This window comes from Escherichia sp. WS3063, assembly GCF_046486595.1.
Classification (GTDB): Bacteria; Pseudomonadota; Gammaproteobacteria; order Enterobacterales; family Enterobacteriaceae; genus Escherichia; species Escherichia coli.
Genome location: NZ_JBJQKY010000019.1, coordinates 1 through 93205, shown reverse-complemented (window position 1 = coordinate 93205; position 93205 = coordinate 1). Strand labels below are relative to the sequence as shown.

The window sequence follows — 93205 nt, the reverse complement described above, 5'->3', positions numbered from 1 at the left end:
CATATCCCACCGGCAGAAGCAGAAAAAGCTTATTATGCTTCCATCGGAAACGATGATCTGGCAGCCTGAGTTCACAGATAAAACACTCTCCAGGAAACCCGGGGCGGTTCAGAAAGTACACTATTTCTGGAAAAAAGGCGTATTTACCAGTGGATGCTTTCTCCTTTCTATGACATGAAACACAGTGCAACAGGACCGCTGAATGACTAACGGGAATTTCAGACAAATTATAAATCAGCTTGATATGCGCTGGCGACGTCGTGTTCCGGTTATTCATCAGACGGAGACCGCTGAATGTGGACTGGCCTGCCTGGCAATGATATGCGGTCATTTTGGTAAGAATATTGACCTGATATCTCTTCGCCGGAAGTTTAATCTCTCGGCCCGTGGAGCAAACCTTGCAGGAATCAATGGAATAGCGGAGCAACTGGGGATGGTCACCCGGGCTCTTTCACTGGAGCTGGATGAACTTGGTGCCCTCAAAATGCCGTGTATTCTCCACTGGGATTTCAGTCACTTCGTCGTGCTGGTCAGCGTAAAGCGTAACCGTTATGTACTGCATGATCCGGCCAGAGGCAGAAGATATCTCGGTCGGGAGGAAATGAGCCGGTATTTTACGGGCATTGCACTTGAGGTCTGGCCCGGAAGTGAATTCCAGGTGGAAACCCAGCAGACCCGCATAAGTCTCCGTTCACTGATTAACAGTATTTACGGTATTAAAAGAACACTGGCGAAAATTTTCTGTCTGTCAGTTGTAATTGAAGCAATCAATCTGGTAATGCCGGTGGGAACTCAGCTGGTTATGGATCATGCGATTCCGGCGGGGGACAGAGGGCTGCTGACGCTTATTTCTGCTGGCCTGATGTTCTTTATATTGCTCAGGGCCGCGGTGAGTATGCTGCGTGCATGGTCCTCACTGGTTATGAGCACGCTCATCAATATACAGTGGCAGTCGGGTCTGTTTAACCATCTTCTCAGACTGCCGCTGGCGTTTTTTGAACGCCGTAAATTAGGTGATATCCAGTCGCGTTTTGGCTCCCTTGACACTTTGAGGGCCACCTTTACCACCTGTGTGGTTGGGGCAATCATGGACAGTATTATGGTTGTAGGTGTTTTTGTGATGATGCTGTTATATGGAGGATATCTTACTTGGATAGTTCTCGGTTTTACCATGGTTTACGTTCTTATTCGTCTGGTGACATACGGCTATTACCGGCAAATATCGGAAGAAACTCTTGTCAGGGGGGCCCGGGCCAGCTCCTATTTTATGGAAAGCCTGTATGGTATTGCCACGGTAAAAATCCAGGGTATGGTCGGGATCCGGGGAACACACTGGCTTAACCTGAAAATAGATGCGATCAATTCAGGTATTAAGTTAACTAGGATGGATTTGCTCTTCGGGGGAATAAATACTTTTGTTGCCGCCTGTGATCAGGTGGCGATTTTATGGCTGGGTGCAAGCCTTGTGATCGATAATCAGATGACAATAGGGATGTTTGTGGCATTTGGTTCTTTTCGTGGGCAGTTTTCGGATCGGGTTGCTTCGCTGACCAGTTTTCTTCTTCAACTGAGAATAATGAGTCTACATAATGAGCGCATTGCAGATATTGCACTACATGAAAAGGAAGAAAAGAAACCGGAAATTGAAATCGTTGCTGACATGAGCCCGGTTTCACTGGAAACCACTGATTTAAGCTACCGGTATGACAGCCAGTCAGCACAGGTATTCAGTGGTCTGAATTTGTCTGTGGCTCCGGGAGAAAGTGTGGCTATAACTGGTGCCTCCGGTGCCGGAAAAACCACATTAATGAAAGTATTATGTGGACTGTTTGAACCAGATAGTGGAAAAGTACTGGTTAATGGCACGGATATACGTCAACTTGGAATAAATAATTATCACCGTATGATAGCCTGTGTTATGCAGGACGACCGGCTATTTTCAGGATCAATTCGTGAAAATATCTGTGGGTTTGCAGAAGAAACAGACGACGAATGGATGACAGAATGTGCCAGAGCAAGTCATATTCATGATGTGATAATGAAAATGCCAATGGGGTATGAAACGTTAATAGGTGAACTGGGGGAAGGTCTTTCCGGCGGTCAAAAACAGCGTATATTCATTGCCCGAGCTTTATACCGGAAACCTGGAATATTATTTATGGATGAGGCTACAAGTTCTCTTGATACAGAAAGTGAACGTTTCGTGAATGCTGCCATAAAAAAAATGAATATCACCCGGGTGATTATTGCACACAGAGAAACTACCTTGAGAACTGTTGACAGGATTATTTCTATTTAAAATCCACTGGTGTAACTTTGTAAGGAGTTTTGTCGATGGGGGAGGTTAAGAAGGATATAAAAATAACAGTGATTGCTTTTGTTATCAATTATCTGTTCTTTTATATTCCGGTGTCATTATATCTTAGTTATTACTATGGATATAATTTTTTTAATCTATATATGTTTTTTTTATCACTTGTAGTTACATTTTTATCGTTGTGGTTAAACGTGAATTTTTACTTCTTCACAAATCTTATAGCGAAGGTGTTGAAATGAGAAAACTATCTGAAAATGAAATAAAACAAATATCTGGAGGTGACGGGAATGACGGGCAGGCAGAATTAATTGCTATTGGTTCACTTGCTGGTACGTTTATTAGCCCGGGATTTGGTTCTATTGCAGGGGCTTATATAGGTGATAAAGTACATTCATGGGCAACGACTGCGACGGTTAGTCTAGACTGGCCCCCTGAATCTCCAGACAACCAATATCACTTATTTAAGTGATAGTCTTAATACTAGTTTTTAGACTAGTCATTGGAGAGCAGATGATTGATGTCTTAGGACCGGAGAAACGCAGACGGCGTACCTCACAGGAAAAGATCGCAATTGTTCAGCAGAGCTTTGAACCAGGGATGACGGTCTCCCTCGTTGCCCGGCAACATGGTGTAGCAGCCAGCCAGTTATTTCTCTGGCGTAAGCAATACCAGGAAGGAAGTCTTACTGCTGTCGCCGCCGGAGAACAGGTTGTTCCTGCCTCTGAACTTGCTGCCGCCATGAAGCAGATTAAAGAACTCCAGCGCCTGCTCGGCAAGAAAACGATGGAAAATGAACTCCTCAAAGAAGCCGTTGAATATGGACGGGCAAAAAAGTGGATAGCGCACGCGCCCTTATTGCCCGGGGATGGGGAGTAAGCTTAGTCAGCCGTTGTCTCCGGGTGTCGCGTGCGCAGTTGCACGTCATTCTCAGACGAACCGATGACTGGATGGATGGCCGCCGCAGTCGTCACACTGATGATACGGATGTGCTTCTCCGTATACACCATGTTATCGGAGAGCTGCCCACGTATGGTTATCGTCGGGTATGGGCGCTGCTTCGCAGACAGGCAGAACTTGATGGTATGCCTGCGATCAATGCCAAACGTGTTTACCGGATCATGCGCCAGAATGCGCTGTTGCTTGAGCGAAAACCTGCTGTACCGCCATCGAAACGGGCACATACAGGCAGAGTGGCTGTGAAAGAAAGTAATCAGCGATGGTGCTCTGACGGGTTCGAGTTCCGCTGTGATAACGGAGAAAAACTGCGAGTCACGTTCGCGCTGGACTGCTGTGACCGTGAGGCACTGCACTGGGCGGTCACTACGGGCGGCTTCAACAGTGAAACAGTACAGGACGTCATGCTGGGAGCGGTGGAACGCCGCTTCGGCAACGAGCTTCCGGCGTCTCCAGTAGAGTGGCTGACGGATAATGGTTCATGCTACCGGGCTAATGAAACACGGCAGTTTGCCCGGATGTTGGGGCTTGAACCGAAGAGCACGGCGGTGCGGAGTCCGGAGAGTAACGGCATAGCAGAGAGCTTCGTGAAAACGATAAAGCGTGACTACATCAGTGTCATGCCCAAACCAGACGGGTTAACGGCAGCAAAGAACCTTGCAGAGGCGTTCGAGCATTATAACGAATGGCATCCGCATAGTGCACTGGGTTATCGCTCGCCACGGGAATATCTACGGCAGCAAGCCAGTAATGGGTTAAGTGATAACAGGTGTCTGGAAATATAGGGGCAAATCCAGTGGATATCTGGGATGCCCCGGGAAGTCACCTTTCAGACGGGCGGAGGGCTGGTGAGTTATCCGCGATTACTGAGCAGTATGGATAATCCTTTTTCACAGACTTGTCAGCAGCCAGCATTTATGTTCTTTTATCTGAGGGAATTTATCTGTCTGCTGTGTCGGAATATCTCAGTTATACAGAAATCAGGCAGGAATAAATTGTAGTGGAAAGTCGATGTTTACCGGATGACTGATGCGCGCTTGTACACAGACAGTGTGTTTCAGTAATATGGAGAATAATGAAATGAATAACACAGACACATTAGAAAAAATAATCAGACACCAAAAAAACAAAGACCCCGCATATCCCTTTCAGGAGCATTTGTTGATGCAACTCTGTATTCGCGCAAATAAAAGGATGCAGGATAATATATCTGAATTTCTGGGGGCGTATGGAATAAATCACTCAGTGTACATGGTTCTCACCACATTATTCACAGCGGAGAGTCATTGTCTGTCACCTTCAGAGATAAGCCAGAAACTGCAGTTTACCAGAACTAATATTACCCGCATTACAGATTTTTTAGAAAAAACCGGATATGTAAAAAGGACGGATAGCAGGGAGGATCGCCGTGCTAAAAAAATCAGTCTGACATCTGAAGGTATGTTTTTTATTCAGAGGCTCACTCTTGCACAAAGCATGTATCTGAAAGAAATCTGGGGTTATCTGACCCATGATGAACAGGAACTGTTTGAAGTCATTAATAAAAAATTACTGGCGCATCTTGATGATGTCAGCTCATAAAGCGTGAAATGCCTGAGTATGCCGGATAGCTTCAGGCAAAAGAATAATGATTCTTGCAGACGTGTTTTTCCGGATACAAAAAAAATGATAAAAATTGCAGCGCCAGGCATCTTTCAAAGCAGGGAGACCTGTACCGCGTCGAAAATTTCAGCCAGTTAATATCATTGTCTGAACCAGGCACTTCGCCCGGGCAGGAGAAGAAGCGTGGTTGCGGTCATCCTGTGTACTGAAGTCGTTATGAAGGAAAAATACAAATAATTGCCCATTTTCTCTGTACAATAGTAAGCGTAAACTGACCGCCGTATGTAGCCATTAAGCCAGTATTGGTAACGTAGGTGCCCACTTTTTCAACTGAAGTGCGGGTTTATCAAGCTGGATGAAGAGTTCTGCACGTGAATAACCCAACTTCTGCATTATTTTGTTATTCAGTCTTTCCAGCAACTCCCGAATGCGCTGATTAAGCGATGCAAGGCTGTAGAAGATCTCATGCCTGATTCGGGCCATGATCCAGCGTTCAACAACCTGAACGCCAACTTCAGCTTTGGCTTTATCTTTCGGTTTACGTGGCCGCGCAGGCAAAACTGCGACATTATAATGCTCAAGCATCTGCTGGTAGGTAGGGTTAACGTCAGGATCATACTTACATGCCCTGGATGTGGCGCTTTTCAGATTGTCCGGAACAACAAGTTCAGGAACGCCACCCAACCACTGGAAGCAGCGAACATGACTCATCACCCAGTCTTCAAGCTGCTGAGACCAGGTGGCCTCTGCCCATGTATAACTTGATGCCCCGAGAACAGCTACGATGACCTGAGCAGTTCTTATTTCTCCGGTCTCAGGGTCGGTAACGCCAACGGTAGGTCCACAGTAATCAACGAAAAGTTTTTCGCCAGCTTTATGTACCTGACGCATTGATGGTGAAGTGGTTTTGAGCCATTCACGGTACATCCGGCAGTAATGGTTATAGCTGTAAAAACCGCCTGGATTACGCTCACAGTATTCTTCCCAGAGTAGCTGCAGCGTCACGCATTTATTACGCAGTTCCCGGTGTACTGTAGCCCAGTCAGGCAGAGAGTGCTTCTTCATCTTAACCTGGGTCTGAAGGAACGCATGTTTTAGTTTTGTATCATCCCATCCTGTAGGTAAGGGCCACTGCTTTATGCCAAGTTGAGCCGCCCGATTAGCATATCTGGATACAACGGAAGGGGAGATTGCAAGACTACGACCAATTTGTCGATGGCTGAGTCCAACACCGTATTTAAGCCTAAGAATTTCTTTAAGTTTTCTCATAGAAATTGGAACTGTTGGCATAGGTATCCTTTACCGGAATGGCAAAAGATACAGATCAACACACCTGTGAAGTTCCAATAACATTGATGGAGATCACTGAATAACAAAATGAGTCAAAAGTGATCTCCATCGATGTTATTCAGCGATCTGTTCAAATGTTATTACCCGATCTCGATGGAAGTTATTGAGTGATCTCCTTTCATGAAAATACGCATTCGGTGTCATAAGCAACGAGAGTATTTGATTCCTTTATGGCGGCCTGGTGCAGAGCTGCCCTTTCCCAGGACCTCCATATAATTTTTGTAGCGGCAGTCAGTGGCGCACTCAGTTAACTATTTTCACTTCAGTAACTTTGAATGAGTCGGGGCTGCCGTTAAAGGTGTTAATGAAGGCTTGTATTTTCCACTTCTGGCCTGGTTCAAGATTGGATGCTGTGTCGATTGTTTGACCGATAACTACTCCATCTTTTAAAAGATTAAATTTTACATAAGCATTTTTGACAACAGAGTTTGATTTATTTTCAGCATAACCCACAATTGCCTTCGTCCCACTTGGGGTGTTTTCCACATGAAGGTTAGATAGCGCTATTTGAGAATTACCTACAGCCAGGGCATGACAACTAGCGATTGATAAAACAGTACTTAAAATTATATTTTTTAAATTCATATTCACCTCAAGTTAGTCGTTAATCGAGCTGGTTATTTTAACGCCTCAGATAACCTTGTTGAATAGTTTTTCATCGTCAGAAAATTTTCAGCTTTGTAAATAGAGTTTATCGCCGCCCCGTCACCCTGTCTTACGTATCCTGTACGCACTGTCTAATTCTAAGGGAGGTGCGAATGCTTTCTGTTCCAGCATCATCCTGTCGTCTGGTCGGTACTGTGGGGATGCTGTTTCTTTTCACCCTTGCCATACCCGTTCAGGCGGCTGAACGCCGAGGCTTAGGTCGAGCAGGGTAGTAGAGTGGTTTTTTTAACGGCTGGACACTTGATCCCGGACCGTTACGTGCTGGTTGATGCTCATCAACAGCCTGTAGATTTCACTCAAGGTGAATATGGGTTACTGCTGGCGTTGGCTCAAAACTCCCGACGAGTCTTAATCTGTGAGCAATTGCTGGATTTGATCCACGGTGAGACCACTGAGGTATTTGATCGCACCATCGATGTATTGATAATGCGTCTGTGTCGCAAAATAGAGATCAATCCCCATTGGTGTTTTGCAAGTCCGATACAACGGTTAGCCAGCTTCTGGTCGAACTTGAGCTGAAGGATCTTAAAACAGGTATCCATAGTGCTCCTGGATATTCTCTTTTTGGACATTGACGTCTCCATTGGTTTAAACACGGCAATGGAGACTGCGGTGAAAAGAGTTAATTCCCGGAGTGACTGGCTGGATGCCAATCAATGATCGGAAGCATGCCAAACTGTGAACGGAGATGGATGCCGCCAAATCATAATCGATTCAGATGCCATATTTGCAATATCTCGTTAATCGTCTGTTCAGCCGGGATATATTAGCGGGCCAGGGATCCGGGAAAATGCCACCTGATTGCCACCAGACAATTTTTTCTTCAGAAAGAAAACAGTTAATTAAGGCGGAGGTAAAATCATGGACTTCATCAGAACGTCCTATAATCGTTAAATGGCATCTCCTGTCTCCAAACCGCCCCAGAGTTTCTGCAAAGCAGAGCGCTCTTCGTGGGTCAGGTGATTATCAGGGGCTGCCAATACACCGGAATTCCAGTAGCTGATAAACTCCAGATTGATGCTTCCTGCGGCCTGGTTCCAGAGCAGAGCCATGTCAGGTCTTCCTGGTAGCCAGAAAAAGCCTTTATTACGATAATTACGTAGCGTTCAGTGATGATCTGCTAATAATATTCTGTCGATCCGCTAAGTGTCAGTGTATGCGGTAAGCCCGCCCTTGAGTCACTATTTGGCAACTGCTACATCTAAGGTGACGTTATTCGCTGGCGCCGATATTTTCTCGATGGGAGATAACCCTGCACACTATGCAGTGTAATACTCGAGCTACTGCAAGGTTACGCAATTCAGTCTTTACTGCCGTTCTTACATTCGATTTGGGTATGAAGGCTTTCATCGTTTTAACACCTTTCTGCAATTCCATTGTTCTGAGAGCTTTCCACCGCTGTTGTACAAGGTACATGGCACAGTTGTGTCATTAACTTCTGTATTTCGTCAGTGAGAACCCGGTGATTACGTAGTTCATCTTTTGTCCAGTGGATTGGTTGCCGTATAAAGGATCTTATCAACAAAGCACAGTTCCTCTATGTCAGCGACGACGTAGTGCTATGGCTCTTTCCCAAACGCCCATTTCTGACTGTTCCTGCAACGCCGGTTAGCTGTCACTATTTTTATGGATTCGATAAAAAATCTTCATCATGTATGATCGATTTTGTCGATCGATTCGATCGAATTTTCTCCTTTTACCCTGCCTTTTGCATGGTTTTAAAATAGGCAAAATTACTTGTCATTCGTGGAAAGTGATGGCGGAGATAACTGAGCTTAAAACGTTTCTCTTGTCTCCGTCACTTGCCATACCAGCCAGGAAAAGAAGATGTCAGCACAAGAAAAAACAGTACAGATTGATTCTTTTGATGCGAAATTTTTAGATATAAATACATTAAGCAGGCTTATTTATGAACGTAAGAGTTTTGTGATCGAAAATGTTTCCGATGTTAGTGAAACGGTAAAAAGAGTGGGGCATGAAATAGAGAAAACGAAATTAAGTTGTCGTGTATATACTGAGTACAGGAGTACAGCTTTAGCTGGTTCTTTATGGTCACCAACCGTAATTCTGGGAGTGGCGAGTGCAGTAGCAATAGGTGTTCATAATTTATCTACATGGAACCCCGATTATGAAATCGGTAAGAACTATATTAAACGGAGATTATCGGTAAAATATAAAAAGGCAGAAGTATTGTGATCGGTTACTCCAGTGCCCCTGCCTGTTTGTATTCTGGGGAGGTTGTATTCACATAATTTCAGACAGGCGTTCACGTCCTCACTGAGAAGATATATTTATTTTGTGTAGATTAAAAGTCTGGCTTCCGTAGTGTGGAGTGTTGAGGCTGCCTTTAGTCCGGTTTTTAAATATTAAAAATATATATTAAAATGATGATGCAATAATGGAGATAATTGAAATGAATAAGGTTTTTGTTGTTTCAGTGGTGGCCGCAGCCTGTGTATTTGCAGCAAATGCAGGAGCAAAGGAAGGTAAAAGTGGTTTTTATCTGACCGGTAAAGCCGGTGCCTCTGTGGTGTCACTTTCAGACCAGCGTTTCCTGTCAGGAGATGAGGAAGAAACATCAAAGTATAAAGGCGGCGATGACCATGATACGGTATTCAGTGGCGGTATTGCGGCCGGTTATGATTTTTATCCGCAGTTCAGTATTCCGGTTCGTACAGAACTGGAGTTTTACGCTCGTGGAAAAGCTGATTCGAAGTATAACGTAGATAAAGACAGCTGGTCAGGTGGTTACTGGCGTGATGACCTGAAGAATGAGGTGTCAGTCAACACACTAATGCTGAATGCGTACTATGACTTCCGGAATGACAGCGCATTCACACCATGGGTATCCGCAGGGATTGGCTACGCCAGAATTCACCAGAAAACAACCGGTATCAGTACCTGGGATTATGAGTACGGAAGCAGTGGTCGCGAATCGTTGTCACGTTCAGGCTCTGCTGACAACTTCGCATGGAGCCTTGGCGCGGGTGTCCGCTATGACGTAACCCCGGATATCGCTCTGGACCTCAGCTATCGCTATCTTGATGCAGGTGACAGCAGTGTGAGTTACAAGGACGAGTGGGGCGATAAATATAAGTCAGAAGTTGATGTTAAAAGTCATGACATCATGCTTGGTATGACTTATAACTTCTGACGACACTGCTCCTGAACGATAATTGCGTATATTCTGTAATTAAGATAATTGCATATCTTCTGCAATTAAACAGAAATACCCTGCAGTCTATTACTGCAGGGTTGTCTTTTATCTGTTTTACAGATAATTTCTGATTTTTATTATCTTGTTCTCTTCATAATAATGTTGTCGATATACTCCGATGAATATCAGAAAACTGTTTTGTCCGGGCAACACCCCCCGGATTTTATTGTTTTTATTCTTTTTTGTTGTTTCTGCAATAACCACAATTGCATGCGGATACACTGAGAAGAATGCAACAGGAAATGTGCTGCTTCTGTTTCTCCTTCTGCTCCTTGCACACAGAAATACCCTCACATCCATTACAGCGCTGTTATTTCTGTTCTGTTGTGCACTGTATGCGCCTGCCGGTATGACGTACGGTAAAATCAACAACAGTTTTATTGTCGCGTTGTTGCAGACCACAACTGATGAGGCAGCGGAGTTTACCGGGATGATTCCTGTTTATCATTTTCTGGTCAGTGCCGCGATTCTGGTATTCATGGTGATTTTCTGGCGAACACACCACCGCGGTCACCGTAACTGGCTGGCACTGCTGCTGTTCGTATTATGCTCAGTAAACAGCTGGCCGTTGCGGATGGTTAAAGGAACTGTTGTGGGGACAACTGACACATTGCGTGAAATGCAGCGTTATAAACAACTGAATCAGCACGGGGCTGACAACTGGAAAATCCTGCCGGGTGTACCGTTGTATGACACGATTGTTATCGTCACTGGTGAGAGTGTGCGCAGGGATTATATGTCGGTATATGGCTATCCTGTGCCAACCACACCGTGGCTGAATACGGCTCCCGGTTTATTTATTGACGGTTATACATCGGCAGCAGCCAGTACTGTGCCTTCCCTGAGCCGGACACTGATTTATGACTATGAGCAGAACCCTGATTCCGGCAACAACGTGGTGGCGCTGGCAGCAAAAGCAGGATACAGCACATGGTGGATATCCAATCAGGGAAAGCTGGGGGAGCATGATACACGCATCTCTGTTATTGCTTCTGATGCGGAGCATACCGTTTTCCTCAAGAAAGGCAGCTTTGCTTCCCGTAAAACGGATGACATGTTGTTGTTACAGGAAACAGAACGTGCACTGGCGGATAAATCCTCTCCGAAGGTGATATTCCTGCACATGATGGGGTCTCATCCGAACCCGTGTGACCGGCTTCACTCCTGGCCGAATAATTACCAGGAGCAGTTCCCCCGGAAGATTGCCTGTTACCTCGCCAGCATCAGTAAACTGGATAACTTTCTCGGGCAGCTTGATGGTATCCTTCGCCGGCATTCCCGTCATTTTGCCATGCTTTACTTTTCTGACCATGGTCTGTCGGTCAGCGACAGTGCTAATCCTGTTCATCATGATGGTCATGTGCAGGGAGGCTACAGCGTTCCCCTGATTATTACCGCCAGTGACATCACGTCTCATCAGTCCGTCAGCAGAAAAATCAGTGCCCGTCATTTCGCAGGTATTTTTCAGTGGCTGACCGGCATTCGTACTGAAAATATACCGCCATTCAATCTACTGACAGACGAAGATAATGAACCCATTATGGTTTTTAACGGAGAGAGGAATGTACCGGCAGACAGTCTGAAACCGCAGCCTCTGATTCTTCCGGTCAAGGGAAAATAAGCGTAATGTTCATCACCAGATTATGTACGATGAGTTTTCCACTGTTTATAGCAATTATCTTGCTAATAACCAGACAGGAGTAACCAGACCAACCGAAAACACCGGGGAGGTGATTACCCGCTGGCAGAGGAAATCCGGTTTTTTTGATGTCAGCCATAACGTGTTTGACAATAAAGCATTATGAAAGGGTGTTAATGAGTCCATGGGATAATTCATAAAAATAATTTATTGTGTTATCCTTTTCAAAAGAAATATTCAGAAGATAACCCCTGGCTGACAACCAGGGGAAGGGGACATTAACAGTGTTATTATTGGTGGATAAATTATTACTTGTGTGCAGGATACACTAATGCAATATCTACTTATACTGTATGCCAGTATGTTTCATGCCTGCCGCTGAAAACGGCAATATCCAGGGCCAGACATATTCACCATTCATATTTCTGCATTTCTGTACAATTTTCTCAGAAAGCGTCTCATCAATTCTTTCACGCAACTTCTCCTGCTGTCTTAAAATACTTTCGCATATTTCGAAATCATCTTCCTGCATCAGCATTTCGGCGCATTTAATGATTTCTGCCCGTTCATGCAGCACAGAGGAATGATTATAGAGCCAGTTTACAAACAGCAATGCTTCCGGATATTGCCCCCATAACGGGTGGTATGTGGCATAATAATCTTCGGCAGTATCCGGACCGCCTGAAAAGTTATGCCATACAGCAAGTGGAAATGGATGCAGATTTCCGCACAGTATTTCTGCGATGTAAGTATTTGCCGCAAAGCCGCGACGAAATGCAGTTGCAGCTTTTACCAGTTCCCCATTAAGAAAATGCAGAAGGCCGAGTTCATACCAGTAAGGTGAAAATTCATCTGCATGTTCCTGCAGTATATGGCGTGCCTGTTCATGAGCGCCAGTGCGTAACAGTTCCGGTCCCAGTAGCCAGCGTGCACCATGATTATCTTCGGGATTGTAATCCAGTATTTTTTCAATGAGCATGATGGCATCCTGATGACGCTGTAAATGTGCATTTGCCAGGATTGCCGCATAGAGGGCACGAAGAAAAGGTCGGTTGTCAGGATGTATCCAGATGATTCTGCCACTGAAACCTTCAGGGATAAGACGATTGCCAACTGCCAGCCCTTTAAGGGCAGCATTCAGCGCCTTACGCGGGGCATTCTGCTCCAGAAATACGTATGCCAAGTGAGCGTGTACATCAATAAAGTCATTCTCCTGTCGGGCAAGGCGCCTGAGTTTGTTGATGTAACTTGTTTCGCTGATTTCATCCGCATCGTATGCATCAATCAGTTCTTCAAACTCATCCAGCAACGAGCCAAACCAGGTTTCCGGAAATATGAAACAGCCCTGGTTATCGTTCACTTCAAAGCGTAATTTGCCAGTCATATTCTGAACCTGTAAAAAAGGATGGACCATAATCTGCAGGCTATAAAAATTGTGATGCCTGGCATCGGTGTCCTTTTATTGTCCGGGATTAACGTTGCCCATGATAATACAGTGAATCCTGTTCTGTGGTAAGACGTTGAGTTATTGAATGAGAACCTCAGCCTGGCTGATGGTTCCGCCGGCATAAAAAAGAAATTGATTGAGGCGGGTGCTCTTCCCCTTAAGAGGAAGAGCATGTGTGTAAATGGTGTTCAGTCACCTTTTCAGTGGATTGTTAACTTTTGCATATTCAAACGGACTGATACACTCCTCCCTGTTTGCATCCAGAAAATCTGCCCACCATTGCAGCATAAGCCGACGTTCTTCCAGATGTTCTGCTTTATGAATATACGCGGCACGTACTCCGTTGCGCTCCTGATGACTCATCTGACGTTCAACCGCATCTCTTGACCATAAGCCGGATTCAATCAATGCACTGCACGCCATCGCCCGGAATCCATGGCCACAGACTTCCTTGGTTGTGTCATACCCCATCACTCTGAGGGCCTTATTTACGGTTTTTTCACTGATTGGTTTACGCGGGTCATGTGCTCCCGTAAAGATCAGACCATTTTCACCAGCCCATGTCTGAAGTTCTGTCAGTATGGCTACAGCCTGTTTGCTGAGTGGCACAAGATGTGGTGTTCGCATCTTGGAGCCCCGGTGTGAGAATTTTACCCCTGGCAGAGGTTTGCGTTCGGCTGGAATAGTCCACATTGAATTGTCAATATCAATTTCAGCCCAGCGGGCATATCTGAGTTCACTGGAGCGAATAAAAACCAGTAAATTCAGCATAACAGCAAGCCGGATGACAGGCTGACCTTTATAACTGTTAATACGCGACAGAAGTTCAGGCAGACGTGAAAGATCAAGAGCGGGGCGATGCTGTCGTTTTACAGAGGTCAATGCGCCAGCCATATCCAGAGCAGGATTATATCTGATGATGCCAGACTGTACGGCATAACGCATTACAGCAGATATTCTTTGCTGCAGACGACTGGCGATTTCATAAATTTGTTTAGCTTCTGCAGCACGAACAGGGATAAGCAGGTCCGGGGTATTGAGTGTTGTGATGTTCCGGTTGCCGATAAAGGGGAAAACGTGTGTTTCGAGGCTTTTGAGTACCTTATCGCTGTGTGATTGTGCCCATTGTTTATTACTGGCATGCCAGCGTCGTGCGATATGTTCAAAAGAGAGTTGTAAATCAGGGACTACTTTTTTAGCTCTTTTCTGTTCGCAAGGGTCAATCCCCTCCGAAATCAGTTTTCGGGCCTCATCCCGTTTTGTACGAGCTTCGGAGAGAGAAACCTCCGGGTATACACCAAGTGCCAGAGTTTTCTCCTTACCCAGAATGCGATAACGGAGACGCCAGTAACGGGAACCATTAGGATGTACCAGCAGGAACATGCCAGCCCCGTCAGTGAGTTTATAAGCCTTGTCAGTGTGCTTTGCAGCCCGGATTTTTGCGTCAGTCAGTGCCATAGTTCAGCCTTCTGAATGCGTTAAAGAGGGTACAAATTCTGTCGAACTGGGGTATACCCGCAATTATACCCACACAATGGGGTTGATGTGGGGGGAATCTGGTTGAGTTCGGTAGAATTGATTTGGAGGCAGAACGCTTAAATTGTGGCGTTCTGAAACGAAAAACGGACCTCCGTGGAGGTCCGTTGATATGAATTTGGTGCCCGGACTCGGAATCGAACCAAGGACACGGGGATTTTCAATCCCCTGCTCTACCGACTGAGCTATCCGGGCAACGGGGCGCATTAAACCTGATTCGCCTCGTCTCGTCAATCAAATTTCTTCAATTTACTGCAGACTGCACAATCTATCATCACTTTGCCGCTATTGCACGCATTGTCAGGCAAACCAGGCGGTCCAGGCGGCGGAAAGCGGCATTGCCAGAAGGAGTGCTGGAAGCATGTTGACCACCGGGAACATTTTAATGCCGCAGATGCGTAATCCGGTTGCCAGCAGCAATAAACCGCCTACAGCGCTGAAGTCTGCCATCATCGACGGTGTGGTCAGCGGTAATATCAGCGCGGCAGCCCACGCCAGCGTTAACTGGATGATCAGTAATGGAATGCTAATCACCGACACCGCAATACCCAACGAGCAGGCGAAGATCATCGCCGTAAAGAAATCGAGAAATGACTTGGCGATTAAAATACTCGGATCGCCGGTCATCCCTTCGTTCATCGCCCCGAAGATCCCGGTGCCGCTGGCGCAAAACAGGACAATAATCGCGACATAATTCTGAATAAAAGATTCATGCGCTGGCTTCTTACGTGAGTGGCGAAACAGATTTTGTGCTTTGGTGACCGCGGTATTGACGCCTTTTTCCAGCAGACAAATTTCGCCGATTAATGCCCCGAGTAAGGTTGCTAAAACCATCGCCGGAAGGTTGGCGCATTTCACCACCAGTAAAATACCAATCCCCAGCGATGCCAGACCAAAAATTGATGTCATGGAGACGCGGATACGTTCCGGTAAGCGTTGACTAAGGAGTGCACCGAGAACACCACCCAGTAATACTGCACTTGCGTTGATAAAAGGACCGATGACCACAAGAGTTCCTGTTAGCTGCATTGTCTGATTTTCTTATTATGACCGTTTGGCTCCTTCGATGGCTTGTTTGTTCGCAAAGTCCTGGCTTGCACGCTCTGGTGAAAGGTGCCATGATTGCGCGAATTTTCTCCTCTCTGTACGGAGTTTGCCCGATGCACGCCATCTCCTTACATTCTCTCGCTTATCGCCGTTTCGCGCGAAACTCTTCTCTTTTTATGCTACTGCTCATGCGGTGAGGTTAACGCACGCTCACTGCAGGACAACAGTAAAATCAGAGCGTTTCTGCTTTTACTGATGTCTGGCGGTCGGAGCTGGTGACCAGTTTGACCCATATCTCGTGGGGCAGGGTTTTTCACCTTGTCCGGTATTCTTACTTCCCCGAAACGGGTTTTGCGCTTATGAAATCAATGAATATTGCCGCCAGTAGTGAACTGGTATCCCGACTTTCTACTCATCGCCGCGTGGTGGCGTTGGGAGATACTGATTTTACGGACGTCGCGGCAGTCGTCATTACCGCTGCGGATAGCCGCAGTGGCATTCTTGCGTTGCTTAAGCGCACCGGTTTTCATCTACCGGTGTTTTTGTATTCCGAACATGCTGTTGAATTACCTGCGGGCGTTACGGCGGTAATCAACGGCAACGAGCAGCAGTGGCTGGAGCTGGAATCCGCAGCCTGTCAGTATGAAGAGAATTTGCTGCCACCGTTTTATGACACGCTGACGCAGTACGTTGAGATGGGCAATAGCACCTTTGCTTGCCCTGGACATCAACATGGTGCGTTCTTTAAAAAGCATCCTGCCGGACGCCATTTTTACGATTTCTTTGGCGAGAACATCTTTCGCGCCGATATGTGTAACGCTGACGTAAAATTGGGCGATCTGCTTATTCATGAAGGATCGGCGAAGGATGCGCAGAAATTCGCAGCCAAAGTCTTTCATGCCGATAAAACCTATTTTGTACTGAACGGCACATCGGCAGCGAATAAAGTGGTGACGAATGCGCTGTTAACGCGTGGCGATCTGGTGCTCTTCGACCGTAACAACCATAAGTCGAATCATCACGGCGCGCTGATTCAGGCGGGGGCGACGCCGGTCTATCTGGAAGCTTCACGTAACCCGTTTGGTTTCATTGGCGGTATTGATGCGCACTGTTTTAATGAAGAGTATCTGCGCCAGCAAATTCGCGACGTTGCGCCAGAAAAAGCCGACCTGCCGCGCCCGTTTCGCCTGGCGATTATTCAGCTGGGAACCTATGACGGCACTGTCTATAACGCCCGTCAGGTGATCGATACCGTTGGGCATCTGTGTGATTACATTCTGTTTGATTCCGCGTGGGTCGGTTACGAACAGTTTATCCCGATGATGGCGGATAGCTCGCCGCTGCTGTTAGAACTTAACGAAAACGATCCGGGGATCTTTGTGACCCAGTCGGTGCACAAACAGCAGGCGGGATTCTCACAGACGTCGCAGATCCATAAAAAAGATAACCATATCCGTGGACAGGCGCGTTTTTGCCCGCATAAGCGGTTGAATAATGCCTTTATGCTCCATGCTTCTACCAGCCCGTTCTATCCGCTGTTCGCCGCGCTGGACGTTAACGCCAAAATTCATGAAGGGGAGAGTGGGCGTCGGCTGTGGGCGGAGTGCGTTGCGTTGGGGATTGAAGCCCGGAAGGCGATTCTTGCGCGCTGTAAGCTGTTCCGCCCGTTTATCCCGCCCGTTGTTGATGGCAAATTGTGGCAGGATTATCCGACGTCAGTATTAGCCAGCGACCGCCGTTTTTTCAGTTTTGAGCCGGGGGCGAAGTGGCACGGCTTTGAAGGATATGCCGCGGATCAGTATTTTGTTGATCCGTGCAAGCTGTTACTCACTACACCAGGTATCAATGCCGAAACCGGCGAATATAGCGACTTTGGCGTTCCGGCGACGATTCTGGCGCACTATCTGCGTGAGAACGGCATTGTGCCGGAGAAGTGCGATCTCAACTCCATTCTGTTCTTATTAACTCCGGCGGAAAGCCACGAGAAGCTGGCACAACTGGTGGCGATGCTGGCGCAATTTGAACAGCATATTGAGGATGACTCACCGCTGGCTGAGGTGTTGCCGAGCGTTTATAACAAGTATCCGGTGCGCTATCGCGACTACACCCTGCGCAAGTTGTGTCAGGAGATGCACGATCTGTATGTCAGTTTCGACGTCAAAGACCTACAAAAAGCGATGTTCCGCCAGCAGAGTTTCCCGTCAGTGGTGATGAATCCCCAGGATGCGCATAGCGCTTATATTCGCGGTGAAGTGGAGTTGGTGCGGATTCGTGATGCCGAAGGGCGAATTGCGGCAGAAGGGGCGTTGCCTTATCCACCAGGCGTGCTTTGCGTGGTACCCGGAGAAGTCTGGGGTGGGGCGGTTCAGCGTTATTTCCTTGCGCTGGAAGAAGGGGTGAATTTGTTGCCGGGATTTTCGCCGGAGCTGCAAGGTGTCTATAGCGAAACCGATGCAGATGGCATGAAACGATTGTACGGTTATGTGTTGAAGTAAGAAAAAAACGGGTCACCTTCTGGCGACCCGTTTTTCTTTGCCTAATTAGTGGCTCACCGTCTGTGTGCCTGTCGGGACACGAACGTGTTTATATTTGAACATCGCCATGAACGCGAAGGCCAGAACCACGGAGTAACCAGCGAAAATCAGCCATACGGTCTGCCAGTCGGTAATGCCGTTTTGGGTGTACATCTCAACCACTTTACCGCTCACGATGCCGCCGAGGATACAGCCGAAGCCGTTAGTCATCATCAGGAACATCCCCTGCGCACTGGCGCGAATTGCCGGGCTAACTTCTTTTTCGACAAACACCGAACCAGAGATGTTGAAGAAGTCGAATGCGCAGCCGTAAACAATCATCGACAGAACCAGCAGTACGGTGCCGAACGGAGTCGGGTCACCGTAAGCAAACAGCGCAAAACGCAGGATCCACGCCACAATACTGATCATCATTACGTTCTTAATACCGTAGCGGCTTAAGAAGAACGGGATGGTCAGAATGAACAGGGTTTCAGAGATCTGCGAAATCGACATGATGATTGACGCATGCTGCACGATGAAGCTGCTGGCAAACATCGGATCTTTGTCGAAGCTGTGCAGGAAGGTGTTACCGAACATGTTGGTAATCTGCAGTTCCGCGCCCAGCAGCATTGAGAAGATGAAGAAGATTGCCATACGCTTGTTTTTAAACAGCGCGAATGCATCGAGGCCCAGCAGGGTTGTCCAGCTCTGATTCGCTTGCTGTTTAGCAACTGGAATATGCGGCAGAGTCAGGGTAAACAGAACCAGAATGGCGGAAAGTGCTGCGCCAATATACAGCTGCATGTGGCTTAATTCGAAGCCAGACAGGCTCACCACCCACATTGCCATGATAAAGCCGATGGTGCCCCAGATACGGATTGGCGGGAAGTCAGTAACGATATCCATCCCGGCATTTTGCAGGCGATAGTAAGAGATGGTGTTGATTAACCCAAGCGTTGGCATATAAGCAAACGAGTTAATCAATATCACAAGGAACATCGCTTCCGGCGTCGTGACCTGTGCCGCCATGAACAGCGTGATAGCGCCAATGGTGTGGCAAATGGCATATACCCATTTCGCACTTAACCATTTGTCGGCCACAATCCCCAGCAGCGCAGGCATAAAGACCGCGGCGATACCCAGTGAACTATAAACTGCGCCAATAGAAGCACCGTCAAACTTCAGGGTAACAAACATATAGGAGCCGAGGGTCGTCAGCCAACTTCCCCACAGACAGAACTGCAGAAAAGAGAGGATTTTCAGCTGCAGCTTAAGATTCATGTTAATTTCCTCACATCGTGATGCGGATGAGTGTTTGAAAAAGCACATTTGACCGTGCGAGATGATGCGATTCTATCAACTTCGCGGACTGGTTTTTTGTTACCTGTGGCAAATAATTGCAAACATTCCCAATTTGCAAAACGAAATTGTGATGTGGATAACATTTTTACCCCTGAGCATCGTCAGGGGCGGTTAGTGGAATTATCGGCGGCGGTAAGATTTTTGCGCGGTATTCACTTTATAAAGATAACGGCGAGATTCCGCAGAGGGATGGCGGGTCGTCAGCGTTTGATAAACATCGCCCGGCGTCATGGTGTTAATAATATTGGCCGCCTGAATCTTGTCATTCGAAAAGACTCGCAGCACGCTGCCTGCGCCGCCGTTATAGGCGGTGATGACGGCATAACGCCGGGATGTAGGGTTATCAATTCCGCCGAGATAAACGTTGTTCAGCATCGCGAGATACGCGGTGCCGGTATCAATATTGCTGGCAGGATCAAACAAGAAACTGCGGCTCGGCGTGCCGGATTTCCCCTGCGAACGGAACACATCTTTCCCGGCAGTATGTTGTACCACCTGCATTAACCCCAGCGCATCGGAACGGCTGACCGCATACGGGTTAAAGGAAGATTCAGTCTGCATAATCGCCAGAATCAGCGACTCATCAACGCCATATTTCCGTGACGCCTGGCGGACCATGCCGAGATATTTGTGCGCACGTTTATCAAGGTGGTTCGGCACCATGTTAATGGTGACGCTGTAGATGATACGCAGCCCGTTGCTGCGGCTCTTCAGACGGTTTTTCAGCAGATAATCCGCGAAGTTGCTTGCGCGACCTTCCCAGCGAATCGGCTGCCCGGTGTTGTCCACCACCTGACCGTAAAGGAAAGGTTCTTTCGAAATCGTAATATCATCAACGTCGGAATAGAGATCGACCGAACTCGGATCGTCGCCCATCAGCAACGTTTTGATAATTGCCCGGCGCAGGTGCGCGGCAGGTTCTGTCCCGGCGATGGTTTCGATAGTAATCGTACCGTCATCGAAGTTGATGTGGCTGCGGGTCTGATATTGATCGGTGTATTTCACGTAGTCCTTAGGACCGGCGATCACTACCTCTTTGAATCCCCAGATGTTCTCAATATTGTGGGCAAATTGCCCCATCAGAATATCAAAACCGTTGGTGTCTTTGACCCAGGCTTCGTTATAGGTATCGCCTTTTTTGGTCGTCGAACAGGAGATGAGCAACGGCGCAATCAAAGCCAGCGCGAGATATTTTTTCATCATTCCGGGTGCGTGTTGTGTTTGTTTTTATGCAAGTTGCCGGAGGCGTGCTCCGGCACTGTTTTTATTTTTTATCTTCCGGCGTATAGCCCTCGATATGCACCTCTTTACCCTCGAACAGGAAGTTGACCATCTCCTGTTCCAGCAGCTTGCGGTGCTCGGCATTCATCATGTTGAGTTTCTTTTCATTAATCAGCATGGTTTGTTTGTGCTGCCACTGCGCCCAGGCTTCTTTGGAGATCTCGTTATAGATGCGTTTTCCCAGCTCGCCGGGGTACAGCTGAAAATCCTGACCTTCTGCTTCACGTTGCAGGAAAGTACAAAAAATCGTTCTGCTCATAAATCATCCTCTTTATCGACTCACGCGCTAAACCGGCGCGCCAGTGCGTAACTGCTGTAACAAACGCTCCACGGGAGCCGCCAGGCCAACTGACGGCGGTTGCGCTAAGTTATACCAGAGCGCATTGCCTTCATCCATGCAGCCGGTGAATGACGACACGGGAAGCCACATAGGCACAATATCTAAGTGGAAATGGCTGAAGGTATGCCGAAACGCGGTCAGTTGCGTCAGGTTATCGGCAGCAATCTGCCGTTGCGCCAGCCACTGCCGCAAACTTTCTTCGTCGGCAAACTGTGGGAAACAGTATAAACCGCCCCACAATCCACTCGGCGGGCGTTGCGCCAGCAATACCTCATCATCATGCTGTAACAGTAAAAAGTAACCCGTGCGCTCCGGTAGCGTCTGCTTTGGTTTTTTGCCCGGATAAAGCGACCAGCTATTGTTGGCGGCGGCAATACACCCGTTTTGTAGCGGACAGAGCGAGCATTTCGGCTTCGAGCGCGTGCAAATCATCGCGCCCAAATCCATCATCGCCTGATTAAACCGCTCCACGCCGACCGCGGGCGTCACCTGCTCGCTCAAACTCCATAGTTTATTCTCGACCTCTTTTTTCCCAGGCCAGCCGCTTACAGCATAGCAGCGCGCCAGCACGCGTTTGACGTTACCGTCGAGAATCGGAAAGTGCTTACCCAGAGAAAGCGAGAGAATCGCGCCTGCGGTGGAACGCCCGACGCCCGGTAACGCCGCGACTTCTTCAAAGGTTTCCGGGAATTTACCGCCGTGTAAGGTCGCCACTTGTTGTGCCGCTTTATGCAGATTGCGCGCGCGGGCGTAATAGCCAAGCCCGGTCCACAAGTGGAGAACTTCGTCGAGCGGCGCATTGGCGAGATCGGTCACCGTTGGGAAGCGCGCCATAAAGCGTTCAAAATAGGGGATAACGGTCGCAACCTGAGTTTGTTGCAACATCACTTCTGAGAGCCATACTTTGTAGGGCGTCTTGTCAATTTGCCAGGGCAGCGTTTTCCGCCCGTATTTATCGTACCAGTCCAGAACCTGGGCTGAAAATTGCGACGCTTGCATGGTCACCGAATTCACTGTTATTGGGGGCAAGATTGCAGCACAGCGACGGCAGGGTGTAAACCGGAACTTTCCGCAGCCACGGCCTTATCATGCTTGCATCCGGCAACTAACTTTGGATAATGCCCGTTTTCAGAACACTTTCACAAGCGACTAAATCTTTATGAAAAACGACGTCATCTCACCGGAATTTGATGAAAACGGCCGCCCGCTGCGCCGTATCCGTAGTTTTGTGCGCCGCCAGGGGCGACTGACCAAAGGCCAGGAACATGCGCTGGAAAACTACTGGCCGGTGATGGGCGTTGAGTTCAGCGAAGATATGCTGGATTTCCCTGCGCTTTTTGGCCGTGAAGCGCCGGTGACGCTTGAGATTGGTTTCGGCATGGGGGCGTCGCTGGTGGCAATGGCTAAAGATCGCCCCGAGCAGGACTTCCTCGGCATTGAAGTGCATTCACCGGGCGTTGGTGCGTGCCTGGCTTCTGCGCATGAAGAGGGCTTAAGCAACCTGCGCGTGATGTGTCACGATGCGGTTGAAGTGCTGCATAAAATGATTCCTGACAATTCATTGCGCATGGTGCAGCTCTTTTTCCCTGACCCGTGGCACAAAGCGCGCCATAATAAACGCCGTATCGTTCAGGTGCCGTTTGCCGAGCTGGTAAAAAGCAAACTGCAGCTGGGGGGCATATTCCATATGGCGACCGACTGGGAACCTTATGCGGAACATATGCTTGAAGTGATGTCTTCTATTGACGGTTATAAAAACCTGTCAGAGAGCAATGATTACGTACCGCGTCCGGCATCACGTCCGGTGACGAAATTTGAACAACGTGGTCATCGTCTTGGTCACGGAGTATGGGACTTAATGTTCGAGAGGGTGAAATAATGGCAAAGAACCGTAGCCGTCGTCTGCGTAAAAAAATGCACATCGACGAATTCCAGGAATTAGGATTTTCGGTGGCATGGCGATTCCCGGAAGGTACATCGGAAGAACAGATTGATAAAACCGTTGATGACTTTATTAACGAGGTTATCGAACCGAACAAACTGGCCTTTGACGGCAGCGGTTATCTGGCCTGGGAAGGTCTGATCTGCATGCAGGAAATCGGCAAATGCACCGAAGAACATCAGGCGATTGTGCGTAAGTGGCTGGAAGAGCGCAAACTGGGCGAGGTACGCACCAGCGAACTTTTCGACGTTTGGTGGGACTAAGAAAACATACGGGCGATGACAAATGCAAAACTGCCTGATGTGCTACGCTTATCAGGCCTATAAAGATGCACGATCGAGTAGGCCGGATAAGGCGTTTACGCCGCATCCGGCATGGAAAACGCGCACTTTGTTATCAATCTGGGGCCAGCAAATGCTGGCCTGATTTGTTCTTGAGGGAAGACTATGATGCGCAAAATGCTGCTGGCGGCAGCACTTTCAGTGACGGCAATGACCGCTCACGCCGACTACCAGTGCAGCGTCACGCCGCGTGACGATGTGATTGTCAGCCCGCAAACCGTGCAGGTGAAGGGCGAAAACGGCAATCTGGTGATCACGCCAGACGGCAACGTGATGTATAACGGTAAGCAATATTCCCTGAATGCCGCCCAGCGCGAGCAGGCGAAGGATTATCAGGCTGAACTGCGTAGCACGCTGCCGTGGATTGATGAAGGCGCGAAAAGCCGCGTCGAGAAAGCCCGTATTGCGCTGGATAAAATTATCGTTCAAGAGATGGGCGAAAGCAGCAAAATGCGCAGCCGTCTGACCAAACTTGATGCGCAGCTGAAAGAGCAGATGAACCGCATTATCGAAACGCGCAGCGATGGCCTGACGTTCCACTATAAAGCCATTGATCAGGTTCGCGCCGAAGGCCAGCAATTAGTGAATCAGGCAATGGGCGGAATTTTACAGGACAGCATTAATGAAATGGGCGCGAAAGCGGTGCTGAAAAGCGGCGGTAACCCATTACAGAATGTGCTGGGAAGCCTGGGCGGTCTGCAATCCTCAATCCAAACCGAATGGAAAAAGCAGGAAAAAGATTTCCAACAGTTTGGCAAAGATGTTTGTAGCCGCGTTGTGACTCTGGAAGATAGTCGCAAAGCCCTGGTCGGGAATTTAAAATAATCCTCTATTTTAAGACGGCATAATACTTTTTTATGCCGTTTAATTCTTCGTTTTGTTACCTGCCTCTAACTTTGTAGATCTCCAAAATATATTCACGTTGTAAATTGTTTAACGTCAAATTTCCCATACAAAGCTAAGGGATAATGCGTAGCGTTCACGTAACTGGAGGAATGAAATGGAGTTTTTCAAAAAGACGGCACTTGCCGCACTGGTTATGGGTTTTAGTGGTGCAGCATTGGCATTACCCAATATCACCATTTTAGCAACCGGCGGGACCATTGCCGGTGGTGGTGACTCCGCAACCAAATCTAACTACACAGCGGGTAAAGTTGGCGTAGAAAATCTGGTTAATGCGGTGCCGCAACTGAAGGACATTGCGAACGTTAAAGGCGAGCAGGTCGTTAATATCGGCTCCCAGGACATGAACGATGATGTCTGGCTGACACTGGCGAAAAAAATTAACACCGACTGCGATAAAACCGACGGCTTCGTCATTACTCACGGTACCGACACGATGGAAGAAACCGCTTACTTCCTCGACCTGACGGTGAAATGCGACAAACCGGTGGTGATGGTCGGCGCAATGCGCCCGTCCACGTCCATGAGCGCAGACGGTCCATTCAACCTGTATAACGCGGTAGTGACCGCAGCTGATAAAGCCTCCGCTAATCGTGGCGTGCTGGTGGTGATGAACGACACCGTACTGGACGGTCGCGATGTCACCAAAACCAACACCACCGACGTAGCGACCTTCAAGTCTGTTAACTACGGTCCTCTGGGTTACATTCACAACGGTAAGATTGACTACCAACGTACCCCGGCACGTAAGCACACCAGCGACACGCCGTTCGATGTCTCTAAGCTGAATGAACTGCCGAAAGTCGGCATTGTTTATAACTACGCTAACGCATCCGATCTTCCGGCTAAAGCACTGGTAGATGCGGGCTATGATGGCATCGTTAGCGCTGGCGTGGGTAACGGCAACCTGTATAAAACCGTATTTGACACCCTTGCAACCGCTGCGAAAAACGGCACTGCAGTAGTGCGTTCTTCCCGCGTACCGACGGGCGCTACCACTCAGGATGCCGAAGTGGATGATGCGAAATACGGCTTCGTCGCCTCCGGCATGTTGAACCCGCAAAAAGCGCGCGTTCTGCTGCAACTGGCTCTGACGCAAACTAAAGATCCGCAGCAGATCCAGCAGATCTTCAATCAGTACTAATCACTTCGCCCCGGTATCGTGCCGGGGCTTATTCACTTCAGACTCACGTCCATTGCCAATTTTTATTACCCTAATGATAATCACCGGAATAAATTATTCCGCGCGAGGGTTTTCGGGTGAAAAAGCAATGGATTGTTGGTACGGCGCTGTTTATGTTGATGACTGGTAATGTCTGGGCAGATGGTGAACCGCCAACTGAAAATATCTTAAAAGATCAATTCAAAAAGCAGTATCACGGCATTCTCAAGCTTGATGTCATCACCTTAAAAAATCTTGATGCTAAGGGTAATCAGGCCACCTGGTCAGCGGAAGGCGATGTCTCTTCCAGTGACGATCTCTATACCTGGGTCGGTCAGTTGGCAGATTACGAGCTGCTCGAACAGACCTGGACGAAAGATAAACCGGTGAAATTCTCGGCGATGTTAACCAGTAAAGGAACGCCCGCGTCTGGCTGGTCGGTGAACTTTTACTCTTTTCAGGCGGCAGCCAGCGATCGTGGGCGGGTGGTTGACGATATCAAAACGAATAATAAATATCTGATCGTGAATAGCGAAGATTTCAATTATCGCTTTAGTCAGCTTGAGTCTGCGTTGAATAACCAGAATAACTCGATTCCTGCACTGAAAAAGGATGTAAAAGCGCTTGATAAGCAAATGGTGGCGGCGCAGAAAGCAGCGGATGCATATTGGGGAAAAGATGCAAACGGTAAGCAAATGACCCGCGAAGACGCCTTTAAAAAAATTCACCAACAGTGTGATGATTTTAATAAACAGAACGATAGTGAGGCGTTCGCGGTTAAATATGACAAAGAGGTTTATCAACCGGCGATTGCGGCATGTCATAAACAGAGTGAAGAGTGTTATGAAGTGCCAATTCAGCAGAAACGAGATTTTGATATCAACGAACAACGGCGACAGACTTTTCTGCAATCACAAAAACTTAGCCGTAAATTGCAGGATGACTGGATAACGCTCGAGAAAGGGCAATATCCGTTAACGATGAAAGTTTCAGAAATAAACAGTAAAAAAGTCGCGATTTTGATGAAAATTGACGATATCAACCAGGCTAATGAACGCTGGAAAAAAGATACCGAACAACTGCGGCGCAATGGGGTGATTAAGTAATTTTTGCGATGACGCATGAGTTGTTGCCGGATGCTGCGTACACGCACGCCGCATCCGGCAATACAAATTTACTCCGCCAGAAAAAGCTCCAGCAACGAATTTAAAAACAACTTCCCATGTTCCGTTATCTGCCAGTAATCTGCACATTCTGTGAGATAACCCTGAGCGATAGCCTCTTCTAACTGTGGGCGAATAACTTCTTCAGAAAGGCCAGTATACTGGCTAAACTCCACGCGCGGCGCGGCTTCCAGCAGACGGAAGCGATTCATAAAGAACTCAAACGGTTTATCTGCAGCTTCGACATCACGCTGGCTTTCCAGATATCTTCCCTGCATAAAACCACGCGGATGACGCGTTTTGGTGGTACGCAGAATGCGCCCATCCGGGAAGGTCACTTTGCCGTGCGCGCCGCAGCCAATACCAATGTAGTCACCAAAGCGCCAGTAGTTGAGATTGTGCTGGCACTGATAACCGGGTTTGGAGTAAGCGGAAGTTTCATATTGCTGATAACCCGCTGCGGTTAATAACTGATGCCCCTGTTCGAATATATCCCACAACGCATCGTCGTCCGGCAGCACCGGTGGGCGAGAGCCAAACAGCGTATTAGGTTCGATGGTCAGTTGATACCAGGAAAGATGCGGCGGATTCAGTTCAATAGCCTGGCGCAGATCGCCTAGCGCCTCTTCCAGTGATTGATCCGGCAGCCCATGCATCAAATCAAGGTTAAAGCTACGTAACCCTAAACCGCTCGCCAGCTTCGCAGCTCGTTTCGCTTCTTGCGGGCCATGAATGCGCCCAAGTCGTTTCAGCTTTTCTTCGCTAAAACTCTGCACACCAATAGAGATGCGGTTCACACCAGCACGCTGATAATCGACAAAGCGATCGGCTTCAACCGTACCAGGGTTCGCTTCCATCGTAATTTCTGCATCCGCTGTCAGCGGCAAACGCGCACGCACGCCGTCCAGCAGCGTTTGCATCGCCGGGCCGGAAAGCAGGCTCGGCGTACCACCGCCAATAAAGATTGTCTGCACTTCACGGCCCTGAGCGTAAGCCACATCGTTGTCCAGATCGTTAAGCAGATGCTGAACATAATCGTCGTGCGGCACTTCTCCTTTCAACGCGTGAGAGTTGAAATCGCAGTACGGGCATTTCTGCACGCACCACGGGATGTGAATGTAGAGACTCAGCGGCGGTAATTTAACCATTACGTAAAGCGTCCAGCAGCAGTTTCAACGCCTGACCACGGTGGGAAATGGCGCTCTTTTCTTCGCGGGTCAGTTCGGCAGCGGTTTTCCCTTCGGAAGGTACGAAGAAGATTGGATCATAACCAAAGCCACCAGTGCCCGCTGGTTCACGAGTAATCACGCCTGGCCAGCTACCGTGGCATACCAGCGGAGTGGGATCTTCCGCGTGACGCAGATATACCAGCACGCAGTGGAAACGCGCCTGACGTTGGTCGTCCGGTACGTCTTTCATTGTTTCCAGCAGTTTTTGCAGATTCTTTTGATCGGTCGCGTCTTCACCGGAATAACGCGCGGAGTAAATACCCGGCGCGCCACCCAGCGCATCTACCGCCAGACCGGAGTCGTCGGCAATTGCCGGTAAACCGGTCACTTTTGCCGCATGGCGCGCTTTCAGAATCGCGTTTTCGATAAAGGTCAGGCCGGTTTCTTCAGCGGAATCTACGCCGAGGTCTGTTTGGGCCACGATATCAAGACCGAAGTCGCTAAGCAGCGACGCCAGCTCACGCACTTTACCGGCATTGCCGGTTGCGAGGACAACTTTTTGCATAGGATACCTAATTAATTAACGCCGCGATTTCTGGCGGGATTTGTTGCGGATTAATGATTTTAATTTGTTTGTGGCGGCCAAGTTCGCCTTTTTCAATCACCACCTGGCTTTTGGCAACCCGGAATTGCTTACCGAGAAACTTCACCAGATGGCTGTTGGCCTGGCCGTCAACCGGCGGCGCGGTAATGGCGACTTTTACCTCGTCGCCATGTAAACCGACAATAGAATCACGGCTGGCTTTCGGCTGAATATAGAGCCGTAAAACCAGACCGTCATCATTAACTGTTACGGCACTCATAACGCCATCCACAGCCCCGGCAGCAGCATATTTCCGGTCGCCTGCAAGACTTCTGCGACACCCATATTGATGACATACAGCAGCAGAACGAGGATCATCGGCGAGAAATCAATCCCACCCATTGCCGGTAGCAAGCGGCGAATCGGGCGCAGCAGCGGATCGGCCAGCTGAATCAGCACGTATTCAATCGGGCTACGACCCTGGCTTACCCAGCTCATAATCGCCATCACCAGCAGGACCCAGAAAATCAGCAGGCCGATGGTTTTCAGCAGAATCAATAAACCGGCAATCCAAATGATTGGCAGGAAGGTCACCACTTTAAACAGCACGATGGCTTTAATGAAACTGAGAATATAGGCAACCAGCAGCGAGGCGCTATCAATGGGGCCCATTGCCGGAATAACGCGGCGCAGTGGCCCGATAATCGGCTGCGTTACCTTCACTACAAACTGTGAGAAGGGGTTGTAAAAATCACAATGAGCCCACTGCATCCAGATGCGTAATAACAGCACCATGGTATACAGCTCAATGACCGTTGAAAGCAGGAAAGTCAACGTATTCATGGCGTTCCTTTAATTCCTTATTTTTTAGAGTAATCACGCGCACCAAAAATTGCAGTGCCGATACGAACCATCGTGCTACCTGCCGCAATGGCGGCTTCCATATCGTCCGACATTCCCAGAGAGAGCGTGTCGATATGCGGGTAGCGCGTTTTCAGTCCGGCAAATGCTACAGCCATTTGGCGTGCAACTTCAAACTGCCTTACATATTCTGACTCAGGCGCAGGGATTGCCATCAGCCCGCGCAGACGTAAACGCGGTAGTTCAGCGACCGCAGCTGCCAGCTCGTCCAGTTCAGCCAGTTGAATCCCGGACTTACTGTTTTCATCACTAATGTTAATTTGAATCAGTACGTTAAGAGGGGGAAGTTCTGCCGGGCGCTGGTCGTTCAGACGGGTAGCGATGCGCAAACGGTCGATGGTATGACACCAGTCGAAATGCTCTGCCACCAGGCGGCTTTTATTAGACTGCAACGGGCCAATAAAATGCCATTCTAATCCTGTTACGCTCAGTTCCTGAAAGTGGCGAATTTTATCTACCCCTTCCTGAACGTAGTTTTCACCAAATTGACGCTGCCCGGCATCAATGGCTTCTGCGATGGCGCTCGCAGGTTTTGTTTTACTGACTGCAAGCAGCGTAATTTCTTCTGGAGAACGGCCGCAACGCGTTGCAGCCGCTGAGATTTTGTCCCGGACCTGTGCCAGGTTATGCGCAATATCGTTCATTTTCCGAGGATCTTAGTATGAATATGGAAGAAATTGTGGCCCTTAGTGTAAAGCATAACGTCTCGGATCTACACCTGTGCAGCGCCTGGCCCGCACGATGGCGTATTCGCGGGAGAATGGAAGCTGCGCCGTTTGACGCGCCGGACGTCGAAGAGCTACTGCGGGAGTGGCTGGATGACGATCAGCGGGCAATATTGCTGGAGAATGGTCAGCTGGATTTTGCTGTGTCGCTGGCGGAAAACCAGCGATTGCGCGGCAGTGCGTTCGCACAACGGCAAGGTATTTCTCTGGCGTTACGGCTGTTACCTTCGCACTGCCCGCAGCTCGAACAGCTTGGCGCACCACCGGTATTGCCGGAATTACTCAAGAGCGAGAATGGCCTGATTCTGGTGACGGGGGCGACGGGGAGCGGCAAATCTACCACGCTGGCGGCGATGGTTGGCTATCTCAATCAACATGCCGATGCGCATATTCTGACGCTGGAAGATCCTGTGGAATATCTCTATACCAGTCAGCGATGTTTGATCCAGCAGCGGGAGATTGGTTTGCACTGTATGACTTTCGCATCGGGATTGCGGGCTGCATTGCGGGAAGATCCTGATGTGATTTTGCTCGGAGAGCTGCGTGATAGCGAGACAATCCGTCTGGCGCTGACGGCGGCAGAAACCGGGCATCTGGTGCTGGCGACATTACACACGCGCGGCGCAGCGCAGGCAGTTGAGCGACTGGTGGATTCATTTCCTGCGCAGGAAAAAGATCCCGTGCGTAATCAACTGGCAGGTAGTTTACGGGCAGTGTTGTCACAAAAACTGGAAGTGGATAAACAGGAAGGACGCGTGGCGCTGTTTGAATTACTGATTAACACACCCGCGGTGGGGAATTTGATTCGTGAAGGGAAAACCCACCAGTTACCGCATGTTATTCAAACCGGGCAGCAGGTGGGGATGATAACGTTTCAGCAGAGTTATCAGCAGCGGGTGAAAGAAGGGCGCTTGTGACGTTACTGTGTCTGATACGAATTGTAAATATGCCCGATGCGCAAGCTTATCGGGCCTACAAGGGAAGCGTAACTTTGAATTCGCACTCACTGTAGGTTGGATAAGGCGTTTACGCCGCATCCAACATGAAACAACGAGCACATTGTCAGAAATCTGTGCGCTAGTAAATCGCCTTAATATCCCTGCTCGAAATAGCTTTCGAGAATAATAACCGCAGAGGCAGAGTCGACTTTACCTTTGTTGAGCGCCCGATAGCCGCCCTGTTCAAACAGACCGGAACGTGCCTCCACGGTGCTAAGACGCTCGTCATGGAGCTTTACTTCAACACCGAAACGACCATGAATACGGTTGGCAAATTTACGCGCTCTGGCGGTTAACGGCTGTTCGGTGCCGTCCATATTCAGCGGCAAACCGACGATGATTTCGTCCGGCTGCCACTCTTTCAGTAAACGCTCGATAATGTTCCAGTCCGGCGTACCGTCCTGCGCTTTAATTGCAGGCAAAGGGCGAGCGGTGCCGGTAATGCGTTGGCCGACCGCTACGCCAATGCTTTTGGTGCCGAAGTCGAAGGCGAGTAAGGTTCCACTCATCAGGCGTGTCCTGCCACACCAGGCATGGTGAGAATATCCACACCAATCAGTTTTGCCGCCTCGCGCCAGCGGTCGGCAATCGGCGTTTTGAACAGAATATTCAGATCTGCCGGGGCCGTTAGCCACGCGTTATCGAGAATTTCTTGTTCCAGTTGACCTTTCTCCCAGGAGGCATAACCCAGAGCCACCAATACGTCAGACGGTTGTTTATCGGTGCCGAGCGTTTCCAGCACATCGCGGGAAGTGGTCATCACTGTGTTGTCTGAAATGCGAATGCTGGAAGCAAAATTGGAGGGCGGAGTATGCAAAATAAACCCGCGATCTTCAGCCAGCGGACCGCCGAGCATAACCGGTTTATCCAGACGGATTGATTCATCACGCGGCTCCGGCGTGATCTTCAGCTTTTCCAGAATCCCTTCAATTTTGAGATTTTCCAGCGGCTTGTTGACGATGATCCCCATTGCACCATTGGTATTATGTTCGCAAATGTAGACCACGGAACGACGGAAAATCGGATCCTGGAGAGCAGGCATGGCAATAAGAAAGTGATGCTGTAAATTCATTGTCAGAGGTTCTGTTTCCTGGTTCAAAAAAGCAACAGCGCCCAGTATGCGTGGAAAGAAGGGCGCTGTCACTCAGAGTCTCAACGAGATCCTTCTCGCTAAGGTGGGTTACTGCTGCTGTAAACGTGCTTCGATGGCATCCATTAACATTCCGGTGATCGACACCGGAAACTCTGCTTCAATCTCACGAATACAGGTTGGGCTGGTGACGTTAATTTCAGTCAGACGGTCGCCGATGATATCCAGACCAACAAAAATCAGCCCTTTTTCTTTCAGCGTCGGCCCAATCTGACGGGCGATTTTCCAGTCACTTTCCGTCAGCGGACGAGGTTCACCGCGACCACCGGCAGCCAGATTGCCACGGGTTTCGCCCCCCTGCGGAATACGCGCCAGGCAATACGGCACCGGCTCGCCATCCACTACCAGCACGCGTTTGTCGCCATCTTTAATGGCTGGCAGGTAATTTTGCGCCATGCAGTAGCGAGTGCCATGCTCAGTCAGGGTTTCGGCAATCACGCCGAGGTTTGGATCACCTTCTTTCACGCGGAAAATCGACGCGCCGCCCATACCGTCCAGCGGCTTAAGAATGATGTCGCTGTGTTTTTCCCAGAAAGCTTTTAGCTGCGCTTTATTGCGTGTGACCAGCGTTTCTGGTGTTAAGTCAGAGAACCAGGCAGTGAACAGTTTTTCGTTACAATCGCGCAGGCTCTGCGGCTTGTTAACGATCAGCGTCCCTTTCTCTTCGGCACGTTCCAGAATATAGGTCGCGTAGATAAACTCGGTATCAAACGGCGGGTCTTTACGCATCAGGATCACATCGAGATCGGCCAGCGGCAGATCCTGCTCACCCGTGAACTCGTACCATTTATCGTAGTTCTGTTCGACGCTCAAAGTACGGGTACGAGCGCGAGCCTCACCATTGATCAAATAGAGATCGGCCATCTCCATATAGTGAAGTTCGTAACCACGACGCTGTGCTTCCAGCAACATAGCGAAACTGGAATCTTTCTTGATGTTGATGTTTGCGATGGGGTCCATCACGATGCCGAGCTTGATCATTATTCTTCTCCGTTAGCCCAAATCGCCAAAACGCACTTGTAGCGCGGTAATGGCGGTGAGCGCAGTTGTCTCAGTACGCAAAACGCGAGGTCCCAACAGGATATCAGTAAATTGATAGCGGGCAGTCATGGCAATTTCATCTGCCGATAAACCGCCTTCCGGGCCAATCAGCAGGCGGACGCGTTCGACCGGTAACGGCAACGTATTGATGCTGTTACTGGCGCGCGGGTGAAGATTCAGTTTCAGTCCTTCATCCTGCTCTGCACACCAGGCTTCCAGATCCATCGCTGGACGGATTTCCGGCACCCGGTTACGGCCACACTGCTCACAGGCAGCAATTGCAATCTTCTGCCACTGCTGGAGCTTCTTGTTCAGACGTTCACTATCCAGTTTAACGCCGCAGCGCTCAGAAAAAAGTGGCGTAATGAGGCTTACACCGAGTTCGATCGATTTCTGGATAGTAAATTCCATTTTTTCACCACGCGACATCACCTGACCGAGGTGAATATGCAGCGGAGATTCGCGATCGTCGATCTGGCCTTCCAGCACCTTCACTTCCACGCTTTTTTTGCTGGCGCTGGTAATTTCGGCGTCAAAGACCTGGTTGCTGCCGTCAAACAATTGCAGCGCCTGTCCCGGCCCCATACGCAGTACGCGCCCGATATGGTTGGCGGCATCTTCGCAAAGCGCGATGTGAGAATGGCTGGTCAGTGGTTCAGGATGATAAATGCGGGGGATACGCATAGTTAAAAATCCGCGTCGTCTCCCCACGCGGTTGTACGCGTGGGGTAGGGGTTAACAAAAAGAATCCCGCTAGTGTAGGTTAGCTCTTTCGCGCCTGGCAAGCGCGTTGCACATACGGGTTATGATTGCCCTGCACCTTCGCGATGCGTTCATCACGCTCGCACTCCCAGTCGGTAACTGGATACATCTTGTCCCATGCGTTGAACAGTTGCGTTTGCTGGCGAGAGAGTGTCAGGTTGTATTGGTCACGCATATAGAAGTAGGTGCGCGCAATGGCACCGCGTGCACGCGCTGGTGGTTCGGCAACTTTTTCTTTGAAATCGACCTTCATGGCGCATTGACCGTACTGGCCTTCACCGCCATTCCACTGGCTGTACATAAAGTTGCCGCGATCGCCATTCACCTCACCGACTGACGGCTGCAGGTTATGCATATCGCTTTCCATCTTGCGATAGACCGGATCTTTGGCGCAATTTTTACGTCCACCGTCCTGCCAGCACTGGCGCTGGTGACCGAATTGCCAGGCAGGAACGACGTGTTCCCACTCTACGCGGCTGGCACGGTTTTCATTTTTTCGCACCTGATAGCCGCACGATTGCAGATCAACAACGCCTTTTTTGCCCTGCCAGTTAATTTTACATCCGCAATAAAACGTACCGGGCGCGTCAGCGTGGACTTTTACCGCCGCGGCTTTCGCCTGAGAAAAACTATTGATACCTTCGGCCAATGCCGGGCCGGAAAATGCTGCGCTCAGTACCACCGCAGCAATAGACAAATAACGGTACATCACTTACTCCGTGTTAAAACGAGCCAGCAACGTAGCGAAAGTTGTTTTGGTATGCAATCAGCCAGATCAGGAAAGTTCCTGATAGTTCAGGTGGTTATTTCGCAACCAGCTGTTCGCCGCAGTGAACACAGCGATAGACGGCTTCGCCACGAACTACGCGATTATGACGGCGTACGGTAAGCTGATGCTCCTGGCACTTGCAGCGGTAGGGGAAGGTGTTGCGGCGCACGGATTGCAGTTCGAACTGATGCGTACGGCGGGCGGGAACGCCCAGCACGCTTTCCATCATCCACTTCCACTCTTTGCCATGTGGCGCTACGCGGCCGAAATGTTTCCATACCAGCAAATGTGCCAGTTCGTGCGGCACCACTTCTTCAATAAAGGCTTCACTGTTTTCCAACAGCAAAACGGGATTGAGGCGAATTTCATAGCTTTCCAGCCAGGCTGTTCCGGCAGAGGTTCCGCGCTGGGTGTAAGAGAGTTTTGGCTCCGGGTAGTTACGCCCTAGCTTCAGGTTCGCCTGGGCGAGTTTTTCCCGCAGGCGACGCATAACGGCCTGTTGGATGGCGATAGGGAGACGGGATGTTTTCATAGCGGCAGAGGATAGAGCGAAGAAAAGATGACTGCAAGAGGTGGCTTCCTCCATGACGGGAGGAAGCCTGAGGAGATTAATCGTGAGCGCCGATTTCGCGCAGTTTACGACCTTTCATCAGATTACGTTCAATATGTTCCAGCGAAACGTGTTTGGTTTCCGGTACCAGCCACAATGTCAGCAGGATAAACAGTACGTTCAGAGCAGCATACACCCAGAAGGTGTTGGCGTTACCCAGCGTGTTGAGCATGGTCAGGAACGTTGCGCCAACGATCATGTTGGCAATCCAGTTGGTGGCAGTGGAGCAGGTGATGCCAAAATCGCGGCCTTTCAGCGGCTGAATTTCGGAGCACAGTACCCAAATCAGCGGACCGGCACTCATGGCAAAACCGACAATAAACATCAGCAGCATGGCGATGGCGAAATACTGCGCCGACGGAGAGTGGATACCGATATGCATCATTGTACCGAGTACGCCCATACCAGCAGCCATCACCAGGAAGCCCAGCGTTAGCGTTGGTTTACGTCCCCAGCGGTCAACAAGGCCGATTGCGATAAAGGTGGCAAGTACGTTGGTCAGGCCGACAATCACTGTCCCCCACATTTGCTCGGTGGTGTTGGTATAACCCGCCAGTTCGAAGATTTTCGGCGCGTAATACATGATGACGTTCATCCCGGTGAATTGCTGCATTACCTGCAATAGTACGCCAAGGAACACCGCGCGGCGGAAGTTGCTATTCTCTTTAAACAGCGCCCAGCCACTCTGTTTAACCTGCAAACTTTCACGGATTTCATCCAGTTCGCGTTTCGCTTCCGCGCTGGTGTCACGCAGGCGTAGCAGCACGCGTTCGGCATCAACAAAACGGCGTTTGGCGGCAAACCAACGTGGGCTGTCTGGCAGGAAGAAGACACCAATCAGCAGCAAAATTGCCGGGATGATAATCACACCCAGCATCCAGCGCCATGCACCGGTGTAGCTGAAGGCGGTATCAGAAAGATAAGCGCCGAGGATCCCGATAGTGATCATCAACTGATACATCGAGATCATACTGCCGCGAATTTTTTCCGGCGCAATTTCTGACAGGTACAGTGGTGCGGTATAAGAGGCCACACCCACCGCCAGCCCCAGCAGAACGCGGGAAAGAATCAGTACTTCAACGTTTGGCGCAGCCGCAGAGAACAGTGAACCGGCAACAAACAGGATTGCGCCGATCATCAGGCTCTTTTTGCGCCCGAGTTTAAAGGAGAGCCAGCCGCTGCCCACCGCACCGACTGCCGCACCGAACATCATGGAGCTTACGACCCATTCTTGCGTGTGCGAAGTAATCTGGAATTCATCTGCAATAAACGGCAGTGCGCCAGCAATTACACCGATATCCAGGCCAAAGAGTAATCCCGCCAGAGCGGCAAGGAAGCAGACGAAAAACGTCATTGCCTTGTTTGACCGCCCCTGTTTTTTAGCGTCAGGCATGATGCCCTCCAATATGGTTATTTTTTATTGTAAATTAAGATAGGTGAGTACGACGTAAAAAGATGTGAAGCAAATCACATCAGTGTAATCGCTTACACTAATATTTATCTTAGTTATGATTTAAGTGCATGAAAATAATTGAGTTATATCATCATAGATTAAAGGTTGTTATCTGCAATTAAGACTTTACTGAAAAGAAATGTAACAACTGTGAAAGCTGAATAATAATATGAAAATATTACAAATATTTGGCTGGTGTGGTTGGTGTAATCGATTTCAGTAGTGATGATAATTTGCGGTAAAACGTGTTGAGGAAGAATGATGTTATTGTGCGGGCGGTTTTTTGCCGGATGCGGCGTGAACGCCTGTCCACTGCGGTGAGGTAAAAGAAAAAGGCCAGCGCGAGGCTGGCCTTTGAAAGCAGGTGAAGAAAGATTACTTCAGACCGGCAGCATCACGCAGCAGCTGCGCTTTGTCGGTTTTTTCCCACGGGAAATGTTCACGACCAAAGTGACCGTATGCTGCGGTTTCTTTGTAGATCGGGTGCAGCAGATCCAGCATCTGAATCAGACCGTATGGGCGCAGGTCGAAGAATTCACGTACCAGCAGAGTCAGTTGTTCAGAAGGCACTTTCTCAGTACCGAAAGTTTCTACCATGATGGAAGTCGGTTCAGCCACGCCGATTGCGTAGGAAACCTGAATTTCACAACGATCGGCCAGGCCAGCAGCAACAATGTTTTTCGCGACATAACGTGCTGCGTAGGCTGCGGAACGGTCCACTTTTGATGGATCTTTACCGGAGAACGCACCGCCACCATGACGCGCCATGCCGCCGTAGGTATCAACGATGATTTTACGACCAGTCAGACCGCAGTCACCCATCGGGCCACCGATAACGAAACGACCGGTCGGGTTGATGAAGAATTTGGTGGCAGAAGTCAGCCATTCAGCGGGCAGAATCGGCTTGATGATCTCTTCCATTACCGCTTCTTGCAGCGATTTCTGGTCGATCTCTTCAGAGTGCTGAGTGGAAAGCACGACAGCATCAATGCCAACGATTTTGCCGTCGTCATACTGGAAAGTCACCTGGCTTTTCGCGTCCGGGCGCAGCCACGGCAGAGTGCCGTTTTTACGCACTTCAGCCTGACGCTGTACCAGACGGTGTGCATAAGTGATAGGTGCTGGCATCAGCACGTCGGTTTCATTAGTTGCGTAGCCAAACATCAGACCCTGGTCGCCCGCGCCCTGTTCCAGCGGATCGGCACGGTCAACGCCCTGGTTGATGTCAGGAGACTGTTTACCGATGGCGCTCAGAACCGCACAGGAGTTAGCGTCAAAGCCCATGTCGGAATGTACATAGCCAATTTCGCGAACGGTGTTACGGGTGATCTCTTCGATGTCTACCCAGGCGCTGGTGGTGATTTCGCCGCCAACTAAAACCATGCCGGTTTTTACGTAGGTTTCGCAAGCAACGCGTGCTTTCGGATCCTGTTCGAGGATCGCGTCTAAAACGGCATCAGAGATTTGGTCAGCAATTTTGTCAGGATGCCCTTCAGAGACGGACTCGGACGTAAAAAGGTGTTTTGCCATATTTAATATCACCTAAAGAGAATTTGGTTAGCTCAAACTGTTGTGTGGATTTTCTGTGGTAGCGGATCCTACCACGACTCTGCAGGTTAAAAACACTGGCAGTCTGAGTGTTAATCGGTATGGATGGATTAACATCTGGATGGCTATTTTAGGTCAGTTCTTCACCCAATTTCCACTTTTTTTTGAATCGTGTCTCATTCTGTTAAAAACGTGGCTGGAAATTTTTCCTGACAATGCTGGCATTCTGCGTATTTATCTTTTGCAATTTTCTGCCATTGTGGGGTATAAAACGCGGCGCGCGGCTTAAATAAAAAGCACACGACGTTTCTTTCGTGTTGCCACTTCCAGCCGGGTTGAAAACAGAGTTTTGGCTTGTGGGTTCGTCTTAACAGGCGGCCGTGGAGGTGATACGAAATAATGAACCGTTGTCTGCTGCTTAACCTGTCTCACCGTTCTGGTGAAGATTCGTTCCCCGCACTCTGCATCTCTGCTTTGCATACCTGCCGATGTTATACCCATCTCGGCGCTTCTCAGGATTCAAGAGCTGGTTACAGCTACTGAGGACTGAACAAGGGCGCTCTTGTAAAAACAAGAGTTTTCTCGTGGTTTCGCCGAACTGTCACACTTACGTTCGGTTATGTGCTTAATAATGTTATGAAAAAGAAACCGGTTGCGCAGTTGGAGCGTCAGCATTCACTGCTGGAAAATCCATGTGCTTATGGGTTGTTATCGCAGTTCCAGGCTGCGATAGTCGTTAACTGTTTTACACTTAATAAAATAATTTGAGGTTCGCTATGTCTGACGACATGTCTATGGGTTTGCCTTCGTCAGCGGGCGAACACGGTGTACTACGCTCCATGCAGGAGGTTGCAATGAGCTCCCAGGAAGCCAGCAAGATGCTGCGTACTTACAATATTGCCTGGTGGGGCAATAACTACTATGACGTTAACGAGCTGGGCCACATCAGCGTGTGCCCGGACCCGGACGTCCCGGAAGCTCGCGTCGATCTCGCGCAGTTAGTGAAAACTCGCGAAGCACAGGGTCAGCGTCTGCCTGCACTGTTCTGTTTCCCACAGATCCTGCAGCACCGTTTGCGTTCCATTAACGCCGCGTTCAAACGAGCGCGGGAATCCTACGGCTATAACGGCGATTACTTCCTCGTTTATCCGATCAAAGTTAACCAGCACCGCCGCGTGATTGAGTCCCTGATTCATTCGGGCGAACCGCTGGGCCTGGAAGCCGGTTCCAAAGCTGAGTTGATGGCGGTGCTGGCACATGCTGGCATGACCCGTAGCGTCATCGTCTGCAACGGTTATAAGGACCGCGAATATATCCGCCTGGCATTAATTGGCGAGAAGATGGGCCACAAGGTCTATCTGGTCATTGAGAAGATGTCAGAAATTGCCATTGTGCTGGATGAAGCAGAACGTCTGAATGTCGTTCCTCGTCTGGGCGTGCGTGCACGTCTGGCTTCGCAGGGCTCGGGTAAATGGCAGTCCTCCGGCGGGGAAAAATCGAAGTTTGGCCTGGCGGCGACTCAAGTACTGCAACTGGTTGAAACGCTGCGTGAAGCCGGGCGTCTCGACAGCCTGCAACTGCTGCACTTCCACCTCGGTTCGCAGATGGCGAATATTCGCGATATCGCGACAGGCGTTCGTGAATCCGCGCGTTTCTATGTGGAACTGCACAAGCTGGGCGTCAATATTCAGTGCTTCGACGTCGGCGGCGGTCTGGGCGTGGACTATGAAGGCACTCGTTCGCAGTCTGACTGCTCCGTAAACTACGGACTCAATGAATACGCCAACAACATCATCTGGGCGATTGGTGATGCGTGTGAAGAAAATGGTCTGCCACATCCAACGGTAATCACCGAATCGGGTCGTGCGGTGACTGCGCATCACACCGTGCTGGTGTCGAATATCATCGGCGTGGAACGTAACGAATACACGGTGCCGACCGCGCCTGCAGAAGACGCACCGCGCGCCCTGCAAAGCATGTGGGAAACCTGGCAGGAAATGCACGAACCGGGAACTCGCCGTTCTCTGCGTGAATGGTTACACGACAGCCAGATGGATCTGCACGATATTCATATCGGCTACTCTTCCGGCACCTTTAGCCTGCAAGAACGCGCATGGGCTGAGCAGCTTTATTTGAGCATGTGCCATGAAGTGCAAAAGCAGCTGGATCCGCAAAACCGTGCTCATCGTCCGATTATCGACGAGCTGCAGGAACGTATGGCGGACAAAATGTACGTCAACTTCTCGCTGTTCCAGTCGATGCCGGATGCGTGGGGGATCGACCAGTTGTTCCCGGTTCTGCCGCTGGAAGGGCTGGATCAAGTGCCGGAACGCCGCGCTGTGCTGCTGGATATTACCTGTGACTCAGACGGTGCTATCGACCACTATATTGATGGTGACGGTATTGCCACGACAATGCCTATGCCGGAGTACGATCCGGAGAATCCGCCGATGCTCGGTTTCTTTATGGTCGGCGCATATCAGGAGATCCTCGGCAATATGCACAACCTGTTCGGTGATACCGAAGCGGTTGACGTGTTCGTCTTCCCTGATGGTAGCGTAGAGGTAGAACTGTCTGACGAAGGCGATACCGTGGCGGACATGCTGCAATATGTGCAGCTCGATCCGAAAACGCTGTTAACCCAGTTCCGCGATCAGGTGAAGAAAACCGATCTTGATGCTGAACTGCAACAACAGTTCCTTGAAGAGTTCGAGGCAGGTTTGTACGGTTATACCTATCTTGAAGATGAATAATTAAGATTATTCCGCTGGCGGGGCGATTTATTTAAGTAAATCGCCCCGCTTTCTTTTTATATATTCTTAAAAATAATTTAGCTGCTTTTCTTATTAAATAATCTCCCTACAATCGCTGCATTAATTAAATGCAGAGGGAACGGTTATGAAAAAATGGAAAGTACGTAGCGCGTTGGTGGCATTAATCGTGCTGCTGGCCGGTTGTTCCAGTAATGCGCAGTATAATAGCAGTGCATCGGGTAATGTCGGCACCGCCTGGGGTGGGGATGTGCACTCAACGGTTCATGGCGTATCTGCTGAACGAGCCTGGCGCGATCCGGCAGAGATGATCGTTATTAGTTATTCGACTAATGTTCCTTCCGGCTACGACCGCGTTTATAGCATTCGTATTAACGAACTGGAATATGCTATTCGCGATGGTAATTTTAAATCTCTACCAATTACGCGGGTTTATGATTCATCCAATAATGAACCACGCTATATTGTCCATGCCAGAGTCGGAATGAATTATCAATTATATGTCCGTAATTACAGTCGTAACACCAACTACGAGATCGTTGCTACGGTTGATGGCCTGGATGTTCTGAATGGTAAACAAGGTTCGCTGAATAACAACGGTTATATTGTGAATGCCGGAGATTCGTTAGCGATTAAAGGATTCCGCAAAGATAAACATACCGAAGCGGCTTTTCAGTTCGCCAACGTTGCTGATTCCTACGCAGCCAATTCGGCGCAAGGCGATGTGCGTAATACCGGTGTAATCGGCTTTGCCGCCTTTGAATTACAAGGCCCGGCGAAAAACGCGCTGCCGCCGTGCTCTGGACAAGCCTTTCCGGCAGATAACAATGGCTATGCGCCGCCACCGTGTCGGAAATAGCAACCTCGCTTGATGCCTCGCCCATTTAAGGCGATAATTAGCACAAACTTGTGTTTCACAAATCCAACCCTTCCTCGTCGGGCCTAACGACGCGGAAGGGTTTTTTTATATCGACTTTGTAATAGGAGTCCATCCATGAGCACCTTAGGTCATCAATACGATAACTCACTGGTTTCCAACGCCTTTGGTTTTTTACGCCTGCCGATGAACTTCCAGCCATATGACAGCGATGCTGACTGGGTGATTACTGGCGTGCCGTTCGATATGGCCACTTCTGGCCGTGCGGGGGGGCGCCACGGTCCGGCAGCGATCCGTCAGGTTTCGACGAATCTGGCCTGGGAACACAACCGCTTCCCGTGGAATTTCGACATGCGTGAGCGCCTGAACGTCGTGGACTGCGGTGATCTGGTATATGCCTTCGGCGATGCCCGTGAGATGAGCGAGAAGCTGCAGGCGCACGCCGAGAAGCTGCTGGCTGCTGGTAAGCGTATGCTCTCCTTCGGTGGTGACCACTTTGTTACGCTGCCGCTGCTGCGCGCTCATGCGAAGCATTTCGGCAAAATGGCACTGGTACACTTTGACGCCCACACCGACACCTATGCGAACGGTTGTGAATTTGACCACGGCACCATGTTCTATACCGCGCCGAAAGAAGGTCTGATCGACCCGAATCATTCCGTGCAGATTGGTATTCGTACCGAGTTTGATAAAGACAACGGCTTTACCGTGCTGGACGCCTGCCAGGTGAACGATCGCAGCGTGGATGACATTATCGCCCAGGTGAAACAGATTGTGGGTGATATGCCGGTTTACCTGACCTTTGATATCGACTGCCTGGATCCTGCTTTCGCGCCGGGAACCGGTACGCCGGTAATTGGCGGCCTGACCTCCGATCGCGCCATTAAACTGGTACGCGGCTTGAAAGATCTCAACATCGTTGGGATGGACGTAGTGGAAGTGGCTCCGGCATACGATCAGTCGGAAATCACCGCTCTGGCTGCGGCGACGCTGGCGCTGGAGATGCTGTATATCCAGGCGGCGAAAAAGGGCGAGTAAGCGCCAGATAAGAGGCGCGCGGGTGATGTGCCATTAATGTCGGATGCGGCGTGAACGCCTTATCCGACCTACGTTCGGCACTACCTGGCTTTACTTAACTCCATCCGCGCTCATACGATCGCGAATATGCTGGGCGCGTTCGGCGGATGCAGGATGGTCGTCAAACATTGAGCTTTGGCGGCCTTCTTCCAGTTTCGCCAGTTTTTCAAAGCTGGTGGCAAGACCTGCCGGGCTGATACCGCGTTGGCGCAGCAAATCGTAGGAGTAATCATCGGCCTCTGATTCCTGACGTTGGGTAAATTGCGAATTGACTAGCTTTTCGCCCAGGTCTCCCAGTTGTGATTGTGACAAACTGCCGACAATTCCGCCTGCAGAGGCCGCCGCAACGCGAATTGCGTTTGTACCAAGTGCTACCTGCATTCCTTTCTTCACATGGCCTAATGCCACGTGCCCCATTTCGTGACCGAGCACCGCTTCGACTTCGTTATCCGTCATCATATCCATCAGCCCGCTATAGACGCGGATACAGCCGTTAGCCATTGCAAAGGCGTTCACATCCTTCGCCATATACACTTTGTAATTCACCGGCTGACCGTTGATGTTATCGCCTAACGCGCGAGAAATTGTCGTCAGACGTCTAGCATATTCGCTATTGGCTGGCGCAATCGTCGCTTTGCTGTCCATCTCCTGGCATGCCTGATCGCTCAGTTTTTTCACCTGCGCATCACTCAAACTGTAAGCCTGAAAAGCTTCCGCTCCTGATGAGAGCAGTCTACTGGAGTCCATATTCTGGCAACCGGTCAGCACCGTAGCCACGCTCATTGCTACCAATAAGGCGCGAATTTTCATGTTTTCTCTTCCGCACAAGGTCAGGATTATTCTAAAAATGCGCCGTTTGCAGGTGAATCGACGCTCAGTCTCAGTATAAGGAAAAGCGCAGCGGACGGGCGAGTGGATTGCGCAACATGCGAGCATGATCCAGAGATTTCTGAAGCGGCAAAAGGATGTTCCATGTACATGACGCGCGGCTTGCGGTAAATTGTTGGCAAATTTTCCGGCGTAGCCCAAAACGCGCTGTCGTCAAGTCGTTAAGGGTGTGCCCTTCATCATCCGATCTGGAGTCAAAATGTCCTCACGTAAAGAGCTTGCCAATGCTATTCGTGCGCTGAGCATGGACGCAGTACAGAAAGCCAAATCCGGTCACCCGGGTGCCCCTATGGGTATGGCTGACATTGCCGAAGTCCTGTGGCGTGATTTCCTGAAACACAACCCGCAGAATCCGTCCTGGGCTGACCGTGACCGCTTCGTGCTGTCCAACGGCCACGGCTCCATGCTGATCTACAGCCTGCTGCACCTCACCGGTTACGATCTGCCGATGGAAGAACTGAAAAACTTCCGTCAGCTGCACTCTAAAACTCCGGGTCACCCGGAAGTGGGTTACACCGCAGGTGTAGAAACCACCACCGGTCCGCTGGGTCAGGGTATTGCCAACGCAGTCGGTATGGCGATTGCAGAAAAAACGCTGGCGGCGCAGTTTAACCGTCCGGGCCACGACATCGTCGACCACTACACCTACGCCTTCATGGGCGACGGCTGCATGATGGAAGGCATCTCCCACGAAGTTTGCTCTCTGGCGGGTACGCTGAAGCTGGGTAAACTGATTGCGTTCTACGATGACAACGGTATTTCTATCGATGGTCACGTTGAAGGCTGGTTTACCGACGACACCGCAATGCGTTTCGAAGCTTACGGCTGGCACGTTATTCGCGATATCGACGGTCATGACGCGGCATCCATCAAACGCGCAGTAGAAGAAGCGCGCGCAGTGACTGACAAACCGTCCCTGCTGATGTGCAAAACCATCATCGGTTTCGGTTCCCCGAACAAAGCCGGTACCCACGACTCCCACGGTGCGCCGCTGGGCGACGCTGAAATTGCCCTGACCCGCGAACAGCTGGGCTGGAAATACGCGCCGTTCGAAATCCCGTCTGAAATCTATGCTCAGTGGGATGCGAAAGAAGCAGGCCAGGCGAAAGAATCCGCATGGAACGAGAAATTCGCTGCTTACGCGAAAGCTTATCCGCAGGAAGCCGCTGAATTTACCCGCCGTATGAAAGGCGAAATGCCGTCTGACTTCGACGCGAAAGCGAAAGAGTTCATTGCTAAACTTCAGGCTAATCCGGCGAAAATCGCCAGCCGTAAAGCGTCTCAGAATGCTATCGAAGCGTTCGGTCCGCTGTTGCCGGAATTCCTCGGCGGCTCCGCTGACCTTGCTCCGTCTAACCTGACCCTGTGGTCTGGTTCTAAAGCAATCAACGAAGATGCTGCAGGTAACTACATCCACTACGGTGTTCGCGAGTTCGGTATGACCGCGATTGCTAACGGTATCTCCCTGCACGGTGGTTTCCTGCCGTATACCTCAACCTTCCTGATGTTCGTGGAATACGCACGTAATGCCGTACGTATGGCTGCGCTGATGAAACAGCGTCAGGTGATGGTTTACACCCACGACTCCATCGGTCTGGGCGAAGATGGCCCGACTCACCAGCCGGTAGAACAGATCGCTTCTCTGCGCGTGACCCCGAACATGTCTACATGGCGTCCGTGTGACCAGGTTGAATCCGCAGTAGCGTGGAAATACGGCGTTGAGCGTCAGGACGGCCCGACTGCGCTTATCCTCTCCCGTCAGAACCTGGCGCAGCAGGAACGTACTGAAGAGCAGCTGGCAAACATCGCGCGCGGTGGTTATGTGCTGAAAGACTGTGCTGGTCAGCCGGAACTGATCTTCATCGCGACCGGTTCTGAAGTTGAACTGGCTGTTGCCGCCTACGAAAAACTGACTGCCGAAGGCGTGAAAGCGCGCGTGGTTTCCATGCCGTCTACCGACGCATTCGACAAGCAGGACGCGGCTTACCGTGAATCCGTACTGCCGAAAGCGGTTACCGCTCGTGTTGCGGTGGAAGCTGGCATTGCTGACTACTGGTACAAGTATGTTGGCCTGAACGGCGCTATCGTCGGCATGACCACCTTCGGTGAATCTGCTCCGGCAGAGCAGCTGTTTGAAGAGTTCGGCTTCACCGTTGACAACGTTGTTGCGAAAGCAAAAGCGCTGCTGTAATCGGTAAGATGCTTTGTGAGAAGGGCCGCAAATGCGGCCCTTCAGATTGTTGGCAAAGTGCGCGTTGTTTATGCCGGATGCGGCGTGAACGCCTTATCCGTCCTACAAGATTTTGCAAATTCAACATATTGCAGGAAGTATGTAGGCCTGATAAGCGTAGCGCATCAGGCAGTTTTGTCTTTGCTATCAATCTCAAGGGCCGCGAAAGCGGCCCTTTTTTTACTTAGTAGAGATAAACGGAACTGTGCTGCCGGGGATCATGGTATCGGGCAGTTTACCGTCCCAACGCTCAGCAGTGGTGAGGGCAACAAGTCCGGGATTCTCCCGCAGAGCTTCACCGCGCAGGCGGATAGCTTCTGCTTCAGCCGCACTTTTTAAACGAATAGTTTCAGCCTCTGCCGCGCCTCTTACGCGAATAGTTTCCGCTTCTGCTTTGGCTGCCGCTAGTTTACTGTCTGCTTCCGCCTGGGCCTGAGTTACCGCTATTTGCGCCTGGATTTTCTCCGTTTCCAGATTTTGCTTACGCGTGGCAATGGCGACTTCTGCTTTCATTCGGTCTTCAATCGACTTTTCATAAGCGTCAGAAAAATCAATATTTTCAATCTGGACCCCGTCAATTACCACTGGCCCAACAACGGCTTTGCGCATGGCATTTTGCAGATCCTGAACCAGTTTTGTACGATCCTGTACGGCGCTGATGGCGGTATATTGTCCGAAAACGTTCTCCAGTTGAGTTGGCAACTGACGGACAATCAGACGATCTTTTAATGCTTCAATGGTGTTGTAGGTGGTATAAACCGCGCCTGCTTCTGAAGGTTTAATGTGGAAGCTGACTGATACTGTCATTTGTGCCGGTTGCTGGTCGCGGCTGTAGGCCTGTAATCCCTGATAGACCACAGCCTGATTACGCGTGGAAATTTTCTCTACGCTTTCCATAAAAGGGATCTTAAAACCCAGCCCCGGCTCGGCAACTTTTACGATTTTTCCGTAGCGCAGCAAAATGCCGCGTTCACCTTCATTAACGGTGTAATACGAGAGAAATGGCAGCACAACCACGGCAAGCACGCCAATGGCGATAGCAAGAGATTTTTGTGGGCGAAATGAGGTTAATGAAACAGGTGCTTTCATATGAATCTTCCTTGAGTAAAGTATAGGAATATGTCACATGGGGTGATGAGAAAACAGACAACAGCCGATAATTCAGAATTTATAAAGGGGATGAGCGAAAAAATAATAAACGTAATAAGTATGTTTTCGAACATTCAATAAGAAAATAGAGATGTGTATCACAAATATAGTGATGAATAATTTGTTGATTTTGTAGTTTACTTAACAGATTTATAATTGACTTTTTAAAAACTTATTTCATGTTGTTGTTATTTAATATTTTGTTATTTTTGCTCGTGGAGTTTCTCCTTTCATGTGTCCAATTGCTTTCGTTAATTTGTACGCGTATTTTATTTTTACCGCCGGACGGCACCCTAAAAATAAATAAGGATAATTTATGCGGCTTATTGATTATTTTCCAGAATTATCAATCTCAGTTATACATTCAACAAAAGACTGGCAGGAAGCTATCAATTTCTCGATGGCATCACTGTTAGCAAAAAACTATATCAGCGAGAATTACATTCAGGCTATTAAAGATTCCACCATCAGCAATGGTCCTTATTATATTCTCGCACCAGGCGTGGCAATGCCTCATGCGCGACCGGAATGTGGAGCGCTTAAAACCGGGATGTCTTTGACGTTACTTAAACAAGGCGTTTATTTTCCGGGGAATGACGAACCGATTAAATTACTCATCGGACTTTCTGCTGCCGATGCCGATTCGCACATTGCTGCTATTCAGGCGTTAAGTGAATTACTGTGCGAAGAAGAAATACTCGAACAACTCTTAACCGCATCATCAGAAAAACAATTAGCGGGCATTATCAGCCGCGGATAATTACTCTCTCCTCTACAGGATAATATTATGGAAAACAAGTCTGCTCGTGCAAAGGTCCAGGCTTTTGGGGGCTTTTTGACTGCAATGGTCATCCCCAATATTGGTGCTTTTATTGCCTGGGGTTTTATAACGGCATTATTTATTCCCACCGGCTGGCTGCCGAATGAACATTTCGCCAAAATTGTTGGTCCGATGATTACCTATTTATTGCCCGTGATGATTGGTTCTACCGGTGGTCATCTGGTCGGCGGTAAACGCGGCGCGGTCATGGGCGGAATTGGTACGATTGGTGTGATCGTCGGCGCTGAAATCCCGATGTTCCTTGGCTCGATGATTATGGGGCCGCTCGGTGGTCTGGTGATTAAATATATCGACAAGTCGCTGGAAAAACGCATACCTGCCGGTTTTGAGATGGTTATCAATAACTTCTCATTAGGTATCGCGGGGATGCTCCTTTGTCTGCTGGGTTTTGAAGTGATCGGCCCGGCGGTGTTAATTGCTAATACTTTCGTCAAAGAGTGTATTGAGGCGCTGGTACATGCGGGTTATCTACCTTTGCTGTCAGTCATCAATGAACCGGCGAAAGTGCTTTTCCTTAATAATGCGATCGATCAGGGCGTCTATTATCCGCTGGGAATGCAACAGGCTTCGGTTAACGGTAAATCCATCTTCTTCATGGTGGCCTCCAATCCTGGTCCTGGTCTGGGGCTGCTGCTGGCGTTTACCTTGTTTGGTAAAGGGATGAGTAAACGTTCTGCGCCCGGGGCGATGATTATTCACTTCCTCGGTGGGATCCACGAACTGTATTTCCCGTATGTGCTGATGAAGCCGCTGACCATTATTGCCATGATTGCGGGCGGTATGTCTGGCACCTGGATGTTTAACTTACTGGACGGTGGTTTGGTGGCTGGCCCAAGTCCGGGGTCTATCTTTGCTTACCTGGCACTGACGCCGAAAGGCTCGTTCCTGGCGACAATTGCCGGTGTTACGGTAGGTACCCTGGTGTCCTTTGCTATCACTTCGCTGATACTGAAGATGGAAAAAACGGTGGAAACGGAGAGCGACGATGAGTTTGCTCAGTCAGCCAATGCGGTTAAGGCGATGAAACAAGAAGGTGCATTCTCGTTAAGCCGTGTTAAGCGTATTGCCTTTGTTTGCGATGCAGGGATGGGCTCCAGTGCGATGGGCGCAACCACCTTCCGTAAACGCCTGGAAAAAGCGGGGCTGGCAATAGAAGTAAAACATTACGCCATAGAAAACGTGCCTGCGGATGCGGATATCGTCGTTACTCACGCCAGTCTGGAAGGGCGCGTGAAACGTGTGACGGATAAACCACTGATATTGATTAATAACTATATTGGCGATCCAAAACTCGACACTTTATTTAATCAATTAACCGCTGAACATAAACACTGATTACAGAGGTAAAAATGAAAACCAAAGTTGCTGCTATTTATGGCAAGCGGGATGTCCGTCTGCGCGAATTTGAGCTGCCAGAAATTACCGATAATGAACTGTTAGTGAATGTAATTTCTGACAGCGTTTGTTTATCCACCTGGAAAGCGGCGTTACTCGGTAGTGAACATAAACGCGTCCCCGACGATTTAGAAAATCATCCGGTCATTACCGGGCATGAATGTGCCGGGGTTATTGTCGAAGTGGGTAAAAATCTCACTGGCAAATATAAAAAAGGCCAGCGTTTTGTATTGCAACCGGCGATGGGGTTACCAGGCGGGTATTCAGCGGGCTACAGCTACGAATATTTTGGCGGTAACGCCACCTATATGATTATTCCCGAAATCGCGATTAATTTAGGCTGTGTATTACCGTATCACGGCTCTTATTTTGCTGCGGCCTCGCTGGCGGAACCGATGTGCTGCATTATTGGCGCTTATCATGCCAATTATCACACCACGCAATATGTTTATGAGCATCGTATGGGCGTCAAACCTGGCGGCAATATTGCGCTACTGGCGTGTGCAGGCCCGATGGGAATTGGCGCTATCGATTACGCTATTAACGGCGGCATACAACCGTCGCGGGTGGTGGTAGTCGATATCGACGACAAACGGCTGGCGCAGGTGCAGATGCTGCTGCCGGTGGAACTGGCGGCCAGTAAAGGCATTGAGCTGGTGTATATGAATACCAAAGGGGTGAGCGATCCGGTCCAGACGCTGCGGGCGCTGACGGATGATGCCGGATTTGATGACGTATTTGTCTATGCAGCGGTGCCTTCAGTCGTCGAGATGGCGGATGAATTACTGGCGGAAGATGGCTGCCTGAACTTCTTTGCCGGTCCGACGGATAAAAACTTCAAAGTGCCGTTTAATTTCTACAACGTCCATTACAACAGTACGCACGTTGTCGGCACGTCCGGCGGTTCCACGGACGACATGAAAGAGGCGATTGCCCTTAGCGCCACGGGGCAGTTACAGCCGTCGTTTATGGTGACCCATATCGGTGGCCTGGATGCGGTGCCAGAAACCGTGCTCAATCTGCCGGATATCCCTGGCGGTAAAAAACTCATTTATAACGGCGTGACCATGCCGCTGACCGCCATTGCCGATTTTGCCGAAAAAGGCAAAACCGATCCGCTGTTTAAAGAGCTGGCGCGGCTGGTTGAGAAAACGCACGGCATCTGGAATGAACAGGCCGAGAAATATCTGCTGGCACAATTTGGCGTTGATATTGGGGAGGCCGCGCAATGATGTCCCTGGCGTGGCCATTATTTCGCGTTACGGAACAGGCAGCGTTGGCTGCCTGGCCGCAAACCGGCTGTGGCGACAAAAATAAAATTGATAGCCTTGCGGTCACCGCGATGCGCCAGGCATTAAACGACGTTGCTTTTCGTGGGCGAGTGGTTATCGGCGAGGGGGAACGATATCCTCTTTAGCGCTACGGGCGTGACGGGCGGCGAGTTGGTGAACGGTATCCAACAGACGGCGAATGGGGTGCGGACGCAGACATTACTGATCGGCGGCGCGGACCAAACGTGTAATATAATAGACTCCCTGCATTGATGGTGATCTATCGGAAGACCAATGGCGACGCTGACAGAAGATGATGTGCTTGAGCAACTGGATGCACAGGACAATTTATTTTCATTTATGAAAACTGCGCATTCTATTTTGCTCCAGGGGATACGCCAGTTTCTGCCGTCGCTGTTTGTCGATAACGATGAAGAGATCGTCGAATATGCAGTGAAGCCGTTACTCGCCCAAAGCGGCCCGCTTGACGATATTGATGTTGCGCTGCGTTTGATTTATGCGCTGGGGAAAATGGATAAATGGCTGTACGCCGATATCACGCATTTTTCCCAGTTTTGGCATTACCTGAACGAACAGGATGAAACGCCCGGATTTGCCGATGACATGGCCTGGGATTTTATCAGCAACGTCAATAGCATAATCCGCAATGCGAGTCTCTATGACGCGTTGAAAGCGATGAAATTCGCCGATTTCGCCGTCTGGTCAGAGGCGCGTTTTAGCGGGATGGTCAAAACGGCGCTGATGCTGGCAGTAACGACCACCTTAAAGGAATTAACGCCGTGAAAATCGAACTGACGGTGAATGGACTAAAGGTACAGGCGCAGTACTCTGATGATGAAATTGAAAATGTACATAAACCATTGCTGCGTATGCTGGCGGCCTTACAGACAGTAAATCCGCAGCGGCGTACGGTGGTTTTTCTTTGCGCTCCGCCGGGGACGGGTAAATCTACCCTAACCACCTTCTGGGAATATCTCGCGCAACAAGACCCGGAGCTGCCCGCTATTCAGACGCTGCCGATGGATGGTTTTCACCATTACAATAGCTGGCTGGATGTGCATCAATTGCGACCCTTCAAAGGCGCACCAGAGACATTCAACGTTGCGAAACTGGCGGAAAATCTGTGCCGGGTTGTGGAAGGGGATTGTACGTGGCCGCAGTACGATCGACAAAAGCATGATCCTGTTGAAGATGTGTTGCACGTTACCGCACCACTCGTCATCGTCGAAGGAAACTGGTTGTTGTTGGACGACGAGAAGTGGTGCCAGCTTGCGCAATTTTGTGATTTCTCGATCTTTATCAAAGCTCCCGCATCTGCGTTGCGGGAGCGTCTGGTGGGGCGCAAGCTGGCGGGAGGGTTATCGCTGGCAGACGCAGAAGCCTTTTATGACCGTACCGACGGGCCGAATGTTCGCCGGGTGCTGGAAGAGAGTCTGCCTGCAAATTTGACCTTAATGATGACCGCTACGGGTGAATATCGTCTGATGGATTAACGTTCCTGATTACACCATCTTCCAGTCGCACCACACGAGAGAAATGACGCCGGGTAAATGCGGCGTCATGACTGATTGCTACGACGCTCGTGCCTCGCTGGCGGCACTTTTCCAGCCAGCTTTCAAACACGCTCAACCAATTTTCGTCAAAATCCCGACTCGGCTCGTCCAGTAGCAATAGTGGCGGAGAGAGTGCTTCCAGGCAGGCGACGGCGACCATCCGTCGCTGCGCACTATGCAGATCTAACGGATGCGCGCTGGCAGTGTCTGCTAACTGACAGCATTGCAGGGCAGCATTGGTATGTTGAGTGATTTCATCCGCCGGGCATTTTTGCAGTATCAAACCAAATGCGATTTCGTCAGCAACGGTGCTGTGAAAAAGCTGATTTTCCGCTTCCTGAAACAGTACGCCAATCTTTGCTGCGCGCTGGCGGTTTTTCAGGTTTTTCATCGCTTGTTGTTGCAGCATAACCGTACCGGCTGTGGGCGTAAGAAGACCTGCCATTACTCGTAACAGCGTCGATTTTCCCGCGCCATTGTCGCCGGTCAGCGCCAACCATTCACCTTGTTTGAGTTGCAGAGAAATGTCGCAAAGACAATCCGTTGCCGCGCCAGGCCAGCGATAAGATATCTGATTTAACGTTAACATAGTGGCTGGAGCGCTCCGTTTTGCAATTGCCACGCTTGCTGGCAGTGGTTCAGGAAAGGTGTGTGATGACGTTCAAAAAGAATAATCAGCGAACCACGTTCAAGCGCCCAGTGTTGTAAGCGCTGCAACAGCATTTCGCTGGCCTGCGGCGTCAGGCGGCTAAAGGCTTCATCAAGAATTAAGAGCTTTGGCTGCATCGCGATGGCGCAGGCGATGACCACACGCTGTGTCTCTCCACCGGAGAGTGTTGCCGGGTGACGATGGCGCAACGGCTGGCACTCGGTCAGGGCCAGGGCGGCGTCAATCCGCGCCATAATCTCTTTTTCAGCAAGACACAGATTTTCTGGCCCAAAGGCAACTTCTTCTTCCACGCTAAAGGTACAGCCGGAGAGCTGCAAATAGGGCGATTGCTGGACGAGCTGGATGGTGGCGGATTGTTCATTAAGCGGGAGACGCCCAATGGGCGTACCGAGAAGCGTCCCCGTGCCGGTTATCTCTCCTGGTAGAAAGTCCGGATACCAGCCCGCCATCAGCTGCGCCAGCGTACTTTTGCCACTGCCGTTGTCACCAAAGATGGCGACCATCCCCGGTTTGACATAGTGAAAGTCATAACAGAACGGAGGATGCGTTGAGTGTGTCGGGCAATAGCGAAACTGTTCTAACGTAACCATATCCACGCTCCGAATTCAGCCAGCATTAGCAATATCATGGCGTAACGTGCTACGCGTTGTAGGGTGCTATCGGCTGGTGCCCATAACGTAGTGCGCCTATTGTTGATTCGAAATGCCCGCATATCCAGCGCCGCACCACGGACAGCAAGATCGTTTAGCGCATTGTGTGTTAGCGGAATAATTAACGCGGGCATCGCACGTAAACGCTGATACCAGCCCTCATCCAGCGGCACGCCGCGGGCGCGCTGCGCTTCATGAATAATCGCCAATTGCCGTTTTAACTGCTCAACGACCAATAACGGCCCGGCAAACAGATAAGCGACGCCCGGCGGCAGGCGAGAAGCAAACAAAGCGCGGATAAAACGTTGCACGGGGACGTACTGCATCCACAACTGTGAGGTTGAAACAATCGCCAGAATCCGCAACCAGAGCGTAATAGCATGCGCCCACCGTTCTGGAGAGCGTGGCGTGCCGCTTAGCCATTCTGTCAGCCAGCCACCGTGCACCAGCCACAGTCCAGCCCCCAGCGAGAACATCAGCCAGACGACATATTTTGCCCGCCGCCGCGTGGCCTTTAGCGCAATAAGGCAGAAAAAGGTCGCCGCGCTATAGACTGGCAATATTGTCTGTGTGGGCAGGATAAGCGTGGTGCAGGCCGCCAGCGCCCACAGCGTTAAGGATGTAAACGGATGCATTTAGCGCACGGCAGCCATTGCCGGAAAATGGCGCGTGGTGCGAATCGGCAGCTGACGCAGTAAAAGCCAGACAATCACCGCTGTGAGAATTTTATCGACCAGGTTCGCGCCTATCACCGTAATCGCCACCGACTCCACCAGGTTTTGCCCCATCGAGTGCATCCAGGCAACGAACAAATCGGCTCCGCTTCCTGTCACGCCGCCGAACAGCGCAGTACGCAGCGGTACAGCGACGACCGTTACCGCAAGCGTAATAATCACGCCGCTAACAACGACTTTTGGCAGGGTGCGAAACCAACCCGCTCGCGCCAGCCAACCGGCGACCAGGCCGATGACCATCGCGACGGGCGCAAATGCGGCGGCGATCGGGTCGGTCAGCAATCCCCAGAGTAAATTGGTCAGTAAACCGGTCAGCATCCCGATCACCGGACCAAGCAGTACCGCGCTAATAAGTGTGCCGATGGAGTCGAGAAAAATAGGTAATTTAACCATGCTGGCCAGTTGTCCGCCGATCATATTGATGGCGATAGAGATAACGATCAACACCAGTGCCTGACTGGAAAAGTGGCGACGCGCCATAAGAAAACCTCTCTGAAAATAGTTATTTAACGGGGGAAATATGCAACTCGTCGTAACCAGAAAGCGCGCAAAGCTGGCGGCTAAACGCCAGTTCCTCCAGGCAGCCGATCACCAGTTCAAGCGTGGTCCGCACGGTACAGCCGGGCATCATATGACCGCCAAGCATCGTGCCGTGTGGATCGGAAACGCAGAGATGAAGATGTTCACCACTCTGTTCCAGCGTGCCGTTCAATGCGATGACTTCGAACTTACCGCTTAGCAGGGCAGTGTTTTCTTGCCCGGCATAGCGTAAGGCGACGTCAGTCAGACTGCCGGTACAACCTGCAATCCACGCGGCGTGGAGTTGTTGTTGCTGCGCGAAGGCGCGTAATTGGGAGAGAACTTCCTGCCCGGGGAGCAGGCGCAGCGCGTAAAAACGTGCGGAGGAAGAATATGGGTAGGGCAATGTCATCATTGGAGTACTCCGAAACTCGGACGTATTGCGGATAATATCGACGCTGCATCAGTCATATTCTGATATAAGTCAGGGTTTGTGACGGCACAACGAAAAGATTTTGCTACGCTTATTCGTGATTCTGCAAAGTGGAATAAATTCCACAGGGGCGGGGCTGAAAACGTGACGTAAGTCAGATAATTGTCTTCTTTGACTGGACAATCATTCCTTTTATTCCACGTTTCGCTTATCCTAGCTGAAGCGTTTCAGTCGATTAAATGTTCGACAATTAACCAATCAGTCGCAGTTTGCGACAGGTAAGGTTTCCCCGAACGATTTGCTGGATTACTCTGTCTGGCAAATTTGCTCAGGGAAAACCTTGCAGGAGATCTATGACCGTACGCGTAGCGATAAATGGCTTCGGTCGCATCGGGCGTAATGTGGTTCGTGCTTTGTATGAATCCGGACGCCGTGCGGAAATTACCGTGGTGGCAATCAACGAACTGGCGGATGCTGCGGGTATGGCGCATTTGTTGAAATATGACACCAGCCATGGCCGTTTTGCATGGGAAGTACGACAGGAACGCGATCAACTTTTTGTTGGTGATGACGCCATCCGTGTATTGCATGAACGTTCACTGCAATCGCTCCCCTGGCGTGAACTTGGCGTTGATGTAGTCCTCGACTGCACCGGCGTATATGGCTCCCGCGAGCATGGTGAAGCACACATTGCCGCCGGGGCTAAAAAAGTGCTCTTTTCACATCCTGGCAGTAACGATCTCGACGCGACCGTTGTTTATGGCGTCAATCAGGATCAACTTCGTGCGGAACACCGCATCGTTTCTAACGCTTCCTGTACCACGAATTGCATAATTCCCGTCATCAAATTGTTAGATGATGCGTACGGTATTGAGTCCGGCACTGTGACCACAATTCACTCCGCCATGCACGATCAACAGGTTATTGATGCATACCATCCAGACCTGCGTCGCACTCGGGCAGCCAGTCAGTCGATCATTCCGGTCGATACTAAACTGGCCGCCGGTATCACACGATTTTTTCCGCAATTTAACGATCGCTTTGAGGCGATTGCGGTACGTGTGCCAACCATAAATGTGACGGCAATCGATTTAAGCGTGACGGTGAAGAAACCTGTAAAAGCCAATGAAGTCAACCTGTTGCTGCAAAAAGCAGCACAAGGTGCATTTCATGGTATAGTTGACTATACGGAATTGCCGTTGGTCTCTGTAGATTTTAACCACGATCCGCACAGTGCCATTGTCGATGGCACTCAAACCCGGGTCAGTGGCGCACACCTGATCAAAACGTTGGTCTGGTGCGATAACGAATGGGGCTTTGCTAACCGAATGCTCGACACGACGTTAGCTATGGCTACTGTTGCTTTCAGGTAAGACGCAAGCAGCGTCTGCAAAACTTTTAGAATCAACGAGAGGATTCACCATGTCTGTAATTAAGATGACCGATCTGGATCTTGCTGGGAAACGTGTATTTATCCGTGCGGATCTGAACGTACCAGTAAAAGACGGGAAAGTAACCAGCGACGCGCGTATCCGTGCTTCTCTGCCGACCATCGAACTGGCCCTGAAACAAGGCGCAAAAGTGATGGTAACTTCCCACCTGGGTCGTCCTACCGAAGGCGAGTACAACGAAGAATTCTCTCTGCTGCCGGTTGTTAACTACCTGAAAGACAAACTGTCTAACCCGGTTCGTCTGGTTAAAGATTACCTCGACGGCGTTGACGTTGCTGAAGGTGAACTGGTTGTTCTGGAAAACGTTCGCTTCAACAAAGGCGAGAAGAAAGACGACGAAACCCTGTCCAAAAAATACGCTGCACTGTGTGACGTGTTCGTAATGGACGCATTCGGTACTGCTCACCGCGCGCAGGCTTCTACTCACGGTATCGGTAAATTCGCTGACGTTGCGTGCGCAGGCCCGCTGCTGGCAGCTGAACTGGACGCGCTGGGTAAAGCACTGAAAGAACCTGCTCGTCCGATGGTGGCTATCGTTGGTGGTTCTAAAGTATCTACCAAACTGACCGTTCTGGACTCCCTGTCTAAAATCGCTGACCAGCTGATCGTTGGTGGTGGTATTGCTAACACCTTTATCGCGGCACAAGGCCACGATGTGGGTAAATCCCTGTACGAAGCTGACCTGGTTGACGAAGCTAAACGTCTGCTGACCACCTGCAACATCCCGGTTCCGTCTGATGTTCGCGTAGCAACCGAGTTCTCTGAAACTGCACCGGCTACCCTGAAATCTGTTAACGATGTGAAAGCTGACGAGCAGATCCTGGATATCGGTGATGCTTCCGCTCAGGAACTGGCTGAAATCCTGAAGAATGCGAAAACCATTCTGTGGAACGGTCCGGTTGGCGTGTTCGAATTCCCGAACTTCCGCAAAGGTACTGAAATCGTGGCTAACGCTATCGCAGACAGCGAAGCGTTCTCCATCGCTGGCGGCGGCGACACTCTGGCAGCAATCGACCTGTTCGGCATTGCTGACAAAATCTCCTACATCTCCACTGGCGGCGGCGCATTCCTCGAATTCGTAGAAGGTAAAGTACTGCCTGCAGTAGCGATGCTCGAAGAGCGCGCTAAGAAGTAAAAAATCACAGGGCAGGGAAACCTGCCCTTGTTTCAGCGCGCTTTTAGAGCACGCACTTTTTCATACTCTAAATAATTCGAGTTGCAGGAAGGCGACAAGAGAGTGAATCCCCAGGAGCTTACATAAATAAGTGATTGGGGTGAGCGAACGCAGACGCAGCACATGCAACTTGAAGTATGACGAGTATAAGGCCCGACGATACAGGACAAGAGACATGTCTAAGATTTTTGATTTCGTAAAACCTGGCGTAATCACTGGTGATGACGTACAGAAAGTTTTCCAGGTAGCAAAAGAAAACAACTTCGCACTGCCAGCAGTAAACTGCGTCGGTACTGACTCCATCAACGCCGTACTGGAAACCGCAGCTAAAGTTAAAGCGCCGGTTATCGTTCAGTTCTCCAACGGTGGTGCTTCTTTTATCGCTGGTAAAGGCGTGAAATCTGACGTTCCGCAGGGCGCTGCTATCCTGGGTGCGATCTCTGGTGCGCATCACGTTCACCAGATGGCTGAACATTATGGTGTTCCGGTTATCCTGCACACCGACCACTGCGCGAAGAAACTGCTGCCGTGGATCGACGGTCTGCTGGACGCGGGTGAAAAACACTTCGCTGCTACCGGTAAGCCGCTGTTCTCTTCTCACATGATTGACCTGTCTGAAGAATCTCTGCAAGAGAACATTGAAATCTGCTCTAAATACCTGGAGCGCATGTCCAAAATCGGCATGACTCTGGAAATCGAACTGGGTTGCACCGGTGGTGAAGAAGACGGCGTGGACAACAGCCACATGGACGCTTCTGCACTGTACACCCAGCCGGAAGACGTTGATTACGCATACACCGAGCTGAGCAAAATCAGCCCGCGTTTCACCATCGCTGCGTCCTTCGGTAACGTACACGGTGTTTACAAGCCGGGTAACGTTGTTCTGACTCCGACCATCCTGCGCGACTCTCAGGAATATGTTTCTAAGAAACACAACCTGCCGCACAACAGCCTGAACTTCGTATTCCACGGTGGTTCCGGTTCTACTGCTCAGGAAATCAAAGACTCCGTAAGCTACGGCGTAGTGAAAATGAACATCGATACCGATACTCAATGGGCAACCTGGGAAGGTGTTCTGAACTACTACAAAGAAAACGAAGCTTATCTGCAAGGCCAGCTGGGCAACCCGAAAGGCGAAGATCAGCCGAACAAGAAATACTACGATCCGCGCGTATGGCTGCGTGCCGGTCAGACTTCGATGATCGCTCGTCTGGAAAAAGCATTCCAGGAACTGAACGCGATCGACGTTCTGTAAGATATTCCTTTCTGCTTATCTCAAGGCCCGCTCTGCGGGTCTTTTTTTCGCCAAAAGCAAGGTGATACAGATGAGAAATCTGTGATCTATTTGGCAAAATTATGCTTTATTGTTTACCCTTGTCAGACTGCCCGTCATAAGGCGGCGGAGTGTATTTCTCCATTTTGAGTCAGTTGAAAAGGAATATTGAATGGAAGATTTGAATGTTGTCGATAGCATAAACGGCGCGGGAAGCTGGCTGGTGGCTAACCAGGCGCTGCTGCTAAGTTATGCAGTAAACATCGTGGCGGCACTCGCGATCATCATCGTTGGTTTGATTATCGCGCGGATGATTTCCAACGCGGTGAATCGCCTGATGATCTCCCGTAAAATCGATGCCACTGTTGCTGATTTTCTTTCTGCATTAGTCCGTTACGGAATTATCGCCTTTACGCTAATCGCTGCACTGGGGCGCGTGGGCGTACAAACAGCGTCAGTCATTGCTGTACTCGGTGCCGCAGGCTTAGCTGTTGGTCTGGCTTTGCAGGGGTCACTGTCTAACCTGGCCGCTGGCGTGTTACTTGTCATGTTCCGCCCGTTCCGTGCCGGAGAATATGTTGACCTCGGCGGCGTAGCCGGTACTGTGCTGAGTGTGCAGATTTTCTCCACCACCATGCGTACTGCAGACGGTAAAATTATCGTTATTCCGAACGGTAAAATTATTGCCGGGAATATTATTAACTTCTCCCGCGAGCCAGCTCGCCGTAACGAATTTATTATTGGCGTGGCGTATGATTCCGATATCGATCAGGTTAAGCAGATCCTGACCGATATTATCCAGTCTGAAGATCGCATTTTGAAAGATCGCGAAATGACTGTGCGTCTGAACGAACTTGGCGCATCGTCGATTAATTTCGTGGTCCGCGTCTGGAGCAACAGCGGCGATCTGCAAAACGTGTACTGGGATGTGCTGGAGCGTATTAAACGTGAATTTGATGCCGCCGGTATCAGCTTCCCGTACCCGCAAATGGATGTGAACTTTAAGCGGGTGAAAGAAGACAAAGCTGCGTAATCAACGCTGAGGCCAGATAATACTCTCTGGCCTCTCTCTTATTAGTTTTTCTGATTGCCAATTAATATTATCAATTTCCGCTAATAACAATCCCGCGATATAGTCTCTGCATCAGATACTTAATTCGGAATATCCAACGTGTTTTCTTATTACTTTCAAGGTCTTGCACTTGGCGCAGCTATGATCCTACCGCTCGGTCCACAAAATGCTTTTGTGATGAATCAGGGCATTCGTCGTCAGTACCACATTATGATTGCCTTACTTTGTGCTATCAGCGATTTGGTCCTGATTTGTGCGGGGATTTTTGGTGGCAGCGCGTTATTGATGCAGTCGCCGTGGTTGCTGGCGCTGGTCACCTGGGGCGGCGTAGCCTTCTTGCTGTGGTATGGTTTTGGCGCTTTTAAAACAGCAATGAGCAGTAACATTGAGTTAGCCAGTGCCGAAGTCCTGAAACAAGGCAGATGGAAAATTATCGCCACCATGTTGGCAGTGACCTGGCTGAATCCGCATGTTTACCTGGATACTTTTGTTGTGCTGGGCAGCCTTGGCGGGAAACTTGATGTGGAACCAAAACGTTGGTTTGCGCTCGGGACAATTAGCGCCTCTTTCCTGTGGTTCTTTGGTCTGGCTATTCTCGCAGCCTGGCTGGCACCGCGCCTGCGCACGGCAAAATCACAGCGCATTATCAATCTGGTAGTGGGATGTGTTATGTGGTTTATTGCCTTGCAGCTGGCGAGAGACGGTATTGCTCATGCACAAGCCTTGTTCAGTTAGGCGCTATCTGATGGAAAAATAAAACAGAGGCGCTAAGCTTGCCTCCAGAGGTCCTGAATTTTGGGCAAGTCAATTAACACGGAGAGACTAACGTGAAGTTCAAAGTTATCGCCCTGGCGGCATTAATGGGTATTAGCGGGATGGCAGCGCAGGCTAACGAATTGCCGGATGGACCGCATATTGTCACCTCCGGTACGGCAAGCGTGGATGCGGTGCCAGACATTGCCACTCTTGCGATTGAAGTTAACGTGGCCGCGAAGGATGCCGCTACTGCCAAGAAACAGGCAGATGAGCGCGTCGCACAATACATTTCCTTCCTTGAGCTCAATCAGATCGCGAAAAAAGATATCAGCTCAGCGAACTTACGCACTCAGCCAGATTATGATTATCAGGATGGTAAAAGTATCCTGAAAGGCTACCGCGCAGTGAGAACGGTGGAAGTCACGCTCCGTCAGTTAGACAAACTGAATTCCTTGCTGGACGGCGCGCTAAAGGCGGGTCTTAACGAAATTCGTTCTGTGTCGCTGGGCGTGGCGCAGCCGGATGCCTATAAAGACAAAGCGCGTAAGGCAGCGATTGATAACGCGATTCATCAGGCACAGGAACTGGCGAACGGCTTTAATCGCAAACTCGGGCCGGTATATAGCGTGCGCTACCATGTTTCCAACTATCAGCCCAGCCCAATGGTGCGGATGATGAAAGCCGATGCCGCGCCGGTGTCCGCCCAGGAAACTTACGAGCAGGCCGCTATTCAGTTTGATGATCAGGTCGATGTGGTCTTCCAGTTAGAACCTGTGGATCAACAACCCGCTAAAACACCGGCAGCACAATAATATTTGTAGCCCGACGTATTCGTCGGGCTAATGCCTTTACCCGATATTGCCTCCTTTTTCTGTAATTTTCTGTAAAACCATGACGTAATCACCTATCTTTGCTCGCGGTTTCATCAAGGATAGGCTGACTGAAACGGTTAAGCGGACAAGGATGCGGGAGAGGGGGGATGGACATTTTTATTTCGAAAAAGATGCGCAATTTCATTTTATTAGCGCAAACCAATAATATTGCCCGGGCGGCAGAAAAAATCCATATGACGGCTTCGCGATTTGGCAAAAGCATTGCCGCGCTGGAAGAACAAATTGGCTATACGCTATTTACCCGCAAAGATAATAATATCAGCCTCAATAAAGCCGGACAGGAACTGTATCAAAAACTGTTCCCGGTTTATCAACGACTTTCTGCGATTGATAATGAAATCCATAACTCAGGACGTCGTTCACGAGAAATTGTGATAGGCATAGATAATACTTATCCGACAATTATTTTTGATCAGTTGATTAGTCTCGGAGATAAGTACGAAGGCGTGACCATCCAGCCAGTTGAGTTCAGCGAAAATGGCGTTATCGATAATCTTTTTGACCGTCAGTTAGATTTTATTATCTCCCCACAGCATGTATCTGCACGAGTTCAGGAACTGGAAAACCTGACTATCAGTGAACTACCACCGCTGCGATTGGACTTTCACGTTTCTCGCCGTTATGAAGGGCGACAGGAGCAAGAGCTGCTTCAGGAGCTGCCCTGGCTACAAATGCGCTTTCAAAACCGGGCTAACTTCGAAGCAATGATTGATGCGAATATGCGTCCTTGTGGGATCAATCCAACCATTATTTATCGTCCCTATAGTTTTATGGCCAAAATCAGCGACGTGGAGCGGGGACATTTTCTGACGGTGATCCCGCATTTTGCCTGGCGACTGGTGAATCCGGCAACGCTGAAATATTTTGATGCGCCGCACAGGCCGATGTATATGCAGGAATATCTTTATTCAATCAGAAATCATCGTTATACCGCCACGATGCTTCAGCATATTGCTGAAGATCGTTACGGGACAAACCATTAACCCGGCATCGATCCGGTTGCAATTAAATTACGGTGTAAGTCGAAGACGTGGCTAAGATCGTGGTGAATATGTCCGCCGGACGCATTTTCCAGATAGCGATGCAGATAATCCCGACACATAGGATGTGCACAATGATCAATGGTGGTGCGGATAACGTTGTTATACGGATCCTGTGCGCCAAATCCACTGACCGCTTCGCTCCATAAATAACGTGCCGCACGCAACATGGCGGCGTTCATAAACAGATCCATGCCAATGCCGAAGAAAAACGACAGGCGAGGGACGAAGCCATCAATTTTCAGCCCGGCGGAGATTGCTGCTTTGATGTACTCAATCCTATCGGCGAGCGTAAATGCTACCTGCTGCACGCAGTTGGCACCCGCTTCACCCATGTGGTAACTGCTGATACTGATGGTATTAAATCGCGGCATGTTGCCGGAACACCAGGCGATGATGTCTGCGATAATACGCATTGACGGTTTTGGCGGGTAAATATAGGTATTGCGGCAGAGGTACTCTTTGAGGATAGCGTTCTGAATGGTGCCGGTCAGTTTATCGGATGTAACACCTTGCTCTTCTGCGGCGACGATATAAAACGCCAGTACTGGTAGCACTGCGCCATTCATGGTCATAGAAACCGACATTTTATCCAGCGGGATCTGGTCGAACAGGACTTTCATATCTTCCACGGTGTCGATAGCGACGCCCGCTTGGCCGACGTCGCCCGCCACGCGTGGGTTATCGGAGTCGTAGCCTCGGTGGGCGGCAAGGTCAAACGCAACGGAAAGACCTTTTTGCCCGGCGGCCAGGTTACGGCGATAAAAAGCGTTGGACTCTTTTGCTGTCGAGAAACCAGCATACTGACGGATGGTCCACGGTTGGGCGGTATACATAGTGGCACGCGGGCCACGAACGTAGGGTGGCAAACCAGGAAGAGTACCCGTCACCTCCAGATTATCGAGATCGGCTTCGGTATACAGCGGCTTGATAGCGATCCCTTCCGCGGTTTGCTGAACCAGCGAGTCGACAGTTTTCTCCCGACGGCTCAATTCCTTGTTGGCAAGCTGTTGCCACTCCTGCACGTTAGACATTATTTGCTCCATAAAACGCAATCAAAATGAGGGTATTTGCGCTTACGGTGAGCTTTTTACGTGGGTTTGTCGCCAGCAAAAAAATGCATTCAGACGTCGTTTTTTGCCGCCTGAGATTTGTCTATTTTGTGATGTGATTCAAGGAATACAAAAAGAAGTGAGGATAACGCCTGATATGTGCTATCAGGCGTTATTTGATGGATTAATCCTGACGAAGAACTTTGTGACCATAATCGAGCAACGCATCAGTGACTTTACGCATCATGCGGCTTTCAGGAGCAAAGCGGTGCCAGTAGAGCATCCGGCGTTGAAATAGCCCTGGCGTTAAGTCAATCAGTTCGCCGCTGGCCAGCTCTTTCTCGATTTGCAGGTGCGGGATCATACAGCAGGTGGTGCCCTGACGAGCAAGTTGCACGAACGCTTCCGAAGAATTAACGATATGGCAGGGTACGCTGCCAGGAGGCAGATCGAAATTTTGCTGCAAAAAGGCCTGGTGCATATCGTCAAGATGGTCAAACGCGACCACTGGCGCTTTCAGTAATGCCGAACGCGTTACGCCGTTAGGGAAATATTTTTCGGCAAACGGTTTTGAGCTGACGAACAGATAGTCGAGCGCACCGAGTTTATCGACAAGACAACTCGGCAGCGCCTGATGTTGAATACTCACTGCGCCGACCACTTCGCCGCGACGCAGACGTTCCTGAGTGCGGGTTTCATCTTCTACCTGCAAGTTGAGGCGGATGGGCGAATCAGCCAACACAGGAGCCAGTGCCGGAAGCAACCACGTCGCCAGACTGTCGGCGTTGACCGCCAGTGAAAGCAGCAGCGGAGTCGAACCGGTTTGTTCATCGCCCAGCCACTCTTCTTCCAGCAGCTCCACCTGGCGTAGTAGCGCCAACAGTTTTTGCCCTTGTTCCGTCGGGCGCGGCGGTACGGTACGCACTAACAACGGCTGCCCGAACATATTTTCCAGTTGCTTAATGCGCTGTGAGACGGCTGATTGTGTAATGCACAGCTTTTGTGCCGCGCGCTCAAATCCTCGTTCACGTATCACCGCATCCAGTGCCTGTAATGTTCTGTAGTCCGGGCGTTTCATTGCTGTTGTCTGCTCCTGGTAAATGCTTTTTCCTGCACTATGACACAATTTTGTGTCGGGTTGCATATACCGAAGCCGTTGGTGGGTAACATTTGTATCAGTGGTTAACGCGCAGCTTAAAAGATCAGGGATTTGCGCTAATGCATTTCGCTCAGCGAGTTCGCGCCCTGGTTGTGTTGAATGGCGTGGCGTTATTGCCTCAGTTTGCCTGTAAACAGGGGCTTGCGAACGGGGAACTGGTGCGCCTGTTTGCACCGTGGAGCGGCATACCCAGACCGTTGTATGCTTTACTTGCGGGGCGAAAGGGGATGCCCGCCATTGCGCGATATTTTATGGATGAGTTAACCACGCGGCTTGCCAACGGGGTCTGAATCGCTTTTTTTGTATATAATGCGTGTGAAATTTCATACCACAGGCGAAACGATCATGACGCAGGATGAATTGAAAAAAGCAGTAGGATGGGCGGCACTTCAGTATGTTCAGCCCGGCACCATTGTTGGTGTAGGTACAGGTTCCACCGCCGCACACTTTATTAACGCACTCGGTACAATGAAAGGCCAGATTGAAGGGGCCGTTTCCAGTTCAGATGCTTCCACTGAAAAACTGAAAAGCCTCGGCATTCACGTTTTTGATCTCAACGAAGTCGACAGCCTTGGCATCTACGTTGATGGCGCAGATGAAATCAACGGCCACATGCAAATGATCAAAGGCGGCGGCGCGGCGCTGACCCGTGAAAAAATCATTGCTTCGGTTGCGGAAAAATTTATCTGTATTGCAGACGCTTCCAAGCAGGTTGATATTCTGGGCAAATTCCCGCTGCCAGTAGAAGTTATCCCGATGGCACGTAGTGCAGTGGCGCGCCAGCTGGTGAAACTGGGCGGTCGTCCGGAATACCGTCAGGGCGTAGTGACCGATAACGGCAACGTGATCCTCGACGTCCACGGCATGGAAATCCTTGACCCGATAGCGATGGAAAACGCCATAAATGCGATTCCTGGCGTGGTGACTGTTGGTTTGTTTGCTAACCGTGGCGCGGACGTTGCGCTGATTGGCACACCTGACGGTGTCAAAACTATTGTGAAATGATCTGACGGGGGAACCTCCCCCGTTAAAAAAATTCTCTTCATTAAATTTAGTGACATGTGTCACGTTTTTACCTGGCAATTGTCGATTGCTCTAAATAAATCTTCTAAACCAGCATATTCATCCAAGAAATACTTTTGCGTGATATTTCCTCAACATCGCGACGCAAACGTTCATATTGCCGCAATATTATTTTTTGATATGTTGAAAGGCGGATGCAAATCCGCACACAACATTTCAAAAGACAGGATTGGGTAAATGGCAAAGGTATCGCTGGAGAAAGACAAGATTAAGTTTCTGCTGGTAGAAGGCGTGCACCAAAAGGCGCTGGAAAGCCTTCGTGCAGCTGGTTACACCAACATCGAATTTCACAAAGGCGCGCTGGATGATGAACAATTAAAAGAATCCATCCGCGATGCCCACTTCATCGGCCTGCGATCCCGTACCCATCTGACTGAAGACGTGATCAACGCCGCAGAAAAACTGGTCGCTATTGGCTGTTTCTGTATAGGAACAAACCAGGTTGATCTGGATGCGGCGGCAAAGCGCGGGATCCCGGTATTTAACGCACCGTTCTCAAATACGCGCTCTGTTGCGGAGCTGGTGATTGGCGAACTGCTGCTGCTATTGCGCGGCGTGCCGGAAGCCAATGCTAAAGCGCATCGTGGCGTGTGGAACAAACTGGCGGCGGGTTCTTTTGAAGCGCGCGGCAAAAAGCTGGGTATCATCGGCTACGGTCATATTGGTACGCAATTGGGCATTCTGGCTGAATCGCTGGGAATGTATGTTTACTTTTATGATATTGAAAACAAACTGCCGCTGGGCAACGCCACTCAGGTACAGCATCTTTCTGACCTGCTGAATATGAGCGATGTGGTGAGTCTGCATGTACCAGAGAATCCGTCCACCAAAAATATGATGGGCACGAAAGAGATTTCGCTAATGAAACCCGGCTCGCTGCTGATTAATGCTTCGCGCGGTACTGTGGTGGATATTCCAGCGCTGTGTGACGCGCTGGCGAGCAAACATCTGGCGGGGGCGGCAATCGACGTATTCCCGACGGAACCGGCGACCAATAGCGATCCATTTACCTCTCCGCTGTGTGAATTCGACAATGTCCTTCTGACGCCACACATTGGCGGTTCGACTCAGGAAGCGCAGGAGAATATCGGTCTGGAAGTTGCGGGTAAATTGATCAAGTATTCTGATAATGGTTCAACGCTCTCTGCGGTGAACTTCCCGGAAGTCTCGCTGCCACTGCACGGTGGTCGTCGTCTGATGCACATCCACGAAAACCGTCCGGGTGTGCTGACTGCGCTCAACAAAATTTTTGCCGAGCAGGGCGTCAACATCGCCGCGCAATATCTGCAAACTTCCGCCCAGATGGGTTATGTAGTTATTGATATTGAAGCCGACGAAGACGTTGCCGAAAAAGCGCTGCAGGCAATGAAAGCTATTCCGGGTACCATTCGCGCTCGTCTGCTGTACTAAATCCCCTTCTCTGAAAATCAACGGGCAGGTCACTGACTTGCCCGTTTTTTTTATCCCTTCTCCACACCGTTGCCGCATTGCGCATTCTACATTGCGAGTCTGCTCCAGAAAATAAATCAAAGTCAGATCAATGCGTTGTGTTTATTTAATGGGGATTTACGATGGCAGGGCAGCATGGGGCTGTAACGGTAAAGCCCTCACCGAAGCGAGGGCTTGAAGGAGAAGGGTTATGATGCGACTTGTCATCATACTGATTGTACTGTTACTCATAAGTTTCCCAGCTTATTAACAGTCAGTCTCAGGGGAGGAGTCATCCTCCCTTACCCTTACTCACTAAATTAGGTTAAAGAATCAACGATGTCAATCAGGGCGATGCAGGTGTGTCGCCCTTACCACTCCCAGACTTTCGACGGTGTAACCACCGCAGGAAGAGGGATATCCCACTCTTCAACGGGGAGTTTTTCCACCAACTGACAATCATGCGCATAACCCACCGGTTGCATTTTATAGTGCTGCCAGTTTTGTAAGGTCCGATCATAAAAACCACCGCCCATTCCCAGGCGCTGACCGTACTCATCAAAGGCGACCAGCGGTGTGATCAACACGTCTAATCGGGAAAGGGGTAGCACGTCACGCACATCCAGTTTTGGCTCATGGATCTTCAACCTGTTCATCACCAGTTCGCTTTGCGGATGGTAATTCAGGAACAGCAAGTTACCGGCACTAAAGGGATGCAAAACTGGAAGATATACGCGCTTACCGGCGCGCCAGAGTTGTTCTATGAGTGGCTGGGTGTCGAGTTCGCCATCAAAAGAGAGGAATACAGCGACCGTATGTGCCATCACCACCGGGGGATAAGTCATCATCCGGGTAGCGGCTTGTTGACCCATTTCCTGCTGTTGTTCCGGCGTTAACGCACGACGACGTTGCCGAATCATTTTGCGGATTTCTTGTCGGGATAATGTCAGTGGGAGTTCTGGTAGTTGCGTCATGGCTGGTGCCAGATAAGAAGGGAATCTCCGAGATGCCGCCGCAGGCTGTAACCCTTGAACCCTTGGTTCAAGGTGAATGTGTCGTCGCAGTTTTAAGGCTTCTCGGACGGACCGAGCATGCTCACCAACCGCGGAGCGCCACATTCTTGTGGTATGAAATATCGGCTCAGGGGACTGGCCCGCTTGCGAACATCTCAGAGAAATTTTGTCTTCACGGTTACTCTACCACAGTAAACCGAAAAGTGTCATTCAAAGTTTTGGTTAGTTTTTTCGGTGATGCGACCTTGTTCAAGTAACGCTTGTTCTATGGTCTGCTGCAGCATCCGAATACGCTGTTCCATACTTGCCGCGTAGTCACGAGTCTTCGCTTTTTCTTGCGCTAACTCATAGCTGATATTCAATGCGGCAATGAAGACCAACTGTTCAGTATTTGTGACTCTAGTGCGTTCTTTCAGATCTTGCAACCGTTGGTTCAGATCGTCCGCTGCCTGATTCAACGCATCCCTTTGGTCAGGCGGGCAGTTCACACGCAGTGAACGGCCAAAAATTTGGATATCGACGGGTTGTGCAGACATGCCACCTTCCTGCTGATTGACTGCGCTGCCTTCGTCTTTAGACCCATGGTCTGCGAAGGGGCGACACTATAGCTACCCTGATGAGAAGAGACAAGCCCTTTTCTGGTCCACCAGGGCCCAAAGTGGTAGCATATCATGAATATTCCTCCCTTTGACGACGAATGCTTATGTCTATACAGAACGAAATGCCTGGTTACAACGAAATGAACCAGTATCTGAACCAACAAGGGACGGGTCTGACCCCTGCTGAGATGCATGGTTTAATCAGTGGGATGATATGTGGCGGTAACGATGACAGCTCATGGCTGCCGCTACTTCACGACCTGACGAACGAAGGCATGGCTTTCGGTCATGAGCTGGCACAGGCACTGCGCAAAATGCACTCTGCCACCAGCGATGCCCTGCAGGATGACGGCTTCCTTTTTCAGCTTTATCTGCCTGATGGCGATGACGTCAGCGTTTTCGATCGGGCTGATGCGCTGGCAGGTTGGGTTAATCACTTCCTGCTTGGTCTTGGCGTTACGCAACCGAAGCTGGACAAAGTGACCGGCGAAACCGGTGAAGCCATCGACGATCTGCGTAACATCGCACAGTTGGGTTACGACGAAGACGAAGATCAGGAAGAGCTTGAAATGTCGCTTGAAGAGATCATCGAGTACGTCCGTGTTGCCGCGCTGTTATGCCACGACACCTTTACTCATCCGCAACCGACTGCGCCAGAAGTACAAAAACCGACTCTACACTAAAAACAAAAAACGTAAGGAGAGTGTTATGAGTGATATATCCCGGCAAGAATTTCAGCGTCGCCGTCAGGCCCTGGTAGAGCAAATGCAACCCGGCAGCGCCGCGCTGATTTTTGCTGCACCAGAAGTAACACGTAGCGCCGACAGCGAATACCCCTATCGTCAGAACAGTGACTTCTGGTACTTCACCGGCTTTAACGAACCGGAAGCGGTGCTGGTGCTGATTAAAAGCGACGACACTCATAACCACAGCGTTTTGTTTAACCGCGTTCGCGACCTGACGGCAGAGATCTGGTTTGGTCGTCGCTTAGGCCAGGATGCCGCGCCAGAGAAACTGGGTGTTGACCGCGCACTGGCATTCAGCGAAATCAATCAGCAACTTTATCAACTACTTAACGGCCTGGATGTGGTTTACCATGCTCAGGGCGAATATGCATATGCTGATGAAATCGTGAACAGTGCACTGGAAAAACTGCGTAAAGGCTCGCGACAAAATCTCACCGCGCCAGCAACGATGATCGACTGGCGTCCCATGGTCCATGAAATGCGCCTGTTCAAATCGCCAGAAGAGATTGCCGTACTCCGCCGCGCGGGAGAAATCACCGCCCTGGCACATACACGGGCGATGGAAAAATGCCGTCCGGGGATGTTCGAGTACCATCTGGAAGGCGAAATTCACCACGAATTTAACCGCCACGGTGCGCGTTACCCTTCCTATAACACCATTGTCGGCAGCGGTGAAAACGGCTGCATTTTGCACTACACCGAAAACGAGTGTGAACTGCGCGACGGCGATCTGGTGTTGATTGACGCGGGTTGCGAATACAAAGGTTACGCGGGTGATATTACCCGAACCTTCCCAGTCAACGGCAAATTCACCCAGGCCCAGCGTGAAATCTACGATATTGTGCTGGAATCTCTCGAAACCAGCTTGCGCCTGTATCGTCCGGGAACTTCCATTCAGGAAGTCACTGGTGAAGTGGTGCGCATCATGGTTAGCGGCCTGGTAAAACTCGGCATCCTGAAAGGTGATGTTGATGAACTGATCGCTCAGAATGCCCATCGTCCTTTCTTTATGCATGGCCTTAGCCACTGGTTAGGTCTGGATGTTCATGACGTTGGCGTTTATGGCCAGGAGCGCTCGCGCATTCTTGAACCGGGCATGGTTCTGACCGTAGAGCCAGGTCTTTATATTGCGCCGGATGCAGACGTGCCAGAACAGTATCGCGGTATCGGCATTCGTATTGAAGACGACATTGTGATTACCGAAACCGGCAACGAAAACCTCACCGCCAGCGTGGTGAAAAAGCCGGAAGAAATCGAAGCGTTGATGGCTGCTGCGAGAAAGCAATGAGCGTAATCATCGTCGGTGGCGGCATGGCGGGCGCGACGCTGGCGCTGGCTATTTCCCGGTTAAGTCACGGGGCGCTGCCGGTACATTTGATTGAAGCGACTGCGCCAGAGTCACATGCTCATCCGGGCTTTGATGGACGGGCTATTGCGCTGGCGGCGGGTACTTGTCAGCAACTGGCGCGCATCGGCGTCTGGCAATCTCTGGCTGATTGCGCAACTGCCATCACCACAGTGCATGTCAGCGATCGTGGTCACGCTGGATTTGTCACCCTCGCCGCAGAAGATTACCAACTGGCGGCGCTGGGGCAGGTTGTCGAATTGCACAATGTCGGGCAACGGCTGTTTGCATTGCTGCGCAAAGCACCTGGCGTAACGCTGCATTGCCCTGATCGCGTGGCTAACGTTGCCCGTACTCAGAGCCTCGTTGAAGTGACGCTGGAGAGTGGCGAGACGCTGACGGGCTGCGTGCTGGTAGCCGCTGATGGCACCCATTCAGCGTTAGCCACTGTGTGCGGCGTTGACTGGCAGCAGGAGCCTTACGAACAACTGGCTGTGATTGCTAACGTTGCGACTTCCGTTGCGCACGAAGGCCGCGCTTTTGAACGCTTCACGAAACATGGCCCGCTGGCGATGTTGCCGATGTCTGACGGACGCTGTTCGCTGGTCTGGTGTCATCCACTGGAACGGCGCGAAGAGGTGCTGTCGTGGAGCGACGAGAAGTTTTGCCGTGAACTCCAGTCGGCCTTTGGCTGGCGACTTGGGAAAATTACTCATGCCGGTAAACGCAGTGCTTATCCGCTAGCGCTAACCCGCGCCGCCAAACCTATTACCCATCGTACCGTGCTGGTGGGCAATGCGGCGCAAACTCTGCATCCCATCGCCGGGCAAGGATTTAACCTCGGTATGCGTGATGTCATGAGCCTTGCGGAAACCCTGACTCAGGCGCAGGAACGCGGAGAAGACATGGGTGATTACGGCGTATTGTGCCGTTATCAGCAGCGTCGACAGAGCGATCGCGAAGCAACCATCGGCGTCACGGACAGCCTTGTACATCTTTTTGCCAACCGTTGGACGCCGCTGGTTGTCGGGCGCAACATCGGGCTGATGACGATGGAATTATTTACCCCGGCACGCGATGTGCTGGCGCAGCGCACTCTTGGTTGGGTGGCGCGTTGAAGGCGGTTTTAAGGAATAAACAATGCAAAGTGTTGATGTAGCCATTGTTGGCGGCGGCATGGTCGGGCTGGCGGTTGCCTGCGGCTTACAGGGTAGCGGCTTACGCGTTGCCGTACTGGAGCAGCGCGTACCGGAACCTCTGGCGGCGGATGCACCACCACAACTGCGCGTTTCGGCTATCAATGCCGCCAGCGAAAAATTACTGACTCGTCTTGGCGTCTGGCAGGAGATTCTCTCCCGCAGAGCCAGTTGCTATCACGGTATGGAAGTGTGGGACAAAGACAGTTTTGGTCACATCTCGTTTGACGATCAAAGCATGGGCTATAACCATCTTGGGCATATCGTTGAAAACTCAGTGATTCACTACGCGCTGTGGAACAAAGCGCAGCAGTCGTCAGATATCACTCTGTTGGCCCCCGCAGAATTACAGCAGGTCGCCTGGGGAGAAAATGAAACCTTCCTGACGTTGAAAGATGGCAGCATGTTAACGGCGCGTCTGGTGATTGGCGCGGACGGCGCTAATTCCTGGTTGCGCAACAAAGCCGATATTCCGCTGACTTTCTGGGATTATCAGCATCACGCGCTGGTGGCGACCATTCGCACGGAAGAACCGCATGATGCGGTGGCGCGGCAGGTTTTTCATGGCGAAGGCATTCTGGCCTTTTTGCCGCTTAGCGATCCGCATCTTTGCTCGATTGTCTGGTCACTGTCGCCAGAGGAAGCGCAGCGGATGCAGCAGGCAGGCGAAGACGAATTTAATCGCGCGTTAAATATCGCTTTTGATAATCGCCTGGGCTTATGCAAGGTTGAAAGTGAGCGCCTGGTGTTCCCGCTAACGGGGCGTTATGCGCGCCAGTTTGCCGCACACCGTCTGGCGCTGGTGGGCGACGCCGCGCATACTATTCACCCGCTGGCGGGGCAGGGGGTAAATCTCGGCTTTATGGATGCTGCAGAGCTGATTGCTGAACTGAAACGGTTGCATCGTCAGGGTAAAGACATCGGGCAGTACATTTACCTGCGTCGCTATGAGCGTAGCCGTAAGCACAGTGCGGCGCTGATGCTGGCTGGTATGCAGGGATTCCGCGATCTGTTTTCCGGTACCAATCCGGCGAAAAAATTGCTGCGTGATATTGGTCTGAAACTGGCTGATACGCTTCCTGGCGTTAAGCCACAACTTATTCGTCAGGCAATGGGATTAAACGATTTGCCTGAATGGCTGCGTTAAATATTTCTCTTCTGCTGTTTATTTGATACCCATCACACTTTCATCTCCCGGTTTTTTCGCCGGGAGATTTTCCTCATTTGAAATAAACTAATTTAACCTCCGTTTTCGCATTATATTTTCTAATGTTATGGATTTTTGATTTAGTGTTTTTTGACATTTTTTTAGCGCTTAATATTGTCTTATTCAAATTAACTTTCTCATCAAATCATCTTTGTATAGAAACTGATGTGTTTTTTGGTTTTTTATTCTGTTGCGATTTTTGCATTTTTTAACCATAAGCTAATGTGATGATCAATTTTACCTTATGGTTAACAGTCTGTTTCGGTGGTAAGTTCAGGCAAAAGAGAACGATTGCGTTGGGGACCGGGAGTGGCTCCGATGCTGGGTTTCGTGGTGATAATTTCGCCATGGAAAAGTTGTCAGCCCCGCTTATTCAATGAGGACAAGATGGCACAACAGACTCCTTTGTACGAACAACACACGCTTTGCGGCGCTCGCATGGTGGATTTCCACGGCTGGATGATGCCGCTGCATTACGGTTCGCAAATCGACGAACATCATGCGGTACGTACCGATGCCGGAATGTTTGATGTGTCACATATGACCATCGTCGATCTTCGCGGCAGCCGCACCCGGGAGTTTCTACGTTATCTGCTGGCGAACGATGTGGCGAAGCTCACCAAAAGCGGCAAAGCCCTTTACTCGGGGATGTTGAATGCCTCTGGCGGTGTGATAGATGATCTCATCGTCTACTACTTTACTGAAGATTTCTTCCGCCTCGTTGTTAACTCCGCCACCCGCGAAAAAGACCTCTCCTGGATTACCCAACACGCAGAACCTTTCGGCATCGAAATTACTGTTCGTGATGACCTTTCCATGATCGCCGTACAAGGGCCGAATGCGCAGGCAAAAGCTGCCACACTGTTTAATGACGCCCAGCGTCAGGCGGTGGAAGGGATGAAACCGTTCTTTGGCGTGCAGGCGGGCGATCTGTTTATTGCCACCACCGGTTACACCGGTGAAGCGGGCTACGAAATTGCGCTGCCCAATGAAAAAGCGGCCGATTTCTGGCGCGCGCTGGTGGAAGCTGGCGTTAAGCCATGTGGCCTGGGCGCGCGTGATACGCTGCGTCTGGAAGCGGGCATGAATTTGTATAGTCAGGAGATGGACGAAACCATCTCTCCTTTAGCCGCCAACATGGGCTGGACTATCGCCTGGGAACCGGCAGATCGTGACTTTATCGGTCGTGAAGCTCTGGAAGCGCAGCGTGAACATGGCACAGAAAAACTGGTTGGTCTGGTGATGACCGAAAAAGGCGTGCTGCGTAATGAACTGCCGGTACGTTTTACCGATGCGCAGGGCAACCAGCATGAAGGCATTATCACCAGCGGGACTTTCTCCCCGACGCTGGGTTACAGCATTGCGCTGGCGCGCGTGCCGGAAGGTATTGGTGAAACAGCGATTGTGCAAATTCGCAACCGTGAAATGCCGGTTAAAGTGACGAAACCTGTTTTTGTGCGTAACGGCAAAGCCGTCGCGTGATTTACTTTTTTGGAGATTGATTGATGAGCAACGTACCAGCAGAACTGAAATACAGCAAAGAACACGAATGGCTGCGTAAAGAAGACGACGGCACTTATACCGTTGGTATTACCGAACATGCCCAGGAGCTGTTAGGCGATATGGTGTTTGTTGACCTGCCGGAAGTGGGCGCGACGGTTAGCGCGGGCGATGACTGCGCGGTTGCCGAATCGGTAAAAGCGGCGTCAGACATTTATGCACCAGTAAGCGGTGAAATCGTGGCGGTAAACGACGCACTGAGCGATTCCCCGGAACTGGTGAACAGCGAACCGTATGCAGGCGGCTGGATCTTTAAAATCAAAGCCAGCGATGAAAGCGAACTGGAATCACTGCTGGATGCGACCGCATACGAAGCATTGTTAGAAGACGAGTAACGGCTTTATTCCTCTTCTGCGGGAGAGGATCAGGGTGAGGAACTTTTACGCCTCACCCTCACTCTCTTCGCAAGGAGAGAGGTTCACAATTCACTGCACGTTTCAGGAACCATCGCTCATGACACAGACGTTAAGCCAGCTTGAAAACAGCGGCGCTTTTATTGAACGCCATATCGGACCGGACGCCGCGCAACAGCAAGAAATGCTGAATGCCGTTGGTGCACAATCGTTAAACGCGCTGACCGGCCAGATTGTGCCGAAAGATATTCAGCTTGCGACACCACCGCAGGTTGGCGCACCGGCGACCGAATACGCCGCACTGGCAGAACTCAAGGCTATTGCCAGTCGCAATAAACGCTTCACGTCTTACATCGGCATGGGTTACACCGCCGTGCAGTTACCGCCGGTTATCCTGCGTAACATGCTGGAAAATCCGGGCTGGTATACCGCGTATACTCCGTATCAACCTGAAGTCTCCCAGGGCCGCCTTGAAGCTCTGCTCAACTTCCAGCAGGTAACGCTGGATTTGACCGGGCTGGATATGGCCTCTGCTTCTCTTCTTGACGAAGCCACCGCTGCCGCCGAAGCAATGGCGATGGCGAAACGCGTCAGCAAACTGAAAAATGCCAACCGCTTCTTCGTGGCTTCTGACGTTCATCCGCAAACGCTCGATGTGGTACGTACTCGTGCCGAAACCTTTGGTTTTGAAGTGATTGTCGATGACGCGCAAAAAGTGCTCGACCATCAGGACGTCTTCGGCGTGCTGTTACAGCAGGTCGGCACTACTGGTGAAATTCACGACTACACTGCGCTTATTAGCGAACTGAAATCACGCAAAATTGTGGTCAGCGTTGCCGCCGATATTATGGCGCTGGTGCTGTTAACTGCGCCAGGTAAACAGGGCGCGGATATTGTTTTTGGTTCGGCGCAACGCTTTGGCGTACCGATGGGCTACGGTGGCCCACACGCGGCATTCTTTGCGGCGAAAGACGAATACAAACGCTCAATGCCGGGCCGTATTATCGGTGTATCGAAAGATGCGGCTGGCAACACCGCTCTGCGCATGGCGATGCAGACTCGCGAGCAACATATTCGCCGTGAGAAAGCGAACTCCAACATTTGTACTTCCCAGGTACTGCTGGCAAACATCGCCAGCCTGTATGCCGTTTATCACGGTCCGGTTGGCCTGAAACGTATCGCTAACCGCATTCACCGTCTGACCGATATCCTGGCGGCGGGCCTGCAACAAAAAGGTCTGAAGCTGCGCCATGCGCACTATTTCGACACTTTGTGTGTGGAAGTGGCCGACAAGGCGGGCGTACTGGCGCGTGCCGAAGCGGCTGAAATCAACCTGCGTAGCGATATTCTGAACGCGGTTGGGATCACCCTTGATGAAACAACCACGCGCGAAAACGTGATGCAGCTTTTCAGCGTGCTGTTGGGCGATAACCACGGGCTGGACATCGACACGCTGGACAAAGACGTGGCTCACGACAGTCGCTCTATTCAGGCTGCGATGCTGCGCGACGACGAAATCCTCACCCATCCGGTGTTTAATCGCTACCACAGCGAAACCGAAATGATGCGCTATATGCACTCGCTGGAGCGTAAAGATCTGGCGCTGAATCAGGCGATGATCCCGCTGGGTTCCTGCACCATGAAACTGAACGCCGCCGCCGAGATGATCCCCATCACCTGGCCGGAATTTGCCGAACTGCACCCGTTCTGCCCGCCGGAACAGGCCGAAGGTTATCAGCAGATGATTGCGCAGTTGGCTGACTGGCTGGTGAAACTGACCGGTTACGACGCCGTTTGTATGCAGCCGAACTCCGGCGCACAGGGCGAATACGCGGGCCTGCTGGCGATTCGTCATTATCATGAAAGCCGCAACGAAGGGCATCGCGATATCTGCCTGATCCCGGCTTCTGCGCACGGAACTAACCCCGCTTCTGCACATATGGCAGGAATGCAGGTGGTGGTTGTGGCGTGTGATAAAAACGGCAACATCGATCTGGCTGATCTGCGCGCGAAAGCGGAACAGGCGGGCGATAACCTCTCCTGTATCATGGTGACCTATCCTTCTACCCACGGCGTGTATGAAGAAACGATCCGTGAAGTGTGTGAAGTCGTGCATCAGTTCGGCGGTCAGGTTTACCTTGATGGCGCGAACATGAACGCCCAGGTTGGCATCACTTCGCCGGGCTTTATTGGTGCGGACGTTTCCCACCTTAACCTGCATAAAACTTTCTGCATTCCGCACGGTGGCGGCGGCCCTGGTATGGGACCGATCGGCGTGAAAGCGCATCTGGCACCGTTTGTGCCAGGTCATAGCGTGGTGCAAATCGAAGGCATGTTAACCCGTCAGGGCGCGGTTTCTGCGGCACCGTTCGGTAGCGCCTCTATCCTGCCAATCAGCTGGATGTATATCCGCATGATGGGCGCAGAAGGGCTGAAAAAAGCAAGCCAGGTGGCAATTCTTAACGCCAACTATATTGCCAGCCGCCTGCAGGATGCCTTCCCGGTTCTGTATACCGGTCGTGACGGTCGTGTGGCGCACGAATGTATTCTCGATATTCGCCCGTTGAAAGAAGAAACCGGCATCAGCGAGCTGGATATTGCCAAGCGCCTGATCGACTACGGTTTCCACGCGCCGACCATGTCGTTCCCGGTGGCGGGTACGCTGATGGTTGAACCGACTGAATCTGAAAGCAAAGTGGAACTGGATCGCTTTATCGACGCGATGCTGGCTATCCGCGCAGAAATTGACCAGGTGAAAGCCGGTGTCTGGCCGCTGGAAGATAACCCGCTGGTGAACGCGCCGCACATTCAGAGCGAACTGGTCGCCGAGTGGGCGCATCCGTACAGCCGTGAAGTTGCAGTATTCCCGGCAGGCGTGGCAGACAAATACTGGCCAACAGTGAAACGTCTGGATGATGTTTACGGCGACCGTAACCTGTTCTGCTCCTGCGTACCGATTAGCGAATACCAGTAATTTACTGATTTGACTATCTTCTAAAGGCGCTTCGGCGCCTTTTTCGCTTGTTAATAAAGTGCGCTTTGTGTGTTTCGGCTGAGGCGTAATATAAAATATTGCGAGCTCAATATATTAAAAGAGTGCCAGGCCTGATGAGCGGAGCACATCAGGCACATCAGGCACATCAGATAATCACAGATTCTCGCCGTTGCTGGCAATCACCTCTTTGTACCAGTCAAAGCTCTTCTTACGTGAACGCGACATATCGCCAGTACCGTCGTCATGTTTATTCACATAGATAAAGCCGTAGCGTTTGCTGTACTGCCCGGTGGTAAACGACACGCAGTCGATGCAGCCCCACGGTGTGTAGCCCATCAGATCCACGCCATCGTAAGTCACCGCTTTTTTCATCTCTTCAATATGGGCGCGCAGGTAATCAATGCGGTAGTCGTCGTTGATGCTGCCGTCTTCTTCCACTTTGTCGTAAGCGCCAAAACCGTTTTCGACAATAAACAGTGGCTTCTGGTAACGCTCATACAGCTCGCAAAGTGCGTAGCGCAGACCCACCGGATCAATCTGCCAGCCCCAGTCCGACGCTTTAACATACGGGTTTGGTACGCTGCCTTCAAAACCAGAGATCGCATCGCCGGTGCCGCCTTCGGCCTTCACCGCGTTGGTCATGTAATAGCTGAAACCGAGATAATCGCAGGTGCCTTCGCGCAGCACATCGAGATCGCCGTCTTCCATTTTGATGTTAAATCCGCGACGCTCCCACTCGTTCAACACATAGGACGGGTAATAGCCACGCAACTGCACATCGGTAAAGACGTAACGTTCGCGCATCGACTCCTGGGCAAACATCACATCGTCCGGGTTACAGGAGTAGGGATAGAGCGGCACCATCGCCAGCATACAACCGACTTTCATCTCCGGGTTGATGCGATGCGCGGCTTTCACCGCCAGGGCGCTGGCGACAAACTGGTGATGCAGCACCTGATACATGGTCTCTTCCGGGTTTTCATGTTCGGTATACACCACGCCGGAGCAGCAGTAACCGAACAGCGGTGCACGCCAGTTACGCTGGTTGTTAATTTCGTTGAAGGTCATCCAGTATTTGACTTTGTGCTTATAGCGTTCGAATACCACTTCCGCGAAACGGACAAAGAAATCAACCACTTTACGGTTGGTCCAGCTACCGTATTGCTGCACCAGATGCAGCGGCATTTCAAAGTGGGAGAGGGTGATCACCGGTTCGATGTTGTATTTCAGCAGTTCATCGATCATATCATCGTAGAACTTCAGCCCTTCTTCGTTTGGCTGAGCTTCATCGCCTTTTGGAAAAATGCGCGTCCAGGCGATGGAAGTACGAAAACATTTGAAGCCCATTTCGGCAAATAGCTTGATGTCCTCCTTGTAGTGACCATAAAAATCAACGGCTTCATGGTTTGGATAGTATTTTCCTGGCAAGACTTCTTTGGTGATTTCGCGCGGCACACCGTGTGCGCCACCGGTCAGAACGTCACAAATGCTCGGCCCTTTGCCGCCTTTGTTCCAGCCGCCTTCGACCTGATGAGCGGCAACTGCGCCGCCCCATAAGAAATCTTTCGGTAAGGTGAGTTTTTTCACTATCATAGGCTCCAGATGAGTCAATTCTTACAGGAAATAGTACCATGCAGCCAAACGACATCACTTTTTTTCAACGTTTCCAGGATGACATTCTGGCTGGGCGTAAAACCATCACCATCCGCGACGAGTCTGAATCGCACTTCAAAACGGGTGATGTGCTTCGTGTCGGACGGTTTGAAGATGACGGTTATTTTTGCACGATTGAAGTTACCGCAACCTCAACCGTAACGCTGGATACGCTGACGGAAAAACATGCAGAGCAGGAAAATATGACCCTGACTGAACTGAAAAAGGTCATTGCCGACATCTATCCCGACCAGACACAGTTTTATGTGATTGAATTTAAATGCCTTTAAATTGAACTCACGCCTGTTAGTTGAAATTTCGCATTTAATTTCATGATTTTTCAGAGATTAATCTCAAATCAGAATTTATTTTAGCTAACAGGTGTTCACTGGAACTATTCTCAGTTACGCTGGAGAGGTATACATGTGCGTGTACGTTTCTCCGGAGCAAGTTATGGTTCAGAAGCCCCTCATTAAGCAGGGATATTCGCTGGCAGAGGAAATTGCCAACAGCGTCAGTCACGGCATTGGGCTGGTGTTTGGTATCGTTGGGCTGGTGTTGCTACTGGTTCAGGCGGTGGATCTCAATGCCAGCGCCACGGCGATAACCAGTTACAGCCTCTATGGCGGCAGTATGATCCTGCTGTTCCTCGCTTCGACGCTCTATCACGCCATTCCCCATCAACGGGCAAAAATGTGGCTGAAGAAATTTGACCACTGTGCCATTTATCTGTTGATTGCCGGAACCTACACGCCGTTTTTGCTGGTGGGGCTGGATTCTCCGTTAGCGCGCGGGTTGATGATTGTTATCTGGAGCCTGGCATTGCTGGGTATTCTGTTTAAACTGACCATCGCGCACCGATTCAAAATTTTATCTCTGGTGACCTATCTGGCGATGGGCTGGCTGTCGCTGGTGGTAATTTATGAAATGGCAGTTAAGCTCGCGGCGGGCAGCGTTACCTTACTGGCGGTAGGCGGTGTGGTTTATTCGCTCGGGGTGATTTTCTACGTCTGCAAGCGCATTCCATACAATCATGCCATCTGGCACGGCTTTGTGCTCGGCGGTAGTGTGTGCCACTTTCTGGCGATCTATTTGTATATTGGGCAGGCGTAATTGGCGTGCCTTTGTAGGCCTGAAAAGACACACCCGTGTCGCATCAGGCGATAAATGCCTGATGCGATACAGAGATTTACTCTTCCAGCGAATATGGCAGTGGCTCGATACGCAATGTATTCGCATCGTCACGCACGCGGAAGATGCTGTCCGGTTCCATATCGTTATTCATGACGACCTGTACCACGACCTGACCATCTTCCAGTTTTACCGCAGCCAGCACCGTACCGGTACGACGCCAGTTCTCGCCCATTTTCAGCTCTAAATCTTCACCAGCTTCCGGCAGTCGGCTGGCACTACCTGCCAGCAACCAGAGCGCGCGTTTGTTGGCACCGCGGAATTTGGCCCGCGCCACCATCTCTTGTCCGGTATAGCATCCTTTCTTAAAGCTGATGCCGCCCAGCGCCTGGAGGTTGGTCGCCTGTGGGATAAACTGCCCGCTGTTGGCGGCATCAATCACCGGGAAACCCGCTTCAATGTTTAATGCCAGCCACTGTTGGCTATTGTTCAGTTCCGCTTCACCGCGCAGTTTATCGGTCAGCATATTGGCAGTAGCTTCATCGGTTACGATCAGGAAACGTTCTGCCGGGTGTTCAAACCATAGCAACGTGGTCGCGCCTTCTTTGACTACCTGTTTTTCTCTCGAAGGTAGTTCACTAAAGAGATTTGCCAACGCGGCGCGCGCCTGAAAACCGGCAACACCAAGCAGCACACGCTCGTCGTCTGGCGCGATGGTCACTTTAGAGAACACCGCATATTTTTTCAGTTCAGTCAGCTGCGGTTCACGCACGCTGCGCCGTTCAATCCATGCAAAGCCATCGCCGTCGCGGAACAGACGTAAATTGCTCCACATTTTACCTTTGGCGTCGCAATGGGCGGCGAGCAGGTGCTGATCTTCAGTCATCTGGCTGACATCTGCTGTCACCTGGCCTTGCATATATTTTTCGCTGTCCGCGCCAGTAATAGTGGCAAGCGCCCAGTCATCAAGCGTCATCAGCGTCAGTGGCAAACGGGCAGAAGCCGTAGGCTGACGGGGAGGAAAAGGTGTAAAAGCCATAATAGAGTCCTGAGTTGCTTAACGGCGTATTAATAACTAATGGTAAAAGAGCTATGAGGCAATGCAAGTGCTTTCACTACGCGATCTGTGCCTTCTGCGAGGCGACTTCCAAAAAAATGAAGCCCTTGAATTGTTGTGAATTAATTTCGCGATCGCGATTATGTTTACTGATATTCCCGTAAAAGAAGTCGAAAAACACGTTACAATAGCCGGGTACTGGATTTTCGTGAGACAGGAAGAAGATGGACATTAACAACAAAGCCCGCATTCATTGGGCATGCCGCCGTGGTATGCGCGAACTCGATATTTCAATCATGCCGTTTTTCGAACATGAGTACGACAGCTTAAGCGATGACGAAAAACGCATCTTTATTCGTCTGCTGGAATGTGACGATCCGGACCTGTTTAACTGGCTGATGAATCACGGTAAACCGGCCGATGCAGAACTGGAAATGATGGTCCGACTCATCCAGACACGGAACCGGGAACGTGGTCCTGTGGCAATCTGATTTGCGCGTCTCCTGGCGCGCACAGTGGCTTTCCTTGCTGATTCATGGGCTGGTTGCCGCTGTTATTTTACTCATTCCCTGGCCGCTCAGTTACACCCCGTTATGGATGGTGTTACTTTCGCTGGTGGTGTTTGATTGCGTTCGCAGCCAGCGGCGTATTAATGCTCGCCAGGGGGAAATTCGCTTGTTGATGGACGGGCGTTTGCGTTGGCAAGGGCAGGAGTGGAGCATCGTCAAAGCGCCGTGGATGATTAAGAGCGGCATGATGCTGCGTTTACGTTCTGACAGCGGAAAACGGCAACATTTATGGCTGGCAGCTGACAGCATGGACGAAGCCGAATGGCGGGATTTACGGCGGATATTGTTACAACAAGAGACGCAAAGATAAAGATGACGGCAAAGCATATGTGCTAAGCCGTCAGTGACATCAGGCGTAATGCTCTGCCATTTCGTTGAGGATTTGCTCGCACCAGCTTTGAATACGCTCGTCGCTAAGGTCATACTGGTTAGTTTCATCCAGCGCCAGACCCACGAACAGTTGCCCGTCAGCAATCACCGGTTTCGGGCTGGTAAATTCATATCCTTCCGTTGGCCAGTAGCCGACGAACTTCACGCCTTTGGTCGAGAGTTTGTCATGCAGCATACCGAGCGCATCGAGGAACCACTCGCCGTATCCCAGTTGATCGCCAAGCCCATACAGCGCAACAATTTTACCTTCGAGGTTCAGGTCGTCGAGCTGATCCCAGACGGCTTCCCAGTCTTCCTGGATTTCGCCAAAATCCCAGGTCGGGATACCCAGAATGAGCACATCGTACTGCTCCATTAATTTCGGGGAGTCGTCCTTGAGGTTATGTAAGGTCACCAGTTCTGGGCCGATAATATCGCGGATTTTTTCTGCCGCCATTTCGGTGTAACAGGTGCTGGAACCGTAAAAAAGACCCATATTCATAACGTAAGCTTCTCGATTCTGCTGTGGCTTTTGCGGCTAGTGTATCAGAATCGCTTTAGTCACGGCACAATAAGGCATAATGGATCAAATGAGTGACCATAAGGGGCGCAAGTGAAACAGGATCTGGCACGCATCGAGCAGTTTCTTGATGCTCTGTGGCTGGAAAAAAATCTGGCTGAAAATACGTTGAACGCTTACCGTCGCGATCTGTCAATGATGGTGGAGTGGTTGCATCACCGCGGGTTGACGCTGGCGACGGCGCAAAGTGACGATTTGCAGGCATTACTGGCAGAACGGCTGGAGGGCGGGTATAAAGCCACCAGCTCAGCGCGTTTGCTGAGTGCAGTGCGCCGATTGTTCCAGTATCTTTATCGCGAAAAGTTTCGTGAAGATGATCCCAGTGCGCATCTCGCTTCACCGAAATTGCCCCAGCGTTTGCCAAAAGATTTAAGCGAAGCGCAGGTCGAACGTTTATTACAGGCACCATTAATTGATCAGCCACTGGAGCTACGCGATAAAGCCATGCTTGAAGTGTTGTATGCTACCGGACTGCGTGTCTCTGAACTGGTCGGGTTGACAATGAGTGATATCAGCCTGCGTCAGGGCGTAGTGCGGGTCATTGGTAAAGGCAACAAAGAGCGCCTGGTGCCGTTAGGTGAAGAGGCGGTTTACTGGCTGGAAACCTATCTGGAACATGGGCGTCCGTGGCTGTTGAATGGTGTGTCAATTGACGTGTTGTTTCCCAGCCAGCGTGCGCAGCAGATGACGCGACAGACCTTCTGGCACCGCATTAAACATTATGCCGTGCTGGCGGGTATCGACAGCGAAAAGCTGTCACCGCATGTGTTGCGTCACGCTTTTGCCACTCACTTATTAAATCATGGTGCGGATTTGCGCGTGGTGCAGATGCTACTGGGCCACAGCGATCTCTCCACCACGCAAATTTATACGCATGTCGCTACCGAGCGTCTGCGGCAACTTCATCAACAGCATCACCCGCGGGCGTGATGTCTGAAAAGAACAGGAAAATTTATGAAGAAAGGTTTTATGTTATTTACCTTGTTGGCAGCGTTTTCAGGCTTTGTTCAGGCTGATGACGCGGCAATTCAACAAACGTTAGCCAAAATGGGCATCAAAAGCAGCGATATTCAGCCCGCGCCCGTAGCTGGCATGAAGACAGTTCTGACTAACAGCGGTGTGTTGTACATCACCGATGATGGTAAACATATCATTCAGGGGCCAATGTATGACGTTAGTGGCACGGCTCCGGTCAATGTCACCAATAAGATGCTGTTAAAGCAGTTGAATGCGCTTGAAAAAGAGATGATCGTTTATAAAGCGCCGCAGGAAAAACACGTCATCACCGTGTTTACTGATATTACCTGTGGTTACTGCCACAAACTGCATGAGCAAATGGCAGACTATAACGCGCTGGGGATCACCGTGCGTTATCTTGCTTTCCCGCGCCAGGGGCTGGACAGCGATGCAGAGAAAGAAATGAAAGCTATCTGGTGTGCGAAAGATAAAAACAAAGCGTTTGATGATGTGATGGCAGGTAAAAGCGTCGCACCAGCCAGCTGCGACGTGGATATTGCCGACCATTACGCACTTGGCGTCCAGCTTGGCGTTAGCGGTACTCCGGCAGTTGTGCTGAGCAATGGCACACTTGTTCCGGGTTACCAGCCGCCGAAAGACATGAAAGAATTCCTCGACGAACACCAAAAAATGACCAGCGGTAAATAATTCGCGTGAAACAACAGATACAACTTCGTCGCCGAGAAGTCGATGAAACGGCCGACTTGCCCGCTGAATTGCCTCCCTTGCTGCGCCGTTTATATGCCAGCCGGGGTGTGCGTAGCGCGCAGGAACTGGAACGCAGTGTTAAAGGCATGCTGCCCTGGCAGCAACTGAGCGGCGTCGAAAAGGCCGTTGAGATCCTTTACAACGCTTTTCGCGAAGGCACGCGGATTATTGTGGTCGGTGATTTCGACGCCGACGGTGCCACCAGCACGGCTCTAAGCGTGCTGGCGATGCGCTCGCTTGGTTGCAGCAATATCGACTACCTGGTTCCAAACCGTTTCGAAGACGGTTACGGCTTAAGCCCGGAAGTAGTCGATCAGGCTCATGCCCGTGGCGCGCAGTTAATTGTCACGGTGGATAACGGTATTTCCTCCCATGCGGGGGTTGAACACGCTCGTTCGTTGGGCATTCCGGTTATTGTTACCGATCACCATTTGCCAGGCGACACATTACCCGCAGCGGAAGCGATCATTAACCCTAACTTGCGCGACTGTAATTTCCCGTCGAAATCACTGGCAGGCGTGGGTGTGGCGTTTTATCTGATGCTGGCGCTGCGCACCTTTTTGCGCGATCAGGGCTGGTTTGATGAGCGCGGCATCGCAATTCCTAATCTGGCAGAACTGCTGGATCTGGTAGCGTTGGGGACAGTGGCGGACGTCGTGCCGCTGGACGCTAATAATCGCATTCTGACCTGGCAGGGGATGAGTCGCATCCGTGCCGGAAAGTGCCGTCCGGGGATTAAAGCGCTGCTGGAAGTGGCCAATCGCGATCCACAAAAACTCGCCGCCAGCGATTTAGGTTTTGCGCTGGGGCCACGTCTCAATGCTGCCGGGCGACTGGACGATATGTCCGTTGGCGTGGCGCTGTTGTTGTGTGACAACATTGGCGAAGCGCGTGTGCTGGCGAATGAACTCGATGCACTAAACCAAACACGTAAAGAGATCGAACAGGGAATGCAGGTTGAAGCGCTCACTCTGTGCGAGAAGCTGGAACGTAGCCGCGACACGCTGCCAGGTGGGCTGGCAATGTATCACCCTGAATGGCATCAGGGCGTTGTTGGCATTCTGGCATCGCGTATCAAAGAGCGTTTTCACCGTCCGGTTATCGCCTTTGCGCCTGCGGGCGACGGTACGCTGAAAGGTTCCGGTCGCTCCATTCAGGGGCTGCATATGCGCGATGCGCTGGAGCGGCTAGACACGCTTTACCCCGGCATGATGCTGAAGTTTGGCGGTCATGCGATGGCGGCGGGTTTGTCGCTGGAAGAGGATAAATTCGAACTCTTTCAACAACGGTTTGGCGAACTGGTTACTGAGTGGCTGGACCCTTCGCTATTGCAAGGCGAAGTGGTGTCGGACGGTCCGTTAAGTCCGGCCGAAATGACCATGGAAGTGGCGCAGCTGCTGCGCGATGCTGGCCCGTGGGGGCAGATGTTCCCGGAGCCGCTGTTTGACGGTCATTTCCGTCTGCTGCAACAGCGGCTGGTGGGCGAGCGTCATTTGAAAGTCATGGTCGAGCCGGTCGGCGGCGGTCCGCTGCTGGATGGTATTGCTTTTAATGTCGATACCGCCCTCTGGCCGGATAACGGCGTGCGCGAAGTGCAACTGGCTTACAAGCTCGATATCAACGAGTTTCGCGGCAACCGCAGCCTGCAAATTATCATCGACAATATCTGGCCAATTTAGCGTCATCTTCTCTATAAAAAAGAGCGTGGATTGGGTACAATCCCGCTCTTATCACCGCATTTTGACTAGCTCAATAAAAGAAATCAGACCATGTTTGAAATTAATCCGGTAAATAATCGCATTCAGGACCTCACGGAACGCTCCGACGTTCTTAGGGGGTATCTTTGACTATGACGCCAAGAAAGAGCGTCTGGAAGAAGTAAACGCCGAGCTGGAACAGCCGGATGTCTGGAACGAACCCGAACGCGCACAGGCGCTGGGTAAAGAGCGTTCCTCCCTCGAAGCCGTTGTCGACACCCTCGACCAAATGAAACAGGGGCTGGAAGATGTTTCTGGTCTGCTGGAACTGGCTGTAGAAGCTGACGACGAAGAAACCTTTAACGAAGCCGTTGCTGAACTCGACGCCCTGGAAGAAAAACTGGCGCAGCTTGAGTTCCGCCGTATGTTCTCTGGCGAATATGACAGCGCCGACTGCTACCTCGATATTCAGGCGGGGTCTGGCGGTACGGAAGCACAGGACTGGGCGAGCATGCTTGAGCGTATGTATCTGCGCTGGGCTGAATCGCGTGGTTTCAAAACTGAAATCATCGAAGAGTCGGAAGGTGAAGTGGCGGGTATTAAATCCGTGACGATCAAAATCTCCGGCGATTACGCTTATGGCTGGCTGCGTACAGAAACCGGCGTTCACCGCCTGGTGCGTAAGAGCCCGTTTGACTCCGGCGGTCGTCGCCACACGTCGTTTAGTTCAGCGTTTGTTTACCCGGAAGTTGATGATGATATCGATATCGAAATCAATCCGGCAGATCTGCGCATCGACGTTTATCGCGCGTCCGGCGCGGGCGGTCAGCACGTTAACCGTACCGAATCTGCGGTGCGTATTACTCACATCCCAACCGGGATCGTGACCCAATGCCAGAACGACCGTTCCCAGCACAAGAACAAAGACCAGGCCATGAAGCAGATGAAAGCGAAGCTTTATGAACTGGAGATGCAGAAGAAAAATGCCGAGAAACAGGCGATGGAAGATAACAAATCCGACATCGGCTGGGGCAGCCAGATTCGTTCTTATGTCCTTGATGACTCCCGCATTAAAGATCTGCGTACCGGGGTAGAAACCCGCAACACGCAGGCCGTGCTGGACGGCAGCCTGGATCAATTTATCGAAGCAAGTTTGAAAGCAGGGTTATGAGGAACCAACATGTCTGAACAACACGCACAGGGCGCTGACGCGGTAGTCGATCTTAACAATGAACTGAAAACGCGTCGTGAGAAGCTGGCGAACCTGCGTGAGCAGGGGATTGCCTTCCCGAACGATTTCCGTCGCGATCATACCTCTGACCAATTGCACGCAGAATTCGACGGTAAAGAGAACGAAGAACTGGAAGCGCTGAACATCGAAGTCGCCGTTGCTGGCCGCATGATGACCCGTCGTATTATGGGTAAAGCGTCTTTCGTTACCCTGCAGGACGTTGGCGGTCGCATTCAGTTGTACGTTGCCCGTGACGATCTGCCGGAAGGCGTTTACAACGAGCAGTTCAAAAAATGGGACCTCGGCGATATCCTCGGCGCGAAAGGTAAACTGTTCAAAACCAAAACCGGCGAACTGTCTATCCACTGTACCGAGCTGCGTCTGCTGACCAAAGCACTGCGTCCGTTGCCGGATAAATTCCACGGCTTGCAGGATCAGGAAGCGCGCTATCGTCAGCGTTATCTGGATCTCATCTCTAACGATGAATCCCGCAACACCTTTAAAGTGCGCTCGCAGATCCTCTCTGGTATTCGCCAGTTCATGGTGAACCGCGGCTTTATGGAAGTTGAAACGCCGATGATGCAGGTGATCCCTGGCGGTGCCGCTGCGCGTCCGTTTATCACTCACCATAACGCGCTGGATCTCGACATGTACCTGCGTATCGCGCCGGAACTGTACCTCAAGCGTCTGGTGGTCGGTGGCTTCGAGCGTGTATTCGAAATCAACCGTAACTTCCGTAACGAAGGTATTTCCGTACGTCATAACCCAGAGTTCACCATGATGGAACTCTATATGGCTTACGCAGATTACAAAGATCTTATCGAGCTGACCGAATCGCTGTTCCGTACTCTGGCACAGGATATTCTCGGTAAGACGGAAGTGACCTACGGCGACGTAACGCTGGACTTCGGTAAACCGTTCGAAAAACTGACCATGCGTGAAGCGATCAAGAAATATCGCCCGGAAACTGACATGGCGGATCTGGACAACTTCGACTCTGCGAAAGCGATTGCTGAATCTATCGGCATCCACGTTGAGAAGAGCTGGGGTCTGGGCCGTATCGTTACCGAGATCTTCGAAGAAGTGGCAGAAGCACATCTGATCCAGCCGACCTTCATTACTGAATATCCGGCAGAAGTTTCTCCTCTGGCGCGTCGTAACGACGTTAACCCGGAAATCACAGACCGCTTTGAGTTCTTCATTGGTGGGCGTGAAATCGGTAACGGCTTTAGCGAGCTGAATGACGCGGAAGATCAGGCGCAGCGCTTCCTGGATCAGGTTGCCGCGAAAGATGCAGGTGACGACGAAGCGATGTTCTACGACGAAGATTATGTCACCGCACTGGAACATGGCTTACCGCCGACAGCAGGTCTGGGAATTGGTATCGACCGTATGGTAATGCTGTTCACCAACAGCCATACCATCCGCGACGTTATTCTGTTCCCGGCGATGCGTCCGGTAAAATAAGCATTACGTTATGCTCACAACCCCGGCAACCGTCGGGGTTTTTTATTTAAGCTGGGTAAATGCAGATAATCGTTTTCTGGCTTCGCGATTTGTCGCCTGCATCACCATCCACGGACTGAACGCCCACGGCGTAGCATCAATACCGCGTAAAACCGCTGCTAAATCACACCATTGATAATCCATCACTTCATCATCGTTGATCTGTAACGCACTGGTCGTGCGTGCGGCAAATACCGGACACACTTCATTTTCCACAATGCCATTCGGATCGGTGGCGCGGTAGCGAAAGTCAGGATAGATAGATTCAGGAGGCGTAATTTCTACGCCAAGCTCATAACGGCAACGGCGGATCACCGCCTCTTCGTTGCTTTCTCCCAGTTGTGGGTGCCCACAAACCGAGTTAGTCCACATGCCAGGCCATGCTTTTTTGCTAAGGGCGCGGCGGGTAACTAATAATTGCCCTTTGGCATTAAACAGCCAACTGGAAAACGCGAGATGTAAGAGGGTGTCTGCCGTGTGTGCGGCATACTTTTCCAGCGTACCCGTGGGAACTCCCTGTGCATTCAATAAAATGACGTGTTCCGTTTGCATAATATCTCACATGTAATTCTGATCACTCATCATTATAGATAATAGAAGAGTGAAATGATTAACCAAGTGAGCGTTTATCGACAACCGCCCATTTTGAGCGGATGTCGACAGGTAAAAACCATTTAAAAAAGCAGCATCATATATTTGAAGCGACTTTCAATGGCCATTGCAACACAATCAGAAATGACAGGAATAGAGAGAGTAAAAATCAACAGCAGACTAAATATAGCGCGCATTAAAAGATTCATATTATTCTCCATGCTCATTTTTCTTCAGCTTGCGCATCAGAAGCCACATACGTACTGTCCTGACTTTTAAATCTTTATCAGAGACGGATTCCTTCACCAGGTCAGCATGATGCTGGTAGCCATTAAAGAAAACGTTCAGCACAACGGCGCTAAGGGTTGCGAGCATAATGCCGCTATGCAGCAACGGTTGCAGTACGGCCGGTAACTTAGAAAAGAAATCGTGAGAGAGCGTTGGCGTCATGCCAACACCGAGACTGATCGCCACAATATAGAGGTTGTAACGGTTAGTGGTGTAGTTACAGCGCGACAGAATTCGAATCCCTGTCGCCAGTACCATGCCGAACATCACCAGCCCCGCGCCGCCCAGCACAAATTGCGGAATCGAGGCCACCAGCACCGCCATTTTTGGCACCATGCCAAACAGGATTAATATAATTCCCGAAGAAATACACACCCAGCGGCTATGAACGCGCGTCACGCTAACCAGGCCAACGTTTTGAGAAAATGACGTGTGGGGGAAGCTGTTAAACGTTCCGCCTATCATTGTCCCTACACCATCGACACGCAGCCCGCGAATAATATCGTGTGAAGAGAGTTTACGACCGACTATTTCACCCAGTGCCAGGAACATCCCCATCGACTCGATAAACACGATGATTAACACGGCAGTCATGGTCAGAATGGAAACGGGATCGAAAATCGGCATACCAAATGACATCGGCGTGACAATCGCAAACCATGAAGCATCATGTAGCCCGGATAAATTGACTTCATTCATCATCCACGAAAGTAAAAAGCCAAATACAATCCCCAGTAATACGGCGACGTTGGACATAAATCCTTTCGCATAGCGAGTAATGAGCAAGATAAAAATTAAGACGGCAAAGGAGATACCTAAATAAACGGGATTACCATATTGCGGATTCCCTTTACCTCCGGCGGCCCAGTCAATACCCACCTGAATGATGCTAAGCCCGATAGAAGTAATAACCACACCGGTAACCAGTGGCGGGAATAAAGGCATCAAGCGACCGATAAGTGGCGCTAATAATGTGGTGATAAAACCCGCGGCGATAGTGGCACCGAATATCCCCAGCAGGCCGATATCCGGGTTCATACCAATGGCTATCATTGGTGTTACAGCGGCGAAGGTCACCGACATAATCACCGGCAGGCGGATCCCCATAAAGCGGCCGATACCGATACATTGCAATAATGTGACGATCCCGCAGCAAAAGAGATCCGAGCTAATGAGCATCGCAATAGCTTCTTTTGATAGGCCGAGTCGGTCACCAATCGTAAGAGGAACAGCGACTGCACCTGCGTACATGACAAGGACGTGTTGCAGACCGAGTATGATCAGCTTTCCTGGTGATAATATGCGGTCAACCTCATCAGTTGGGCGGTCTTGCCCAGAAGATGAGGGAAGTTGGGAATCTATGGCGCTCATCAGTGTTTCTCCTTTCGCCCGCCAGAGTAAAAAGCAACCGTTTACGTTCATGAAACTGTCTAAACACATGCTCGTGGAGTGCCAGTTTTTGCGAGGAAGGGGAGTTAGAGACAGGAATTGCGGAGGCAATCACATAATCGTGGTTAAACTACGAAAATGAGAAGAGAACCTGACAATGGAATTATCTGTAATTTTCTCATATTGATATTTCATTAATCATTCTGGCATGTCGCACTCTCGCATTTAATCGTTTTTATCTGGATAGCATTCTTTTGATCGGCAATGTTGAAATAATGAAAGCGGCATAGATTGAGGGGCAATAATTTGAACTCAGTTGCGGTAATGACTCCAACTTATTGATAGTGTTTTATGTTCAGATAATGCCCGATGACTTTGTCATGCAGCTCCACCGATTTTGAGAACGACAGCGACTTCCGTCCCAGCCGTGC

At 50.5% G+C, this 93205-nt stretch carries 95 protein-coding genes, 1 tRNA gene, 1 other RNA gene and 7 pseudogenes; 58 read left to right on the top strand and 46 right to left on the bottom strand.

Features of this window, described 5'->3' with window-relative positions:
- Positions 1 to 202 precede the first annotated feature (202 nt).
- The 4 genes from mchF (at position 203) to sfaX (ending at position 4852) form a co-directional block, all read left to right on the top strand.
- Positions 203 to 2299 (top strand): microcin export peptidase/ABC transporter MchF, encoded by a 2097-nt coding sequence (gene mchF / locus ACJHYW_RS17730; protein ID WP_001368208.1) that lies wholly within the window; start codon positions 203 to 205, stop codon positions 2297 to 2299.
- Positions 2300 to 2552: 253 nt separating this feature from the next.
- A complete protein-coding gene (locus ACJHYW_RS17725; protein ID WP_049043355.1) occupies positions 2553 to 2786 on the top strand; it encodes a colicin V family bacteriocin in 234 nt (77 codons plus the stop codon).
- Between the two features lie 41 nt (positions 2787 to 2827).
- A protein-coding gene (locus tag ACJHYW_RS17720; RefSeq protein ID WP_105075185.1) for an IS3 family transposase occupies positions 2828 to 4056 on the top strand; the annotation gives its coding sequence in 2 pieces (ribosomal slippage) (positions 2828 to 3143 and positions 3143 to 4056; 1230 coding nt in all).
- Between the two features lie 244 nt (positions 4057 to 4300).
- The gene (gene sfaX / locus ACJHYW_RS17715; protein WP_001445604.1) at positions 4301 to 4852 is read left to right on the top strand and encodes an HTH-type transcriptional regulator SfaX; all 552 of its coding nucleotides are present in this window, start codon (positions 4301 to 4303) and stop codon (positions 4850 to 4852) included.
- 351 nt (positions 4853 to 5203) lie between these two features.
- Here the strand turns inward: sfaX and istA are convergent.
- Positions 5204 to 6163: pseudogene (gene istA, locus ACJHYW_RS17710) on the bottom strand (IS21-like element ISEc12 family transposase); the annotation flags it as partial.
- 303 nt (positions 6164 to 6466) lie between these two features.
- The gene (locus ACJHYW_RS17705) at positions 6467 to 6808 is read right to left on the bottom strand and encodes an FxLYD domain-containing protein (protein WP_001049879.1); all 342 of its coding nucleotides are present in this window, start codon (positions 6806 to 6808) and stop codon (positions 6467 to 6469) included.
- A 305-nt stretch (positions 6809 to 7113) separates the two neighbouring features.
- On the opposite strand from ACJHYW_RS17705, the pseudogene ACJHYW_RS17700 reads away from it, so the two are divergent.
- A pseudogene (locus ACJHYW_RS17700) lies at positions 7114 to 7351 on the top strand (winged helix-turn-helix domain-containing protein); the annotation flags it as partial.
- A gap of 252 nt (positions 7352 to 7603) precedes the next feature.
- Here ACJHYW_RS17700 and ACJHYW_RS17695 read toward each other — a convergent pair.
- A pseudogene (locus ACJHYW_RS17695) lies at positions 7604 to 7983 on the bottom strand (GTP-binding protein); the annotation flags it as partial.
- Positions 7984 to 8716: 733 nt separating this feature from the next.
- Between ACJHYW_RS17695 and ACJHYW_RS17690 the strand changes: the two are divergent.
- The 3 genes from ACJHYW_RS17690 (at position 8717) to ACJHYW_RS17680 (ending at position 11727) form a co-directional block, all read left to right on the top strand.
- The gene (locus tag ACJHYW_RS17690; protein ID WP_049038853.1) at positions 8717 to 9085 is read left to right on the top strand and encodes a hypothetical protein; all 369 of its coding nucleotides are present in this window, start codon (positions 8717 to 8719) and stop codon (positions 9083 to 9085) included.
- 217 nt (positions 9086 to 9302) lie between these two features.
- Positions 9303 to 10043, top strand: coding sequence for an outer membrane protein (locus ACJHYW_RS17685; RefSeq protein ID WP_001045028.1), 741 nt, complete (start codon positions 9303 to 9305; stop codon positions 10041 to 10043).
- Between the two features lie 181 nt (positions 10044 to 10224).
- Positions 10225 to 11727, top strand: coding sequence for a phosphoethanolamine transferase (locus ACJHYW_RS17680; protein ID WP_061093062.1), 1503 nt, complete (start codon positions 10225 to 10227; stop codon positions 11725 to 11727).
- On the opposite strand, the pseudogene ACJHYW_RS17675 reads toward ACJHYW_RS17680, so the two are convergent.
- The 5 genes and pseudogenes from ACJHYW_RS17675 to ACJHYW_RS17655 all read right to left on the bottom strand — a co-directional run bounded on the left by ACJHYW_RS17675 (position 11714) and on the right by ACJHYW_RS17655 (position 15736).
- A pseudogene (locus ACJHYW_RS17675) lies at positions 11714 to 11943 on the bottom strand (hypothetical protein). The gene ACJHYW_RS17680 and the pseudogene ACJHYW_RS17675 sit on opposite strands and share 14 nt — an antisense overlap.
- Before the next feature lie 142 nt (positions 11944 to 12085).
- Positions 12086 to 13129, bottom strand: a complete 1044-nt coding sequence (locus ACJHYW_RS17670; protein ID WP_049039000.1) for a tetratricopeptide repeat family protein — start codon at positions 13127 to 13129, stop codon at positions 12086 to 12088.
- 255 nt (positions 13130 to 13384) lie between these two features.
- On the bottom strand, positions 13385 to 14650 hold the full coding sequence (locus ACJHYW_RS17665) for a tyrosine-type recombinase/integrase (protein WP_049038998.1): 1266 nt from the start codon (positions 14648 to 14650) through the stop codon (positions 13385 to 13387).
- Positions 14651 to 14847: 197 nt separating this feature from the next.
- Positions 14848 to 14923: transfer RNA gene (locus tag ACJHYW_RS17660), tRNA-Phe, on the bottom strand.
- 105 nt (positions 14924 to 15028) lie between these two features.
- A complete protein-coding gene (locus tag ACJHYW_RS17655) occupies positions 15029 to 15736 on the bottom strand; it encodes a DUF554 domain-containing protein (RefSeq protein ID WP_000234526.1) in 708 nt (235 codons plus the stop codon).
- 152 nt (positions 15737 to 15888) lie between these two features.
- On the opposite strand from ACJHYW_RS17655, the gene ACJHYW_RS17650 reads away from it, so the two are divergent.
- A complete protein-coding gene (locus ACJHYW_RS17650) occupies positions 15889 to 15972 on the top strand; it encodes a hypothetical protein (protein WP_212734590.1) in 84 nt (27 codons plus the stop codon).
- Between the two features lie 162 nt (positions 15973 to 16134).
- Positions 16135 to 18270, top strand: coding sequence for an ornithine decarboxylase (gene speC, locus ACJHYW_RS17645; protein WP_049039063.1), 2136 nt, complete (start codon positions 16135 to 16137; stop codon positions 18268 to 18270).
- Positions 18271 to 18315: 45 nt separating this feature from the next.
- Here speC and nupG read toward each other — a convergent pair whose 3' ends face one another.
- The 4 genes from nupG to mutY all read right to left on the bottom strand — a co-directional run bounded on the left by nupG (position 18316) and on the right by mutY (position 22273).
- Positions 18316 to 19572, bottom strand: a complete 1257-nt coding sequence (gene nupG, locus ACJHYW_RS17640; protein WP_001049791.1) for a nucleoside permease NupG — start codon at positions 19570 to 19572, stop codon at positions 18316 to 18318.
- A gap of 201 nt (positions 19573 to 19773) precedes the next feature.
- On the bottom strand, positions 19774 to 20853 hold the full coding sequence (mltC, locus tag ACJHYW_RS17635; protein ID WP_000760323.1) for a membrane-bound lytic murein transglycosylase MltC: 1080 nt from the start codon (positions 20851 to 20853) through the stop codon (positions 19774 to 19776).
- Positions 20854 to 20917: 64 nt separating this feature from the next.
- Positions 20918 to 21193 carry an oxidative damage protection protein gene (locus ACJHYW_RS17630; protein ID WP_000091700.1) on the bottom strand — a complete coding sequence of 92 codons (276 nt, stop codon included), beginning with the start codon at positions 21191 to 21193 and terminating at the stop codon, positions 20918 to 20920.
- A 27-nt stretch (positions 21194 to 21220) separates the two neighbouring features.
- The gene (gene mutY, locus ACJHYW_RS17625) at positions 21221 to 22273 is read right to left on the bottom strand and encodes an A/G-specific adenine glycosylase (RefSeq protein ID WP_024229165.1); all 1053 of its coding nucleotides are present in this window, start codon (positions 22271 to 22273) and stop codon (positions 21221 to 21223) included.
- A 160-nt stretch (positions 22274 to 22433) separates the two neighbouring features.
- Here mutY and trmB point away from each other — a divergent pair, with 160 nt between their 5' ends.
- The 5 genes from trmB (at position 22434) to ACJHYW_RS17600 (ending at position 26728) form a co-directional block, all read left to right on the top strand.
- Entirely contained in the window at positions 22434 to 23153 is a 720-nt protein-coding gene (trmB, locus tag ACJHYW_RS17620) for a tRNA (guanosine(46)-N7)-methyltransferase TrmB (protein WP_000786907.1), read from the top strand.
- Entirely contained in the window at positions 23153 to 23479 is a 327-nt protein-coding gene (locus tag ACJHYW_RS17615) for a YggL family protein (RefSeq protein ID WP_001107566.1), read from the top strand. The genes trmB and ACJHYW_RS17615 overlap by 1 nt, the downstream gene beginning before the upstream one ends.
- Positions 23480 to 23662: 183 nt before the next feature.
- Positions 23663 to 24382, top strand: coding sequence for a DUF2884 domain-containing protein (locus tag ACJHYW_RS17610; protein WP_000984796.1), 720 nt, complete (start codon positions 23663 to 23665; stop codon positions 24380 to 24382).
- A gap of 175 nt (positions 24383 to 24557) precedes the next feature.
- On the top strand, positions 24558 to 25604 hold the full coding sequence (gene ansB / locus ACJHYW_RS17605; RefSeq protein WP_000394106.1) for an L-asparaginase 2: 1047 nt from the start codon (positions 24558 to 24560) through the stop codon (positions 25602 to 25604).
- A gap of 116 nt (positions 25605 to 25720) precedes the next feature.
- Positions 25721 to 26728: a DUF1202 family protein gene (locus tag ACJHYW_RS17600; RefSeq protein ID WP_049043417.1), complete on the top strand. Its 1008-nt coding sequence runs from the start codon at positions 25721 to 25723 to the stop codon at positions 26726 to 26728.
- Positions 26729 to 26796: 68 nt separating this feature from the next.
- On the opposite strand, the gene hemW is transcribed toward ACJHYW_RS17600, so the two are convergent.
- The 5 genes from hemW to yggS are packed head-to-tail and all read right to left on the bottom strand — an operon-like array spanning position 26797 to position 30102.
- Positions 26797 to 27933 (bottom strand): radical SAM family heme chaperone HemW, encoded by a 1137-nt coding sequence (hemW, locus tag ACJHYW_RS17595; RefSeq protein WP_000239974.1) that lies wholly within the window; start codon positions 27931 to 27933, stop codon positions 26797 to 26799.
- A complete protein-coding gene (locus ACJHYW_RS17590; RefSeq protein WP_001174738.1) occupies positions 27926 to 28519 on the bottom strand; it encodes an XTP/dITP diphosphatase in 594 nt (197 codons plus the stop codon). Before ACJHYW_RS17590 ends, hemW begins: the two co-directional genes overlap by 8 nt.
- Positions 28520 to 28526: 7 nt before the next feature.
- Positions 28527 to 28817 (bottom strand): DUF167 family protein YggU, encoded by a 291-nt coding sequence (gene yggU / locus ACJHYW_RS17585; RefSeq protein ID WP_001277222.1) that lies wholly within the window; start codon positions 28815 to 28817, stop codon positions 28527 to 28529.
- Positions 28814 to 29380 carry an osmotic shock tolerance protein YggT gene (gene yggT / locus ACJHYW_RS17580; protein ID WP_001094831.1) on the bottom strand — a complete coding sequence of 189 codons (567 nt, stop codon included), beginning with the start codon at positions 29378 to 29380 and terminating at the stop codon, positions 28814 to 28816. The genes yggU and yggT overlap by 4 nt, the downstream gene beginning before the upstream one ends.
- A gap of 17 nt (positions 29381 to 29397) precedes the next feature.
- Complete coding sequence (gene yggS / locus ACJHYW_RS17575; protein WP_000997804.1) at positions 29398 to 30102, bottom strand: pyridoxal phosphate homeostasis protein; 705 nt, start codon at positions 30100 to 30102, stop codon at positions 29398 to 29400.
- A 17-nt stretch (positions 30103 to 30119) separates the two neighbouring features.
- Here yggS and ACJHYW_RS17570 point away from each other — a divergent pair, with 17 nt between their 5' ends.
- Entirely contained in the window at positions 30120 to 31100 is a 981-nt protein-coding gene (locus ACJHYW_RS17570; RefSeq protein WP_001305314.1) for a PilT/PilU family type 4a pilus ATPase, read from the top strand.
- A gap of 173 nt (positions 31101 to 31273) precedes the next feature.
- Here the strand turns inward: ACJHYW_RS17570 and ruvX are convergent, their stop codons facing one another.
- The 8 genes from ruvX to metK form a co-directional block, all read right to left on the bottom strand.
- Positions 31274 to 31690, bottom strand: a complete 417-nt coding sequence (gene ruvX / locus ACJHYW_RS17565) for a Holliday junction resolvase RuvX (RefSeq protein WP_000017106.1) — start codon at positions 31688 to 31690, stop codon at positions 31274 to 31276.
- Positions 31690 to 32253 (bottom strand): YqgE/AlgH family protein, encoded by a 564-nt coding sequence (locus ACJHYW_RS17560; RefSeq protein WP_001053178.1) that lies wholly within the window; start codon positions 32251 to 32253, stop codon positions 31690 to 31692. The genes ruvX and ACJHYW_RS17560 overlap by 1 nt, the downstream gene beginning before the upstream one ends.
- Before the next feature lie 108 nt (positions 32254 to 32361).
- A complete protein-coding gene (gshB, locus tag ACJHYW_RS17555; RefSeq protein WP_000593260.1) occupies positions 32362 to 33312 on the bottom strand; it encodes a glutathione synthase in 951 nt (316 codons plus the stop codon).
- 12 nt (positions 33313 to 33324) lie between these two features.
- On the bottom strand, positions 33325 to 34056 hold the full coding sequence (gene rsmE / locus ACJHYW_RS17550; protein WP_001222509.1) for a 16S rRNA (uracil(1498)-N(3))-methyltransferase: 732 nt from the start codon (positions 34054 to 34056) through the stop codon (positions 33325 to 33327).
- A gap of 79 nt (positions 34057 to 34135) precedes the next feature.
- Entirely contained in the window at positions 34136 to 34843 is a 708-nt protein-coding gene (gene endA / locus ACJHYW_RS17545; RefSeq protein WP_001305312.1) for a deoxyribonuclease I, read from the bottom strand.
- Between the two features lie 94 nt (positions 34844 to 34937).
- Positions 34938 to 35435, bottom strand: coding sequence for a SprT family zinc-dependent metalloprotease (locus ACJHYW_RS17540; RefSeq protein ID WP_000858396.1), 498 nt, complete (start codon positions 35433 to 35435; stop codon positions 34938 to 34940).
- Positions 35436 to 35511: 76 nt separating this feature from the next.
- Entirely contained in the window at positions 35512 to 36906 is a 1395-nt protein-coding gene (gene galP / locus ACJHYW_RS17535) for a galactose/proton symporter (RefSeq protein WP_001112301.1), read from the bottom strand.
- 435 nt (positions 36907 to 37341) lie between these two features.
- Positions 37342 to 38496 carry a methionine adenosyltransferase gene (metK, locus tag ACJHYW_RS17530; RefSeq protein WP_001062128.1) on the bottom strand — a complete coding sequence of 385 codons (1155 nt, stop codon included), beginning with the start codon at positions 38494 to 38496 and terminating at the stop codon, positions 37342 to 37344.
- Between the two features lie 55 nt (positions 38497 to 38551).
- Here metK and yqgD point away from each other — a divergent pair, with 55 nt between their 5' ends.
- The 6 genes from yqgD (at position 38552) to speB (ending at position 43200) form a co-directional block, all read left to right on the top strand.
- Positions 38552 to 38803: a protein YqgD gene (yqgD, locus tag ACJHYW_RS17525; RefSeq protein ID WP_001305310.1), complete on the top strand. Its 252-nt coding sequence runs from the start codon at positions 38552 to 38554 to the stop codon at positions 38801 to 38803.
- 110 nt (positions 38804 to 38913) lie between these two features.
- A complete protein-coding gene (yqgG, locus tag ACJHYW_RS17520; RefSeq protein WP_001297404.1) occupies positions 38914 to 39057 on the top strand; it encodes a protein YqgG in 144 nt (47 codons plus the stop codon).
- A 93-nt stretch (positions 39058 to 39150) separates the two neighbouring features.
- A complete protein-coding gene (yqgB, locus tag ACJHYW_RS17515; protein ID WP_001297406.1) occupies positions 39151 to 39282 on the top strand; it encodes an acid stress response protein YqgB in 132 nt (43 codons plus the stop codon).
- An 8-nt stretch (positions 39283 to 39290) separates the two neighbouring features.
- Positions 39291 to 41267, top strand: coding sequence for a biosynthetic arginine decarboxylase (gene speA / locus ACJHYW_RS17510; protein ID WP_001295380.1), 1977 nt, complete (start codon positions 39291 to 39293; stop codon positions 41265 to 41267).
- 145 nt (positions 41268 to 41412) lie between these two features.
- On the top strand, positions 41413 to 42144 hold the full coding sequence (locus ACJHYW_RS17505) for a hypothetical protein (RefSeq protein WP_000758906.1): 732 nt from the start codon (positions 41413 to 41415) through the stop codon (positions 42142 to 42144).
- Positions 42145 to 42279: 135 nt separating this feature from the next.
- The gene (gene speB / locus ACJHYW_RS17500; protein WP_000105562.1) at positions 42280 to 43200 is read left to right on the top strand and encodes an agmatinase; all 921 of its coding nucleotides are present in this window, start codon (positions 42280 to 42282) and stop codon (positions 43198 to 43200) included.
- 90 nt (positions 43201 to 43290) lie between these two features.
- On the opposite strand, the gene loiP is transcribed toward speB, so the two are convergent.
- Positions 43291 to 44049 carry a metalloprotease LoiP gene (gene loiP / locus ACJHYW_RS17495; protein WP_001357630.1) on the bottom strand — a complete coding sequence of 253 codons (759 nt, stop codon included), beginning with the start codon at positions 44047 to 44049 and terminating at the stop codon, positions 43291 to 43293.
- A gap of 277 nt (positions 44050 to 44326) precedes the next feature.
- Between loiP and tkt the strand changes: the two genes are divergently transcribed.
- Positions 44327 to 46318: a transketolase gene (tkt, locus tag ACJHYW_RS17490; protein WP_000098601.1), complete on the top strand. Its 1992-nt coding sequence runs from the start codon at positions 44327 to 44329 to the stop codon at positions 46316 to 46318.
- A 219-nt stretch (positions 46319 to 46537) separates the two neighbouring features.
- Here the strand turns inward: tkt and ACJHYW_RS17485 are convergent, their stop codons facing one another.
- Positions 46538 to 47446: a prohibitin family protein gene (locus ACJHYW_RS17485; RefSeq protein ID WP_000646942.1), complete on the bottom strand. Its 909-nt coding sequence runs from the start codon at positions 47444 to 47446 to the stop codon at positions 46538 to 46540.
- Positions 47447 to 47822: 376 nt separating this feature from the next.
- Here ACJHYW_RS17485 and cmtB point away from each other — a divergent pair, with 376 nt between their 5' ends.
- The 7 genes and pseudogenes from cmtB to ACJHYW_RS17450 all read left to right on the top strand — a co-directional run bounded on the left by cmtB (position 47823) and on the right by ACJHYW_RS17450 (position 52527).
- A complete protein-coding gene (gene cmtB, locus ACJHYW_RS17480) occupies positions 47823 to 48266 on the top strand; it encodes a PTS mannitol transporter subunit IIA (RefSeq protein ID WP_001236687.1) in 444 nt (147 codons plus the stop codon).
- A gap of 27 nt (positions 48267 to 48293) precedes the next feature.
- Positions 48294 to 49682 carry a PTS mannitol transporter subunit IICB gene (gene cmtA, locus ACJHYW_RS17475; protein ID WP_000428783.1) on the top strand — a complete coding sequence of 463 codons (1389 nt, stop codon included), beginning with the start codon at positions 48294 to 48296 and terminating at the stop codon, positions 49680 to 49682.
- A 14-nt stretch (positions 49683 to 49696) separates the two neighbouring features.
- Positions 49697 to 50974: a zinc-binding dehydrogenase gene (locus ACJHYW_RS17470; RefSeq protein WP_000853190.1), complete on the top strand. Its 1278-nt coding sequence runs from the start codon at positions 49697 to 49699 to the stop codon at positions 50972 to 50974.
- Positions 50971 to 51144 (top strand): annotated as a pseudogene (locus ACJHYW_RS17465) (fructose-bisphosphatase class II); the annotation flags it as partial. The gene ACJHYW_RS17470 and the pseudogene ACJHYW_RS17465, both read left to right, overlap by 4 nt.
- On the top strand, positions 51116 to 51286 hold the full coding sequence (locus ACJHYW_RS17460; RefSeq protein ID WP_369808866.1) for a fructose-bisphosphatase class II: 171 nt from the start codon (positions 51116 to 51118) through the stop codon (positions 51284 to 51286). The pseudogene ACJHYW_RS17465 and the gene ACJHYW_RS17460, both read left to right, overlap by 29 nt.
- A gap of 21 nt (positions 51287 to 51307) precedes the next feature.
- Entirely contained in the window at positions 51308 to 51817 is a 510-nt protein-coding gene (fumE, locus tag ACJHYW_RS17455; protein ID WP_000224127.1) for a fumarase E, read from the top strand.
- The gene (locus ACJHYW_RS17450) at positions 51814 to 52527 is read left to right on the top strand and encodes a nucleoside/nucleotide kinase family protein (protein WP_000687745.1); all 714 of its coding nucleotides are present in this window, start codon (positions 51814 to 51816) and stop codon (positions 52525 to 52527) included. Before fumE ends, ACJHYW_RS17450 begins: the two co-directional genes overlap by 4 nt.
- Here the strand turns inward: ACJHYW_RS17450 and ACJHYW_RS17445 are convergent.
- The 5 genes from ACJHYW_RS17445 to ACJHYW_RS17425 are packed head-to-tail and all read right to left on the bottom strand — an operon-like array spanning position 52499 to position 55575.
- Entirely contained in the window at positions 52499 to 53176 is a 678-nt protein-coding gene (locus ACJHYW_RS17445) for an ABC transporter ATP-binding protein (protein WP_000956879.1), read from the bottom strand. The genes ACJHYW_RS17450 and ACJHYW_RS17445 overlap by 29 nt on opposite strands.
- A complete protein-coding gene (locus tag ACJHYW_RS17440; RefSeq protein WP_001765025.1) occupies positions 53170 to 53847 on the bottom strand; it encodes an ABC transporter ATP-binding protein in 678 nt (225 codons plus the stop codon). The genes ACJHYW_RS17445 and ACJHYW_RS17440 overlap by 7 nt, the downstream gene beginning before the upstream one ends.
- Entirely contained in the window at positions 53835 to 54542 is a 708-nt protein-coding gene (locus tag ACJHYW_RS17435) for an energy-coupling factor transporter transmembrane component T (RefSeq protein ID WP_000553240.1), read from the bottom strand. Before ACJHYW_RS17435 ends, ACJHYW_RS17440 begins: the two co-directional genes overlap by 13 nt.
- Positions 54543 to 55121, bottom strand: a complete 579-nt coding sequence (locus ACJHYW_RS17430; protein ID WP_000113903.1) for an ECF transporter S component — start codon at positions 55119 to 55121, stop codon at positions 54543 to 54545.
- 22 nt (positions 55122 to 55143) lie between these two features.
- A complete protein-coding gene (locus ACJHYW_RS17425) occupies positions 55144 to 55575 on the bottom strand; it encodes a PPC domain-containing DNA-binding protein (RefSeq protein ID WP_000988707.1) in 432 nt (143 codons plus the stop codon).
- A 371-nt stretch (positions 55576 to 55946) separates the two neighbouring features.
- On the opposite strand from ACJHYW_RS17425, the gene epd reads away from it, so the two are divergent.
- From epd to srsR, 7 genes are all read left to right on the top strand, one after another.
- On the top strand, positions 55947 to 56966 hold the full coding sequence (epd, locus tag ACJHYW_RS17420; RefSeq protein WP_000218480.1) for an erythrose-4-phosphate dehydrogenase: 1020 nt from the start codon (positions 55947 to 55949) through the stop codon (positions 56964 to 56966).
- Positions 56967 to 57015: 49 nt separating this feature from the next.
- A complete protein-coding gene (gene pgk / locus ACJHYW_RS17415) occupies positions 57016 to 58179 on the top strand; it encodes a phosphoglycerate kinase (protein WP_000111269.1) in 1164 nt (387 codons plus the stop codon).
- Positions 58180 to 58393: 214 nt separating this feature from the next.
- The gene (gene fbaA, locus ACJHYW_RS17410) at positions 58394 to 59473 is read left to right on the top strand and encodes a class II fructose-bisphosphate aldolase (protein ID WP_000034375.1); all 1080 of its coding nucleotides are present in this window, start codon (positions 58394 to 58396) and stop codon (positions 59471 to 59473) included.
- A 190-nt stretch (positions 59474 to 59663) separates the two neighbouring features.
- Positions 59664 to 60524, top strand: a complete 861-nt coding sequence (mscS, locus tag ACJHYW_RS17405) for a small-conductance mechanosensitive channel MscS (protein WP_000389811.1) — start codon at positions 59664 to 59666, stop codon at positions 60522 to 60524.
- Positions 60525 to 60662: 138 nt separating this feature from the next.
- Complete coding sequence (gene argO / locus ACJHYW_RS17400; protein WP_072649075.1) at positions 60663 to 61298, top strand: arginine exporter ArgO; 636 nt, start codon at positions 60663 to 60665, stop codon at positions 61296 to 61298.
- A 92-nt stretch (positions 61299 to 61390) separates the two neighbouring features.
- Positions 61391 to 62131 (top strand): oxidative stress defense protein, encoded by a 741-nt coding sequence (locus ACJHYW_RS17395; protein ID WP_000669838.1) that lies wholly within the window; start codon positions 61391 to 61393, stop codon positions 62129 to 62131.
- A gap of 167 nt (positions 62132 to 62298) precedes the next feature.
- On the top strand, positions 62299 to 63195 hold the full coding sequence (gene srsR / locus ACJHYW_RS17390) for a LysR family transcriptional regulator SrsR (RefSeq protein ID WP_049043398.1): 897 nt from the start codon (positions 62299 to 62301) through the stop codon (positions 63193 to 63195).
- On the opposite strand, the pseudogene ACJHYW_RS17385 reads toward srsR, so the two are convergent.
- The 3 genes and pseudogenes from ACJHYW_RS17385 to argP form a co-directional block, all read right to left on the bottom strand.
- Positions 63192 to 63344, bottom strand: a pseudogene (locus tag ACJHYW_RS17385) (acetyl-CoA hydrolase); the annotation flags it as partial. The gene srsR and the pseudogene ACJHYW_RS17385 overlap by 4 nt on opposite strands.
- Positions 63321 to 64286, bottom strand: a pseudogene (locus ACJHYW_RS17380) (methylmalonyl-CoA mutase family protein); the annotation flags it as partial. The pseudogenes ACJHYW_RS17380 and ACJHYW_RS17385, both read right to left, overlap by 24 nt.
- Before the next feature lie 202 nt (positions 64287 to 64488).
- Positions 64489 to 65382 (bottom strand): DNA-binding transcriptional regulator ArgP, encoded by an 894-nt coding sequence (argP, locus tag ACJHYW_RS17375; protein WP_000828351.1) that lies wholly within the window; start codon positions 65380 to 65382, stop codon positions 64489 to 64491.
- 140 nt (positions 65383 to 65522) lie between these two features.
- Here argP and ACJHYW_RS17370 point away from each other — a divergent pair, with 140 nt between their 5' ends.
- From ACJHYW_RS17370 to ibsC, 4 genes are all read left to right on the top strand, one after another.
- Positions 65523 to 65753 carry a LysR substrate-binding domain-containing protein gene (locus ACJHYW_RS17370; protein WP_000545309.1) on the top strand — a complete coding sequence of 77 codons (231 nt, stop codon included), beginning with the start codon at positions 65523 to 65525 and terminating at the stop codon, positions 65751 to 65753.
- Between the two features lie 55 nt (positions 65754 to 65808).
- Positions 65809 to 66468, top strand: a complete 660-nt coding sequence (gene rpiA, locus ACJHYW_RS17365) for a ribose-5-phosphate isomerase RpiA (RefSeq protein WP_001298252.1) — start codon at positions 65809 to 65811, stop codon at positions 66466 to 66468.
- A 255-nt stretch (positions 66469 to 66723) separates the two neighbouring features.
- On the top strand, positions 66724 to 67956 hold the full coding sequence (serA, locus tag ACJHYW_RS17360; RefSeq protein ID WP_001151610.1) for a phosphoglycerate dehydrogenase: 1233 nt from the start codon (positions 66724 to 66726) through the stop codon (positions 67954 to 67956).
- A gap of 229 nt (positions 67957 to 68185) precedes the next feature.
- On the top strand, positions 68186 to 68245 hold the full coding sequence (gene ibsC, locus ACJHYW_RS17355) for a type I toxin-antitoxin system toxin IbsC (RefSeq protein ID WP_071525914.1): 60 nt from the start codon (positions 68186 to 68188) through the stop codon (positions 68243 to 68245).
- A gap of 100 nt (positions 68246 to 68345) precedes the next feature.
- Here ibsC and ACJHYW_RS17350 read toward each other — a convergent pair whose 3' ends face one another.
- The 3 genes from ACJHYW_RS17350 to zapA all read right to left on the bottom strand — a co-directional run bounded on the left by ACJHYW_RS17350 (position 68346) and on the right by zapA (position 69523).
- Positions 68346 to 68948: a 5-formyltetrahydrofolate cyclo-ligase gene (locus ACJHYW_RS17350; protein WP_001298273.1), complete on the bottom strand. Its 603-nt coding sequence runs from the start codon at positions 68946 to 68948 to the stop codon at positions 68346 to 68348.
- A gap of 20 nt (positions 68949 to 68968) precedes the next feature.
- Positions 68969 to 69152: non-coding RNA, 6S RNA (ssrS, locus tag ACJHYW_RS17345), on the bottom strand.
- Between the two features lie 41 nt (positions 69153 to 69193).
- Positions 69194 to 69523 carry a cell division protein ZapA gene (zapA, locus tag ACJHYW_RS17340; protein WP_001276008.1) on the bottom strand — a complete coding sequence of 110 codons (330 nt, stop codon included), beginning with the start codon at positions 69521 to 69523 and terminating at the stop codon, positions 69194 to 69196.
- A 167-nt stretch (positions 69524 to 69690) separates the two neighbouring features.
- Between zapA and ygfB the strand changes: the two genes are divergently transcribed.
- Genes ygfB through ubiI form a run of 4 tightly spaced genes read left to right on the top strand, consistent with a single transcriptional unit; the run spans position 69691 to position 74020 of the window.
- Positions 69691 to 70269 (top strand): UPF0149 family protein YgfB, encoded by a 579-nt coding sequence (gene ygfB, locus ACJHYW_RS17335; protein WP_001295378.1) that lies wholly within the window; start codon positions 69691 to 69693, stop codon positions 70267 to 70269.
- Positions 70270 to 70294: 25 nt separating this feature from the next.
- Positions 70295 to 71620, top strand: coding sequence for a Xaa-Pro aminopeptidase (gene pepP / locus ACJHYW_RS17330; protein WP_001280384.1), 1326 nt, complete (start codon positions 70295 to 70297; stop codon positions 71618 to 71620).
- Positions 71617 to 72795: a 2-octaprenyl-6-methoxyphenyl hydroxylase gene (gene ubiH, locus ACJHYW_RS17325; protein ID WP_000111208.1), complete on the top strand. Its 1179-nt coding sequence runs from the start codon at positions 71617 to 71619 to the stop codon at positions 72793 to 72795. The genes pepP and ubiH overlap by 4 nt, the downstream gene beginning before the upstream one ends.
- A gap of 22 nt (positions 72796 to 72817) precedes the next feature.
- A complete protein-coding gene (gene ubiI, locus ACJHYW_RS17320) occupies positions 72818 to 74020 on the top strand; it encodes an FAD-dependent 2-octaprenylphenol hydroxylase (RefSeq protein WP_001192208.1) in 1203 nt (400 codons plus the stop codon).
- A gap of 73 nt (positions 74021 to 74093) precedes the next feature.
- Here the strand turns inward: ubiI and ACJHYW_RS17315 are convergent, their stop codons facing one another.
- Complete coding sequence (locus ACJHYW_RS17315) at positions 74094 to 74177, bottom strand: hypothetical protein (RefSeq protein ID WP_122986687.1); 84 nt, start codon at positions 74175 to 74177, stop codon at positions 74094 to 74096.
- Positions 74178 to 74467: 290 nt separating this feature from the next.
- Here ACJHYW_RS17315 and gcvT point away from each other — a divergent pair, with 290 nt between their 5' ends.
- The 3 genes from gcvT (at position 74468) to gcvP (ending at position 78967) form a co-directional block, all read left to right on the top strand.
- Positions 74468 to 75562 (top strand): glycine cleavage system aminomethyltransferase GcvT, encoded by a 1095-nt coding sequence (gene gcvT / locus ACJHYW_RS17310; protein WP_000068706.1) that lies wholly within the window; start codon positions 74468 to 74470, stop codon positions 75560 to 75562.
- Between the two features lie 23 nt (positions 75563 to 75585).
- On the top strand, positions 75586 to 75975 hold the full coding sequence (gene gcvH, locus ACJHYW_RS17305) for a glycine cleavage system protein GcvH (RefSeq protein ID WP_001308930.1): 390 nt from the start codon (positions 75586 to 75588) through the stop codon (positions 75973 to 75975).
- A gap of 118 nt (positions 75976 to 76093) precedes the next feature.
- The gene (gcvP, locus tag ACJHYW_RS17300) at positions 76094 to 78967 is read left to right on the top strand and encodes an aminomethyl-transferring glycine dehydrogenase (protein WP_049039057.1); all 2874 of its coding nucleotides are present in this window, start codon (positions 76094 to 76096) and stop codon (positions 78965 to 78967) included.
- A gap of 174 nt (positions 78968 to 79141) precedes the next feature.
- Here the strand turns inward: gcvP and bglA are convergent, their stop codons facing one another.
- Positions 79142 to 80575: a 6-phospho-beta-glucosidase BglA gene (gene bglA, locus ACJHYW_RS17295; RefSeq protein ID WP_063082439.1), complete on the bottom strand. Its 1434-nt coding sequence runs from the start codon at positions 80573 to 80575 to the stop codon at positions 79142 to 79144.
- 44 nt (positions 80576 to 80619) lie between these two features.
- Between bglA and yqfB the strand changes: the two genes are divergently transcribed.
- Together yqfB and trhA are read left to right on the top strand one after the other, a co-directional pair.
- Positions 80620 to 80931, top strand: coding sequence for a N(4)-acetylcytidine aminohydrolase (gene yqfB, locus ACJHYW_RS17290; protein ID WP_001182956.1), 312 nt, complete (start codon positions 80620 to 80622; stop codon positions 80929 to 80931).
- A gap of 163 nt (positions 80932 to 81094) precedes the next feature.
- Positions 81095 to 81754 (top strand): PAQR family membrane homeostasis protein TrhA, encoded by a 660-nt coding sequence (gene trhA, locus ACJHYW_RS17285; RefSeq protein WP_000250274.1) that lies wholly within the window; start codon positions 81095 to 81097, stop codon positions 81752 to 81754.
- Between the two features lie 76 nt (positions 81755 to 81830).
- On the opposite strand, the gene ygfZ is transcribed toward trhA, so the two are convergent.
- Entirely contained in the window at positions 81831 to 82811 is a 981-nt protein-coding gene (gene ygfZ, locus ACJHYW_RS17280; RefSeq protein WP_049038218.1) for a tRNA-modifying protein YgfZ, read from the bottom strand.
- A 242-nt stretch (positions 82812 to 83053) separates the two neighbouring features.
- On the opposite strand from ygfZ, the gene sdhE reads away from it, so the two are divergent.
- Complete coding sequence (gene sdhE, locus ACJHYW_RS17275) at positions 83054 to 83320, top strand: FAD assembly factor SdhE (protein WP_000354046.1); 267 nt, start codon at positions 83054 to 83056, stop codon at positions 83318 to 83320.
- Entirely contained in the window at positions 83301 to 83708 is a 408-nt protein-coding gene (locus tag ACJHYW_RS17270; protein ID WP_000244765.1) for a protein YgfX, read from the top strand. The genes sdhE and ACJHYW_RS17270 overlap by 20 nt, the downstream gene beginning before the upstream one ends.
- 39 nt (positions 83709 to 83747) lie before the next feature.
- Here the strand turns inward: ACJHYW_RS17270 and fldB are convergent, their stop codons facing one another.
- A complete protein-coding gene (fldB, locus tag ACJHYW_RS17265) occupies positions 83748 to 84269 on the bottom strand; it encodes a flavodoxin FldB (RefSeq protein ID WP_001055874.1) in 522 nt (173 codons plus the stop codon).
- 111 nt (positions 84270 to 84380) lie between these two features.
- Between fldB and xerD the strand changes: the two genes are divergently transcribed.
- From xerD to lysS, 5 genes are all read left to right on the top strand, one after another.
- Positions 84381 to 85277 (top strand): site-specific tyrosine recombinase XerD, encoded by an 897-nt coding sequence (gene xerD, locus ACJHYW_RS17260; RefSeq protein ID WP_000806638.1) that lies wholly within the window; start codon positions 84381 to 84383, stop codon positions 85275 to 85277.
- 24 nt (positions 85278 to 85301) lie between these two features.
- A complete protein-coding gene (gene dsbC, locus ACJHYW_RS17255; RefSeq protein ID WP_000715230.1) occupies positions 85302 to 86012 on the top strand; it encodes a bifunctional protein-disulfide isomerase/oxidoreductase DsbC in 711 nt (236 codons plus the stop codon).
- A gap of 5 nt (positions 86013 to 86017) precedes the next feature.
- Positions 86018 to 87751 (top strand): single-stranded-DNA-specific exonuclease RecJ, encoded by a 1734-nt coding sequence (recJ, locus tag ACJHYW_RS17250; protein ID WP_000813190.1) that lies wholly within the window; start codon positions 86018 to 86020, stop codon positions 87749 to 87751.
- 90 nt (positions 87752 to 87841) lie between these two features.
- Positions 87842 to 88940, top strand: a protein-coding gene (gene prfB / locus ACJHYW_RS17245) for a peptide chain release factor 2 (protein WP_001701073.1) whose coding sequence is annotated in 2 segments (ribosomal slippage) — positions 87842 to 87916 and positions 87918 to 88940 — 1098 coding nt in all. Because the reading frame shifts where the segments join, the coding sequence is not laid out codon by codon here.
- Between the two features lie 9 nt (positions 88941 to 88949).
- Positions 88950 to 90467: a lysine--tRNA ligase gene (gene lysS, locus ACJHYW_RS17240; protein ID WP_000003071.1), complete on the top strand. Its 1518-nt coding sequence runs from the start codon at positions 88950 to 88952 to the stop codon at positions 90465 to 90467.
- Between the two features lie 42 nt (positions 90468 to 90509).
- Here the strand turns inward: lysS and idi are convergent, their stop codons facing one another.
- The gene (gene idi, locus ACJHYW_RS17235) at positions 90510 to 91058 is read right to left on the bottom strand and encodes an isopentenyl-diphosphate Delta-isomerase (protein ID WP_001192784.1); all 549 of its coding nucleotides are present in this window, start codon (positions 91056 to 91058) and stop codon (positions 90510 to 90512) included.
- 54 nt (positions 91059 to 91112) lie between these two features.
- Here idi and ACJHYW_RS17230 point away from each other — a divergent pair, with 54 nt between their 5' ends.
- The gene (locus tag ACJHYW_RS17230) at positions 91113 to 91184 is read left to right on the top strand and encodes a hypothetical protein (RefSeq protein ID WP_122989841.1); all 72 of its coding nucleotides are present in this window, start codon (positions 91113 to 91115) and stop codon (positions 91182 to 91184) included.
- Here ACJHYW_RS17230 and yqfG read toward each other — a convergent pair.
- The 3 genes from yqfG to ACJHYW_RS17215 form a co-directional block, all read right to left on the bottom strand.
- Positions 91181 to 91306 (bottom strand): protein YqfG, encoded by a 126-nt coding sequence (gene yqfG, locus ACJHYW_RS17225; protein WP_001298502.1) that lies wholly within the window; start codon positions 91304 to 91306, stop codon positions 91181 to 91183. The genes ACJHYW_RS17230 and yqfG overlap by 4 nt on opposite strands.
- 1 nt (position 91307) lies before the next feature.
- Complete coding sequence (gene uacT, locus ACJHYW_RS17220) at positions 91308 to 92756, bottom strand: urate/proton symporter UacT (RefSeq protein WP_049038221.1); 1449 nt, start codon at positions 92754 to 92756, stop codon at positions 91308 to 91310.
- 353 nt (positions 92757 to 93109) lie between these two features.
- The coding region (locus ACJHYW_RS17215) for an IS1 family transposase (protein ID WP_000851394.1) at positions 93110 to 93205 on the bottom strand (96 nt) is incomplete at its 5' end.

What these genes read in the sequence shown, in the direction of transcription:
- mchF (WP_001368208.1), top strand. Translation starts at nt 203, where the DNA reads ATGACTAACGGGAATTTCAGACAAATTATAAATCAGCTTGATATGCGC.
- ACJHYW_RS17725 (WP_049043355.1), top strand. Translation starts at nt 2,553, where the DNA reads ATGAGAAAACTATCTGAAAATGAAATAAAACAAATATCTGGAGGTGAC.
- sfaX (WP_001445604.1), top strand. Translation starts at nt 4,301, where the DNA reads ATGCGCGCTTGTACACAGACAGTGTGTTTCAGTAATATGGAGAATAAT.
- ACJHYW_RS17705 (WP_001049879.1), bottom strand. Translation starts at nt 6,808, where the DNA reads ATGAATTTAAAAAATATAATTTTAAGTACTGTTTTATCAATCGCTAGT.
- ACJHYW_RS17690 (WP_049038853.1), top strand. Translation starts at nt 8,717, where the DNA reads ATGTCAGCACAAGAAAAAACAGTACAGATTGATTCTTTTGATGCGAAA.
- ACJHYW_RS17685 (WP_001045028.1), top strand. Translation starts at nt 9,303, where the DNA reads ATGAATAAGGTTTTTGTTGTTTCAGTGGTGGCCGCAGCCTGTGTATTT.
- ACJHYW_RS17680 (WP_061093062.1), top strand. Translation starts at nt 10,225, where the DNA reads ATGAATATCAGAAAACTGTTTTGTCCGGGCAACACCCCCCGGATTTTA.
- ACJHYW_RS17670 (WP_049039000.1), bottom strand. Translation starts at nt 13,129, where the DNA reads ATGACTGGCAAATTACGCTTTGAAGTGAACGATAACCAGGGCTGTTTC.
- ACJHYW_RS17665 (WP_049038998.1), bottom strand. Translation starts at nt 14,650, where the DNA reads ATGGCACTGACTGACGCAAAAATCCGGGCTGCAAAGCACACTGACAAG.
- ACJHYW_RS17650 (WP_212734590.1), top strand. Translation starts at nt 15,889, where the DNA reads ATGCACGCCATCTCCTTACATTCTCTCGCTTATCGCCGTTTCGCGCGA.
- speC (WP_049039063.1), top strand. Translation starts at nt 16,135, where the DNA reads ATGAAATCAATGAATATTGCCGCCAGTAGTGAACTGGTATCCCGACTT.
- nupG (WP_001049791.1), bottom strand. Translation starts at nt 19,572, where the DNA reads ATGAATCTTAAGCTGCAGCTGAAAATCCTCTCTTTTCTGCAGTTCTGT.
- mltC (WP_000760323.1), bottom strand. Translation starts at nt 20,853, where the DNA reads ATGAAAAAATATCTCGCGCTGGCTTTGATTGCGCCGTTGCTCATCTCC.
- ACJHYW_RS17630 (WP_000091700.1), bottom strand. Translation starts at nt 21,193, where the DNA reads ATGAGCAGAACGATTTTTTGTACTTTCCTGCAACGTGAAGCAGAAGGT.
- mutY (WP_024229165.1), bottom strand. Translation starts at nt 22,273, where the DNA reads ATGCAAGCGTCGCAATTTTCAGCCCAGGTTCTGGACTGGTACGATAAA.
- trmB (WP_000786907.1), top strand. Translation starts at nt 22,434, where the DNA reads ATGAAAAACGACGTCATCTCACCGGAATTTGATGAAAACGGCCGCCCG.
- ACJHYW_RS17615 (WP_001107566.1), top strand. Translation starts at nt 23,153, where the DNA reads ATGGCAAAGAACCGTAGCCGTCGTCTGCGTAAAAAAATGCACATCGAC.
- ACJHYW_RS17610 (WP_000984796.1), top strand. Translation starts at nt 23,663, where the DNA reads ATGATGCGCAAAATGCTGCTGGCGGCAGCACTTTCAGTGACGGCAATG.
- ansB (WP_000394106.1), top strand. Translation starts at nt 24,558, where the DNA reads ATGGAGTTTTTCAAAAAGACGGCACTTGCCGCACTGGTTATGGGTTTT.
- hemW (WP_000239974.1), bottom strand. Translation starts at nt 27,933, where the DNA reads ATGGTTAAATTACCGCCGCTGAGTCTCTACATTCACATCCCGTGGTGC.
- ACJHYW_RS17590 (WP_001174738.1), bottom strand. Translation starts at nt 28,519, where the DNA reads ATGCAAAAAGTTGTCCTCGCAACCGGCAATGCCGGTAAAGTGCGTGAG.
- yggU (WP_001277222.1), bottom strand. Translation starts at nt 28,817, where the DNA reads ATGAGTGCCGTAACAGTTAATGATGACGGTCTGGTTTTACGGCTCTAT.
- yggT (WP_001094831.1), bottom strand. Translation starts at nt 29,380, where the DNA reads ATGAATACGTTGACTTTCCTGCTTTCAACGGTCATTGAGCTGTATACC.
- yggS (WP_000997804.1), bottom strand. Translation starts at nt 30,102, where the DNA reads ATGAACGATATTGCGCATAACCTGGCACAGGTCCGGGACAAAATCTCA.
- ACJHYW_RS17570 (WP_001305314.1), top strand. Translation starts at nt 30,120, where the DNA reads ATGAATATGGAAGAAATTGTGGCCCTTAGTGTAAAGCATAACGTCTCG.
- ruvX (WP_000017106.1), bottom strand. Translation starts at nt 31,690, where the DNA reads ATGAGTGGAACCTTACTCGCCTTCGACTTCGGCACCAAAAGCATTGGC.
- ACJHYW_RS17560 (WP_001053178.1), bottom strand. Translation starts at nt 32,253, where the DNA reads ATGAATTTACAGCATCACTTTCTTATTGCCATGCCTGCTCTCCAGGAT.
- gshB (WP_000593260.1), bottom strand. Translation starts at nt 33,312, where the DNA reads ATGATCAAGCTCGGCATCGTGATGGACCCCATCGCAAACATCAACATC.
- rsmE (WP_001222509.1), bottom strand. Translation starts at nt 34,056, where the DNA reads ATGCGTATCCCCCGCATTTATCATCCTGAACCACTGACCAGCCATTCT.
- endA (WP_001305312.1), bottom strand. Translation starts at nt 34,843, where the DNA reads ATGTACCGTTATTTGTCTATTGCTGCGGTGGTACTGAGCGCAGCATTT.
- ACJHYW_RS17540 (WP_000858396.1), bottom strand. Translation starts at nt 35,435, where the DNA reads ATGAAAACATCCCGTCTCCCTATCGCCATCCAACAGGCCGTTATGCGT.
- galP (WP_001112301.1), bottom strand. Translation starts at nt 36,906, where the DNA reads ATGCCTGACGCTAAAAAACAGGGGCGGTCAAACAAGGCAATGACGTTT.
- metK (WP_001062128.1), bottom strand. Translation starts at nt 38,496, where the DNA reads ATGGCAAAACACCTTTTTACGTCCGAGTCCGTCTCTGAAGGGCATCCT.
- yqgG (WP_001297404.1), top strand. Translation starts at nt 38,914, where the DNA reads ATGAACCGTTGTCTGCTGCTTAACCTGTCTCACCGTTCTGGTGAAGAT.
- yqgB (WP_001297406.1), top strand. Translation starts at nt 39,151, where the DNA reads ATGAAAAAGAAACCGGTTGCGCAGTTGGAGCGTCAGCATTCACTGCTG.
- speA (WP_001295380.1), top strand. Translation starts at nt 39,291, where the DNA reads ATGTCTGACGACATGTCTATGGGTTTGCCTTCGTCAGCGGGCGAACAC.
- ACJHYW_RS17505 (WP_000758906.1), top strand. Translation starts at nt 41,413, where the DNA reads ATGAAAAAATGGAAAGTACGTAGCGCGTTGGTGGCATTAATCGTGCTG.
- speB (WP_000105562.1), top strand. Translation starts at nt 42,280, where the DNA reads ATGAGCACCTTAGGTCATCAATACGATAACTCACTGGTTTCCAACGCC.
- loiP (WP_001357630.1), bottom strand. Translation starts at nt 44,049, where the DNA reads ATGAAAATTCGCGCCTTATTGGTAGCAATGAGCGTGGCTACGGTGCTG.
- tkt (WP_000098601.1), top strand. Translation starts at nt 44,327, where the DNA reads ATGTCCTCACGTAAAGAGCTTGCCAATGCTATTCGTGCGCTGAGCATG.
- ACJHYW_RS17485 (WP_000646942.1), bottom strand. Translation starts at nt 47,446, where the DNA reads ATGAAAGCACCTGTTTCATTAACCTCATTTCGCCCACAAAAATCTCTT.
- cmtB (WP_001236687.1), top strand. Translation starts at nt 47,823, where the DNA reads ATGCGGCTTATTGATTATTTTCCAGAATTATCAATCTCAGTTATACAT.
- cmtA (WP_000428783.1), top strand. Translation starts at nt 48,294, where the DNA reads ATGGAAAACAAGTCTGCTCGTGCAAAGGTCCAGGCTTTTGGGGGCTTT.
- ACJHYW_RS17470 (WP_000853190.1), top strand. Translation starts at nt 49,697, where the DNA reads ATGAAAACCAAAGTTGCTGCTATTTATGGCAAGCGGGATGTCCGTCTG.
- fumE (WP_000224127.1), top strand. Translation starts at nt 51,308, where the DNA reads ATGGCGACGCTGACAGAAGATGATGTGCTTGAGCAACTGGATGCACAG.
- ACJHYW_RS17445 (WP_000956879.1), bottom strand. Translation starts at nt 53,176, where the DNA reads ATGTTAACGTTAAATCAGATATCTTATCGCTGGCCTGGCGCGGCAACG.
- ACJHYW_RS17440 (WP_001765025.1), bottom strand. Translation starts at nt 53,847, where the DNA reads ATGGTTACGTTAGAACAGTTTCGCTATTGCCCGACACACTCAACGCAT.
- ACJHYW_RS17435 (WP_000553240.1), bottom strand. Translation starts at nt 54,542, where the DNA reads ATGCATCCGTTTACATCCTTAACGCTGTGGGCGCTGGCGGCCTGCACC.
- ACJHYW_RS17430 (WP_000113903.1), bottom strand. Translation starts at nt 55,121, where the DNA reads ATGGCGCGTCGCCACTTTTCCAGTCAGGCACTGGTGTTGATCGTTATC.
- ACJHYW_RS17425 (WP_000988707.1), bottom strand. Translation starts at nt 55,575, where the DNA reads ATGATGACATTGCCCTACCCATATTCTTCCTCCGCACGTTTTTACGCG.
- epd (WP_000218480.1), top strand. Translation starts at nt 55,947, where the DNA reads ATGACCGTACGCGTAGCGATAAATGGCTTCGGTCGCATCGGGCGTAAT.
- pgk (WP_000111269.1), top strand. Translation starts at nt 57,016, where the DNA reads ATGTCTGTAATTAAGATGACCGATCTGGATCTTGCTGGGAAACGTGTA.
- fbaA (WP_000034375.1), top strand. Translation starts at nt 58,394, where the DNA reads ATGTCTAAGATTTTTGATTTCGTAAAACCTGGCGTAATCACTGGTGAT.
- mscS (WP_000389811.1), top strand. Translation starts at nt 59,664, where the DNA reads ATGGAAGATTTGAATGTTGTCGATAGCATAAACGGCGCGGGAAGCTGG.
- srsR (WP_049043398.1), top strand. Translation starts at nt 62,299, where the DNA reads ATGGACATTTTTATTTCGAAAAAGATGCGCAATTTCATTTTATTAGCG.
- argP (WP_000828351.1), bottom strand. Translation starts at nt 65,382, where the DNA reads ATGAAACGCCCGGACTACAGAACATTACAGGCACTGGATGCGGTGATA.
- ACJHYW_RS17370 (WP_000545309.1), top strand. Translation starts at nt 65,523, where the DNA reads ATGCATTTCGCTCAGCGAGTTCGCGCCCTGGTTGTGTTGAATGGCGTG.
- rpiA (WP_001298252.1), top strand. Translation starts at nt 65,809, where the DNA reads ATGACGCAGGATGAATTGAAAAAAGCAGTAGGATGGGCGGCACTTCAG.
- serA (WP_001151610.1), top strand. Translation starts at nt 66,724, where the DNA reads ATGGCAAAGGTATCGCTGGAGAAAGACAAGATTAAGTTTCTGCTGGTA.
- ACJHYW_RS17350 (WP_001298273.1), bottom strand. Translation starts at nt 68,948, where the DNA reads ATGACGCAACTACCAGAACTCCCACTGACATTATCCCGACAAGAAATC.
- zapA (WP_001276008.1), bottom strand. Translation starts at nt 69,523, where the DNA reads ATGTCTGCACAACCCGTCGATATCCAAATTTTTGGCCGTTCACTGCGT.
- ygfB (WP_001295378.1), top strand. Translation starts at nt 69,691, where the DNA reads ATGTCTATACAGAACGAAATGCCTGGTTACAACGAAATGAACCAGTAT.
- pepP (WP_001280384.1), top strand. Translation starts at nt 70,295, where the DNA reads ATGAGTGATATATCCCGGCAAGAATTTCAGCGTCGCCGTCAGGCCCTG.
- ubiH (WP_000111208.1), top strand. Translation starts at nt 71,617, where the DNA reads ATGAGCGTAATCATCGTCGGTGGCGGCATGGCGGGCGCGACGCTGGCG.
- ubiI (WP_001192208.1), top strand. Translation starts at nt 72,818, where the DNA reads ATGCAAAGTGTTGATGTAGCCATTGTTGGCGGCGGCATGGTCGGGCTG.
- ACJHYW_RS17315 (WP_122986687.1), bottom strand. Translation starts at nt 74,177, where the DNA reads ATGTCAAAAAACACTAAATCAAAAATCCATAACATTAGAAAATATAAT.
- gcvT (WP_000068706.1), top strand. Translation starts at nt 74,468, where the DNA reads ATGGCACAACAGACTCCTTTGTACGAACAACACACGCTTTGCGGCGCT.
- gcvH (WP_001308930.1), top strand. Translation starts at nt 75,586, where the DNA reads ATGAGCAACGTACCAGCAGAACTGAAATACAGCAAAGAACACGAATGG.
- gcvP (WP_049039057.1), top strand. Translation starts at nt 76,094, where the DNA reads ATGACACAGACGTTAAGCCAGCTTGAAAACAGCGGCGCTTTTATTGAA.
- yqfB (WP_001182956.1), top strand. Translation starts at nt 80,620, where the DNA reads ATGCAGCCAAACGACATCACTTTTTTTCAACGTTTCCAGGATGACATT.
- trhA (WP_000250274.1), top strand. Translation starts at nt 81,095, where the DNA reads ATGGTTCAGAAGCCCCTCATTAAGCAGGGATATTCGCTGGCAGAGGAA.
- ygfZ (WP_049038218.1), bottom strand. Translation starts at nt 82,811, where the DNA reads ATGGCTTTTACACCTTTTCCTCCCCGTCAGCCTACGGCTTCTGCCCGT.
- sdhE (WP_000354046.1), top strand. Translation starts at nt 83,054, where the DNA reads ATGGACATTAACAACAAAGCCCGCATTCATTGGGCATGCCGCCGTGGT.
- fldB (WP_001055874.1), bottom strand. Translation starts at nt 84,269, where the DNA reads ATGAATATGGGTCTTTTTTACGGTTCCAGCACCTGTTACACCGAAATG.
- dsbC (WP_000715230.1), top strand. Translation starts at nt 85,302, where the DNA reads ATGAAGAAAGGTTTTATGTTATTTACCTTGTTGGCAGCGTTTTCAGGC.
- lysS (WP_000003071.1), top strand. Translation starts at nt 88,950, where the DNA reads ATGTCTGAACAACACGCACAGGGCGCTGACGCGGTAGTCGATCTTAAC.
- idi (WP_001192784.1), bottom strand. Translation starts at nt 91,058, where the DNA reads ATGCAAACGGAACACGTCATTTTATTGAATGCACAGGGAGTTCCCACG.
- yqfG (WP_001298502.1), bottom strand. Translation starts at nt 91,306, where the DNA reads ATGAATCTTTTAATGCGCGCTATATTTAGTCTGCTGTTGATTTTTACT.
- uacT (WP_049038221.1), bottom strand. Translation starts at nt 92,756, where the DNA reads ATGAGCGCCATAGATTCCCAACTTCCCTCATCTTCTGGGCAAGACCGC.